Source organism: Paracoccus pantotrophus, assembly GCF_008824185.1.
GTDB lineage: Bacteria > Pseudomonadota > Alphaproteobacteria > Rhodobacterales > Rhodobacteraceae > Paracoccus > Paracoccus pantotrophus.
The window spans coordinates 1-99,949 of record NZ_CP044424.1 but is presented as its reverse complement, the minus strand read 5'-3'; the positions used below and the strand labels follow the sequence as shown (position 1 = coordinate 99,949).

The window sequence follows — 99,949 nt, the reverse complement described above, 5'->3', positions numbered from 1 at the left end:
GCAGTCTCCTCCATATACATGAACGACGGGTTGCCCGCGTCTGATGCCTTGTCGGTCCTTGCTTCAGGCGCCGCCGACGACTGGCAGCGCCAGGGTTTCATGGTCGCCGAAGCGGCGGACGACCGAGCGCAGGTATTCCTCGGGATTGGCGCCCAGCCCGGCGAATTCGGGGACGGGGCCAGCGGCCATCGCCTCGATTGGCGTCAGCCCCAGATCGGCGGCCATCGCCAGCCGGTCGCGCGTCGCCCGCAGATAGGCGCGGGTCTGCGCGATGCCTTCGCCCGCGCGGTGGAAGCGGCCATGCCCCGGCACCACCCCGGCGGGGCCGAGCCCTTCCAGCCGGTCCAGCGCCGCCAGCCAGGTCGCGAAATCCGCGTCTGGCAGGCTGGGCGCGCGGTCCAGGAACACCAGATCCCCGGCGACCAGCACGCCGGTCGCCTCATCGAGGATGGCCAAATCGGCGGCGGTGTGGCCGGCCAGCGGGATCATCCGCAGGGTCCGGCCGCCGATGGCGCGCGGGCCGGCCTCGACCTCGCCGGTCGCGGGCATGGTCCGGGTCCCCGAGATCCAGCTGCCGAGGATCGAATACAGCGTCTCGGCATAATCCTGGGCATATTCGCGGCAGGTCGCGGATGTCGCCGCCAGCGCCAGAACCGGCCGGTCGGCCAGCGGCGCGTTGCCAAACCAGTGGTCCGGGTGATGGTGGGTGTTGATCGTCGCGACGAGCCCGCCCAGCCGCTGGTCGGCAAAGGCGCGGATCTCGGCCCCCATGGCGGCGGTCGAGCCGCTGTCGACGACCAGCGCGCCCTGATCGGTCGCCAGCAGCGCCACGTTGACGATGTCGCCGCCGTTCTCGCGGGTGAAGACCTCGCGCCGGCCCTCGATCATCCATATTCCGTCTGCAACTTCGACTGGCTGCAGGCCATATCTGCGCGGCTGCGCGAAGATGGGCAAGGGCAGCGTCAGGACGGCGGCCCCGGCCAGCAGCGCCCGGCGGGAAAGGCTCATGGCGCGTCCTCCACCCGGCCCGCGAAGGCATAGCCCAGGTTGTCGCGCGCCCGGATCGCGACCGGCCCGCGCGCCAGGTCGAGCGGCAGCAGGAAAGTCAGCGCCGGGTTCTCCTCCAGTGGCTCGTGCAGCTCCAGCGCGGCGATCTCGGCCCCGGCGGCGTCGAGCAGAGCCAGTTCGGTCAGGTGATGCGCCGGGATGCCGTCCGCCAGGCCGGTGTCCTGCGGATGGCGCAGCCGTAGCCGCAGTCGCCCGGTTTCGGCCCAGAGCCGGGCGCGCAATTCGCCGAAGCCCTGCTGCCAGTCGGGTCGGTGGTGCGCAGCGGCGGGCGCGCTGCATCCGCCGCCAAGCGCGCTGACATAGGCCGCGCCGACCAGCCATTCGCCCGCCCCCGTCTCGGCCCCGGTCTCGGCCGAGGCGCGCAGGGCGCCGCCGACCTCGTATTTCACGCCGAAGCCCAGCAGGGGCAGGGCGCGGCCGGGGCGAAAGACGATGGCCTTGGGAAAGGGGCTGTAGTCGATGGTGACGACGATGCGCCGGATCGGCTGCGCGACGGCGGTGGCGTCGATCAGGAAGGGCACATGGCGGGAATCCTCGGCCGCGCGCGGCGCCAGGACGGCGACGGCCGGATCGTTGCGCCAGGCCGCGGGGTCGCCCAGGAATTCCTGCCGGTGCGACGGCCACATGCCGCTGTCGAACGCATCGCCCCCCACGGCGGCCGGCCCGGTCCTGCCGGTCAGCAGCGGGGGCGAGGCGGCGCCGGGCAACCTGTCCGTCAGCAGCGCCATGGCCCTAGTTCCTCAGCACGCCATGGATCAGCTCGGCGGCCGCCGGCGCATGCGAGGCGCCGCTGCGCAGCATGTGCGCCGCCTGGTCCAGCACGGTCACGGCGCGCGGCGCGCCCGAAAGCGCCTCGAAGCCGCTGCCGGCGCTTTCCAGCTCGGCGGCCAGCGCCTGGGCCTGATCGGCCCCGGCATCGAGCGGCAGCGCCTTGACCTTGTCGTAAAGCGCCGCGATCTCGGTGCTTTTCTCCGCCAGCGCGTCGGCATCGGGGCGGGTCTCGATATAGGTGCGGATCGCCCAGATCGCCTGCTGGTTCAGGATGCCCTCGAAGGGCGGCATCTTCACCGCGCCGTTCTGCTCATAGCCGTGCAGGATGCGGTCCAGATACCATTCGTCGCCGAAGGCGCTGGCCTCGAGGAAGCGCAGGTCCGGCGCCAGCCCGCCCGAGATCGCCTCGAGCCCGTGGCAGCGCGCGCAATTGCTGTTGAAGCCCTTGGCACCGATCTCGACGGCCTTGAACAGCACCGCGCCGTCCGCCTCGCGCCAGGGGTTTTCGCTGGCCATCTCGGCCGGAAGTTCGGGCAGGCCGGCGGTGTCGACCGCCTGCGGGGCGGTGTCGCCATGGCCAAGCGCCATCGATGCCCAGAGAGCGAGTGAGACGGCAAGAGGAAAGGTCTTGCTTATCCTGCGGGTCATGTTCCAAAGTCCTTCGCGCGTATCCGTTGTGCGTTGCGTCCTGGTCAAATTTCCTTGAGATCGAGAAAGGGTAAATTGTGCCATGGTCGTATTGCGCACCCTCCGCAGGGCCCGGAGCCTGCGGTCCCGCCCCGGAATCGGGGCATTTCTCCTGCTTCTGGCGGGGGTTTTCCCCTTGGCCGTCGCGGCCGAGCAGCCAGTGCTGTTCGACGAAAGCGGCTATCGCCTGGACGGCTATCGCGCCCCGGTTCCCGAAGCGGTGCCGGGGGCGAGGACGCTCGACCTTGCGCAGGTGCGGGCGCTGATCGGCCAGGGCTGGATCCCGGTCGACGTGATGGGCGCCCGGGTTTTCGGGATCGGCGCCGACGGCACATGGATCCTGCCCGAGCGGCACCGCTCGATCCCCGGCGCGCGTTGGCTGCCGGTGGTCGGCTGGGGCCGGCTGGAGCCATGGCAGAGCGATTATCTGGATGCGAGCCTGGAGCGGATCACCGGCGGCGACCGCAAGGCGGGGCTGATCCTGTTCTGCAAGTCGGATTGCTGGCTCAGCTGGAACGCCGCCAGGCGCATCGCCGGGCGCGGCTATGTCAACCTGGGCTGGTTCCCCGGCGGGGTCGATGCCTGGGCGGATGCCGGCCTGCCGCTGGTCGAGATCCGGCCCGAGCCGCATCGCGGCAGCTGGTCGCGCTGATCGCCGCCGCCCGGCGGGGGGTCAGCCATGCGCGGCGGTCACGGTCTTGAGGCGGGTGAAGCCGTAGAGCGCCTCGAAACCCTTCTCGCGGCCATGGCCGGATTTGCCGACCCCGCCGAAGGGCAGCTCGATGCCGCCGCCGGCGCCGTAATTGTTCACGAAGACTTGGCCGCTGCGGATCTTGCGCGCCAGCCGCAGCTGGCGCGCGCCGTCGCGGGTCCAGATGCCGGCGACCAGCCCGTATTCGGTACCGTTGGCGATGCGGACCGCCTCGGCCTCGTCCTGGAAGGGGATCAGCACCTGCACGGGGCCGAAGATCTCCTGCTGGGCCAGCGCATGGCCGGGATCGACCTCGGAAAACAGCGTCGGCAGCACGAAATGCCCGCCCGGCGCGGCATCGGGATGCAGCCTGCCCTCGGCCGCCAGGGTCAGCTCGGCCTTGCCGCGGTCGATGAAGCCTATGAGGCCGAGGGCGGGCGCGTCACCACCGACCTCTTTGCCGACCAGTCCTATTTCGAGGACGAGGCCCTGCTGCACGAACTGTTCACGGCCAAGCTGGAAGCTCACGCCGGCACCATCATTGCCGATGGCTGGAAATGGGCCGAGCCGATCCGGGACAGCTATGTCGGCTATTACGAGATCGAGGCGCGCAAGCTGGATCGCATCTATGCGCAGGAAGGCGAACTCTCCGAAGCCGAGGCCGAGCGTTATGATGAACTGGCCGAACTGGCGAACGGCGACGTCCTCGATGCCGAGGGCGAGGCCGAACTGGCCGCGCTGCAAGCCATTCTGGACGGCGGCTTTACCGACGAGCAAAGGGCCGTGTCCGGCGTCCTGTTCTATGTGGATCAGAGCGGTGCCCTGAAAACACTCGAAGGGCTGGTGACGCGCGAGGACCGCGCCACAGCCATCGAGGCCGGATTCCTGCGCCCATCGGTTCATAACGAGAGCGGCAGCGACACCCCGAAATCGCCCATCAGCAACGCGCTGCGCGACGACCTCGGCCGCGTTGCCATGGGTGCGCGGCAACATGCCATCCTGCGCGATCCCGACCTGCTGCTGGACCTTCTGGCCTATCAGTTGCAATCGACATGTGCTGCGGTTTCCCGGCCAGCTGGTCGCGGTCGAGCTGGACAAGGCCGTCCTGCTGTCCCTGCGCCAGCTCATCCTTGATGGACACCCCAACCGTTTCGGCAGGCCGGGGAGGGGTTTTCGCGCCGAGGACTGGACGACCCGCGCCTTGATGGACGTGAATAATCAGCTTGCCCGGCTCGATCGCATCGAGCGCCGAAACACCCCCTGAAATATCCTTGTGGTGAGGATGACTGGCCGCTCCCTCGGGGGCGGCTCTTTTTTTTGCCCTGTTCCTGGTGTTCGCCGGCGCCGTCGCCCTGGCAGGCCAGAACGCCGGCGCCGACGCGGCGCTAAGGCCGCGCCGGGCCCGCTGCGCGGCCAGAAGCAGGGCATTGCCGTGTTGCATTTGGTTCTAAATATGGTATCATATTTTAGCATGAATAGAGGGTGATATGACGGATTGTGAAAAGGGTGCGCTAGCAAAGCTCGCGCTGTTTGCTCTTGGAGCATTCGCCATCCTTCGCCTGACGTATACTGACGGCTGGAGGTTTGACTCGATCCTGGGGTGCGCGGCGAATGCGACGCTGATCGTGGGCGTCCTCGCCCAGATCGCGCTGGAAATGCTGGTGCGCTTCGCTCCGGATAGCTGGCTGCCGGACGATGTGCTCGCCGAATTGCCGATATGGCAAACAGGGGTGGTCTTGCTGTCCATGATCGCTGCCTCGGTCAGCCTGCTCATCGCGCAATGAATGACCTTGTGGAGATCGAACATGCAACGTGTTGAAGCCCAGATTGCGGTCAGTGTCTCTGATCTGAAGAAAAGCCCGACCGCCATCATGGATCAGGCGCAAGGCGAGGCCGTCGCCGTGCTGAACCACAATCGCGTCATGGCTTATATGGTCCCGGCCGATGTTTACGAGGCGATGATGGAGCGGCTGGACGACCTGGCGCTTGTCGATGTCATTAAGGCCCGGGCGGATGAAACGCCGATCAGCGTGGGCCTCGATGACCTTTGAGCTTAAGTTCCTGCCATCCGCACTGAAGGAGTGGAAAAAGCTCGGTGCCACGCTTCGGGAGCAGTTTCGGAAGAAGCTGGCCGAACGTCTGGAGCAGCCCCGTGTTCCTGCTGATGCGCTGCATGGTCTGGAAGATCATTACAAGATCAAGCTCCGCAGCGCCGGCTACCGACTCGTCTATCGCGTGGAGGATGCAGAAATTACCGTCACTGTGGTCGCAGTTGGTCGTCGCGAACGAAGCGAGGTGTATAAAGCTGCAAGCGCACGGCGCGATGATCGACCCAAAAGCTGACGTCCATTCTGGACCTTGAAAAGCGGCAGATAGTTTCGGGAGGATCCGCGCAGGACCATCAGACCAGGCGCAGCGTGGCCGCCCCCTCGGGGCGGCTTTTTCTTTGCCCTGTTCCTGGTGTTCGCCGTCGCCGTCGCCCTGGCAAGCCAGAACGCCGGGCCCGCTGCGCGGCAGAACCGTCGCGCCATCGGTCGCGTCCGGCTGTTAACCCGGCCAGCGCCAGGCGCAGGCCGGGGCCGGACCTATCCACCACCACACGGATCTTGTCATTCTACCACCCTGGTCAAGGACGGCGGCCGCGCGAGCGCGGCCTTGCAAGCGGCCCGTGCCGGGCCGTCCCTGACTCAGCGTGTCCGCATGCCTGCGACCGTGCGGGGCGGCTAGAGCCTCGCAATCTTCGGTCTCATCGCTTACATTTCACAAGGAGCATCCAATGAGCGACGTTGACATGACCACCGCCGAACAGTCCCTTGCCGACGACAAGATGCGGGCCGAGATCGCCAAGCTGATCGCGGAAACCTCGAAGATCAATGCCGAGGCCCGCTGGTATCCGCTGGCCGTTGCAACCGGACTCGTCGGCGCCATCGCCGGCCTGACAGCCTTCATCATCAAGCTCTTCGGTCTCTGACCTATGCGGCCCCTTCGGGGGCCGCTTTTACTTCAGCCGGGCGTAGCCTGGTCATTATCTTCCCCGCCAGCAATGCGGAATCGGCCGCGGACGAGGCGGCGCGGAACGGCCGCGGATCATCGTGCAGATCGGCCCAGGCATGGCCCGTCCAGAACGTCGCAACGTAGAACTTCATGATTCCTCTCCTGACGGCAGCATCCTTATACCTGCGCTGGCAATGAGAAGCGCCCGCACCTCGTCGCGGTCCTGCTCGCTCATATCAGATACCTCAGGAAGCTTGGCTCGGGCGAACGTGACCTTCACGCCGAACGTGACCTCAACTTGGTCCTCTGCCGTATCATCCTTATTTTCCATGGTGGAACTTCAAGCCAAATCCGTTTCAGAAAAATCGCCGCCCTTGTAGAGCAAGGGCACATGGTAAGCTTTCGCGCAGGCGTAGGAGAGCGCGTCCCCGAAATTAAGCTGCGCCGCGTGTCCGACGACCTTGCCGTAAACCGACAGCGCCCGGATCGCTTCCTTCCCCATCCCCGTGGTGATGTGCATCTCTTGCGCTTCGGCCGCCTCGAAAAACCCGTCCACCAGCTCGGCCGCCGCGGCAAAGTCCTCGGCTGCCGCCGGGCCCTTGCCGCGGGCCTGCACCTTGGCCCTGACCAGGGCGAGCGTCGCTTCCATCCGCACGACAGGCGAGAACCGCAGCGTGCCACGCGCGGCCTCCATCGCCTTCAGCAGCCCAGGCGCTTCCGGTTCGTTCAGCAGCACCGAGACCACCGCGCTTGCGTCCAGGAACATCAGTTCTCGCCCCATTGCTCGTCAAAGAACGGCTTCAGGTCTTCGCCCGTGCTGACGAAACCAGCCGCCGCGGCCTTAGCCTGCACCTTCCCCACGCGGGTGGAAAGGCTCTCGCGCGCCGACAGGGCATTGATCTGTGCCATCAGGGCCTGCCGGACCGCTTCGCTCTTGTTCGTCTGCCCCGTCATGGCGCAATATCTAACGAGCAGAGCGTCGATCTCATCCCCTTTGATGTGTATTGCCATCAGTGTATCCCCTATAGTATACACCGTATGTATAGCAAGGGATACACTAGCGCAAGCCGCTTCCGCCGATTAGGAACATCATTGTCAATTGGAATGCACATGGTAATGAAGTCAACTATTTCAATCTATAGCACTTTTGCGAATCTCACGCTGCTGCTGGCAACCGTTCTGCTCATGTGGATGTATTTGCCTATGCAAGCGGAGTTCCTTTACGCTCACTGGCTTGCCTTCTCCAGTCTTGATCCCGTTGCTCATTGGTTTCGAACAGGAGTAATGAGATCATTCTGCTATTTCCTGCTCGGTTGGGTCTACCTGTTCGGCTGTGCCATGGTCTCAATCGCAATTGGGAGTCTGAAAAAGCACTTCCTGAAATCAAGGAGAGCCCATCGGTCGCCTGACAGGGCTTAGGATCTGCCCTCGTTCGTTGGCATTCTGGTCGATTGAGGTATATACCTTTGGGCTATGTGCATTCTAAGGTTGGAACCTAGAAAAACCTAGTTGCGTGGCTTCTGGTCCGTTACGTGCAAAATCTGGTTGAAATCCCATTCGGTTATGTTATGCTGTTTCGTGCAAAACATGGTTGGAGGGAGGCATGGCAGAAAACGGCAACGGATCGACATCCACGCTCGCGGACTTCATCTGGAAGAACGCGGAAGACCTGTGGGGCAACTTCAAGCACACCGACTTCGGCAAGATCATCTTGCCGTTCACGCTCCTGCGGCGTCTGGAGTGCGTGCTGGAGCCGACCCGCGAGGAAACCCGGAACACCTTCCTCGCACACAAGGACAGCGGACTCGACCTTGACCTGATTCTGCGCCAGACCACCGGGTATCCCTTCTACAACACCTCCGAATACGCGCTCGCCACGCTGGGCGGCACGAAGACGCGGCAAAACCTTCAGGACTACGTTGCCCATTTCTCGGACAACGCGCGGGTCATCTTCGAGCAGTTCGACTTCGGCAACACGGTGATCCGGCTCGACAAGGCCGGGCTGCTGTTCAAGATCTGCAAGAACTTCGCGGCGGTTGATCTGCATCCCGACGTAGTGCCGGATCGGGTGATGAGCAACCTCTACGAGCACCTCATCCGGCGCTTCGGTGCCGAGGTCAATGAAGGCGCCGAGGACTTCATGACGCCGCGCGACGTGGTGCATCTGGCAACGTCGCTCCTGCTCGACCCCGACGACCAATTGTTCGAGGCTAACCCTGGCCTGATTCGCACCCTCTACGACCCGACCTGCGGCACGGGCGGCTTCCTAACCGACGCCATGAACCACGTCGCCGACTACGGCAATCGCTTCAAGGTGCCGCCGGTTCTGGTCCCCCACGGGCAGGAGCTTGAACCGGAGACACATGCCGTCTGTCTGGCCGGCATGCTGCTGCGCACGCTGCCGACCGATCCGGGGCGCGACCTGTCGAAGAACATCAAGCTTGGCAGCACGCTCTCCAACGACCAGTACGCCGGCGAACGCTTCCACTACGGCCTCGCCAATCCACCCTTCGGCAAGAAGTGGGAGAACGACCAGAAGGCCGTGACCGACGAGCACAAGGACAAGGGTTACGACGGGCGCTTCGGCCCCGGACTGCCGCGCATCAACGACGGCTCCATGCTCTTCCTGTTGCACCTGGCAAGCAAGCTGGAGCTTCCGCACAAAGGCGGTGGCCGTGCCGCCATCGTGCTGTCGGGGTCGCCCCTGTTCAACGGCGGCGCCGGCTCAGGCGAATCGGAAATCCGCCGCTGGCTGCTGGAGAATGATGTTGTCGATGCCATCGTGGCCCTGCCCACCGAAATCTTCTTCCGCACGGGGATCGGCACCTACCTCTGGATTCTGTCCAATAAGAAGCCGGCGGCTCGCCGCAACAAGGTGCAGTTGATCAACGCCACGGGCCTGTGGGTATCGATCAAGAACGAGGGCAACAAGCGCCGCATGATCAGTGACGAGCAGATGCGGCAGATCGTGGACATCTACGGCGCGGCCGAGGATGGCGAACTGTCCCGGATACTCGACTATCGCCGCTTCGGCTATCGGCGCATCAAGGTGCTGCGTCCCTTGCGCATGTCGCTGCACGTCACGGCCGAAGCCTTGGCACGCCTCAAGGAGAGCAAGGCATGGGGCAAGTTGAACGAGGCCCAGCAGGCTGCGTGGGATAGCGCCCTGTCGCCCCACATGGGAGAGGTCAAGCCGTTCGCCTGGGCAGAAACCTTCGCGGCGGAGGCGGCCAAATCCGATACGGTCATCGGTAAGGTCGGCAAGACCTTCATCAAGGCCATGATCGACGCCTTCGGCACCCGCGACCCGGAAGGCGAGCCGGTACAAGATGCCGACGGCCAGCCCGTGGCCGATTCCGAATTGACCGACTACGAGAACGTTCCGCTGGTCGACAGCGTGCAGGACTACTTTGCCCGCGAGGTGCTGCCGCACGTACCGGATGCCTACATCGACGAGAACTTCCGCGACGACAAGGACAAGGAGGTCGGCAAGGTCGGCTACGAGATCAACTTCAATCGCTACTTTTACAAGTATGTGCCGCCGCGCAAACTGCACGACATTGACGCCGAGTTGCAGCAGGTCGAAGCTGAAATCGCTGCTCTGCTAGGCAAAGTCACTGAGTAAGAAACGGAGCGAGTCATGGCTGCAACCAACTTCAAGACCGAGAACAACACATTCAGGAAGCTCATCGGGAACGGTTTGACGTACCGCATTCCACGCTTTCAGCGCGACTACAGTTGGACCAACGAGGAATGGGAAGACCTGTGGATGGATCTCCTGGGGACGCTCAAGGCCGACGGGGAGAGTGCGCACTACATGGGATACCTGGTCTTGCAGTCCGCCGACGACAAGACCTTCGATGTCATTGATGGCCAACAACGCCTCACAACTATCAGCATCATTGTTCTCGCCATTCTCAAGAACATCCAGCGGCTGATCAATGCGGGCAATGACGCCGAGCCGAACAAGCGCCGCATGGATCAGATTCGGCAGACCTACGTGGGCTACCTCGATCCCGTGACGCTGGTCGCGCGCCCCAAGCTGACGCTCAATCGCAACAACAACACGTATTTCCAGACCTATCTGGTGCCACTCGGGCATCTTCCGCAGAGGGGCTTCCGCGCCTCGGAGCATTCACTCCGCAAAGCCTTCGAGTGGTTCGACAAGCGCGTAGCCGAATACCTCAAGGCCAGTACAGGCGACGAGGGCATGCGCCTCGCGAAGCTTGTGGAAGACATTAGCGACCGCCTGTTTTTCACGGTGATCACCGTTACCGATGAACTCAACGCCTACAAGGTGTTCGAGACGCTCAACGCCCGTGGTGTGCGCCTGTCAGCGACCGATCTGTTGAAAAACTACCTGTTCTCGGTTCTCGACCGGGGTGGAGAGACCGATCACGAACTGCGCAACCTGGAAGACCGGTGGGAGTCCATCGTCGGCCGGCTCCAGTCAGAGAACTTCCCGGATTTCCTTCGCGTGCACTGGAACAGCCGCCGCAGCTTTGCGCGCCAGGCCGATCTGTTCAAGACCATCCGGGCACAGGTCAGTACAGCGGAGGCCGTGTTCCAGTTGCTGCGAGACATGGAAGAAGACCTTGATACCTACTTGGCCTTGTCTTCGCCGGAACCATCCGACTGGCCACAGGAGGACAAGCAACTGGCGGGGGTACTGAAGACCTTCCGAGTGCGACAACCGTTCCCGCTACTGCTCGCAGCCAAGCGAATCTTCGACGCTCCCGATTTCACGGGGCTACTGCGCTCGACGGTTGTTATCTCGATGCGGTTCAACGTCATCGGCTCCTACAGCACTGCGGAGCAAGAGCGAAAGTACAACGAGGTCGCCGAGCGTGTAGCGAGGAACGAATTGAGAACTCTCGGTCAGGCACTGCAATCCTTGCGCAGCATCTACCCGGATGATGCCGCGTTCAGAACAGGCTTCGCCGAGAAAACGATCCGAACCACCGATTCTCGAAACAACCGCGTGGTCCGCTTCATTCTCTGTGCCCTTGAAAAACACCTGTCCGGTCAAGCCCATGACTTCGCCAGTGACGCCTTCAATATCGAGCATATCCTGCCGCAAAACGCCCCGGATGGTTGGGGCGGGATCGGCAACGACGACGCGGAAGCCCTCGTGTACCGACTTGGCAACATGACGTTGCTCCAGGCCGGAGCAAATCGGGACTTGGGCAACCTGGATTACGCCCAAAAGCGGCCGACATACCAACAAAGCGGCTTTGCGATCACCAAGAAACTCGGTAACGACCATGCGGACTGGACCCCGAGCGGATCGCTGCGCACCAGAACTGGATGGCGACGCAGGCCACGGCAATCTGGCGCATCGCGCAATTGAGTTGAGGCGCGCATGAGTCACTACAAGCCATATTCGGCCTACAAGGATTCCGGCGTGGAGTGGATTGGCAAGGTGCCGATGCATTGGAGTGTGGTCAGGATCAAGCGCACGGCGCAAATTGCCACAGACCGCTGCAATGCCATTCCGGATGGATTGCCCTACATCGGACTGGAAGATGTCGAATCTGGCAGCGGGCAGTACAAGCCTACAGCAACGACATCTCGCCAGACTGAGGATTCAACGGTTGGACTGTTCTGTGCCGGTGATGTGCTGTACGGCAAACTCCGTCCATACCTTCGCAAATGCATCACTGGGCCAACAGATGGCGCTTGCTCAACTGAATTTCTCGTTCTCAAGCCATCATCGGTATTGCCGGCATGGCTCCAGAACTGGATGCTCACCACCGAGGTCACGCAACAGATTGAAGCTGGATGTGATGGGGCGAAAATGCCAAGAGCAGACTGGGAGCACGTCGGGTCGATTCACATCCCAATCCCGGATAGCACGGAACAGGAGTCCATCCTTGCCTCGCTCGACCGCGAAACCGGCCGTATCGACGCCCTGATCGCCAAGAAAACCCGATTCATCGAACTGCTGAAGGAAAAAATCACTGCTCTGGCGTCGCCTCCACCCGATTCGCCGAATCTCAGATGGGTACGACTTTCACATGTCTGTGACGTGATTTCGCGCCCAGTTCTCCAACAAGCTGGTAGCAGCTACACGAAGCTCGGGTTGTTCAATAGAGGGCGCGGAATTTTCAAACGTGACGATACCGACACCGAGGATATGGGTGACTCCGACTTCTTCTGGATTCAGTCGGGCGACTTAATTCTTAGCGGGCAGTTCGCATGGGAGGGAGCTGTAGCTCTGGCAAATGAAGAACATGTCGGGTGCGTTGTCTCTCATCGCTTCCCCGTGATTAGAGGTCGGGAGAAAGAGGTCCTAACCGAGTACCTTTACGCCTATTTTTTGACCGCGCACGGTGATTTTGTACTAAATGATTGTTCGCGTGGGTCTGCTGGCCGTAATCGCCCCCTGAACATGAATTTGTTGCTGGGGTGGAAGATTCCGATTCTTCCTATGCAAAATCAATTAGAAATAGCACGACTTGTTCAATTGGAAAGAGTAATTGGGGCGAAGGTAAACAGGAGCGTTGCTCTACTCAAAGAGCGCCGCTCCGCCTTCATCACCGCCGCCGTGACCGGCCAGATCGACCTGCGGGGAGAGGCGTAATGGGCCGTCGCTACTACCGCAGGCGCAACAGCAACTCGGCCGGCGCCCTGATCCGCGACTCCGTGGAGGTGGGCAACCGCCTGCCGTGGTGGGGCGCGGCCCTCATGGGCGTGGTGATGTTCTCGCTCTTCTACTGGGGCGTTCCCGCCTGGATTTATCACCAGTGGGAGAGCAATCCTGTTCGCTCCCCGCTTGGGGATCTGGTCCGGCAAGTCTTCGAGCGACGCATCCACTGGATTCAATACCTCGGCATCGTGCTGGGGCTGGTCGGCGCCTTCTTCGCCATCAAGAACTACTTCTGGTCCGAGCGGCTATCGCGGCACGGCGAACAGAGCGTCGGCCTCTTCTCGCGCCTACTCGGACGGCTCCTTGATTAACCCCTACTGAATCGGTGACTCGGCATGAGCGATACCGCCCATCAAGAAAAGCACTTCGAGAACTACATCGTTACCAAGTTCGCCGAGCAGGGCTGGCTGGTGGGCAATACGGTTGATTACGACACCGAGCGCGCCCTGTACCTCGACGACTTGATCGCCTGGCTCAATGATTCCGGCCAGGGCGAAAAGTGGGCCAAGCTCCAGAAGGACAACGGCGAGCGTGCCGGCGAAGTGCTGATGGACCGGCTCGCCAAGGCGCTGGCCGATCACGGCACCGCCAACGTCTTGCGCAACGGCTTCTCGATTGCCGGCTGCGGGCACATCGATCTCTCGGAAGCTGCGCCCGAGGACAAGCGCAACGAGACCGTGCTGAAGCGCTATGCGGCAAACCGTCTGCGCGTGGTGCCTCAGCTCGAATACCACCCGACACGCAAGCTGGCGATTGACTTGGTGCTGTTCATCAACGGGATTCCCGTCGCCACGGTCGAACTCAAGACTGACTTTACCCAGTCAGCCGCCGCCGCGATGGAGCAGTACCGTACCGACCGCCTGCCGGTCGATCCAAAGACCAAGCGTCGCGAGCCGCTACTGACTTTCAAGCGCGGCGCGGTCGTGCATTTCGCCATGTCGGACTCCGACATTCAGATGGCGACCAAGCTCGATGGCGAGAACACCTTCTTCCTGCCGTTCAACCAGGGCAACGAGGGCCATGCGGGCAATCCGCCGCGCCAGGATGGCGAGTACCCGGTCGCCTATTTCTGGGAAAAGATCTGTCAGCGCGATGCGTGGCTGCGCATCTTCCACAGCTTCGTCTACGTCGAGAAGAAGGATGTGGTCGATCTGAAAGGCAACTGGTCGAAGAAGGAGACCCTGATCTTCCCGCGCTACCACCAGTGGGACGCGGTGAATGCCATGATCGCGGACGCCAAGGCCAACGGGCCGGGCATGCAGTATCTGTGCGACCACAGCGCCGGCTCCGGCAAGACCAGCACCATCTCCTGGACTGCGCACGATCTGGTGAAGCTGCGCCGGGATAACGGCGACCCGATCTTCAACAGCGTCATCATCGTCACCGACCGGACGGTGCTCGACGGTCAGCTTCAGGACGCCATCAAGCAGATCGACCACCAGTTTGGGGTGATCGCCGCCATCGACCGGCAGAAGTCGTCCAAGTCCAAGAGCAAGCAGTTGGCTGAAGCCTTGCTGGCGGGCACGCCGATCATCGTGGTGACGATCCAGACCTTCCCGTACGCGATGGAGGCCATCGTCACCGAGGAGGGGCTAAAGGACAAGAACTTCGCGGTCATCATCGACGAGGCCCACGCCTCGCAGACCGGATCGACGGCGACCAAGCTTCAGGCGACGCTCTCCCTCTCCGGCGGCATGGGTGAACTGACCGTGGAGGAATTGCTGGAGAAGCTTCAGCAGTCCCGTGTGCGCCCCAGGAACATCAGCAACTTTGCCTTCACCGGCACCCCGAAGCACTCGACCTTCATGCTCTTCGGTCGCCGGCCCGACCCAATGCGCCCGGCCTCGAAGACCAACATGCCCGGCGCCTTCCACCGCTATTCGATGCGGCAGGCCATCGAGGAGAACTTCATTCTCGATGTGCTGAAGGGCTACGTGCCCTACAAGACGGCCTTCAATCTCGGCAAGCAGATCGAAGACAAGAAGCGGGTCAGCAGCAAGCAGGCCAAGAAGGCGCTGGCGCAATGGATGTCGCTGCACCCGACCAACGTCACGCAGAAGGTGCAGTTCATCGTCGAGCACTTCAGCAAGAACGTGGCGCACCTCCTGGACGGCAAGGCCAAGGCGATGGTCGTGACCAGTTCGCGGGCTGCCGCCGTGCGCTACAAAAAGGGGTTTGACGCCTACATCGCCAAGCATCCCGAACATGCCGGTATCCGCTCGCTGGTGGCCTTCTCTGGCAAGATCACCGGCAAACAGGTGATGCACGCGGACGATGAGCGCCTGGCCGGCGACGTGTTCATCGTGGATGAGAAGGACGAGTTCACCGAAATCAACATGAACCCGGAGGTGAACGGACAGGATCTTCGCCTCGCCTTCGACCGTCCCGAATACCGGGTGATGCTAGTCGCCGACAAGTTCCAGACCGGCTTTGACCAGCCCAAGCTGGTGGCGATGTATATCGACAAGAAGATCGCCAACGATGTCGAGATCGTGCAGACCTTCGCCCGCCTCAATCGCACGGCGCCCGGCAAGGACGAAGTGTTCATCATCGACTTCGTGAATGACCCGGAGAACGTCCGCCGCGCCTTCTCGATGTACGACGAGGGGGCCGAGATCGAGGACGTGCAAGACCCCAACGTGGTCTATGAGATCAAGGAGCCGCTGGACGGGATGGGCTTCTACGATGCGGACGACTTGGCGGCGTTCAAGGAGGCCCGCTTCAAGACCATCCGCGACATCACCCAGGCCCATGATCCGCAGCATAAGGCACTGTACGCAGCGACCGAGCGACCGACGCGCATCTTCAACCAGCGCCTCAAGATGCTGCGCGATGCCGTTGCCACCTGGGAGGATGCCTACGAGAAGGCGCATCGCAATGGCGACGAGGCGGGCATGAAGTCCGCCGACCACCAGCGCCGCGACTTTGCCAATCAGGTCGCCGAACTGATGGCCTTCAAGAGCGGGCTTGGCCGTTTCTGTCGCACCTACGCCTACGTTGCGCAACTGATCGACTTCGGCGATCCCGAACTGGAGAACTTCGCCGCCTTCGCCAAGCTGCTCCAGAAGCGGCTCAATGGCGAGTCCCCGGAGAATGTCGATCTCAAGGGGCTGGTACTGACCGGGTTCGACATAAAGGCCAAGCCCGATCAGAAACCGGAGGACGAAGATCAGCCGACCCTCAAGCCCGTTGGTCCCGGTGGCAGAACCCAAACGGGCGACGATGCGGACTACCTGAGGGAGATCATCGACCGGCTCAACCGCCTGTTTGGTGACGCAGCGCCGGTACGCGACCAGATGGCCTTCGCCAACCAGGTCGCCGCAATCACCCGCGAGAACGACGTGGTGATGGCGCAGATCGAGAACAACACGCGCGATCAGGTCATGAAGGGCAACCTGCCCGGCGCCGTGCAGAGTGCGGTAGTCCGGGCACTCAGCTCGCATCAGAAGCTCGCCACGATTCTCCTGAAGGCGGACAAACAGGCCATGACGGCATTCACGGACCTGATCTACGAGTTGGATCGCGACCGGCGCAATCTCGACCTGGACGACACGAGTGCTTGACCTGCTCAATCTCTCCGGCGTCGAGCCAGCGGACCTGCGCTGCGAAGATGGTGTGATCACCGTCGTCGCCAACGCGGTCGATGGGAGTCCGCCGAAGTGCCCGGAATGTGCTCGCCCCATGTACCGGCACGGCAAACGCACCAGTATCTTCGCCGATACGCCATTGCAGATGCAGCCGACCCGGCTTGAGATCGTTCGGCCGCGCTACCGCTGTGATGCCTGCGGGAAAATGACGCTCCCGGAGCTTTCCTTCGTGGATGAGCGGCGGCGTGCCACGCGGCGTCTGGTCGATGCCATACGCGAACGTTGCCTCTCGACGACGTTTCACAGCATGGCGCAGCAGACGGGTCTTGCCGTCAACACGATCAAGAACATTGCGCATGACTTGATCGAGGAACTGGAGCGAACCGTCCGCTACGAGACCCCGGTCATCATGGGAATCGACGAGGTGAATCTGGCCGGCGGATACCGCTGCGTCATTACCAATCTGGCGACCAACAACGTCTTTGACATGCTGGAGGAGCGGACTCAGGAGCACCTGAAACCCTACTTCGAGAAGCTGCCCGACCGTGAGCGGGTTGAGTGGGTGTGTACCGATATGTGGCGCCCCTTCAAGAAATCGTTTGGCGCCTTCCTGCCCAACGCCCGGCTGGTCATCGACAAGTTTCACGTCGTCGAGAAAGCATCGAATGCGCTGGACGAGGAGCGCAAGAAGTACCAGGCCGCGCTATCGAAGCGAGAACGGGTGTTTGTGAAGAAGTCGATCCGGTGGCTCACCCTGAAACGCCCATCTTCCCTCACGCCAGCCGAGCAGGAAGCGCTACACGAAGTCCGCAAACACATTCCGGAATTGGCGGTGGCGTACGACTTTAAGGAAGCGTTCTACCGGATCTATGACGATCCCGACAAAGGCTCGGCAATGCGAGCCTTCGAGGCTTGGGAGAACGTGCTGCCAGCGAAAGGAATGGAGGGGTTCAAGACACTGGCGAAGACCGTCCACAACCATTATGAGGACATCTTCGCTTACTGGGATTCGCCGGTTCAGATCACCAATGCCTATACCGAGAGCCTGAATGGCTTGATCAAGATCGCCAACAGGCTAGGCAGAGGCTACAGCTACGAAATCATCCGGGCCAAGACGCTCTACGCGAAGTACGCCCGAAAAGTGGGCTCTGGCGTTCGCGTAGATGCAGCAGGAAAGGCTACGATTCCAACCACGGGGGTCTCTCAGCAAGTCGAGTACGGTCCCCACATTCCAACCTTGGTCGAGATTGCGGAATCAGGCGGACTGGACTGACAGACCTCCCGATTCCAACCTCATTCTGCAAAAAGCCTACCTTTGTAAGGAGGATGATATGGGTCTGATCTTCCGTCTCGGCATCGCCAGCGTCGCCGCCTATGCCTTCATGCCCGTCCTGCGGGACATCGCAGCGGTTGACTGGCCTGCGAGGTTCCAACTAAGGCGCCACTGAAGAGTGAGCGTCAAGTAAACACATTTCAAAAAGGTTCGACATGATCAAGTTCACACAAGGTAATTACCCTATTTACATCGCGCGGCAACATATCATCGCGGTCCAACCTGATCAGAATGGGGCGACAAAAATTGTGACCACGGGCCGGGAAACTTCCAATGGTGCGAACTATGCAGCCTTCATCGTCAAAGAGAGCATTGAGGAAGCTGTCGCGGCGATTAACGCTACTTCCAACTAAGGCGCGAGGATATGGCGCAGGAGCGACGATGATGTTCGTTGGTATCTGCCTGATCTACGAGGCTATGCAGCACAGAAAGAAATAATGGGCGTCTGCCCGCAAGCGGGCACCGCGTTCTAGTCCGGCCTGGCGGCCGGACGCGAGCAGGCGGCGAGCGAGACCCCAGGTATCGAGCGACCCGCCTGCGGGAAGCTGGGCAGAAGGTTCGTCGGAGATCCCGGCTGGCGCCGGCATCCGGTTGATCCAGGAGCCGCCCGGGGGGATCGACGCGGGCCAGGCCCGCGCTCACCCCCCGGCCGACGCCATTTCCTTTTCCTTTTGTCCGCCAACAGGCCGGCTCTGCAAAGTCAATAGACGCCATCGCCGTGACGGGCTCGGACCCTCCGTAATTTTCTCCTGCGTCGAAAATGACGGTTTCCAAGCCCGTCACGGCGACAAGCCCCCCTCGGGGGTGGCTATGACTTTGCCGATCCGGCCCGTGGGCCGGGCTTCGCCCTCACCCACTCTGTTCCGCCGGAAACATGCGTTTCCGGCAGGTCAGACCGGCCGAGGCGCAGCCCATCGCGGACAGGGGCACCAAGACCCCGCCGCCATCGCAAAAGGAAAGGATGCCGCTATGGCTGTTTATGAGATTTCCATGACGATCGAGGACGGACCCGTCACCTTCCGGCCAGATGATCTGGACGAATGGCTCGATGAGATGGGCCTTGAAATCCAAGGCTACAACGAAAACCCCCGCCAGCGCGAGGAACTGCAAGGCCAGCCCAAGATCGCCGGCCTCTATGGCCCGTTCTGGGGCGCCTACACCCATGATGGCGAGCCCGTCATCCGCTACGAAGATCCGCAACGCTGCCGCGACTTGAGCCAGTGAGGGAGGGCAGAGCATGACCTTGCGCAATTATCCCGACCTGACCCGCGGCGAAGGCCGCTGGCTCAACCTCTGGGCCGCATTCGACCTGACCGCCGAATATCTCGGCACCTTCACCCTCGACCAACTCCACGAGATGGCGAGCAGAGAAGGCAAATGGATCAGCGCCGTCCAGTATCGCCGCGCCGGGCAGCGCATCGACGAAGCTGCCCTTGCGACCCGTTTCAACGGGCTTTGCAAGGGAGACAGCCCTTTCGACTTCACGGGCTTCCGCATCTCGCCGGTCCGCAACGAGTCCGATGATCCCGAATGCACCTGTTTCGAGGTTTGCGAGCCGGGCGAACAAGCGTTCTGGTCCGTCTATGGTTTTCATGCCGAGGCGCGGGAATGGCTTCTGGTCCACGATTGCGAGGCGGGAGAGGAAGGCGAAATTCTGGCCCGTCTGGTCGAGCTTACCGGCCATCTGGTCGAATATCGGGACGCCGGAAAAGCCTATGCCAACACTCGGCTGGCCGATCTGCCCGAGATCATCGGCCAGCGCATACTTGACGAAGTGCCCGATCAGGACGACCCGGCCGCCCGGGCGGACGATGCAGACGCCCACCCCCTGACCGATCTGCGTGAGCGCATTCTGGAAGCCATCCAGCGCCGTGCCTGATCGACATGGCCGCGCCCTGAGGCGCGGCCCCCTGCCCCGAGGATTTCCGGAGCGAAGCGGGGAGGGCGCAGCCCTGCCCGCGGCCGACTGGCGGACTGTCAAGGGTCGGGAGGCCGGGGTGGTGCGGCCCGCAGGCGCGCAGCGCCGAGGACACGGCCCGGCTGGACGACGACGCGCGGCACGCGCGGCGCTTGCCCATTGACCGGCCGGCAGGCGGGTGCTGGGCGGACAAAAGGAAAAGGAAAAGGAAAAGGAAAAGGCGTCGGCCGGGGGGTGAGCGCGGGCCTGGCCCGCGTCGATCCCCCCGGGCGGCTCCTGGATCAACCGGATGCCGGCGCCAGCCGGGATCTCCGACGAACCTTCTGCCCAGCTTCCCGCAGGCGGGTCGCTCGATACCTGGGGTCTCGCTCGCCGCCTGCTCGCGCCGCTCTGCATCCGGCCAGGTCGCCGCGGTTGCAGGGCAGGGAAAAGAAAGGCCCCCGCCGAAGCGGGGGCAAGTGTTCCTCATCGCAAAAGAGGAAGAAGCGTTAGGTAGCTCACGCTATCGGTTCGGCTTGCGCAGCGTCAAGACAACCGTGTTGATCCGCACGCCCACCTCGGCAAAGGACTCGGCGGGAAGATCCCGCCACATGCCGCGCCATCCTGGGCTGAAGGTTTCGGCCCATGCCCGGAATTTCTGGTGCGCCGGCGTTTCGTTGACCTCGGCCGAGGCGGGCAGGATGGCGCGCAGCTCGCCGCCCGGTTTCAGGAAGTCGAAGGCATGGCGAACGTGGTTCATCCAGTGGGTGCCGGCGAAGGGCGGGTTCATCAGCACGGCGTCATAGACGGGCTGCGGCTTCGTCTGAAGGAAATTGGCGCAGCTGACCTGGAGCCGGTCCGAGGCAATGCCGCGCAGCACATCGGCCCGGCCGGGATGGATTTCGACGGCATCGACGCTGACGGGGCGCTTCAGCAGCTCGCGCACGATGTTGCCGATACCGGCCTCGGGTTCAAGCACGCGCTGGCCTTCCCGCAGATCGAGCCCGTCCAGCAAGACGGCGACGGCCTCGGCCGGGGTCGGATAGAAGGCCAGGACGCGGGCGACGGCGGTTGACGTGGGGCGGTAATCCTCGGGGCGGTCTTGCCTCGGGGCTGCATCGGCCAGAACCTCGCCATAGTATTCGGCCAGCGTCTTGTTGACCTTCCGCACCAGCTCGTCATTGACCATCCATAGATGGGCATTGCCGTTCTTGAAGCAGCGCACCTTGAAATAGGTGGTCTCGATCTCGTCCTGGCGCGGGCCGATGGTGTTGCGGCGGGCTATGCTGATCGCGCGCTCCAGTTCGCCGGCACGGTCGGATTGGCCGTCCAGGATCGAGAAGGCGCGCTCGATGTCATAGAGAACCTGGCGGATTTCACCGTAGGTAAAGCCGCCCCATTCGTTGAACACCCGCGTCAGGATGATGCGCGATCCGATTTTGAATCCGTCATGGCTGCGGAACCGCCGGTCCAGTTGGCTGAAGGTCCGGGCGACCCCGCGCCGCCAGATCATGCCGGCATCGCCCATCAGCCGCTCGATGGTGGCGGTGATGTTGTCCATCGTGGCCGGCGGCACGTCGCCCTGCATGGCCGCGTCCAGATCATCGCGTTCCTTGGCATCCATGATCTTGCGCAGGCCGGATTCTTCGAGAAGCCGGGTCCAGATCGCGGCATCGAGGTCGCGCCGAAACGCCTCGATGCTTTCGGCAGGATCGAACCGGGCGGGGAATAGCCGGTCCCGTGCCGATTCCTCGCCCCGGTCGGTGCGGGGCGAGTGCCAGCCTCCATGCGCGCCCTTGGCGGTTTGGGCGGCTTCCTGCGTCAGATCGAAGGCGGCGCGCAACGCGGCCGCGCCTTCCTCTATCCGGGCAAGGGCTGCGTCGCGGGCGGTGCAGATGGCGGCAAGGTTCAAGGGTGCGACCAAAGCGCCCGGCTTCATCGGGGTGTCGTGGAACATGGGAAAAAGCACGGGGCTTTTTCCAGATCAAACCGGAGAGGCCACGCCCATCGCGGACAGGGGCACCAAGACCCTGCCGCCATCGCAAAAGGAATGAACCATGGCCGTGAAATTCGACCTCTACCAGCATGTCACCGATCAGATCATTGCCAGCATCGAGGCGGGCACCCCCGCGTGGCGCAAGCCTTGGACGGGCGAGGCTGCCACCATGCAGATGCCGCGCCGCGCCAACGACGAAACCTATCGCGGCATCAATGTCCTGATGCTGTGGCTGGTCGCGATGGAAAAGGGCTATCGGGCGGCGCACTGGTTCACCTACCGTCAGGCGCAGGAGCATGGCGGGCAGGTCCGCAAGGGCGAAAAGGGCGCTATGGTTGTGAAATACGGCACATTTGACCGCGAAGATGCCGAGACCGGCGAGGATAGAAAAATCCCCTACCTGAAAGGCTACACGGTTTTCAACGCCGAGCAGATCGACGGCCTTCCCGAGAAATTCCATGCCGCCCCGGCCGAGACGGCCCGTGATCTTGGCACCGAGGCCGATCACCGCCTTGACGCCTTCTTTTCCGCCACCGGCGCCGACATTCGCACCAGCGACGATCCGCGCGCCTACTATCACCCGGCGCAGGACTTCATCCACATGCCGCCGATCGCCACCTTCCACGACGCCGGCCGCTACTACGCCACACTTGCCCATGAGGCTTGCCACTGGACCGGCCACAAGTCCCGGCTGGATCGGTTTTCCCGTTTCACCGACCGCAAAGCCTATGCGTTCGAGGAGCTGGTTGCGGAAATCGGGAACTGCATGACCTGCGCCAGCCTGGGCCTGACCCCTGATTTCGGACAATCGGGCGCCTATGTCGAAGGCTGGTTGCGCGCGCTGGCTGATGACAAGCGGCTGATCTTCAAGGCGGCGGCCGAAGCGCAGAAGGCGGCCGAGCTGCTGTTGAAGGCCGCAGGCACCACCAACGAGGAAAGGGCGGCCGCATGAGCGGCCCCCAACAAGACAGGAGGTCCGATAGCATAATTGACCCTGTTGATGAGCTGCGTTCCATCTGGACCGAAAAGGGCGTTCCCGCAGATCGACAAGACGAGATCCTGGCCGAGATCGAAAGGCTGGCGCTACCCGGGGCGAAGATTGGCCCCTTCACCATGCCAAATAAATAGCTTGTATGTTGTTGAAGGCTTCTGCCCCTCAAACGGTCTGGCTCGGCGGATCGACCGCCGGGCCAGACTGTTGCGGCAAGGATAATTGTTCATTGAAATAAAGTGTTATTCTGGAAGGCCGCAGATTGCCGGCAATCTGAGGATTGCCGAAGACTTTTCCGGGCCTGCGGCCGTCCGGCTACCGCCGGCTGAATTGAGGCGCGGCATGCCGCGCCGCGTGATGGTTTGTGTTCGCCACGCGGGCTCTGGGCGGGACCAGGGCGGAAATGTCAAAGCCGGGCACGAGCACTGAATTGTCCACAGCACTCCCTCACGTTCCTTCGCTCCATGATGGCACGTCTCGTTCGGTCGGCTGCAAGCCCAAGCCGCTTTCGCGCCTCGGGTGGACAATTCAATCGGGAGCGTTCCTCTGGATGCGCAAGTTCAGTAGCCTTTCTGTGTCAGGTAACGGTCCAGGCTTTCGATGAACTTTACACGCGTCCATCGCGACATAGGCGCTTCCAGCCCGGTCATGTCCTCGGGGTCGATCTCGGCCGCCAGCTTGGCATAAGCCTCTGCGCTGACCATCATCGTCGTATCGAAGTTGTAGCTGGCATCCGAAATGCGCTCATGCGGTATTTCGGTATAGCGGATGCCTCGCTCGATCTGCTCGATCAGCACAGGGCGAAGCTCCTTAAAGCCCTTACGGATAACCGCACCCACCGGGCAGCGGGCCTTTGTCGCCCAGACCTCTGCACGCGAAACAAGATCGGTAGGCATGCGGAAGGTGACCCGGATCTTCTTCCTCTCAGCATCTTTCCCCCCTGCCCTCTTTTTTTGCGATGCTATTGCGGCACCCGGTATTGGTGCTTCAGCTTCGCGCTGCGCCTCGCTCGTCGCCTCGGCGACAGGCTTTGTCTGTTCCATTGGTGTCACAGCTGGCTCGATCTTTGCAGGCTTTTCAGTTGGTGCGGGAGTCGGGACCAGGCGTTCAGGCTTCTTCGCGACGGTCGAGGCCGGGTTCGGATCGGCCGCGCCTGGCTTCTGGCTCGTAACCGGTGCTGCTGGCTTTGACGTGTCGTGCAGTTCCGCCGTGATTTCGAGGCGACGCGCAAAATTCGGGTCACGTTTTGCGATGATCCCGCGATCCTTCAACCTCGCCATTATTCGTTCTCCTTGATGATGCGGTCAAATTCATCGAGCAGATCGCCCATCTCCTTGATGCCGTCCTGTAGTGATTTTGCGAGCGACCTGTTTGGATGCTTGTCGCGCACGACACCGAGCAAACCGCTATCGTTCATGCGTTCATAACAAGCCCTCACCAGCACGAAATCATCAAGCATCGGTAGGCTATCGAACATGATTCCCAACTGCTGGCTGGCGGATTCGGTTATCTTCTGTGGAACATGGCTGCCGATGACGCGGAAAGGTGGGACGTTTTCCGGGCGGGTGACGCGATCCTTGAGCCTGACATGCCACATACCTGTCTCCGTGGTGTCGCGCACGTCCTGGGACGATGGGCGGCATGGGGCGACGATAAGGTGCGACTCCATGGCCATTTCGTCCTGCGCTTCGGAGCCGCCACCGAAAGTGTCGATCAGGATCAGGTGATCCTCTTCAGGCTTCTCATAGATCGCATTGATTGCAGAAATGACCTCTTCGGCCGAGAGTGTTGCGATGACCTCTGCTCTATCATGCCAGTAACCCTGTGCACTTGCATCGTTCTTCCAATGGTAGATGCCGGCGTTGTCGTCAGTGTCAAAGATTGTGACGCGCTGGCCGCGGTCAATGGCAACGGACGCTAGGCCGCGCACGAGGGTCGATTTGCCGCAACCACCCTTCTTGTTCATGACGGAGATGATCCGTCTGCCCACCTTTTTCGCCATCAGCTGTCCCTCTACATTCGATCTTAGGCACCGACAACCGGGAACCCGCAACCATTATCCCGAGACCATAGCGCAACATGCGCAAACCTGCAACCAAAATACAACAACCAGCAACCGCAAGCCGCAAACCGAATCACGTAAACGGCAATAGTAAAACCGATAACCGCAACACGTAAACCGACAATCATAGTCCGATAAACCGCAAGCGACATGCAACAACAGCCAAACAGAAACGCGCAAATAACAACCGCTAAGCGTAATACAGCATCTGCAACCCAGCGATAGACAACCCACAAAGAGCAACCGGCAAACGGAGAGCAAAATACCGCATCCAGCATACTATAACATGCAACCAGCAACCGACAAGCTGCAACACATTATCCAACGAATAGCCCCAGGAGCCACTGAAAGGGGTCGCGGAGCGGCTCCTTCTTCCGCCGATCTGGTTCCCTCGGAAAGGCAAGAGGCGCGTCCTGCGGCCGCTTGAGGCGGTGCCACGATGTGGCAAGCTGTCACCTGGGCAGAAGCCGGTCTCTTTGTGCCGCACCAGACAACATTTCTCACGCCCGACAAGGGGCTGCCTGCGGCAGCGCATTTGTCGTTGTTTCGAGGGCGTGAGAGAGTTATTTTGGCACAAAAAGGAAATGGCAGGAAATGCGGAATGTATACAAGCTTTGCTGCCCAGGTGACGGAGTGGTTTCGATTGGCTCGAAAGACCTTGACCAAGGCCCAGAAGGAGGAAGCTCTTCGCCAGCTTAAGGCGGGGGGCGCAGTATCTACTGTCGCAGATGCCGTGGGTGCACCAGCTGCCACTATCTCGAAGGAAAGGGCCCTGCGCGTCAGGCAGTCGGAGGCCACGACGACTTATGGAAGCGTCGTCACTGTCCGGCTTTCGCCTGAAGAAGTCCGTCAGCTCGACGGGCTGAAGGCCGTCCTCGGCACGGATTCCCGGTCCGATGTTCTGCGTAGCTTGCTGCGATCAGGTGTCGGCATGATCGAATTTCCGCCGGACCAGGCCGCGAAGATCGAGGAAATCAGGCACGAGCTTCACAAGATCGGCGTCAACATCAACCAGATCGCCTTTGCCGCGAACGCAAAAAAGATCAAGCTCGCGAAGGGGCATATGGGTGCGCTCGAAGAGCTGCGCGCAGCCTTGCCCCAGGTCCGCACCTACCTTCAGGCTGTCGTGAGCGAGCAACGCCGGCGTGGCATCAGACTGTTCCGGGCCTTCGTGGAGGCCAACCAGTGACCGGGATCGCCAATATCCTCGTCGGCGAACTCGATCTATCGGGCCGGAACTGGGGCAGGTCGTATACCGAGCTCGAATTTTATCGAGCCGAGCGGGACCGCATGGTCGCGGCGAAGCGTGAGAAGTTTCGCCTCCAAGCCAGTGCGCAAAACCTCTGGCGAGTCGCGCAGGGGTCGAACTCTGCGGTGCTTAAGAAGATCCACAATGGTGGCACCCATACAGCCAAGCAGTTGTCCAACCAGCTTGATTACCTGTTCGGCAAGGCGTCAACGATCTTCGGCAACATGGTCGATCATGACCCGGACGCGCGCACTCTGTCACCGGATGAGCGAAAGGCAATCGTTGAGCAGTGGTCGGATGAATGGACCGGCGATCCGAAGAATGGCCATACCACTCATCTTCTCATCAGTTTCCCGGCGGATGTTGGAGCCAAGCGTATCCCGCCGATCGTAGAGCAATGGGCCGCTGAACTGTTCCAGCAGGGCAGTCGCGTCGAAGGAGAAGAATGGGCTTATGTCGCTGCCCTTCATACCGACAGGGCCAACAAGCACGTCCATATCGTCATCAACAACCGTGGCCTGGAAAGAGACACCTGGTTCTACATGGCAAAGGGCCATGCCTTTGATCTTGATGACATGAAGACGCGGTTGGTCGAGATTGCAGCCGATCACGGCATGTTCCTGGACAAGAGCAGTCGTGTCGACCGCGGTATCATGACTTATGGGCCATCGCGCGCGGAGATCGAGCGTGCTGGCCGCGAGGGCCGTGCGCCTGTTGAGCGGCCCAGGCAGGGCAGGGCGCTCGCCGATGCCATGGAACAGGTCGAAGAGAACGCACGGATGCTTCGCAGCATGGCATCCTTCGCGTGGATCATCAGCGACGAGGACCTGGCGCTGAAAATCGAAACGGCCGCCGAGACCCTTGAGAATGGCGGTATCATCCACCCCCGAAATCAGGAGATCATCATGGATGCCGAGACCATCAAGACACGTGGAGACCTGGCCTCATCCTTCGGCAAATGGCTGGACGACACCGAGAAGGACATCAGCAGGTTGCCACATGCCGAGCAGCGCGAGATGCGCAGCGAATTTTATCAGATCGCCGCTGAAATCGTGCGCGACCTCGGGGATGACCGCGGTGCGCAGCTGATGCACCACGAGGCCCGCACCGCGCTGTATCAGACCCAGATCACGTCCGACACCGTGTCCGGGATCGGCCAGGAGAAGCAGGTCGGGGAAGACGGCGCCCGCGAGATGAAATCCAGGATCGAGCATTTGGCCGAGGATGCGGGACTGGATCGGGCCAAGATCAGCGAACGTATGAGCCTTGGCGCGGCGAACGCCTGGCAGGAACGGGAGTGGATCAAGGAGGATCTTCTTGCCGTCGCCGACGCCAAGAAGATCGACCTGTCCAGCGAAGAGGGCAGGGGACGCGCAGCTGACATTGTGGACGGGTTCTACAACGCCGCCGCGAAAGTCCTATCCCAGGCCATTCAGGTTGATCTGACGCCTGAGAACGATCGCCTGACGCGGACTCTTGGCCACATGGCCGACAGCCTTGGCAAGCACGGCAAGGTCGAGTTCCAGAACGACGATGACGCGCGACGTTTCGGCCAGGACTTCCGCGAGCGGTATGGTCAGGACAGCATGAACCGGATCGCCGAAGGCGATACAGGTGCTTTGGCAGTCGATTTCCCTGACGAGAACCGCCGCCGCGACGTCGCCAAGGCCGTGGTCGCTGCCGCCCGCGTTCATCAGCCGGTCGGACTGACGCTTGAGCAGGTCAAGCAAGCCAACGAGCGGTTCGCAGAGCAAGAAAGTGCAGAGCTGGATCATACGCGCAACAAGGATCTCGGTCACGAGCTCTGAGAGCCATTGTATATAGTGTGATGCAAAGAGGCCCGCGCAGCGCGCGGGCCTTGTTTTCATCTCGCCAGTCGTGGCGCTGGCCTACTTGCTCAGCTTGGCCTTCAGTCGATCCTGGAACATCTTCGCCCTCTCTATCCTGGCCTGATCGTCCGGTCTAAGGGCTTCGCGGGCCTCTTCATCGGTCAGGATAGGTTTCGAGCCTTCAACCTCTGCCATGACCGACCTGGCTGCGGTTTTCTGTGTTGTAGGTTGTTGGTCGCCGTTTTGCGGTTGTTGTTTCGTATAGGGAATGGGCTGGAACTGCTCGATGCGGGATTGAAGCTGCTCAATCTGCTGCCGCATGGCCTGCATCGCGTGACGCTCATCCGGGTAGGGCAGCGGTCCTTTCTGAGCTTCCATGATCTTCTGGAAGAACGGATCTTTGAAATAGACGATCCGGTCTGCGAGGATCGCGTGCTGGCGCTCGGGGATCAGGATGACCTTTGTCGGGTCAAGCTTTTTTACCTCGTCCGGGGTGAGCAGGGGCCGCTCTTCATTCCGGCGCGAGACGGAACGTCGGCGCATCCCCTTGCCATCCGAGGAATAGCTGTCGCTGACCGAGAGCCTGGTCGTTTTGCCCAGGGCTTCCGACACCTCGGCGGCGGTCTTTTTCTCGTTCGGGCTGATGAACAGCTTCATGCCGGCGGCCGACTCGATGGAAAGCCTGTCGTTTTCCTCGTAGATCTTGTCCAGGCCGGGGATCGACTGCGTGATTATGGAAACACGTCCACCATGGCCGGCCAGTTGCTTCAGGGACTGAACTACGATGGGCATCATGCCGAGCTGGTCGAACTCGTCCATGAGGATCATGACCGGCCAGGGCTCTGTCTTGGGGTTGGGCAGGGTCGCGCGCAGGGTCGCAATCAACTCGCCGAACAGCAGGCGCAGCAGAGGCGCGAGCGTGATGATGTCGTCGGAATTGACCGCCAGATAGACGGATTGCGGTTCCGAGCGCAGCGCCTGCCAGCTGAAATCATTGCCGCTGGTCACTCGGGCGATCTGACCGTGCTGGTGATCGACGCCAACAGGTTCCGCTCTGTCGAACCTGTCAGAAAGCCGGGCGCGATGCTCTGCGCTATGACCCGGATCGCCGCCAGGAGTGGGCTGAACCTGCACGGCAGCCTGATCCGGCTGAAGCAATGGAAAATATTTGGAAAATCATGAAAAGAGGATAGAAATGCCAGTTTTGCTTCAAGCCAAGCAGCAGCCGGAAGGTAGGATTTACCTGGACACCATGGACTTTCAAGCATTCTCAGAAGACGGCGAAATCATCGGAACCTGGAGGATGGGGCCGCCGGGCCTGCTATCAGAGGATGAGTATTATTCCCTATGCAGCGAGCAGACCAACCCTCTCGTCAAGGTCGCATTTCGTTTCGTGGAAGATGCCGATTGGGCCGTCCAGGATTGCGCTGTCGATGTGGAATCAGCATGGCGAGTGCAGCTTGAAGGTGAGGTGTTTTGGTGGGTGAACGGCAACATCCGTCACCAGCAGGTCGCGCCGGACTTCGATCTTCCGAACCCAGCATGGAGGATGCCACCGCTGGCCTAGCCCGACATCGAGCGTGCCCGCCTGGCGCGCATCTTCGATGATGGCCGAAAGGAACCCGTCGAAGGCCTCGAAGATCGCGGGCTGCACGTCAACCCGCGTATATCACTCACACAATTCTCTCATATCGGACCAATATCGCTTCGAACGGTGGACGCCATAACCTACCGACCAGTAACAACCGCTGAGCGCGACGTGGAACAGAGGAACCCGCAAGCGCTGTCTGGGCGCAACGCCTAAGCAGCAAGCATCGAGAATCGCGGCCTGCCTCAGGAGCCACTGCGACGGAGCCCGTTGGGCGAACAAGGAGACATAACGTGAGTACTGAAAAAATCGGCATCATTATGCACGGCGTCACCGGCCGCATGGGGATGAATCAACACCTGATCCGCTCAATTCTGGCGATCCGCGCCCAAGGTGGCGTCACCCTTTCGAATGGTTCTCAGCTGATGCCCGATCCAATCATCGTCGGTCGCAACCGTGACAAAGTGGCGGCGCTAAGTAACCAACTAGGAATTGAGCGTTTTACCGATGATTTGGACGCGGCTCTGAGCAACCCCTATGACACGATCTTCTTCGATGCTGCCTCGACCCAGCTTCGCCCGACGCTGCTAAAGAAGGCCATCGACGCCGGCAAGCACGTATATTCGGAAAAGCCCGTCTCGGAGGGGCTGGAAGACGCGATCGCCATCGCCCGCTACGCTAAAGAAAAGGGCGTCAAGAACGGTATCGTGCATGACAAGCTCGACTTGCCGGGGCTTCTAAAGCTCAAGCGTCTTCGCGACAGCGGGTTCTTCGGCCGCATCCTGTCGGTGAAGGGCGAGTTCGGCTATTGGGTCTTCGAAGGCGACTGGATGCCGTCTCAGCGCCCGTCCTGGAACTACCGCGCCGAGGATGGCGGCGGCATGATCTCGGACATGCTCTGCCACTGGCGCTACGTGCTCGACAACGTTGTGGCCCCGGTGAAATCCGTCTCCTGCCTCGGCGCCACCCATATCCCGGCACGCATCGACGAGGCCGGCGAGACCTACAAGGCCACCGCCGATGACGCCGCCTATGCGAGCTTCCTGCTTGACGGGCCCGAAGGCGATATCGTGGCGCATATTAATTCCAGTTGGTGCACCCGCGTATATCGCGACGACCTCGTGACCTTCCAGGTCGACGGCACGCATGGCTCGGCCATCGCCGGCCTCCATTCGTGCAAATCCCAGCACCGGGTGAACACGCCGAAGCCAGTCTGGAACCCCGACGAGCCGCAGACTATGAATTTTCAGGAAGGTTGGGAAGAGGTCCCAGACAACCAGGACTTCGACAACGGCTTCAAGGTGCAATGGGAGCAGTTCCTGCGCCACGTGGCCGAGGACACGCCCTGGAAATACACGCTTCTAGAAGGCGCCAAGGGCGTGCAGCTGGCTGAGGCCGGATACCAAAGCTGGCGCGAGCGCCGCTGGGTCGATCTCGAGCCGCTGGAGGTTTAAGCATGCTGATCCAATCCGCAACGTTGATGCTGCCCGACGAGTGCGGGCAGATAACGTCCTTCACCTTGGCGCCCGGTGTAGCGCCAGAGCACTCAGACGGCTGGACCCGCACGGCCTATGCGGCGGCTCATGTGGTGGCCGATCCTCTGGCCGACTGCGATCCCTGGATCAATGCGGCCATCGACTGGGACCGGACGCTCGCCTTCCGCGAACATCTCTGGTCACTGGGCTTCGGCGTGGCCGAGGCGATGGATACCGCGCAGCGCGGCATGGGCCTCGACTGGCCCACTTCGCTGGAGCTGATCCAGCGAAGTCAGGCGGTGGCCAAGGCCGGCGGTCATCTGATTGCCAGCGGTGCAGGGACCGATCATCTGACGCCCTCGCCTGAGACTACCATCGACGACGTGATCGCCGCCTATGAGGAACAATGCGAGGCGGTGGAGGCCACCGGCTCGCGCGTGATCCTGATGGCGTCTCGGGCGCTCGCCGCCGTCGCGAAATCGCCCGACGACTATGCCCACGTCTATGGCCGCGTCCTGTCGGGGCTGCAGCAGCCGGCGATTCTGCACTGGCTGGGCGAGATGTTCGACCCCGCTCTCGCGGGGTACTGGGGCTCGTCCGACCACCAGGAGGCGATGGAAGCCTGCCTCCAGGTGATCGAGTCCAATGCCGCCAAGATCGACGGCATCAAGATCTCGCTCCTCTCGGCGGAGAAGGAGATCGCGATGCGCCGCCGTCTGCCCGAAGGCGTCCGCATGTATACCGGCGACGACTTCAACTATCCCGACCTCATCGCCGGCGATGATCAGGGCTGTTCCCATGCGCTTCTGGGGATCTTCGACCCGATCGCAGGGGTCGCGGCTCGCGCGCTCACAGCGCTTGGCGGCGGCGATGAGGCTGAATATCGGGCGGCCTTCGACCCGACTGTGCCGCTCTCGCGTCATATCTTCCGCGCACCGACGCGCTTCTATAAGACGGGCGTGGTGTTCCTGGCCTATCTGAACGGCCACCAAGATCATTTCACCATGATCGGCGGACAGGAAAGCACCCGCTCGACTCGCCACCTGGCCGAGATCGTGCGGCTGGCCAGCGCGGCTGGGCTTTTCCCCGACCCCGAAGAGGCGGCGGCGCGCGCCCGTCCGGTCTTCGCTGCGCGCGGCGTGGGAGTCTGACATGGCGGTTCTTGACACAAAATCCGCCGCGCCGCCCGCGCTCGAGGCTGGCATCTCCGCGGCGCGGCTGTCGCTCAACACCGCGACCGTCCGCGAACAATGGAACCTCAAGGAATGCGTCGAAGGCTGCCTTCGGCACGGCCTTGGTGGCATCGCGCCTTGGCGCGACAAGATCCACGAGGCAGGCCTGGAAGAGGCAGCGCGCATGATCCGGGGCAACGAACTTCGGGTCTCGGGGCTCTGCCGGGGTGGCTGGTACACCGCCGAAGGCGCGCTGACCGATGCCGTGATCGACGACAACAAGCGCGCCATCGACGAGGCCGTGGCCATCGGCGCGGAGTGCCTTGTTATGGTCGTGGGTGGACTCCCCGAAGGCTCGAAGGACATCGTCGGTGCGCGAGGGATCGTGACCGAAGGGCTGGCGAAGACTCTGGACTATGCCCGGACTGTGGACATGCCCATCGCAATCGAGCCCCTGCATCCTATGTACGCCGCCGATCGCGCTTGCGTAAACACGCTGGGTCAGGCGCTGGACATCTGCGACCAGTTGGGGCCGGGGATCGGCGCGGCCGTCGATGTCTACCATGTCTGGTGGGACCCGGACCTTCTTCCGCAGCTGAGGCGGGCCGGCCAAGAACGGATACTGGCCTTTCATATTTGCGACTGGCTGGTGCCTACGCGGGACCTGCTCACGGACAGAGGCATGATGGGCGATGGTGTGATCGACCTCCGAGGCCTGCGCGCCGCCGTCGAGGCTGAGAGTTTCACCGGTCTCAACGAAGTTGAAATCTTCTCGGAGCTGAATTGGTGGAAACGCGACCCTGATGAAGTCCTGCAAACTCTCATCGAACGGGGGCGGACATGTTGCTAGGGTCTTCGGCCGAAACACCCGAGGCACTTCCTTCCACTGCGTCGAGCACGGCACCATTGGCGGTTGATCCTACTACCCTGATGCAGGCGATGCTCGAAGCGGCCCTGGCGGCGGCAGATCCAGGTCCTGGCCTGCGCGCGGCTCTGCCTCAGCGGCCTGCGGATGGGCGCCTTCTCGTGCTGGGCGCGGGCAAGGCGAGCGCACGAATGGCACAGGTTCTGGAACAGATGTGGGGTCCTTGCGAGGGGCTGATCGTCGTGCCGGAGGGGGCGCGACTTCGGCTGCGCGGGCTGGAACAGGTGGAAGCCTCGCACCCAGTCCCGGACGGCCGAAGTGCTGAGGCGGCCGCACGAATGCTGGCGCTTGCCGGGACACTTGGTCCGCGGGATACCCTGGTCGTCCTGCTTTCTGGTGGAGCTTCCGCCCTTCTGGCCGCTCCGGCGGATGGCCTTACCCTGGCGGACAAGCAGTCCGTCACCCGGATGCTGCTGAGGTCGGGCGCGCCAATCGATGAAATGAACCTCGTTCGGCAGCAGTTTTCGGCGATCAAGGGCGGCCGTCTGGCAGCGGCTGCCAAGGAGGCAACCGTTCTGACCTACCTTGTCAGCGACATCCCCGGGGATCGCGCCGAACTGATTGGATCGGGCCCAACCTTTCCATCGGTAGGCAGCGCGGCCGAAGCACTTGCGGTAATCGCGCGCCACGGTATCGCCCTTCCGGCCCGTGCCCGTGCGCACCTGGAACGCGCGGCCGACCAGTCAGCCCGGGCCGCGCACCTCGGGCCCGCGCCAAGGCACGTCATCGTGGCCTCGCCCCAAGGCGCGCTAGAAGCCGCCGCCAGCGTCGCCCGCGCAGCCGGCGTGACCCCCTGCATTCTTGGCGACGCGATCGAGGGCGAGGCTGTTGACGTTGGTCGGGTGATGGCCGGCATAGCGCAGCAGTCTCTGCGGCATGGCCAGCCCTTTGCGCCGCCGGTTGCCTTTATTTCCGGAGGGGAGACGACCGTAACCGTGCGGAACGGCGCAGGGAAGGGGGGGCGCTGCAGCGAGTATTTGCTGAGTTTCCTGATGACCGCTGCCTATTCTGCGCGCATTTCGGCAATGGCCTGCGACACCGACGGAAGGGACGGATCAGAGCATAATGCCGGAGCCATTTGGCAAGGCGGCAAACCCTTTGATCGAACGGACGCCCGCCGTGCGCTCGAAGAACACGACGCATGGACCTTCTTCGAGCGCAATCAGGCGCTGGTCCAGACCGGTCCGACGCATACCAATGTCAATGATTTCCGCGTCGCGCTGGTCCTTTGACGTTCCGCTGCGCTGCACCTCCACCTCTCTGTTGCCTTGCAGGCGTTGAGAGGCTACCAACTTGGCGACCCACCATCACTCGGCCGCGCCTATGACATCCCATAAGATCAGCCGCCCACGCAAGCGCGATGCTGAGGCGACGAAGCAGCGCATCCTGCAAGCCGCGCTTGAGGAATTCTCGACCCATGGGCATTCCGGGGCGCGGGTTGATCGCGTGGCCGAGGGGGCGGGCGTTAGCAAGCCGATGATCTATGAATACTTTGGCGACAAGGATACGATCTACGCCGCGGCCCTGCGCGAGGCCTATGTGCGCATCAGGCAAGCTGAAAAGCATCTCGACCTTGACGCATTGCCCCCCGAGGCCGCAATTCGCGAGCTCGTTCGATTTACGATGAACCATTTCCGCCGCAACCCTTGGTTCGTCTCAATGCTGGCGATCGAGAACCTGCGGGGCGGCCAGACCATCCGGCAGGTCGGCGATGCACCTCTGATTCAATCCGTGCTGGTTGAGCGGGTCGGTGAAGTACTGAAACGCGGCATCGGCGCGGGCCTCTTCCGCGACGACATAGATCCGGTCGACTTCTATGTCTTCATCGCTTCGCTCTGCTATTTTCCGATTTCCAACACCCATACCCTAAAGGCCGTCTTCAAGCTGCCGGTCGACGACGCCTGGCTGGACAAGCGCAGCGCCGACGCCACGGAAATGCTGCTGGGTTTTCTCAGGCAAGCACCATAGCCGCGTCTCCCATGAGATGCTTGCGCACTTCGCGCAAGTGCTCCCGCAGCGGCGCTTCGTCCGTGCTCGCGCCGCTCCAGCAAAAGCCCAAGACAAGTTGCGCGGCTGCGAACCCGGGACTGGATTGCACCAAGGGCAACATCATAAAGCGCGTTTTCGTTCGTCCCTCGTGCCGCGCCCCAGCGCATCGCAGCAGCTGCGAGCCATCTAGGGGGGCGGGCGAGTCCGCCTCGACCCTGACGCTTTCGAATGGCTTGAAGCGCTCGCTGTTGAGATTGTAACCGCCGAGGTGGATCCCGATCTGCAGCTCTGAACCCAGACTGGCGGCGAAAGCGGTCTCGCCGGTCTGGTCCCGCAGGTAACGCACCAACACCGGGAGGAGATGGCCCGCAAATTCGAAGCCCCGCGCGGCGAGGGAGATGCTCTGGGGAACGGACCCGATCAGAAGATTTCCCTCCACGTCACGGGTGAGCCATGACAAGAACTCCAAATCGTCGATCGTTTGGTAAGCTGAACTCTTTGGTAGACGGAGCAATTGCGAGATCTGATAGGCTGTGCTTATTGGCTCCGTGGCGACCAGCGTGACGATGTCTACCAGCCGCCGTACCGACTCGCTATAGCCTGGCCGCGTAACCGACACCGGGGACCTGACAGCCGCGTCCTTGTTGCTCCGCCTAAGTATTGATGCCTTGCGGCGGCGAAGTCGCCCGGCTGCATGCACATGGCTATCGGGACTGCTCCAGTCCACTTTCTTCTCCGCTTGGATGTCTGCCCGCACCGACGGGGTCTCGTGCCCGCGCGTTACGACGACCTGCAGATCTGCCTCGACGATACGCGGCACCGACCGACCAAAGAGCACGTTCAGCGCCACCTGGACGCTGGCCGCGCCCATGGCGGCCGGATAGTCCAGCCCGCAGAGTGGAATTCGCTCTTGAACCGCCATCTTATACATAAGATTCAGCTCGCCGCCGGTATGAGGCGGTATCTCGCCACGCTGGAAGCCAGCATCGAGAAAGGCGTTGATCGCACCGATGCCTTGCAGTCCGGAATCGCACCAGACCCCGTCGGGCATCCACCCCCGTGCAAGATGACCGCGAATTGCGGCATAGCCCCGATCTGCCAGCCAGTCGGTGTAATCGACGGCCGCCAGTTCGATCCCCGGGAAGCGAGAGAAGGTCTGCAAGGCCGCCTCCAGCCTCAACTTGCTGGGGGAGGCGCTTTCCAGCCCGGAGAGCAGTGCGACCCGGCCCTGCCCACCCAGCCGTTCGGCCAGCCAGAGGGCGCTGATACGTCCGACTGTCACGTCCGATGCCGTCACCAGCGAAACCAGTGTCTCTCCATCGCCGCAGAACCGATCCACACCGACCATTGGCAGACCCCGACCCGCCAAATCCGCAATCGTGGCTTCCAAGCCGGGATGCCGTTCCGAGGCCGCGCTGATGATGCAAATGTCCGCCCCTTCCTGCCACATCTCGCGCAACTGCGCGCTTTGCAGATCGGGGTCATTCTCTGCGTTACGCACGATCACCCGCGCCACGATTTCACTTTGGGCTTGGGCCGCGTGCAGCAAGCTGCGCTCGAGCGCCTGGCGCCATGGATGAGCATCCGAGGCGTTGGCGAAGCCGATGACGAATGGTGGCGCGCAGCGGTAGCGGTCGGTCGCAATCATCTTCAACACGTCGGTTTCGAGTTGCGCCATGCGTGGCATGCCCGGGGTACGGGCACCTGTCAAACCGATCCCGGCGCGGAGTGGCATATCCCCACGCAGAGGGGTATAGAAAAGCCTTTCCGCCGAGGAGCCAAGGGCGATGTAGCCACGTTCCGTGCGGCGCAGCAGCCCCTCGCTAATCATGTCTCCGATGATCTTGTATCCCGTCGAAACCGGAATTGCAGCCTCCTCAAGCACCTCGCCGATCCGTCTTTCGGGACACTTCGGCCCAAAACAGGCCAGTATCGCGCTGATTCGCAGATAACTTTTCACGAACGCCTCCTCCTCGTCGGCGGTTCCCCTTCCTCCGATCAGGCCATCTTCCAGCCCGGTCGATCAAGCCTCTTTTCTCTTATGCTGGACCAATCATTGCATGGAGCGTGGACAGCCAGAGGTACCGGCTCTTACCTACTAGGCAGTAATAAAGTCTCTGGGAGGAGAGAAAATGAACCTAGAAAGCCGCAATCCGACGACCGGAGAGCTGATCGGAACTTATCCTCCGCACGACGCGGCAGAGATCGAGACTCGTCTTCGGCGCGCGCATGAAACGGCCGCAGTCTGGCGCAGCGAAGTGAGCATGCCCGAGCGGGTCGCGCTGATGCTGCGGCTCGCTGAACTTCTGGAGAGCCGAGCCGAGGACTATGGCAGGCTGATTACCAGCGAAATGGGTAAGCCCCTTTCCGAGGCCATCGCAGAAGTAAGAAAATCCGCCACCGGCGCGCGCCATTTCGCAGAGAAGGGGCCGGATTACCTGGCGGATTCCCCGATCGAGGGGCTGAACGCGCGGGTGGTCTATGAACCGCTTGGCGCGATCTTCGCGATCATGCCCTGGAACTTGCCTTTCTGGCAGGTGCTGCGGTTCTTCATCCCGACAGCGCTGGCGGGCAATACGGTGCTGGTCAAGCATTCCGACAGCGTGCAGGGCTGCGCCCACGCGCTCGAGCAGCTGGTGCTGGATGCCGGGGCTCCGAGGGGACTTTACCAAAACCTCTCAATCCGGCGCGACGCCGTTGCCGGCATCGTCGCTGACCCCCGAATTGCTGCCGCGACCGTCACCGGCAGCACGGCCGCCGGCCGCGCTGTGGCGCAGGTCGCCGGCGAAAACGGCAAGAAGGTCGTGCTCGAGCTGGGCGGCTCGGATCCCTTTCTGGTCTTCGAGGACGCTGAACTGGACAAAGCAGTCAAGATGGCGGTCCTTTCACGATTTTCGAACAATGCGCAAAGCTGCATTGCTGCCAAGCGTATCCTGGTCGCTGAGTCGGTCTACGATGCCTTCGAGGCCGCATTTCTCTCCGGGGTCAAAGCGCTTGCCGTTGGCGACCCGACTGCACCCGAAACCCAATTCGGTCCGCTGGCGCGTGATAGCGTCGTGCGTGACACCGAGCGCCAAGTCGCGGATGCGGTCGCGCAAGGCGGCCGCATTCTCTGCGGCGGCAAGCGACTCGAGCGGCCCGGGAATTTCTTCGCCCCCACCGTGATCGCGGACCTGCCCCACGATGCCCCGATTGCACACGAGGAAATTTTCGGTCCGGTGGCGCTGCTTTTCCGCGTCGCTGACGAGAAGCAGGCCATCGCGATGGCAAATGACAGCGAATTCGGTCTCGGCGCGACAGTCTGGAGCGGCGACGCCGCGCGGGTTGCAAGAGTGGTTTCCGCCCTCGATGCAGGCGCAGTCTTCATCAACAGCTTCGTGCGCTCCGACCCCCGCGCACCCTTTGGTGGCATAAAAGCATCGGGCTATGGGCGCGAGTTGGGCGCGCTTGGTGCACGCGAGCTGACCAACGCCAAGCTGGTCTTCTCGGATTGAAGCACGGCCCTACGGCCCCCTTTCGGAAAGTAGCTAAAATGCAAACCACAACAGAACGGCGCTTCGGCGCTGCGAAGGAAGACGTGCCGCTTCTTCAAATGGTAGGGATCAGCAAGTCCTTCGGCCAGGTGGAGGTGTTGCAGGGCATCGACCTGACCTGCACCGCGGGCACCTTGACGGCCATCTGCGGGGAGAATGGCGCGGGCAAGTCCACCTTGATGAACATTTTGGGCGGCGTTTTTGCCCCAAGTGCCGGTGAAATCTACATCGACGGGCAGGCCATCTCTTTCACCCACCCATCAGAGGCAAAAGCCCGCGGCATTGCGGTGATCCACCAGGAGCTGAACCTTCTCCCTCACCGCAGCGTCGCCGATAATATTTTCCTCGGACGCGAGCCGGTGCGCTTCGGGATGCTCGACCGGCGCCGTATGAACCGGGACTCGGCCGCCGCGCTGCGCCGACTGGGCAGTGACATAGACCCACGTACCCCTTGTGGCGCCCTGTCCATCGCCGAGCAGCAGCTTGTCGAGATCGCGCGTGCATTGACTGAGGAAGCGCGCATTTTGGTCTTCGATGAGCCGACTGCGGCACTGGATGAAAGCGAAACCCGCGCATTGTTTGGGCTGATCGGTGAGCTGAAGGCGGCAGGTGTGGCTATGCTCTACATTTCGCACCGAATGGCCGAAATCCGCGAGCTCGCTGACCGTATCTCGGTGATCAAGGACGGTCGCCGGGTGGCTACGATGGCGGCGGCCGAGGCCAGCATCGATAACGTCATTCAACTGATGGTCGGGCGGGCCTTGGGCGACTTCTTCCCGCAGCCCGCCAGCGCCCCCGGCGGTGAAAGCCTGCTGAGCGTCCGGGGCGGTGGAAACGCGCAACTCCGAGGCATCGATTTAGATGTTCGCTCGGGCGAGATACTCGGCATCGCCGGGTTGGAGGGGTCGGGCAAAGCCGCCCTTGCGCGTGCTTTAGCCGGTGTAGACCCATTCCAATGTGGCGAGGTCGAGGCCTTCGATCGCCTTGGGGCTCCGCGGTCCCCACGACAGGCTGCAAGGCGGGGCATCGCCGCGATCCCGGATGACCGCAAGCGCGATGGTCTGGGCCTGTCACAATCGCTGCGCAACAACGTAGGCTTGACGCTTCGGGCCGTCACCAACCCTCTGGCGTCGGCGACTTCGGGCGGGCGCAGCCATCGCCGCCTTGATGCCCTTTTGGCCGAAACCGAAGTGCGCTGCGCAGATTTCGGAATGCCAGTAGGCGAATTGTCCGGCGGCAATCAGCAAAAGGTGATGTTCGCGCGCTGGCGGGCCGTTGCACCACGAGTCTGGATCGTCTCAGAGCCCACCCGAGGCATCGACGTGGGCGCACGCGCCGCAATCTACCGAATGCTGCGCGGCTTCGCCGAGGCAGGTGGCGCTGTGCTGGTGGTCTCCTCCGACCTGATGGAACTGATTGGCCTATGCGACAGAATCGGTGTTATGGCGGCAGGGCAACTGGTGGCTGAACTTCCGCGCGGGACTTCCGAGGACGAGATCATACGCCACGCAATGCGCCATGACCCGCCACAGGTAGGCCGGTCCCAGGGGCAGGCCCTGTCGGCTAGAGACGGGGACGCCGCATGAACATGACGACATTTTCATTTCAGGGTCCAATGACCGCAATGCGTGCAACCTGGCATCAACAGGGCATCGCAATTAGCCTCACCACCGCATCGATCGTCTTCTACGCGTTCACAGCGGTTGTGACGGGGCAGTTTTCTCAAGTCTCCTTTGCCGGCTTTCTAGGACTTTTCGAACGCACTGTCGCCTTGTCGCTAGTCGCGATGGGCCAAGCCGTCGTCATCGCTGGCGGCGCAATCGATCTTTCAGTTGCCAATATAGTCAGCGTCGCGGCCGTTCTCGCCGCCTATTTCATGCAGAACGATCCTGGCAATATTGCCGAAGCGACGGTCATGGTCATCGCGATCTGCGGTTCCGTCGGCGTCCTGAACGGCCTGCTGGTCACCTTGCTACGGGTCAGCCCATTGATTGCGACGCTGGGTACCAGCCTTGTGCTTCAGGGGATTCTCAGCCTGTCCTATGGAGCGCTTCAAGGTACCGTGCCGAAGGCGTTCCAAGTGGTCGCCTATGGCAAACTGGGAGGCGTCCCGGTTTCGCTGCTGTCGCTGCTGACCATCGCCTTGCTAACTGCTTTTGTCCTGCAGCGAACCCGTACTGGAAGTCGGCTTCTCGCCGTCGGGGGCAATCCCCGCGCCGCCCGGCTGGCAGGTATTCACGGCAGCCGCGTCACCGTTGCCACATTTGCCTTCTCCGCGGTTATGAGCGCCTTGGCAGGCCTCTACCTTGCCAGCCGTCTAGGCACAGGTACGCCCTGGATCGGGCGGGACGGCAGCTATGACCTCAGCTCCATCGCAGCGGCAGTGATCGGCGGGACGCTCTTGTCCGGTGGGCGCATCAGTATCGCGGGCACCCTCGCGGGGGTCCTCGTTTTCGCTGCTACCGATGCAATCTTCAACATGCTCCAGATCGATCCATTCCTAAGCCAAGTCCTGCGCGGCGTGATCGTGATCGCGGCAGTGGCCAGCTACACCTATCGCAGCCGGGAGGAAGCGGCATGAAAGCACTGATCAAGTACAACCCCGCGCTGCCGCTCCTATTAATTCTGCTGGCACTCATGATTTATCTAAGCCCGCTTTACCAGACCGGCCCCGGCCTGATGAGCTTTCTCCAGCGCGCCGCACCGCTGGTAATCCTGACCTGCGGGGCCACTTTCGTTCTGATATCGGGCGGGTTCGACCTATCTTCCGGCTCGCTCATCACGCTGGTGGTGATTGCTGGCGCGATGATCACTCGCGGCGACCCCGCATTCGCCGGTCTCGCACTGGCCAGTGTCGTCGGTATCGGCCTCTGCGTTGGGATGATCAATGGCCTCGCCGTCGCTTTTCTCAAGGTGCCCTCAATCATCACCACGTTGGGAACGCTTCTTGCGGTCAAAGGCATCGCGATGGCTTGGTCGGGCGGCGCGCCGTCCTCTTCCCTACCCGAGAACATGCGTAGCCTCGGACGCGGGCGCATCGACGATGTGCCGCTGACTGGCTCGCTGCCCTATAGCGTCATCGCCCTGATCGCGAGCCTCGCAGCGACCTATTGGCTGCTGCATCGCACTAACTTCGGTCGCATGGTTTTCATGCTGGGTGACAATCCGCGCGCAGCCGCGCTGGCGGGGGTGCCGACGCAGCGTGTCCGAATTGCCTGCTTCGCGGTCTCGTCCCTTTGCGCAGTCCTCGCGGGCCTGCTGCTGGGCGGCTATTCCGGCGTTTCGGTTGATGTGGGCGGCGACTATGCGTTGCAGGCAGTCGCAGCGGCGGTGATCGGCGGCGTCGTCCTGCTAGGCGGGCGTGGCTCGATCGCAGGGGCCGCCTGCGGTGCGCTGACGCTCTACGCAATCTTTACCGTGCTGAACCTCGTCGGCGTTTCCCAACCCGTCCGCCTAGCCGTTCAGGGGGCCATTCTCGTGCTGGCCGCCGCCATGACAAGCCGACGAGAATGAGCGCCGCCCCCTTCCGGACAGCCTTCCCCACTCCGGTGGCAACCGACCAAACCAACCAAATGAAAATTGTCTGACAGGAGGAGATGACAATGAAAAAGGTAACAAGACAGACCATGCTGGCCGGCGTCTTAGCGCCGTTCGTAGCCACCGCGCAGGGAGGCGCGATGGCACAGGTCGCCAATGTCGACATTGACAAGGAACATGCCGCGCAGGTTGCGCTGATGTCGGCGACCCCGAACGGTCCCGCCGACAAGCCCTGGGAGCAGTGGTTCGACGCCGAGTTGGCCGATACCTCGGCCCATGCAAAGCCCGGTCCGTACCGGGTCTGCTTTTCGAATGCCAGCGTCAGCAACGCCTGGCGCGTGACCGGCTGGACCACGATGAAGGCCGAAGTCGACCTGCACCCGAACGAGATCGCCAGCTTCGACTATGCCGATGCACAGGGAAATGACGACAAGCAGATCTCGGACATCCGCTCGTTCCTCAACAGCGGTTCGTGCGATGTGCTGATCGTCTCGCCGAATACGTCGGCGGCGCTGACCCCCGTGGTCGAAGAGGCCTGCAAGCAGCTGCCGGTCATCACCTTCGACCGCTCGGTAAACACCAGTTGCCCGGTGACCGCCGTGCGCTCGATCGGCGGCTATGCCTGGGGCAAAGCTGCGGCCGATTATGTGGTCGCCAATGTGCCGAAGGGCGGCAACGTACTGGTCCTTCGCACCGCGCCCGGCCTCGACATCTTTGAAACCCGTTGGGCAGCCGCAGAAAAGGTGTTTGCCGAAGCCGACGTCAAGGTGATCGGCAACGAGTTTGTCGGCGGCGACAGGGCGAAGGCCAAGGCGACAGTTGTCGACTATCTCAGCCGCACCGGACATATCGATGCGGTCTGGGTCGATCTTGGCGTGGTGTCTGTCGCTGTGGCGGAGGCTTTCCAAGATATGGGCCTTCCTTATCCGGTCATCACCGGCGAGGATGAACAGGACTATCTCCAGGCTTGGAAGGATGATGGCTTCAAGGGAATCGCCCCCACCTATCCCGCGTTCCAGTGGCGTACCGCTGTGCAGGCCGCGCTGAAGGTACTGAAGGGCGAACCCGTTCCCGCCCCGGAATGGATTCTGCCGCAGCCGGTCATCACCGAGGCCGAGCGTGACGCGTTCATCGATCCGCAACTGCCGCCGCTGCATTTCGCCACATGCGGCTGCGAGTCGATGCCCGGCTACCCGCAACGGTGGGGAGCGAACGACTGATGACACGAAACATCCAGGCGGTTGACTATCTGATCCTGGGTGGGGGCTCGGCGGGCTGTGTGCTCGCCGCGCGCCTCTCTGAGGATCCGTCGAAGACCGTTCTTTTGATCGAAGCCGGTCGCGACATCACGCGGGATTCCATGCCCAAAGATATCCGTGCCCGTTATCCCGGCCTGGCCTATCTTGACCGCGCGAATATCTGGCCCACCCTCGAGGCTCGCATAAGCGGCGCTACCAATACAAAGGGAAAGCAGGCCCCTCGCCTGTATGAGCAGGGACGGGTTCTGGGTGGCGGTTCAGCGATCAATGCCATGGTCGCCAACCGCGGCGCGCTAGATGATTACGATGAATGGGGCCGCATCGGAGCGGAGGGTTGGGACGGCGAGACCGCCTTGCGCTATTTTCGCAAGCTTGAGCGGGACGTTGATTTTGACAACGAATATCATGGTAAGGACGGCCCTATTCCCGTCCGCCGATTGCCGGCCAACAAAGTCTCTCGCTTCGTGCAGGCGGTCAAGCGGACACTCGTGGCTCAGGGCTACCCGGCTCGTGATGACCAGAACGGTCTGTGGGAGGATGGCGTTTTTCCCGCATGCATCACTGTCAGCGACGACGGCCACCGAGTCCCGGCCTCGGTCGGCTATCTGACCGATGAGGTTCGTGCCCGCTCGAACCTGACAATTCAGACCGGGACGCATGCCCTGAAACTGACGTTCGACGGCAAGCGCGTGACGGGCGCCGTGGTGGCCCGCGATGGTGAAGATCCCTGTCCCATCCCGGCAGGCGAAACATTGGTGACCATGGGAGGCATTCATTCCTGCGCGCTGCTGTTGAGAAGCGGGATCGGACCTGCGGAAGAATTGCAATCGCTTGGTATCTGTTCCCGTCATGATCTGGCTGGCGTCGGCAAGAACCTGATGGAACACCCGCTTATCGCCGTCTCGACCTACCTTCCTCCGGCCCTTCGGATGCAAGATCTCGAGGAGCATCATGATCAGGCGCTGTTGCGCTACACCTCGTCGATTTCCGACGCTGAGGCGGGCGACATGCACTGCGCCATCCTGGGACGGACCGCCTGGCACGGCATTGGCCAGAGACTTGGCACAATTCTCGTTTGGGTCAACAAAGCATTTTCGCGCGGCGAAGTCCGTCTGCGTAGCGCAGACCCGAGAGTGGAACCTGAGGTCGATTTTCGTCTGCTTTCGGATCCGCGAGATATGGAACGCCTGAAGGAGGGCTTCCGGCTGGCCGCTAAGATACTCTCGAATCCCGATCTGAAGCAGGTATGTGGCCCGGTCTTCCCGACCAGCTATTCCGAACGGGTAAAGCGCGTATCTGCACCAGGCCCATGGAACGCCTTCCAATTGCGGCTTTTCTCAAAGATGCTCGACTGGGCAGGACCGCTGCGCAACCTGTTGATCCATACTGTCGTCACCATGGGCATAAGCCTGCGGAAACTGCTCGCCGACGACAGGGGTCTGGAAGAGTTCATCGGAAACTCCGTGTCAGGGGTATGGCACGCGTCAGGTACCTGCCGCATGGGCGCCCCAGATGACCCGATGGCGGTCACAGACGGAGGCGGGCGGGTCCTGGGACTTGATGGCCTGAGGGTGTGTGACTCCTCGATCATGCCATCCATCCCGCGCGCCAATACTAACCTGCCGACCATGATGCTGGCCGAGCGCTTGGCAGATGTCATCAAGGCAAACGCGGATGCCGGCCTTTCCGGGACTTAATTGCTTCGGACTGCTTACCAGGCGCGCCACCGGAGATGCGGGACGATTTCTGCATCTCTGCGCCTACCCGACCTTACCATAACCACCTTACCCGACTGGCGCCCGCTGTAGCCCGAAACGCAGGGTCTGCGAAGCGATGGCGCTCTCTGCCCGCGAGGATCTCATGCCGACTTTATCGCGCCCGTCCCTGTCCGGAACGAAGCTATCCGCCAACGTCTCGACCTTGGCAAATGAAGATATTCTGCAGCGGACGGTCGCTGAACTGCAGGGAATACTTGGCGCCGTCATCTGCGAGCAGGAGGGCTCGGCGCTCTTCGCTTTGGTCGAGACGCTCCGACGCCGCGCAATTGGTTTCCAGCGCAGTGGCGTTTGCGAACTGCGTGAGGAACTGAATGGACTTCTCTCCGGGCGAGAGGCCGGGGATCTGGAAAAGGTTCTGCGCGCCTTCACCCTGTCCCTGCACTTGGCCAATATCGCTGAAAGCGTGATCCGAGGTGATGCCAGGGCTGCGCGGACAACGCTTTTAGATGCGCTGGAGACGATCCCGCCTCAAGTCCGTAGACAACTGTCCGCTGGCATTGTGCTCACCGCTCACCCGACTGAAATCCGCCGTCAGTCCGTCATTGACATCGAAGGGAGGATCGCTGGCCTGCTGGCTTCGGATGGTGCGATACGCGACCGCGATGCCATACGGCGCGAAATCCTGACCCTGTGGCTGACCGAACTGTCGCGCCGCGAGAAGCTCCGTGTCCAGGACGAAATCGCCAACGGAGTTTCGGTGGCAATGCGGTCGATTGTTCCGGCGATGGTCAGCGTGCAGTCCGGCATCGACCGACATTTCGCCGCGGAGACCGAGCGTCCTGCACCCTTGTTCACGCTTGGGACCTGGATCGGCGGCGACCGCGACGGGAATCCTTTCGTTACGCGCGACGTCTTCGACCATGCTGTCACTACGCAGCAAAAGGCCCTCTTCACCTACTACCGCACCGCGCTCGATGCGCTATTTTCAGAGCTTCCGATTTCAGATCGCTATCTCTCGTCGAGTCCCGCACTCGAACGCCTTGCCAATACTTTGCCGTGTGGCACCTCTCTGCGGCATGATGGCGAGCCTCTGCGGCGGGTGATCAGGCATATGCGCACGCGGCTAGACGCGACCGAGACAGGTGACCCGGAAGGCTATCCGGACGCAGACGGGTTCGGGGGGGATCTTGATGCGCTGGCCGAAGCGATGGACGCAGCTGGCGCCAAGGCGCTCGCCAACGGGCGGCTGGCCGAAATTCGCGCAACCTTGCGGCTCGCCGGCTTTCATCTATTTACCATCGATCTGCGGCAGAATTCCAGGGTCCACGGGCATTGCCTGCATGACATCCTCGCTAAATCCCGGCTCTGCGTGGATTATCTCTCCCTCTCCGAAGCAGAACGCATCGCCCTGCTGAGTACCTTGCTTGATGGCGACCTTCCTGACCCCCGCTCTTTGGACTGTTGTGAGGAAACGCGGAGCGAGCTTGCCATCTTCGAAGCCGTTGCCGTGGCGCGGCAACGGCTCGGACCCGAACTGGTCCGTCATGCGATCGTTTCAAATACCGAGTCCGTTTCGGACATCCTGGAAATCGCCGTGCTGCTTAAGATGCACGACTGTTTCGGAGGAAAGGACCCGATCCTGCCCGTGCCACTGTTCGAAACGATTGCGGACTTGGGTCAGTCGCTTCCGGTCATGCGCGCACTCTATGCCATTCCGGCCTATACCCGAGCGACGCGTGCGTCCCGGCCCGAGGTCATGTTGGGCTATTCCGACAGCAACAAGGACGGAGGCATCCTGACCTCGCGCTGGGAAGTCTGGAAAGCCGAGGCCGCGATCAGTGCCTTCTTCGAAGAGATTGGGCGAGACGTTGCCTTTTTTCACGGCCGCGGCGGATCGGTCGGCCGGGGGGGCGGCGCGATGCGCGACGCGATTCTCGCTCAGCCCCCTGCGCTGCAGAGCCGCGGGTTTCGGCTGACGGAACAGGGCGAGGTCATCTCGAAGCGCTATGAGACGCAAGCCCAAGCAACAATACGGTTCTGCGAACTTGGCATTGGTTTGGCCGAGGCAGAAGCCGCACGCGTGACTGGCGCGCCTCCACGGGTTTTCCTGGCCACGATGGAACGGATTTCAAAGGCTGCCCTTGTTGCATACCGTGGCCTGTCTCAGTCGCCAGGATTCCTGACTTTCTTCCGTGAAGCGACAGTGATCGACCACATCGCATCACTCAACATGGGGTCGCGACCGGTCTCGCGCTCGACCCTCGACAGCTTGGCGGACCTCAGGGCGATTCCTTGGGTCTTTTCGTGGTCGCAATCCCGATTCAACCTGCCTGGTTGGTTCGGTGCAGGCACGGCCCTCACCGAGGCCTGGGACGGGGGCTTGCTAACCGAGATGTATCAGGACTGGTGGCCGTTCCGGCATGTGATGGACGCGATCGCCAAGGCAATGGCCCGGACAGATTTCTCCATTGCCACCGCCTATGCCGACTTGGTGACAGAACCCGGCCTGCGTGCCCAAACCGTTGACGTGCTGCGTGCCGAACACAATCGCATGCAGGGCATGGTCGAGATGCTGACTGAAAGGTCCGATGCTGCTGATCAAGGGTTCAGTTTACGCCGTGCTTACTTAGATCCTCTGCATTTCGCCCAGATCGACCTGCTGGCACGTTTGCGCCGTGACGGCAGCGATCCCAAGTTGGAGGATGCTTTGAAGATCTCGATAAACGGTATCGCCTCCGGCCTTCAGGGGACCGGCTGAGCTTCGAAACGCGCCTGATCGTGGCGAACTGGCGCCGCCATATCTGGCCGCTGTGCCGCTCCAAGTATAGGAATTACGATCCTCATTCTCTTAGGCTCAGGTATAGCGCGGCAATCTGGGTGAGACTTGCGCGACAGTCAGGATGAGATTCTATGTCGCGGCATCGCTGAGGTTATCACGCTGATTGTCGCTGGCAACGTCGTCGTCACATTCTGATTGCCGCGCCGCGTCAACCTTGGGAGTGTTCTTGATTGTCGCGTAGGCCGCCGGACGGCCCCGCTGGCGTTTGCCCTCGAGGGCGGAGCGTCGTCGATAGCTTTCGACGTTCATCTCGAAGATGGTCGCGTGGTGAACCAGGCGGTCGACGGCGGCCAAGGTCATGGCCGGATCCGGGAAGACCCTGTTCCATTCTCCGAATGGCTGATTGGCCGTGATCATGATGGAGCGGTGTTCGTATCGCGCCGAGATGAGTTCGAAGAGAACGCTGGTTTCAGCCTGATCCTTGGAGACATAGGCAAGATCGTCGAGGATCAGCAGGTCGAACTTGTCGAGTTTTGCAAGGGCGGCCTCGAGTTGCAGCTCCCGCCTTGCGAGTTGCAGCTTCTGAACCAAGTCGGTGGTCCTGGTGAAGAGGACGCGCCAGCCGTTCTCGATCAGCGCAAGGCCAATGGCGGCCGCGAGATGGCTCTTGCCGCCACCTGGCGGGCCAAACATCAGCACATTGGCACCCTTGGCCAGCCAGCTGTCGCCGGCGGCCATGGCCATCACCTGAGCCTTCGAGATCATCGGGACCGCCTCGAAGGCGAAGCTGTCGAGCGTCTTACCGGGCGGCAGGTGAGCTTCCGCCAGGTGCCTCGTGATCCTGCGCTGCGACCGTTCAGCCAGCTCATGCTCGGCGATTGCGGCCAGGAAGCGCGCGGCAGGCCAGCCCTCCCGATCCGCCCGTTCGGCGAACTGGGGCCAGAGTGTCTTGATCGTCGGCAGCCTGAGGTCGTTCAGCATGATGCCGAGACGGGCCTCGTCGACCGCGTGGGATACGGCCTTCATGCGCCTGTCTCCACCATGACAGAGGTGCCGATCAGCGCCTCATAGCTGCCAAGATGGACCGTAAGCGTCCGGCCTGACCGCCCTGCCGCGTGGTGAAAGAGGCGGATAGTGTCCACCATTGATAGTGGACACTATGGTGATGGCGTGGCGCGTCGGACGAAGCGACTTTGGACGGATGAGGAGAAGCGTTCGATCTGTTTCCAGACGGCGGCGCCGGGCGTTTCCGTGGCTCAGGTGGCGCGGCGCTACGCGGTGAACGCGAACCTGATCTTCAAGTGGCTGCGCGATCCCCGTTATGCGCCGGACCCCACCTCGGTTGCGCGCCCAGCAGAGGAGGCGCGGTTTCTGCCCGTAGAGATCGTCGCGGAGACCAGGTCTACTCCGGCGGCACCTGCCGCCGAGAACCACATCGAGATCGAGCTGGCGGGCGGTCACCGGATGCGGATCAGCGGCAGCTATGATCCTGAGGCGCTGGCGCGGCTGATCCGGGGACTTTCGGCGTGATCCCGGTTCCGGCCAACACGCGGGTCTGGCTGGCTGCCGGGGTCACCGACATGCGCAAGACCACCACCCTTCTGGAGCCACTGGCCGAGGCCATCGGGCGCCATGTCCTGTCGGCCGAGGCGATCTTCGCCGACGATACGCCGGTGCGGATGCTGGCGCCCGGCACCGGCAAGACCCAGACGGCCCGGCTCTGGACCTATGCCCGCGATGAGCGCCCATGGGATGGCGATGCTCCGCCTGCCGCATGGTATCGCTTCTCGGGCGACCGCAAGGGTCAGCACCCCAAGGATCATCTGGCCCGTTTCCGCGGCTGGATGCATGCCGACGGCTATGCCGGGTTCGAGGATCTCTACCGTTCCGGCGCCATTCGCGAGGTCGCCTGCATGGCCCATGTCAGGCGCAAGTTCGTAGACATCCACCGATCGCAAGGTTCGCCGATCGCTGAGGAGGCCAGGCGGTTCCAGAACGCCTCGGCCGCGGGCGCCGGATCGGCGGTTTCGGGCATATCCGCGATGTCGGCATTGCGTCGCTGCGCCATCAGCGCGTTGATCGCAAGGTGCGTGCCGATCGGCGCAGATAGGCACGCGGATCGCGGACCCCGGCCATTCCGCCCTCTTTCTCCAGCACGCGCGAGAACGCGTCCTGGATCAGGTCGTCCGCCATGCCGAGGCTGCCGGTCATTCTTGTCAGGAACCGACGCAGACCGGGCCGGTCCTTCATGTAAAGGCAGGCAAGATGGACGGAATCGGTCATCCGAAAGTTGGGAATCCTTGAACAGACGAGAGAGGATGCAGGTGCGCAATTTCCGACCAAATCAATCAGAAACCGCTTGCAAGCCGTGCGGAAGGCCACGATGCCCGGGCGGTCGCGCAACCGCTGAGGGAACGCCACGTCGGATTGCATCAGGAAGAGGCTGGTCGTAGCGGCTTGGTTGGCGCCTATGCGATGGGGGTGATGCGGGAGGCTAAAATGCGGCGTGCCTGCTGAGCATGATGCCCATCTCCGTCATAGGCAGAACCAGAGTGGCTAATGCTACTGCTAACTTGGCATCCGACCTTCCGATTGCCGATCTCGTATGTGGGTGGCGATCATGACGACGTTGTGAAATCCTCGTGCGCGCAGGCGCCCTGGGCGCCGAGTCGAAGTTTTCGGCGCCCGATCGCACCACAAATGAGAAAGGGACGCATGTCACAGACACCCACACCCGACAAACCGCCTCACAAAAGCCACAAGGGCCATCCCGGCGATCTTTGGCGAGAGCAGGAGGCCCTGGCGGGCCATCTCGACCCCGACCCCGATCCGGGCGTCGAGGCGCTGCCGCAGCCCGAGGGGCCGACCGAGATCATCGAGACCGAATACCAGATCGGCCAGGACAATATCGAGGGCGTCAGGCCGGTCGCCTTCGACATCCATAACCCGGTCTTCATGATCTCGGCCGTGGCCGTGGTGCTGTTCACCGCCGCCACGCTGCTGTTCCCGACGGTATTGGGGCCGTTCTTCGCCGGATTGCGCGACCTGGTGACCAGCCGCTTCGACTGGTTCTTCCTGATCGCGGGCAATGTGTTCGTCCTGCTTTGCCTTGGCCTGATCCTGTCGCCGCTGGGAGGGATCCGGCTTGGCGGCCCCGAAGCGACGCCGGATTTCAGCCTGACCGGCTGGTTCGCGATGCTGTTCGCCGCCGGCATGGGCATTGGGCTGATGTTCTATGGCGTCAGCGAGCCGCTGGGGCATTTCACCGCCGCCCTGGGCGGGCCGGTGGTCGAGGACGGCATCCGCACCGACTGGGCGCCGCTGGACGGGGCGCCGGGGGACGAGATGGCCGCCCGCCGCCTGGCCATGGCCGCGACCATCTTTCACTGGGGGCTGCACCCCTGGGCGATCTATGCGGTGGTGGCGCTGGCATTGGCGCTGTTTGCCTATAACAAGGGGCTGCCGCTGACGCTGCGCTCGGTCTTTCATCCGCTGTTCGGCGAAAGGGTCTGGGGCTGGCCGGGCCATGTCATCGACGTCCTGGCCGTGCTGGCGACCCTGTTCGGGCTGGCCACCTCGCTGGGGATCGGGGCCGAGCAGGCCGCGGCCGGCTTTCATTTCCTGTTCGGCTGGAGCACCGCCAGCGCCGCCAAGATCGCGCTTATCGTCATCATCACCGGCGTCGCGACGGGTTCGGTGGTGCTGGGGGTGGAAAAGGGCGTCAAGCGGCTGTCCGAGATCAACATGGTGCTGGCGCTGATCCTGTTGCTGTTCGTGATCCTGGTCGGGCCGACCTGGCAGATCCTGACCGGGTTTTTCGGCAATCTGGGCGCCTATGCCGCCGACCTGATCCCGCTGTCCAATCCCTTCGGACGCGACGACGACAATTTCCGCCAGGGCTGGACGGCCTTTTACTGGGCCTGGTGGATCAGTTGGTCGCCCTTTGTCGGCATGTTCATCGCCCGAGTCAGCCGCGGCCGCACGGTGCGGCAATTCCTGGTCGCGGTGCTGATCGTGCCCTCGCTCATCTCGGTGCTGTGGATGACCGCCTTCGGCGGCACGGCGATCACGATGACGCTGGGCGGCTTTTCCGGCGTGGCCGATGCGGCGCTGGAATTGCAGCTGTTCCAAATGCTGTCGCAGCTGCCGCTGACCGCGATCACCAGTTTCGTGGGCATCGTGCTGGTCATCGTCTTTTTCGTGACCTCGTCGGATTCGGGATCGCTGGTGATCGACACCATCGCCGCGGGCGGCAAGATCCACGCCCCGGTGCCGCAGCGCATCTTCTGGTGCAGTTTCGAGGGGCTGGTCGCCATCGCGCTGTTGCTGGGCGGCGGGCTGACGGCCCTGCAGGCGATGGCGGTTTCAACCGGGCTGCCCTTTACGCTGGTGCTGCTGGGGGCCTGCTGGGCCATCGTCAAGGGCCTTCTGGGTGAAAGGCGCGAACTGGGCTGAGGGCGTCACGCATGGGATGGGCGGGCAGGTTTCCGCCCATTTCTCGTGGCCGCTTCCCCGCGGCAGGATATCGCTGCCGTGTTGCCAGACAGACTTGCTTGCAAGCTGCTCAGGCCATCCGAAATCAGGTTCATTCAGTGGGCGGTTTGGAGAGCTAGGGTCTTGAGAAACAAGGCCCTGCCAGGGTTTCGGCCTGAGCGTGACCCTTTGAATCGCGCAAGCGTCGAAGACAGTTCCACAGAGCCGGGGATTGCCAGCACCTTGTGCCCTATATGCCGGTCCTTTCGATGGCTTCCACAGCGCTTCCGCCGCTCAACTATTGTCCTCGGACCAATAGTGAACATGGTCTTGCTGTCGAAGACCGGCCAGTGGGCCTAGACAGCAACAAATAGTCGGCTCATTCCACAGTGGTTGACTGTTTCGTGGATGTGCATGCCTGTGCCGATCGGATCACCGTTCGTCAGGGTGGCGGCTTTCGAAAGACCGGCTGCGCCGTCCCGCCAAGTCGGCCACAGCCACTGACGGCGGGGGCAGGTGGGCCGTGAGAACCTGCCGGTGTCCGGCGATCCTGTGTCGCGCCGCCGTCAGATGCAAGTATAGCCCGCATCGGCGTTGATGACCGCGCCGGTCAGCAGGCTCGACGCATCCGAGGCGAGGAACTGCACCACCGAGGCGATCTCGTGCGGTTGCCCCATCCGTCCGGCAGGCGTCATCTCCAGCCAGCGCGACACCAATCCGGGCTGGCTTTCCAACCCGTGCAGCAGCGGGGTCTCGATATAGGTCGGCGCGACGGCGTTCACCCGCACCCCGCGCGTGGCCCATTCGACGGCCAGCGATTTCGTCAGGTGATGCACGCCGGCCTTCGATGCGTTGTAATGGCATTGCGGCTGCGGCACGTTGACGATCTGGGCCGACATCGAGCCGATATTGACGATGGAGCCGCGCCCGGCCTCCAGCATGCGCCGCCCGAAGCCGCGGCAGGTGCGGAAGACCCCGGTCAGGTTCACGGCGATCACCTTGTCCCATTCGGCGTCCGTCATGTCCTCGGCCGGGGTGTTGGTGACGATGCCGGCGTTGCAGACCAGAACGTCCAGCGGCGGCAGCGCCGCCGCCAGCGCGTCGATGGCGACGCCGTCGGTCACGTCCAGCGCCTCGGCCCGGACCTTGAAGCCTTTGGCCCTCAGGTCGCGGGCGGTGATCTCGGCGCGGTCGCGCAGGATGTCGGTGCAGATCACCTCGGCCCCGGTCGCTGCCAGCCCCTCGGCGATGGCGGCGCCGATGCCCTGGCCCGCGCCGGTGACCAGCGCCAGCCTGCCGGTCAGATCCTGTTTTGACCTGTAATCCATTCGAAGCTCCTCCTCAGGTCAGTGCGCAGCGCAGCGGCTCGCCGCGCAAGCCACGCAACGCCTCCTCCGACGCCAGCCGTTGCAGAGCATCGACCGAGGCATCGGAATAGAAGGCGGCATGGGGCGACATGATCACATGCGGCGCCTCGCGCAAGGCCGAACCCGGCGGAAGCGGTTCCTTTTCGAACACGTCGAGGCCGGCGCCGGACAGGTGACCGGACATCAGCGCCCCGGCCAACGCATCCTCGTCCACCAGCCCGCCGCGCGAGCAATTGATCAGGATCGCTCCCTTGGGCATGCGCGCGATGGCGGCGGCGCCTATCAGGTGCCGCGTTTCGGGCGTCAGGGGGACGTGCAGCGACAGGACATTGGCGCCGGAAATCACTTCGTCGCGGGGCAGGGGGGTGATGCCGGCCGCGCGGATCTGGTCCTCGGGAATGAAGGGATCAAAGCCGGTGATGCGGCAGCCGAATACAGCCATGCGCGCGGCATAGGCCCGCGCGATCCGGCCCAGCCCGATCAGGCCGACAGTGGTGTCGCGCAGCGAGCGCAGCCCGTCCACCATCCGGTCGATCTTCCATTCGCCGGCGCGAATGCCGTCGTCATAGCTGCCCAGCTTGCGCGCCAAGGCCAGCGTCATCGCGGCGGCATGGTCGGCGACCTCGTCGACGCCGTAATCGGGCACGTTGCAGATGCGCACACCCAGATCGCGTGCCGCGGCCAGATCGACATTGTCCACGCCCACGCCATAGCGCACCACGACCGCGCCAGGCGCCATCGCCGCCATGACCTTGCGCGTCATCGGGGCGAAGTTGTTCAGCACGGCATTTGCGCCCCGCACCGCCTCCAGCGCCTCGTCCTCGCTGCGGCAGTGGAACTCGGTGAAGGCGGCGCCGGCGGCCTCGGCTGCCGCCTGTTCGTGCCGGGTATTGCCGAAGGCCTGGTCGGTGACGACCAGTTTCAGGGTGGCTCCGCTCACAGCAACCCCCGTCCGGCCAGGTTGCGCATCAGGGCGCGGGTACCGAAGGTCCAAGGCGCGGCTTCGTCGGAATGGACGACGGTATTGCGCAACGTGCCCAGGAGCGGGGTCGAGATCTCGACCACGTCGCCCGGCTTGTGGGTAAAGCCCGAGCCCTTCTCGGCGCGGTCCTGCGTCGGGGCAAACATGGTGCCCAGGAACAGCATGAAGCCGTCGGGGTATTGATGCGACTTGTTCATCGTCTGCGAGACCAGATCGGCGGGTTTGCGGCTGATCTCGGCCATGTTCGAGCGGCCGGACATATGGAAGCCGTCGGTGCCGGTGACGGCCATGGTCAGCGTGGCGTTTTCGATGTCGGCAAGGGTGAAGGCATCGTCGAACAGGCGGATGAACGGGCCGATGCTGCACGAGGCGTTGTTGTCCTTGGCCTTGCCCAGCAATAGCGCCGAGCGCCCCTCGACATCGCGCAGGTTTACGTCGTTGCCCAGCGTCGCGCCGCGAATGTTGCCCCGGCTGTCCACCGCCAGCACCACCTCGGGCTCGGGGTTGTTCCAGTCCGAGATGCGGTTCACGCCGACCTGTGCGCCATGGCCGACCGCCGACATCGGCTGCGACTTGGTGAAGACCTCGGCATCCGGGCCGATGCCGACTTCCAGATATTGCGACCACAGGCCCTCGGCGATGAGTGCCGTCTTGACCTCGGCGGCCTTTTTGGAACCCGCCTCGATATTCGACAGGCTGTCGCCGATCAGTGCGCCGATGCGCTGGCGCAACTGGTCCGCGCGGGCCGGATCGCCCGAGGTGCGCTCGTCGATCACGCGCTCGACCATGCTTTGCGCGAAGGTCACGCCGCAGGCTTTCAGCGCCTGGAAATCGCAGGGCGCCAGCAGGCAGGGGCGTTCGGCGTGATAGCCCATTTCCGCCGGGTCCAGCACCAGGTCGTCGGGCGTGCCGACGGCCTCGCCGGTCAGGCCGTCGAACCGGCCTGCGGGATCATCGTCCAGGAAATCAGCCATGGAGACGACCGATTCGGTCACGTCGATCAGGGCGCCATCACGCAGGATCACCACGGACGGACCTTTGCCGGGGCGCCAGATGCGGCCGACAAGCTTTGCGGTTTCGGGGGAATTGGGTAGCATGAGTCTCACCTCCTCGGGTTTGTAGTGAAACTACATTTGAGGATGGATTCCCGTCAAGGAGGTTGATGCGGAATGGTGGCAGAAATTTTCTCGCCACCAGCAAGGATTCCAATTTAATCATGAAAACATCGATATAGGGAAAATCATTGGCCAATCCGCGCATCCGCCACTGGCGACCCTCAACAATCCCTCTTGCCAGAATGTAGTTATGCTATATTTTGGCGCCATGAGGACGCAGGGAGGTGCCAAAACCATGACAGAACAATCCATTCTGGAAGCGATTGGCCGGCTGGACGGCATGCTCTTCATCAATGGCGCGTTCCGCCCTGGCGCGGGCGACCCTCTGCCGGTGGAAAATCCGGCGACTGGCCAGGTCATCGGCCATATCGCCGCCGCCACCGACGCCGAGATCGAGGCCGCCGTGCAGGCCGCGCGCCGGGCCTTTCGTCCCTGGGCCGCGGAATTGCCCAAGACGCGTGCCGCGGCACTGCACCGACTGGGCGACCTGATCGCCGCCGATGCGCCAAGCATGGCGCAGATCATGACCGCCGAGCAGGGCAAGCCGGTCAACGAGGCCAGGGGCGAGATCCTGAAGCTGGCCGAGGCCTGCCATTTTTATGCCGAAGAGGCGACCCGCGTGCATGGCGAGATCGTTCCGAACGACCAGCCCGGCTTTCAAAGCCTCGTGGTGCGCGAACCCATCGGCGTCGTGGGCGCGATCACGCCCTGGAACTATCCGGCGGAATTGGTGGGCTGGAAGCTCTGCGCCAGCCTCGCTTCGGGCTGCACCATCGTCATCAAGCCGGCCGAGATCACGCCTTTCACCGCGCTGGCCATCGCCGAAAAATGCCTTGAGGCCGGGATTCCCGCGGGCGTCGTCAACGTGCTGACGGGCAAGGGCTCGCAGGTCGGGCAGGCGCTGGTCGAGCATCCGCAGGTGGACAAGATCGCCTTTACCGGCTCCAGCGCGGTCGGCCTGCATATCCAGCAAAGCTGTCCGCAGGTAAAGCGGATGTCGCTGGAGCTGGGGGGCAATTGTCCGATGATCGTGACCGCCAGCGCAGATGTCGCGGCGGCGGTCAAGGGCGCCGCCCGGCGCAGCTTCCGCAATTGCGGCCAGATCTGCATCGCCATCAACCGGATCTATGTCCACCGCTCGGTCTATGAGGAATTCCTGGCCGGGTTGGGCCAGGCGGCGGATGCGCTCAGCGTGCATGACGGGTTGACGCATCCGGCGGCGGATCTGGGTGCCATGGCCTCGGCCGAACCGCTGGCCAAGACGCGGACCCATCTTGAGGACGCGCTGGCCCGAGGCGCGCGGCTCATCGCGGGCGGCAAGGCGCCCGAGGGCGCGGAATATGCCAAGGGGCATTTCTTCCGTCCGACCGTGGTCGCCGATTGCACGCATGAGATGCTGGTGATGACCGAGGAGACCTTTGGCCCGCTGGTCGGCGTCGCGGTTTATGACGACTTGACCGAGGCCGTCGAATTGGCGAACGACACGCCCTATGGGCTGGCCTCTTACGTCTATGCCCGTGATCTGACCGAGATCCACGCCCTGTCGGCAGGGCTGGATTACGGCAATGTGGCGATCAACAATGTCGATGCCGGGATCATGAACGCCCCCTATGGCGGCCGCAAGCAAAGCGGCGTCGGCTATGAGCATGGGCGCGAGGGGTTGCTGGAATACTTCAACTTCAAGCATGTCCGGCTGCATCACGGCGTCGGGGCCTGAGCCATGCAGGCGCTCCTGGGCATCGACATCGGCACCTCGGGGTGCAAGGCGCTGCTGATCGGCACCAACGGCGCGGTGATCGCGGCGGATACCGCGACCTATCCGCTGTCGCAGCCGCGTCCGGGCTGGACCGAGCAGGATCCCGAATTGTGGATCGAGGGCGCGCGCAAGGCCGTGGCCGGGGCGCTGGCCAAGGCGCCGGGGGTCGAGATCCTTTGCGTCGGCCTGTCGGGCCAGATGCACGGGCTGACGCCGCTGGACGCGGATCATCGGGTGCTGCGCCCGGCAATCCTGTGGAACGACCAGCGCAACGGCGCCGAATGCGCGGCGCTGACCGAGGCGGCTGGCGGGCTGGAAGGGTTGCTCGCCGCCACCAACAACCGGATGCTGGTCGGCTATACCGGCGGCAAGATCCTGTGGATGCGCAACCATGAGCCCGAGTTGTTCGCGCGCATGGCCCTGATGCTGAACCCCAAGGATTATCTGCGCCTGCGTCTGACCGGCGAGGTGGCCAGCGAGGTCTCGGACGCCTCGGGAACCGGGTTTTTCGACGTGCGCCGCCGGCAATGGGCGGCGGGGCTGATCGAAACCGCTGGAATCGACCCGGCGCTGCTGCCCCCGGTCTTTGAATCGCAGGAGATTACCGGCCGGATCTCCGCCAAGGGCGCGGCGCTGTTCGGCCTGCCCGAAGGGGTGCCCGTCGCGGGCGGCGGCGGCGACAGCGTGATCCAGACCATCGGCTCGGGCGTGATCGCGCCGGGCGAGCTGCAGACCACCATCGGCACGGCAGGGATACTGGCCGCGGCGCTGGATGTGCCGCAGGACAACCCCGACGGCAAGTTGCAGGTGTTCTGCAATGTCGCCGCCGACAAGTGGCATTGCATGGGCGTGTCGCTGAATGCGGGCGGCGCGATGGGCTGGTATCGCGATACGCTTTGCGCCGATGCGCCGCCGTTCGAGCAACTGGTGGCCGAGGCGGCCGAAAGCCCTGCCGGCGCGCGGGGCCTGCTGTTTCTGCCCTATCTGAACGGGGAACGCTGCCCGCATCCCGATCCTTCGGCGCGCGGGGCCTTCATCGGGCTGACTGCCCGGCACCGCCGGGCGGACCTGACCCGCGCCCTGATGGAAGGCGTGGTGCATGCCTTTGCCGACATGCACGCCCTGATGCGGCCGATGGGAATCGACGGGCGCATCGTCAAGGCTTCGGGCGGAGGGGCGCGCTCGGCGCTGTGGCGCCAGATCCAGGCGGACATGTTCGATTGCGACGTGGTGACCACCGAAGGTGCGGCCGAGGGCGCGGCCTTCGGCGCGGCGCTGGTGGCGGGGCTGGCCGTGGGAGTCTGGCCGGACGCGGCCACCGCTGCGCGATGCTGCCGCGACCTGACGCGCGAGTCGCCCGATCCCGCTGCTGCCCACGTCCATGCGCGCGCGCATGAGATCTATTGCTCGCTCTACCCGGCGCTGAGCGACAGCTTCGCCGCACTCGGCGATGCCATTTTCGATCAATAACCGCAGGAGCCCGCTTTCATGTCCGCCTATTCCGCGTTCATTTTCGACCTGGACGGAACGCTGATCGACAGCGCCCCCGATATCGCCGCGGCGTTGAACGTGGGTTTCCGGGGCAACGGCTGGCCCCAGCTCGATCCCCGCTATGTCGAGCAATTCATCGGCAACGGCCCCCGCCGCCTGATCACCGACATTCTCGACGACCAGGGCATTCCTTATGATGATGCGGCAGTCGAGCATGCGTTTCAGGGCTATTTGCACGCCTATCTGGACGATCCGGCCGGCCGGACCCGATTCTTCGATCACGTCCCCGAGGATCTTGCGGCTTTGCGCGCTGCCGGGCTGCGGCTTGGCATCTGCACCAACAAGAACCATGCCGTGACGGGCAAGGTGCTGGAACAGCTCGGCCTGGCCCATCTGTTCGATGCAGCGGTGGGGGCGGATGCGGTCCCGGCCTGCAAGCCCGATGCCCGCCACCTGATGGCGGTGGCCGAGGCGATGGAGCTTCAGCCCGGCACCTGGGCCTATGTCGGCGACACGCCGGTCGATCAGGCTACGGCCAAGGCAGCGGCGGTGCCGTTCTATGCCGTGCCATGGGGCGGTGGCGCCGGGGTCGAAGTCGCCGCCGGCCACAGGTTGACCCGTCTGGCGGATTTGTTGCAGCACGAACGGAAAGCCACCGCCGCAGGATAGCGGCCAGGAGAAAGCCATGACCGTCAGCCTGCTGCAACGAATCCTGCACGAACGCGAAGAGATGCGCCCGGCCGAGCGGCGGGTGGCCGATTATGTCGGCACCGCACCGTCGGAAGTGATCCATATGAGCATGGCACGGCTGTCCGAACTGTGTTCGGTCAGCGATCCGACGATCATGCGCTTCTGTCGCCGGTTCGGCTTTGACGGCTATCAGGATTTCAAGCTCAACCTGGCGCAAAGCCTCGTGCCTTCGGCACCCTTCGCGTATGAGCAAATCACCCCGCAGGACAGCATCGGCAATATCGTCCGCAAGACCTGCCGCAATTCGCTGAATGCGGTCCAGCGCCTGGCCGAGGATCTGGACCCCGAGCAGGTGGCCGAGGGCGCGCAGCTTTTGCAGGCGGCAAGCTGGACGGGCATCTACGCCACCGGCATTTCCGAGGTGAACGCGCTGGATGCCGAGCACAAGTTCCAGCGTCTGGGGATGCGCTGCCAGGCGCTGTTGGGCAAGCAACGGCAATGGATGCACGCGGAAAGCGCACGCCCCGGCGATGTCGCGCTGATCTTTTCGCAATCCGGCCATACCAAGCAGATGGTCGAGGTCGCCACGGCCGCCCGGGCCGGCGGTGCCCGCGTGGTCGCGGTCGCGGCTGGCGACAGTCCGCTGGCACGGGTCTCGGACGCGGTCATCGCGGTGCTGCCCTATGACCGGACCGAACTGATGACGCCCCTGGCCTCGCGGCTGAACCACCATCTGGTCACCAACATGCTGGTGACTGCCATCGCCATCGCCAGCGGCAGCGAGTTCCCTGACCAGCTTCCCGCGCTGGATAGCTGGCAGACCGACAAGATCTGAAACCCTTGAAGCAGCGCGACGAAACCCGCGCCGGAGGAGAAGAGAATGAGCCAGCAGGACGAAGCCAAGAAACTCGCGGGCCGCCGCGTGATCCAGGACTTCATCCATGACGGGATGAAGCTGGGCCTTGGCTCGGGGACCACGTCGCATTTCTTCGTGCGCGAGCTGGGCAAGCATGTCGCCGAAGGGCTGAAGCTGACCTGCACCACCACCTCGCGCTCGACCATCGACGTGGCGCGCGAGGTCGGGATCGAGATCACCGACCCGAACGACATCGGCGAGTTGGACCTGACCGTGGACGGCCCGGACGAGATCGACCGCAGCTTCAACATGATCAAGGGCGGCGGCGCCTGCCTTTTGTGGGAAAAGATCGTCGCCCATGCCTCGAAGCGGATGATCTGCGTCACCGACGAGACCAAGATCGTCGATTGCCTGGGCAAATTTCCGCTGCCGGTCGAGGTGGTGCAATTCGCCTGGAAGCAGACCGAGCGCATGGTGGCGCGCACCCTTGCGCAGCATGGCATCGAAAACGCCCGGATCGAGCGGCGGATGCGCGACGGCCAGCCGGTGGTCACGGATAGCGGCAATTTCATCCTCGATTGCCATTGCGGCCCGGTGATCAACGATCCGGCTCCCATGGAGATCGAACTGAACCGCATTCCCGGCGTGGTCGAGAACGGTCTTTTCACCCGCGAGGCCGCGGGGATGGTCGTGGGCTGCTTCGACGGCTCATCCTATGTAACGATGCGTTGACCTAGTAAAACTTCAGTTCCGTGAAAAATGCGCCTGCGCGGACGATATTCGCGCAGGGCATAAGAAGAATTTGCTATTTTCCAATAATTTCTGTCAGTTCCTACCGAGAATTGCGTCCACAAGGGGCGGATTCCAATGCGGTGCTGCTTGACAGAATCGGCAACTAACTAGTAATACTACATAAGTGGCAGCATCTGGGAGGATGTCATGACTAAGCAGATCGGAGTAAGCCGGCGCAATGTGCTTGCGGGGGGTGCGGCGCTGGGGCTGGGGGCAATGATGGGGCCGGGCGCTTTCGCGCAGAACGCCCTTTCGATCCCTTATTCGAACAAGAGCCTCGACTATTATTTCTTCGTGATCCAGGAGGAAGCGGTCAAGCGCGCCGTCGCGGCTGCCGGCGGCCAGTTCCAGGCCACCAACGCGAATTTCGACAATACGCGCCAGCTTGAGCAATGGCAAAGCCTGCTCTTGTCCCAACCCTCGGCCATCATCTCGGACCCGATCGACAGCCAGGCCATCGTGTCGGCGATCCGGCGCTATAATCGCCAGAAGATCCCGGTCGGCATCATCGACACGCCCGCCGATGGCGGCGATGTCGCGATCACCGTCAGCTTCGACAACTTTCAGGGCGGCGTGATGGCCGCGCAGGAAATCGTGGACCGCCTGGTCAAGAAGCACGGCAGTCCCAAGGGCACGGTGCTGAACTGCTATGGCGCGCTGGCTTCGGTCGCCTGGCGGTTGCGCAAGGAGGGGATGGATTCCGTCTTCGCGCAATATCCCGAGATCAAGTATCTTGAGCGCCCGACCGAAGGCCAGCTTGAGCAGATGCTGTCGGTGACGCTGTCCACCCTGTCGGAATACCCCGATCTGGACGCGGTACATGCGCCTTCGGATTCGCCCGCGCGCGGCATCGCCACGGCCTTGCAGCAGAAGGGACGCTGGAAGAAGGTGGGCGAGGACGGCCATGTCATCTTCGTCAATATCGACGGCGAGCCTGTCGCCCTGAAATGGATCCAGGAGGGCTATATGGACGCTTGCGTCTCGCAAGACCCCATCGCCTATGGCGAGATCGCGGTCGAGATGATCGTCAAGCACGCGCTCAAGGGCGAGGCGGTGCCGATCGGCGCCTATGAGAACCAGAAATACTTCTGGGAAAAGGGCGAGATCGTCGAGGGCAAGACCGGCCCGACGCTGATCATCCCGCCCTTCGTCATCAACGGCGAGAATGCGGCCGATCCGCGTCACTGGGGTGCCGTGGCCGAAAAGGATTGGGGCATCCCCTATACCTGATCGCCGGGTTCGATCATTGCCGGAGCGGTCCGCGCTCCGGCATCTGCCTGCTGAGGTTGGGGGAGGGATCCGATGACGATTCATGACACGCGGGGCATGGATACGGCCGCCGACGCGATCCTGCGGATCGAGGACGTGACGAAAACCTATGGCCCGGTCCGGGCATTGCGCGGGGTCTCGCTGGAAATCCGCCGCGGCACGATCCACGGCCTTCTGGGCGAGAACGGCGCCGGGAAATCCACGCTGGTGGGGATCATCTCGGGGCAGAACACGCCCAGCTCGGGGCGGATCCTGATGGATGGCCGGCCGCTCGACCATGTCGATGTCAAGGCGATGGAAGAGGCCGGCGTCTTCCTGGTCACGCAAGAGCCGATGATCATCGACAACATGACCGCGGCCGAGAATCTGATGCTGGGCATCTGGCCCACGCAGGGCGGGTTTGTCGACTGGAGGAAGCTGCGCGCGGATGCGGCGCGGATGCTGGCCGGATCGGGGATCGACGGCGCTGCGCTGGCCGGCCGGCTGGACGCGGTGGCGCGGCGCAAGCTGAACATCCTGCGCGCGATGTTCTCGGGTGGCAGGGTCATCATCCTGGACGAGCCCACCGCCGCGCTGACCGTGGCCGACCGGCGCGTGCTGTTCGACTTCATGCGCCGGCTCAAGGCCGAGGGCGTCACCTTCATCTTCATTTCGCATTACAACGACGAGATCCTGGAAATCTGCGACGCGGTGTCGGTGTTGCGCGACGGCAACCTGGCTGGCGGGTCCGAGAATGTCGCCGCGCTCAGTTCCGAGCAACTGACGGAACTGGTCCTGGGCCGGGGGCTGGAGCTGTTCCAGCGCAGCCGCCGCGACCATGCCGGCAAGACGCCGGCCGTCAGGCTGCGGGCCGTGGTCGGGACGAACCTGTCCATCGACGCGTTGGACATCGCCCCCGGCGAGATCCTGGGTTTTACCGGCCTGCCGGGTGCGGGTGCGAAGGAACTGGCGCGTGCGATCTTTGGCCTGCACCCGGCCGGCGGTACCATCTGGCTCGGCGGGCGCGAGGGCCCCTTGCCGGCCAACCCGCGCGCGGCCTTCGATGCGGGCATCGCCTATCTTTCGGATGACCGCCGCAAGGACGGTGCCGTGGGCCAGATGTCCATCGGAGACAATATCGCGCTGTCTTCGCTGCCGTCCCGGTCGCGGGCGGGGTTCATCGACCGCAAGGCCGAGGCCTCCGTCGTCGCGCGCTATTTCGGCGCCATGGGCGTCAAGGCGCCAAGCCCGGACTATGCGGTCGATACCCTCAGCGGCGGCAACCAGCAAAAGGTCTGCCTGGGTCGGGTCTTGGCAACGAACCCGCGCCTGCTGATCGTGGACGAACCCACGCGCGGCATCGACGTGGGCGTGAAACAGGACGTGCTGCGCATCATCGACGAACTCAGCGACACCGGGGTTTCGGTCATTATCGTTTCGACCGACACGGACGAACTGGTGCGCGCCGCCGACCGCGTCTGCGTATTCGACCATGGCAGCATCAAGGAAACCCTGACGGGAGAGGATATCTCCGTCGAGCGTCTGCGCGCCTCGGTGCAGGCATGACGCGGCCCGGAAAAGGAGAACCGGCAATGAGCAACGCAACCGCCAATGCCGCGCAGGACGCAGGCAAGGCGAACGGTCACGCAGTGCTGGGCTGGGTGCTGCACAACGTGGTCTGGATCTGGCTGATCGCGCTGGTGGTGATCTTCGGCGCCTTCAATGACTACTTCCTGACCGTCTTCAACCTGCAGAACGTGATGGTGCAGGCAACGGTGCTGGGCATGCTGGGACTGGCGGTCGCCCTGCCGCTGCTTGTGGCCGAGATCGACCTGTCGATCCCCGCCAATGCCGGCTTTTCGGCGGCGGTGGGCGCGCTGGCCTATTCGGACCTCGGCCTGCCCTGGTTCATCGCCATGCTGGTCGGGCTGGCCGTGGGCACCTTCATCGGCTTTTTCAACGGGCTCTGCATCACGCGGCTGAAGATGGTTTCGCTGATCGAGACCTTGTCGATGATGATCATCCTGCAAGGCGCACTGCTGGCGCTGACGCAGGGCAAGACGCTGACCAATCTTTCCGACGGCTATGTCTGGATCGGGCAGGCGACGCTGGGCGGCTGGCCGATCATGCCGGTGGTGTTCCTGCTGGCCCTGGCGGTGATGGGGGTGGTGCTGCACCGCACGGTGCTCGGGCGTTCGGTCTATGCGGTGGGCGGCAATCCCGTCGCCTCGAATTCGGCCGGGATCCGCGTCGCCCGCATCAAGGTCATCACCTATACCATCTCGGGCTTTCTCGCAGCGCTGGCGGGGTTCCTGCTGGCCTCGTGGCAGATGGCGATCACCTCGAACCAGGGCTCCAGCTATCTGCTCTATGCCATCGCGGCCCCGATCATCGGCGGCGTCAGCGTCTTCGGCGGGCGCGGCAATGTGCGCGGCGTGCTGGGCGGCGTGCTGCTGTTGACGGTGATCCAGGTCGGGCTGGCCATCATCAACGTCCCCTCCTTCTATGTCGGCATGATCGGCGGCGTGATGATATTCATCGCCGTGGCCATCGACGCTGTCCGGGTTCGCTATTTCGGGTGACCCGCCAAACTGCAAGAAAGGCAAGCAATGACGTTCACTCCGCATGGCAAGCATCTGATCGCCGGAGAATGGGTCGGCTCGGACGAGACATTCCAGAACGAACCCGCCCAGGGCCCGGCCGACCGTTTCTCGATGGGAACGGTTGAACTCGTGGACCGCGCCGCGCGGGCGGCCGAGGATGCCTTCTGGTCCTATGGCTACGGCACGCGCGCGGATCGCGCCGCCTTCCTGAACGCCATCGCGGATGAGATAGAGGCACGGGCCGCCGACATCACCGAGATCGGCTGCCGCGAGACCGGCCTTCCCGAGGCACGCCTGAACGGCGAACGTGGCCGCACGACCGGGCAATTGCGGCTGTTTGCCAAGACGATCCTCGATGGCGACTATCTGGACCGGCGCCATGACGCGGCGCTGCCGGACCGCCAGCCGCTGCCGCGCCCGGACTTGCGCCTGATGCAGCGCCCGGTCGGGCCGGTGGCGGTCTTCGGCGCCTCGAACTTTCCGCTGGCCTTTTCGGTTGCCGGCGGCGACACGGCCTCGGCCCTGGCAGCCGGCTGTCCGGTCGTGGTCAAGGGCCATTCCGCCCATCCCGGCACCAGCGAGATCGTGGCCGAGGCCGTGCTGGCCGCCATCCGTTCGTGCGGCATCCATCCCGGTGTCTTCTCGCTGGTGCAGGGCGGAAAGCGCGAGGTGGGCTCGGCGCTGGTCCAGCATCCGCTGATCAAGGCGGTCGGCTTTACCGGCAGCCTCGGCGGGGGCAGGGCGCTGTTCGACCTTTGCGCGGCGCGGCCTGAGCCGATCCCCTTCTTCGGCGAGCTTGGCTCGGTCAACCCGATGTTCATCCTGCCCGAGGCACTGGAGGCGCGCGGCGCGCAGATCGGCCAAGGCTGGGCCGCGTCCATGACCGGCAGCGCGGGCCAGCTTTGCACCAATCCCGGCATCGCCATCGTTCCCGAAGGCGCTGCGGGTGATGCCCTTGTCACCGCCACGGCCGCGGCGCTGGCCGCTGTCGCGCCGCAAATGATGCTGACGGCGGGCATGGCGGATGCCTATCGCGCCGGAAAGGCGCGGCTGGATGCCAGCAATTCGGTGCGCCCCGTCCATACCACCGACAGCACGGGCCGCGGCGTGGGGCCGAACCTCTACGAAGTCTCGGCAGCCGCCTTCCTGTCGGATCACGGACTGGCGGAGGAGGTGTTCGGTCCGCTCGGCCTGGTCGTTCGAGCATCCTCGACCGACGCGATAGTGGAACTGGCGCATGGTTTCGCCGGGCAATTGACCGCCACGCTGCACATGGATGCGGGCGATACCGGGGCGGCTGCGCGCCTGATGCCGGTGCTGGAGCGCAAGGCGGGCCGGATTCTGGTCAACGGCTATCCCACCGGCGTCGAGGTCTGCGATGCCATGGTGCATGGCGGACCCTATCCGGCCTCGACCAATTTCGGGGCGACCTCGGTCGGCACCATGGCAATCCGCCGCTTCCTGCGTCCGGTCTGCTATCAGAACCTTCCTGCAGAACTGCTGCCAGAGGATTCTGTTGGATCAGAGTAACCCAGCGCAATCAGAGGGCAGCAGAGCTTTCCTATCAGGCAAGCATCACTGAGCGCCGAAGCTACGGATCATTGCCTCCGCTCACTTAGGGTCCAGCCTCATTGAGTTTCACAGCCAGCACAAGACGGTTGCGGCTAGCATGATCGCAGAGAAGAAGGTTTCCGGGCACCGGTCGTATGGGGTCGCGACGTATGAGGAGGATCAGAAAACAGTCCAGTGGACTGTTTTCCCGACTGACCTGCCCCCCCGGAAGTTCCCTCGCCGTGCTGTAGAGTCTGCCGAATCTGAAGGAGCAGACGAGATGAGGAAGGGCCGTTTTACCGAGGCGCAGATTATCGGGATGATCAAGGAACAGGAGGCTGGTTTGCCCAGGTCCGAGCTTTGTCGGAAGCATGGGCTGAGCCCCGCGACATTCTACAAGCTGAAGGCGAAGTATGGCGGCATGGACCTGTCCGACGCCAAGCGGCTGAAGCAGCTTGAGGACGAGAATGCGCAGCTCAAGCGCCTGCTGGCCGATGCCATGCTTGACAACGTGGTGCTGAAGGATCTGCCGGGAAAGCCCTGACGACGCTGGTGCAACGGCGGGACGCGGTTGTCTGATCGACTTGAAGAAAGGGGCGTTGCTGCACGTCCTGTTGAGGCTGCCCTATCGGTTCATTGTGCCTCTGCCCATCCGCGAGGAGGAACTCCTCGATTTCACGGCGCAGGAATGGCGGATGCTCGAAGATGGTGGCCTCGCCACCTATGACCTTCCAGGCGAAGAGGTTGCGCGGGTGTTCGCGCTGAAGCGGGAGCATAGCCGCCTATCGGCCAACGACTGCTTCGCCCTCGTGACGACAACTTGCCAGGAGAACGGTATCCTCCTGACCGGCGACAACCTGCTGCGCAAGGTGGCCACCGCCCGCGCCGTGCGCGTTCATGGCGTACTCTGGATCATTGACGAACTGCACGCGGCCGGTGTCTGCGAAGTCGAGCTTCTCATCTCCGCGCTGCAGGTCTGGCGCGCGGATGATGCTGTCTTCCTGCCCGTGGCTGAGATCGACAAGCGGCTGCGCCGTTTCAGCGCATAGCTGCAGAGATTGCCGATCATCTCACCTTCTGGGCATAGGTCTATGGAGGACAGAAGTGCGTCAAGGAATTCGGAAAGCCCATCAGCAGTATTCAGTTCGCGGTGCACCACAACCGATAGCGCCCTTGTCTCGTTACCTCACGGATTAGCCCTCGCGCTTCCATCCAAGCAAGGTTGCGCTGAACGGCAGTTCTACTGGCGCCTGTAATGGCCTCGGCCATTGGCGCAGAAACGAGCGGCCATTCCGTAAGTGTGGCGAGCAGCGCCGGAGGGGTCTTACCCGAGAGCGGCGACATTTCGGTTTCTGCCCGCACAAACCAAGACTCGATGTCATCTAGGTGCCGCATCGCAGTCAGGCACGACGTCGCCATTCCCTCAAGCCAACGAGCGAGGCGCTCGACCGGGGGACCACTAACACGCAGCCCCCCTGCCCCGCCCATGGCGAGCGGTGCGAAGACGGCGCCGCTTCCGTCGCTGGCCGCGATCCTGGACGCGGTGACGGCGGCTTCCATCTGGTCGCCGCGCTGTCCGAGGCCAGCCAGGCTCCAGAGATGAAAGCCCATGCAAGCACGCGTGATCGGGTGGAGATCGGCTGCTGCAGCCATTACGTCCAACCATCCGCCCGCGCGATCTTCGAAACGTTCAGCGCTGTCTTCAATGTTCTCGGGATCGCGGCGATCCAGGAAGGCGGCCAAGTCAGCCTTCGGACCGGGACCGCCTGTCAGGCGCCGAACAGCCCATCCAACTCTTGCCAGGGCATTTGGGTCATCCTGTGCACCTGACAGCCGCATCGATATCCAAAGCGCCAGACGATCAGAACTCACCCGATCCCCTGCGAACCAGCTAAGGTCCGCTGCCTCGATAAGAGCGAGGCGATGCCGCCAGCCTTCCGGGCCACGCAGCAGCCGGTCATCCAGAGCACCCAGGCGTCCAGCAACCCGTGCGAGTCGCGCAGCGTGAACGCCTTCTGCCTTTGCCCAATCTTCTATGACAGCAGTGTCGGGCGGTTCTGTCCGTGGCCCGAGAGGCAAATTATCCGGTTCTTCTTCGAGTGGTCCCGGCAGAAACCAGAGATCCTCTTCGTGAGTGGCTTCATCCTCCTCGATGGTGATGAGGGGATCATTGAAGTTATCAGTAAAAGTGCATGCTTGGGTCTTCATATGTGCAAAATACTGTTCTTTTGCACATTACCCAAGTGATTTTGAGGCGGTTGCCTTCGCTCTTTATATTGTATGCGCGCGCGACTGCCGGTGAAATCTCTCAGATCGCGCTCAGCGCAAGGAAACCAAGGGATTTTGGACGAGCACGACGAGAGAGCACCTACTTGCATTCGTTTACAAACGGTCGTTTATTAGTGGTACATGAAACTGCAAACGGCCTGATTTGATGCCCCTGATCGGCTATGCGCGCGTCTCGACCGAGGATCAGACCCCCCTGCCCCAGTCGCAGGCCCTGAAATCCGCAGGCTGCGTCGAGATCCACGAGGAGCAGGCCTCGGGCGGGAACCGCGCGCGGCCCGTGCTGGCGCGGGTGCTGGAGCGGATCGGCAAGGGCGACACGCTGGTGGTGGTGCGCATCGACCGTCTGGCGCGGTCGCTCTCCCACCTCCTCGAGGTGATCGAACGGCTGGAGGCCAAGAACGCCTTCTTCCGATCGCTCACCGATCCGATCGACACGTCCTCCCCGCAGGGTAAGTTCACCCTCCAGGTCCTCGGCGCCGCAGCTGAGTTTGAGCGCGCCCTGATCCGCGAACGCACCAAGGCCGGGCTGGCCAGCGCACGAACCAAAGGCCGGGTTGGCGGCAATCCGGGCCTGCGCGTCCGGGATCCGGCAACGCTGCGCAAGGTGCGGCTGGCCCGGCAGGACGGCTATATGGAACGCCTGAACGAGACGGCGCAGGACTGGGTGCCCCATGTCCGCCGCCTGCGGCCCGACTTAGCCTGGGAAGATGTGGTGCGCATCGTCAACGGCCCCCTGCCCCACGAGCGTCAATGGACGCAAAGCCGGCTTTTGCGCGCGGTCAACGCCTATGTCCGGGACGGCTTCCTGCCGCCCACGGTACTGGACCGCGCCGGCCGCCGCGAAACCGACGACCGCCTGCCCGCCATCGTCGCTGCCATCAAGGGCGCGGACCCCGAGATCACGCTTCAGGCGATCTGCACCAGACTGGAAGCGATGCGCGAGCGCACGCCCCGCGGGCGGACAAGCTGGCAGCCGTCATCTGTGAAGATGCTGCTGGAGCGGGCGGAAAGGCTGGGGCTGCTTGAGTAGTCGAGCTACCTTGCAAATCCTCCAAGACATGGAGGGATTACAAGGCTGTGGTCAGTTTCAGGCTCAGAAGCTGTCCGCTCATGCAAAGGGGTTGACGATGCGAAGCTGCCCTTCGACTAGCAGGCCATCTTGCATGTCCTCGCTCCACAGCGTGGTGCAGCCCACAACCAGAGCGCTTGCCACGATCATCGCGTCGTAGATCGAGAAACCGTAACGTTCCGCCAAGGCGCGGCCAACGTCATGTGTTTGGAGGGTCAGGTCTTCGACGGGGCACAAGGCGCGCACGCCTTCGAGAAACGTCCCTGCCTCCTCCCAACTGAGGCCGGCTTTGCGGCGGCAGTTTACCAGCGTCTCGTTCAGCACCTGAACGCTGATCCGGGGCCCCTGCCCCAGGATGAGCTCGGCGCGATCGGCCTTCGGGCCGTCGTCGAGCAGGTACAGAACGACATTCGTGTCCGCGAATTCAGCGCTCATGCGCGTCTTCGCGGCTCAGGCGTTCCGCAGCGGGAAGCTTGCCCCGGAAGCGGCGCAGACCCGTCAGCACCTCATCCGCACGCGCCAGACGACGGACTCTTACCTGGCCGTCGTCCTTGACCAGGTCGATCTGATCACCTTCCTTGAGGCCAAGTTCCCGGACAAGCTCGGCGGGCAAACGGACGGCAAGCGAGTTGCCCCATTTCGCGACCTGCATCGTGACCTCCTGAGTGGATATACGTTCAGGAATGTATATCATGCTGGTTGCTTGGGCAAGCCTGTCCACGAGCCCGGGCTACTCTTGTGCATCATGCAGCGCCTGACACCAGATTTAGAAAGAGCTTGCACGAATCTGAGTCCTCCGGCAATAGTCACGGAAAAGGGCGACTAAACGCCAAATTCCGTGAACACGCCACGGGCGCGCGAGGGCAGATGAGCAGAGCCGATACACAGGAAGACCTGAACGCTGTGATCCGTCAGCATTCTGAGGTGCTGGCGGCGCAACTGCATTCGCAGCGTGAGAGCCTGTTTCCGCCCGACGCATCCAAGTCTATGCGCAAATTCACCTCTGGGGAAGCAGCTGCTCTGCTGGGCGTCAACGATTCATACCTCAGGAAGCTCCACCTTGATGGCAAGGGGCCGTCGCCGGAAGTTTCATCGGGGAACCGGCGACACTATTCGGCCGACGACATCCATAACTTGCGCGTTTTGTTGGACAAAACGGCTCGCAAGCCGGGAGACTACCTGCCCGGGCGTCGCGCAGGTGACCATCTGCAGATCATCGGCGTGATGAACTTCAAGGGTGGGTCGGGCAAGACGACCTCCTCGGCGCATCTCGCTCAACGGTTGGCTCTCAAGGGTTACCGAATCCTGGCGATCGACCTAGATCCGCAGGCTTCTCTCACGGCCTTGCATGGGGTTCAGCCTGAGTTTGACTTGCTGGACGGCGGCACGCTCTACGATGCGATCCGTTATGAAGACCCGGTTCCGATCGCCGAGGTGATCCGCAAGACATATATCCCGAACCTCGATCTGATTCCTGGCAATCTCGAACTGATGGAGTTCGAGCACGAGACGCCGCGGGCGCTTTCTCGCGGCAACGCGGGTTTGTTCTTTTTCCGTGTGAAGGAGGCGCTGGCGCAGGTCGATGAGCGGTATGACGTCGTCGTCATCGACTGTCCTCCGCAACTGGGGTTCTTGACCATGTCCGCGCTGTCGGCCGCGACAGGCGTTCTCGTTACGATCCATCCCGAGATGCTCGACGTGATGTCGATGAGCCAGTTCCTCAGAATGACGGCTGACCTGATGGACGTCATTGCCGACAGTGGGGCCGACATGTCGCATGACTGGATGCGGTATCTCTTGACCCGGTATGAGCCGACAGACGCACCGCAGAACCGTATCGTCGCCTTCTTGCGAACGATGTATGGCGACAAGGTTTTGAACGCGCCGATGCTCAAGTCGACGGCCATCTCAGATGCCGGTTTGACCAAGCAGACCCTTTACGAGGTCGAACGCAGCGCGTTCACCCGGACGACCTATGACCGGGCCATTGAAAGCCTGAATGCGGTCAACGACGAGATTGCCCAGCTCATTCAGAAGACTTGGGGGCGCTGATGACCGACAGCAAGAAGAAGCGCATGTCCATGCTGGATAGTCTTGCAGCGGCAGGGACGCCCCCTGCCCCTGGTAGCATGATGTCTAGCAATCGGGCCCTGCGGTCGGCGCGTGATGCTGTCGATGCTCACCATGTTTGGGAGCTCGATCCGGCTGAGATCCAAGACGAGCGATACTCGGATCGCCTCGACCCAAAGGATGTGCACGACCTTCGCGCGTCGATTGAACAAAACGGGCAGACTGTGCCCATCCTTGTTCGGCGCCATGCGACCGACCCCAATCGGTATCTCCTCGTCTATGGACGCCGCCGTCTTGAGGCCATTCGTGCCTCCGACAAAGTGAGCAAGGTTCGCGCCCTCATCGCTAACCTGGACGATACGGCGGCACTCCGCGCTCAGGTTTCAGAGAATACTGGTAGACGTGACCTGAGTTACATCGAGCGTGCCCTCTTCGCTCAGGAACTGCTCGATAGTGGCTTTGGCTCGCAGGCACAGATTGCCGAAGTGCTCAACGTGACCCGTTCGGCGGTATCGATGTCGATCTCGGTTGCCAAGGCGATCGGAACTGCACTGGCCCATGCAATCGGACCGGCGCACGGCGTCGGCCGTCCCAGATGGGAAGCTTTGGCCAAGGAGCTTGCCGACAGCCGGATCGAGAACGACGATCTTTCCCGTATTGCTCTTGATGTTCGCGCCAAGGAGGCCGCGAACGAACAGGCGGATGAGGATCCGCAGGTGGATCCTTCGGTGGCGGCTTTTGAGGCCGTTGCGCGGCATGTAAAAAAGAGTGTGAGCTCGACGCTCGGCAAGAAGCCGAGATCGAAGACCACTGCCCTTGTGATCGATGGCACGCCCGTGGGCGCTATCAAGAGATCTGGCCGGGCGCTTCGCCTGGACCTGACGGATGTGGATGATGCCTTTGCGGAGTGGCTTGATGCCCGCGCGCAGGACGTCCTCGAAGAGCTTCACGATCGCTGGAAAGGCGAGACATGAAGAGAGGCAGAGCAGCAACAAAAAGGAGGCACGGTACAGGCTAAAGAAAAGGTCCCGCAAAGCTTGCGCTCCACGAGACCCCAACTTTGATCTTAGCACTTTCAAGGTAGTGGGCCGGCGCGCAAACCGCAAGTCATATGTGATTCGCGGAACAGCTTTTCTATGCCTTCGTGAATGACATCATGGAGTACACACCGATTTCGCCGTTTATGCGGCCGATCTCGCACGCCCATCTGCGCGTGGTCGAGCGTCCTGAGGCGTCTGTTCCGGGCAAGCCCGTCAACAAGTGGGAGCTCCTTCGCGAGCTGTCCAAGGCGCAGGCGGCCTTTGGGGTTTCCGAACGCGATCTGACCGTTCTGCAGGGGCTTCTCAGCTTCTTTCCGGATGATGCACTTGGCGGGAATACCGAGATGGTCGTCTTCCCGTCGAACAAGGCAATCTGCGAGCGGCTGAACGGCATGCCCTGCTCCACGATGCGCAGGCACATTGCCCGTCTGGTGGATGCTGGCTTGCTCATGCGCCGCGATAGTCCCAACGGAAAGAGGTATGTTCGCAAGCACGGCGAAGAGCGTGTGGCTTTTGGCTTCGACCTCTCGCCACTCTACTGCCAATCCGAAAAGGTTGCACGGGCCGCAGAGGCTGTGCGTGAGGCCGAGGACCGTATCCGGAGACTGCGGGAGGTCGTGAGCCTCATGCGGCGCGATCTTGCTGCCCTGGCGGAGTTCGGAGAAGAGGTCCAGCCAGGCCTCGGCCTCTGGGATCAGTTTCGCGACAAGGCTGTTCTCACAGCGCGCGCCCTTCGCCGCAAGCTCACGCTCGAGGAGCTCTCAGCATTTCGCGCCGACCTTGAAGCCCTTCTCGACCACGCACGCAACGTCATTGATGGTCCTGAAACAGAAAAAATGAACACCAATGGTGCCAATATTGAGCGCCACCATCATAATTCAAATAAAGAATCTATAGATCTTGAACCTGCCTTAGAAAAAGGCGGGGCGGCGGCCGGCGCGCCAGATGTTGAAACGGATGCACCTGGTGCTGACGTGGAAGAAGCAGACACAAGACGCGTGCCAAAGATCCCGCTCCATCTGGTGATCGCGGGCTGCCCGTCGCTCAAAACTTTCTACCAGGGCGATATCCGCCACTGGCATCAGCTTTTCGACGCGGCTTGCCATGTGCGGCCGGCCATGGGGATCAGTGCTTCCGCTTGGGAAGAAGCGCAACGGTTCATGGGCCCCGAGCAGGCATCGATCGTTGTTGTCGCCATGCTGGAACGCTTCGCCGACATCCGATCGCCCGGTGGCTATCTCCGTGCGCTGACATCGAAGGCGGCGGCGGGCGAGTTCTCCTGCGGGCCGATGGTCATGGCACTGATGTCCCGGCGAAGCGCGGCGTGATGTTCACAGCTGTGAACATTCTCCCCGTCGGCGCCCCAATCGATGAAGTTCACAGCTGTGAACTCTCTCCGCCGTCTGATGAGCAACCAGCAGATAGAGGGAAAGGTTGGGGGGTTTGAGGGGTGACGGGAAGTGAGATCGGGAGAGTGGCTTCCGACGCCCGTCGTGGAGAATATCTGATGGCGAAAGCAGCCCAGAAAGTCACCCTGTCCCCGTCGCGGGACATCCCCTTCGACAAGCTCGTGCTGAGCCAGTCCAACGTGCGGCGCATCAAGGCCGGCGTCTCGGTCGAGGAACTGGCCGAGGACATCGCGCGGCGCGGCCTGCTGCAGGGCTTGAACGTCCGGCCCGTGCTTGATGCCGACGGGGTCGAAACCGGCACGTTCGAGATCCCGGCCGGCGGCCGCCGCTTCCAGGCGCTATCGCTCCTGGTGAAGCAGAAGCGTTTGGCCAAGACCGCGCCGATCCCCTGCATCGTGCGGGATGCCGCCTCCGACATTTTGGCCGAGGACGACTCGCTGGCCGAGAACATGCAGCGTGTGGCTTTGCATCCGCTGGACCAGTTCCGTGCGTTCCAGGCCCTGCGCGAAAAGGGTCAGGGCGAGGAAGCGATCGCGGCGGCCTTCTTCGTGACGCCGCAGATCGTGAAGCAGCGCCTGAAACTCGCCTCCGTGGCCCCTGCCCTGCTCGAGGTTTATGCCAAGGACGGCATGACGCTCGAACAGCTGATGGCCTTCACCGTGAACCCGGATCATGCGCGTCAGGCGCAGGTCTGGGATGCGGTGAAGAACTCCTGGAACAAGGAGCCCTACGCCATACGGCGCATGCTCACGGAGACCTCGGTCCGGGCGTCTGATCGCCGCTCTGTCTTTGTGGGTGTCGATGCCTATGAGGCGGCCTGCGGTGTCGTCCTGCGCGATCTCTTCCAGGGCGATGACGGAGGCTGGCTCGAGGACCCTGCCCTGCTCGATCGGCTGGTCTCCGAGAAGCTCCAGGCCGAAGCCGAGGCGCTGGCCTCGGATGGCTGGAAGTGGATCGAGGTGGCGACCGACCTGCCCTATGGCTACAGCCACGGTCTGCGGCGTCTGGCCGGTGATCCCGCGCCGATGACCGACGAGGAAAGCGCGGCCCATGCGACGCTCCTCGCGGAGTATCGGGCGCTGGAGGAAGAATACTCCGGCCAGGACGAGTACCCCGAGGAGATCGATGCCCTGCTGGGTCAACTCGAAATGGCGATGGAAGCGCTTGAACAGCGGCCTCTGATCTACGACCCGACCGAGATTGCGCGCGCGGGCGTCTTCGTGACGCTGGATCGGGATGGCAGTCTCGCGATCTATCGCGGGTACGTTCGGCCAGAGGACGAGCCGCACGAGGAGACCGCGGTCCAGGATGGCGATGGTGTGGATGCCATGGGGCAGGGGGGTGATGTCGGCGGTTCCAGCTGGAAACCGTCGGCGACCTCCGCTGGCGGCACCGTCATCACCTCGGGCGGTCAGCCGATTGGTGCGGATGCGTCCGAGGAGGAAGACGACGGAGCGCTGAAGCCGCTGCCCGAACGGCTGGTCATGGAACTGACGGCCCATCGGACCCTTGCGCTGCGCGAGGCTATCGGGCGGTCGCCGGACGTTGCGCTGACGCTCCTGCTCCTGAAGCTGGTCACGGACACCTTCCGCACCTCCTCAGCCTCCGGCAGCTGCCTCGAAGCCTCGGTCCGCCACGTCTACATGTCGGCTCAAGCGCCCGATCTGAAGGACAGCGTTGTAGCAAAGCTGGTCGATGAGCGTCACGCGGCGTGGGAGGCCGATCTGCCTCTCGGCGATGATGTTGCGCTCTGGGACTATCTGACGGCGCTCGATCAGCGTAGCCGTCTGGCGCTCCTGGCGCATTGCCTCAGCTTCGGGATCAACGCGCTCCATGAGAAGGTGAACCCTTATGGTGCGGGCATCTCCGCCAGCGGTCTGACTCGTCGCATGGCGCATGCCGACCTCGTGGCTCGCGCTGTCGATCTCGACATGGTCGAGGCGGGCTGGGAGCCCACGGTTGATGCCTATCTTAACCGTGTGCCCAAGGCCCGGATCCTCGAAGCCGTTCGTGAGGCGAAGGGGGAGGGGACTGCGCAGCTTCTCGATCACCTCAAGAAGGACGAGATGGCCACCGAGGCCGAGCGGCTTCTCAAGGGCAGCGGGTGGTTGCCCGAGGTCCTGCGCCGGGCCGATCTGGTGACGCTCGACGGCGAGGCGGTCGGAGAAGGGCAGGGGAAAGATGCGGGCGAGCCCGACGATATCGATCTCCCAGCTTTCCTGACCGCTGATCTGCCTGACGGCGCTGCGTCGATGATGGCCGCGGAGTGATCTGAACCATCCAGGGGCGGGGAAACCCGCTCCCATTCCAATAAAATACAACAATATCAATATGATGAATGCGGATACTCGCATTCGGGATGAGGAATCATGTCTGCAACAAACATCATCGACTCAGCCCCTCTCGGGGCACTGATCCGCTACACCGACGGCAGTCCCAGGCCGCCGGCGCGTTTCACCAAGAAGCTCGCCGCATGGGAGCGCTCGAACGGCGTCGGCCGCCTCGTGAAAAAGGAGCCGCCCCGGGTCTATCCGACCTGGACCGCTCCGGCCTCCTTCACGCTGCATGAAGGGAACTTCTCTTCGGACGGGGTGATCCTCGTCACCATCATGCGCAGCCATTCGGCGGACAGCCGTCTGATCTTCGAGGTGGCTGAGGCACCCAAGCCCGGGCAGGTGCGCGTGCTTCTGGACTTCGGCGGCAATACCGAGCTGCTGCATCTTGCGGAGTCGATCACCGCGGCGGAACTCTGGATCGCGCGGGAGGGCTAGGTCCAGAGCCGGGCCGTCTGGGTCTTGCCGGTGCCGGGCGCCAGCATCCGCACCGGCGTATCGTCGGCGAAGATCGCCTCGGCCGACAGGACATGGCGCCCGATGGCCTCGGCCAGTGGCTCCAGAAGGGTGGTGGTCTTGCCGACCCAGTCGGCCAGGGTCGATCGGTCGAGATCGAGCCCTTCGCGGCCGAAGATCTGGCTCTGGCGATAGAGGGGGAGATGGTCGGCATACTTGCTGACCAGCACATGGGCCAGCAGACCCGGCCCGGGGCGACCGCGCTCGATCGGGCGCGACGGCAGCGGGGCCTGGACGAAGCGTTCGCAGCAAGCGCAGGTCAGCCGGGGGCGGACAATCCGGTTCACGATGAAGCGCCCAGGAACATACTCCAGCTCTTCCGTGACGTCCTCGCCGATCCGGCGCAGGCGACCGCCGCAATCGGCACAGGCATCGGCGCCGGGCATCAGTTCCACCTCCATCCGGGGGATATGATCCGGGATCGGACGGCGCTTGGGTTTGCCCTTCTCCTCGATGTCCGGCAGACGCATCCGCGCCGTCATCGCGGCGGCCGCGATCTCGCTGGCCTCAAGAGCCAACTGAAGCTGTTCTGCCGTCTCCGAGGACGCGCCGAACCGGTGTGCCCGGTGCCCGGCCAGTTGGTGCCGCAGCCTCTCGATCAGGATCGCCTGCGCCTTCACCTCGGCCAGAAGCCGCGCGGTGAAGCTGCGCAACTCCTCGGGATCTTCCGGCAGGGTCAGGGTCTGATCGAGCATGCAAGGAGTTTATCCCACGGGATTCCTTATGGGAATCATTCTCTTGTGGCCCCCCCTGATTATCCCGCTGCCAAGGGCCGCCACGTTCGCTCCGGGGCACGCCAGTCGATCCCTTCCAGGAGCATCGACAACTGCGCCGGTGTCAGCGCCACCTTCCCCTCCTTGGCCGAGGGCCAGACGAACCGGCCCCGCTCCAGCCGCTTCATGAACATGCAGGCCCCCTGGCCATCCCACCAGATGACCTTCACCAGATCACCGCGACGGCCGCGGAAGACGAAGAGATGCCCGCCGAAAGGATCCTGCTTCAGCACCGCCTCGGCCTGCGCCGCCAAGGAAGCAAAGCCCTTGCGCATGTCGGTGACCCCGGCAGCCAGCCAGACCCGCGTGTTGGCCGGAACCGGGATCACGCCGAAAGTCCCCGGATCAGCCGCGCCAGCGCCTCAGGATCATAGCTGCCGCTGATCCGCATCCGGTGACCGCCCGCCAGCTCGATCTCGATGTGGTTCTCGGCGGCAGGTGCCGCCGGAGTAGACCTGGTCTCCGCGACGATCTCTACGGGCAGAAACCGCGCCTCCTCTGCTGGGCGCGCAACCGAGGTGGGGTCCGGCGCATAACGGGGATCGCGCAGCCACTTGAAGATCAGGTTCGCGTTCACCGCGTAGCGCCGCGCCACCTGAGCCACGGAAACGCCCGGCGCCGCCGTCTGGAAACAGATCGAACGCTTCTCCTCATCCGTCCAAAGTCGCTTCGTCCGACGCGCCACGCCATCACCATAGTGTCCACTATCAATGGTGGACACTATCCGCCTCTTTCACCACGCGGCAGGGCGGTCAGGCCGGACGCTTACCTTGAAATCATCACTATCCCTCCTGAATCTTCCCGTTCTCAGGATAGTGCGCCACACAGATTGAGGCAGAGCCGATTTAGGGGCAACGCGACACCGACGCTCGCCGCTATTTGCCGCGCGCGCTAGAACCCGTGAAGTTGCTCAGCAGCAGCTCGACCACGCCGTTCTACGCGAAAGATAGACCTACCCGAGGTCAGCGAATAAGGATTGCGCGGAAATCATTGACGTTCGTGCCGGTTGGTCCGGTCACATGGAAGTCGCCGATGGTGGAGAATGCGGTATAGCTGTCGTTGCGATCCAACATTTCGCGCGGATCGATTCCAGCGGCGCGCAGACGTCGCACTGTCGTTCCGTCGGCGAAAGCGCCGGCATTGTCCTCGGAGCCGTCGATGCCGTCCGTATCGGCCGCCAGAACCTCGATGGCGTGGCCGTCGATGGCAAGCGCCATGGCGAGCGCGAATTCACCGTTTCGGCCGCCCCGCCCGCCCCTTCCCCGCAATGTCACCGTCGTCTCGCCGCCGGAAAGCAGCACGGCCGGTCGCGAAAACGGGCGGCCGCGCGCCAGCACCTCGCGGGCGATCGCGGCATGGACGAGCGCCACGTCGCGCGCCTCGCCTTCCATCGCATCCGATAGGATCACCGGCATGACGCCGCGGCCCCGTGCCTCGTCCGCAGCAGCCTCCAGCGAAACACGCGCCGAGGCGATCTTTGCCTTTGAGCGCACGACCGGCGTGGTGGCGACGATCACCAATGAATCGGGGGCGAAAAGCGGCCAGCTGGCCGAGGCGCTGGCGGGCGGCAAGAAGATCGTCGTCTGCACCATCCAGACCTTTCCCTTTGCGCTGAAGGCGGTGCAGGAGCTGGCCGCGACCAGCGGCAAGCGGTTCGCGGTGATCGCCGACGAGGCCCATTCCAGCCAGACCGGCGAGGCGGCGTCCAAGCTGAAGCAGGTCCTGTCCGCCGAGGAACTGGCCGAATTACAGGATGGCGGCGAGATCAGCGCCGAAGACGTGCTGGCCGCGAATATGGCCGCCAAGGCGGGATCGTCGGGGATCAGCTTCATCGCCTTCACCGCGACGCCCAAGGCCAAGACGATGGAACTGTTCGGCCGCCGCCCCGACCCGGCTGCCCCTGCCGGGCCTGGAAATCTGCCCGCGCCGTTCCACGTCTATTCGATGCGGCAGGCCATCGAGGAGGGCTTTATCCTCGACGTTCTGAAGAATTACACGCCCTATGCGCTGGCCTTCAAGCTGGCCAATGGCGGCGCGGAAATGGACGACCGCGAGGTCGAGCGCAGCACGGCGCAGAAGGCACTGATGCAGTGGGTCAAGCTGCATCCCTGGAATATCGCACAGAAGGTGGCGATCGTGGTCGAGCATTACCGCTCGATGGTGATGCCGCTTTTGGGCGGGCAGGCCAAGGCGATGGTGGTGGTGGAAAGCCGCAAGGAGGCTGTGCGCTGGCAGATCGCCATGCAGAAATACATCGCATCCCAGGGCTATGGCCTTGGCACGCTGGTTGCCTTTTCCGGCGAGGTGATCGACCCCGACAGCGGCCCCGAGCCGTTTACCGAAACGTCAAAGGTGCTGAACCCCGGCCTGCGCGGTGATATTCGCGAAAGCTTCAAGGGGCCGGAGTTCCACGTACTGATTGTCGCGAACAAATTCCAGACCGGCTTTGACCAGCCGCTTTTGTGCGGGATGTATGTTGATCGGCGGCTGGCGGGCATCCAGGCGGTGCAGACGCTGTCGCGGTTGAACCGGGCATGGTCCTCGGGCGGGATTACCAAGGATACGACCTATATCCTCGATTTCGCCAACAGCGCCGAGGACATCCTGACCGCCTTCCGCACCTATTACGAGACGGCCGAGCTGGAGGCTGTCACCGATCCCGATCAGGTGCTGGATCTGCGCGCGAAACTGGACGCGCTTGGCTATTACGACGATTTCGAGGTGGATCGCGTTGTGCGGGCAGAGCTGGACCCGAGGGCGAACCACGCCAGCCTGTCCGCCGCCATCGAGCCGGTGGCGGATCGGTTGCTAAAATCCTTCCGCGCGGCCAAGGATGCCGAGATCGCGGCCCGTGCCGCTGGCGATGACAAAGCTGCGCTGGCCGCCAAACAGACGCAGGATGCCCTGACTGTGTTCAAGGCCAATATGGGCGCCTTCCTGCGGCTTTATGCCTTCCTGTCGCAGATCTTCGACTATGGTTCGACCGCCATCGAAGCTGACCTGCCCCTGAACTTTCATCCAGCCGCGACCGGAGCCCGGTTAGTGTTTACGCCAATTGGCGCAGGTTGAGCAATCGCCCGACGCGCGGAGCTTTCATCTCGCGCAGCGGGGCGGGCGATTGCGGCGGTCAGGGTCCGCGCGTAGTCAGCCGGGGCCTGGTAGTCCAAGGCCGAGTGCGGGCGTTCGGTGTTGTAGTCGGCAGCCCAGGCGGCGATCACGATACGGGCATGGGCCAGGTTGCGGAACATGGTCTCGTTGAGCAGCTCGTCCCGCATCCGCCCGTTGAAACTTTCCACAAATCCGTTCTGCATCGGCTTGCCCGGGGCGATGTAATGCCACTCAATGTCGCGATCGGCGGCAAAGGTTAAGATCGCGTTACTGGTCAGTTCGGTGCCGTTGTCAGAGACGATCATCCCGGGCTTTCCGCGGCGTTCGATCAGGGCGGCCAGTTCTCGCGCCACGCGCCGCCCCGAGATTGAGGTGTCCGGGATCGCCGCCAAACATTCCCGGGTCACGTCATCGACGATGTTCAGCACCCGGAATCTTCGCCCGCAATCGAACTGGTCATGGACGAAATCCAGCGACCAGCGTGCATTGGGCCGCGCCTCGACCAGGATAGGGGCCCGTGTTCCGACCGCCTTGCGCCGTGCCTTCCGCTTGCGCACCGTCAGCCCTTCTTCGCGGTAGAGCCGATAGATCCGATTGATCCCCGAGGGCTCGCCCTCGCGGCGCAGCAATACGAACAAGCGCCGGTAACCGAACCGCCGGCGCTCGTTGGCCAAGTCCCGCAACCGACCGCGTAACGCCGTATCCGGCGCGCGTCGGGATCGATAGCGGATCATCATTCGATCCGCGCCGACGATGTGACAGGCCCGCCGTTCCGAGAGGCCATGCTCGGCCCGAAGATACGCAACGGCTTCACGCTTCACGGCGGGCCCTACCACTTTTTTGCAACCAGGTCCTTCATCGCCGCCAGATCCAGCATCTGCTCGGCCAGCAGCTTCTTCAGCTTGGCGTTCTCATCCTCGAGCCCCTTCAGCCGCTTCGCCTCCGACACCGTCATGCCGCCGAACTTGGCCTTCCAGTTGTAGAAGGTGCCTTCCGACATGCCGTGCTTGCGGCACAGGTCAGCGCACTTCGCGCCTGCCTCATGCTCTGCCAGGATGCCGATGATCTGTTCGTCCGTGAATCTCGTTCGCTTCATTGTCCGTCCTCAAGTTGGGCCGGACTCTAATCGCATCTGGAGGAAAAATCCCGGGGCAGGTCAGTACGGCCTCGGTCCCGCAGGGCTGCGCTCCTGATTGCCATGTCCGCTAACTGCTCAAAGCATCCGGATTCATGTATCCAGTCAAACGTCAGTTCGACGGGAAGGCTCCCCTACGAATTTGCGTCAGAGAAGGTGATCTGTTGCGCGGATAACGCGCCAGACATATCCGCCAGGCGCAATACGTCATCGAGATGCCTCACGCCTTGCACCCGCATGCCCTCAATCCGCAGCGCGACTTCCGCAGCAACCTGCGCCGTAATCTCTGCCTCCTCGCGGCCCTCCAGGGACAGGCGACATGCAGGTGCCTCCCTGTCATTGGCATAGGCCTCGACGACCAGCGCCGCTCGGTCACTGCCGATCCTGAGGAAGGGCATGCTGTGCGCAAGGGCCCGTCGCAGGGCAGGTCGCCCCGCGCTCCATGCCAGCGCCCTCAAGGTCAGGGGGGCGATGAGCGGTGACGCCAGGGCCAGCCGAGTCTCGACCTCCGGGAAACCCCGGCGCATCAGGCTGTGTTGATCGGAAAAGTCGAACGGGATCGATGGCAGCGGCCGACGGTCATCTCCGAAGCGCAGTGGCTGGATCTCGCCGGGGGCAAGCGGCGCCAGACTGCGCAAGGTCCAGTCGATCGCCGCCGTACCGTGGCTGTCGCCCAGTCCCAGCAGGACACCAATACGAAAACGGGTCGCATCCGGGCTCTGCGCGCGCGCTTCCTGCACCAGGAGGTTGGTCAACCCCGGCGCTAGGCCGACCGACAGGACGGCCAGCGCACCGGTGCCCCTCGCCAGGTCATCCAGTTGCTCGATCCGGCGCAGCACCGAGTCTGTGGCCGAGATGTCGATCAGGCGCACCCCACGCTCCAGAACGGCCCGTGCCAGCTCCGCCGACCGCGTGTCGAGACAACAAATCACCACCGAGGCCGTCGACAGGGGCTTTGTCCAGGTTTCAGGGCGCTCGAGATCCAGTATCGTTGCCTCGCAGCCCAATCGAGCCGCCACCGTCCTTGCCTTTGCACCGTCGCGCCCGGCCAGCATCACCGGTCTGCGGGCGGCCACCAGCCGGCGCGCGATCCTCTGCCCTACATGGCCATAGCCACCGATAATGAGTATTCGTCCCATGTCATGTTCCTCATGCGTTCGGAGCTGCTAGACTGCCCGCGAACGCCTAGAACACGCCGACTCTGGACTAACCAAATGGGAAGCCCGATGCCTGAACCCAAAGCTGCCACGGCCGCCGTTTGCCGTCCCGACGAATGCCTTGCCGAGGACTGGCTGGCTTTTCTGGGTCACCGATGGAACGCCCTGCTGCTGTGGCACCTTTCAAGCGGACCAAGGCGATATTCCGAACTCCAGGCGCTCTTGCCGCGGATCTCGCCGAAGGTTCTGACCGACAGGATTGCCGGGCTGACGCGCCGCAATCTGGTGCAACGGACAGAGACGAATACCTATCCGCGCGAAGTCACCTACCGCCTGACCGCGCGAGGAGAGGCCCTCCGCACCATCTTGTCCGAGCTCTACGACTGGGCAGCGGATGTCGTCCATGAAGATGCGCTCGCCGTCCCGCAGGCGGCTGAAAGAGCGCGGTGACGCCAGCTTTGGCCGCAAGCGAAGTCAGCTACCAGTGTGGTGCCGTCGACCAGGGATGACGTAGCGGTGGTCAGCTTCTTGTGCCGAAATGGCGGAAGGGCCGGGCATCGCCCACAGCGAACCTTTGTCCCGGTCGGGGCGGATGACCGCTCCCGGCCCTTAGGCGCCGCTCAGATTCCCCGGGTGCTGCAATGCCGCATTCTCCAAAGCTGCCCTTCGAGGTGTGAAGCGGCAAAGACGAACGGTCTTTACTCGCACACCTTGTCTGGCATCTCCAGTTACTTGCTGTATTTTGGAGCCATTGCTAAAATTCGTGCAATTGACGGCATGCCGTAGCCAAGCATAACATCTGATTTCAATGTCAAACACATTTGAACTCCGACGATAAGTGAGAATAGCGACAGTATGAAGATCGCGCCCCGTGGGCCTGTGCTCCGTTGACCGATACCGCCGCCGCTCCGTCCTCACCGCCGACAGGCCCCCTCGAGGATGCGCTCGCGTCGCTCAAGCGCGATCTATCGAAGCTGTCGACGCGGCTCAAGTCAGTCGATCACACCGTCACGACCGAGTGCAAGGCGCTGACACTCCGTCTTCACTATCCCGCGTTTCGGCAGCGGAAGCCAATGATGTCCGAACTGGTGGACACCGTTTCGACGTACATCGTCAATTTCTGCCTGCCCCGGCAGCAGGTAGCGGACCTTAACGAGCAGTATGGGAAGGTTTCTCCCGAGGAGTTCACAACAATGTTCGAGGTGCTTCGTCAGGAGGCATTCGATCTCTTCAAACGCGCCCACGTCGCGACGAACCGCAACGGCGAAGCCGGCGAGTTGATACTTTATCTGCTGACAGAATGGCTCCTCGAGGCGCCCCAGATCGTCGCGAAGATGTCGCTAAAGACCAATACGGAGATGCCAGTGCACGGTGCGGACGGAGTACACGTCCGCTACTGTGCGGCCACGGGGCGACTATACATCTATTGGGGCGAGGCGAAACTCTACGGCAACCTGGATCAGGCCATCACAGAGGCGGCGAAGTCGATCGCCGAGTCACTGGACGACAAGAAGATCAAGCACGAGATCACGCTGGTAAAGCGGCACCTCGACCTTTCCGGCTTAAAGCCTGACGCTAAGAAAGCGATGCTCGACTTCCTCGATCCGTACGGATCGGGATACGCGAACCGCCACGATGTGATCTCCTGCCTTGTCGCCTTCGACTTCGACGCCTTCGCCGCTGCGCTGATCTCCGAGACCGATGCGGAGGAGGAGTTCCGGAAGCTAGCCCTCGCCAAGCTTGGCGAGGCCGCCCCGAAGATCGCCAAGGCGCTTAAGACTAAAGGCATCGCGCATCAGGAGGTCGAGATGTTCATCATGCCTGTACCATCCGTGGCGACACTGCGGGACCTGTTTCAGGACAAGATCGGCTGGAAGCATCCGGCCGCCAAGAAGGCACCGAAGAAGAGCGCCGTCAGTAACTAGACGCGTAGGAGGTGGGGGACGTCGATCGATGCAGGAACTGGCCGATCAAATCTGGAGCAACAGCCGATTCCACGACGCGGCAGCACTCGCCCATCGGACGTGGCTGGGGCGCGAGCTGGGAAGACCGCTCGACCCTGAGGTGACCATGGAGGAAGCGGTACGCCTGATGCAGGCCTCTGCGATCTTGGCCTGCTCCAAGGACCCGCTGCATCGGCGGCAGGCATACCGTTCGGCGACCATGACGTATGAGGTAATAGGCGCGAAGACATTGCCCATGCAGCAGGCGCTTCGTGTCGTGCTGGCTCGGCTCGGCAACTTCCCTGCGCTGGAAACGCGCGAGGAGGTCGGCCGCGCCGCCGGGGACCTGCCGTTGGATCTAGCGATCGAGGAGATGGCCTTATCTGATCGGCGCCGCGTCCTTCTTCGGGATCGCCCGGCGCTACTGACGAGCTTTCAGCACGACTTGTGGAGTAAGCTCGGCGAAGGGCGCAGCGTTGCAGTCGCCGCGCCGACTTCCGCCGGAAAGTCCTTCATTCTGCAGGGCCATCTCGCCCGCGTGTTCCAAGAGGCCGGGGCGCATATCGTCGTCTATCTCGTGCCGACCCGCGCCCTGATCGCTCAAGTCGCACGCGATCTGGCAGATCTGTTCTCCGGCACGGAGAGAGCGCCGGAGGTTGTCACCGTGCCCCTCGACGGGGATCAGCCGCTGCCGACGCGAGCGATATTCGTGATGACTCAGGAGCGGACCCAACTGATGCTGGCAGCGCACCCGAATATGAGCGCTGGGATCGTCATCGTCGACGAGGCCCACAGCATTGCCGACCAGGGACGTGGCGTCCTGCTGCAATGGGTCGTGGACGACCTGCTTCGTCGGCGCGCGGATGCGCAGCTGCTTTTTGCCAGCCCAGGCATTCGCAACTTGGATGTGTTCGGCCGCACCTTTGGCCTCGAGAGCGTTGAGACGCTTCCCTCGACAGAACCGACGGTCGCGCAGAACTTCCTGATCGTGCGTGTGATATCGTCGCGCCAGGGCGAATTCTCTGTGTCGAGCATAGAGCCGGGTGGCAAGGAGGCACTGGTCGGCGAATTCGCGATCAAACGGACGATCGCGACAAAAAAGGAGCGCCTCGTCCACATATCGGCAACTCTCGGCAGGGGCGCCCCAACCATCGTTTATGCGAACGGCGCCGCCGAGGCGGAAGATCTGGCCATCCAGCTTGCCGAGCTTTTCGCAGACCGGGAGACGACGCCGCGGCGCGATGCGGTCGCGCAGCTCATCGCCCAGTCGGTTCATCCCTCCTATGTCTTGGCTGCGGCGGTGCGCCGGGGCGTGGGCTTCCACTACTCCAACATGCCGACGTCAGTTCGGCAGGCAGTCGAGGATGCCTTCGCGGATGGCACGATCGACTTTCTCGTTTGTACCAGCACCCTTCTCCAAGGCGTGAACTTGCCGGCCCGCAATGTCTTCATGTGCAAGCCGGAGAAAGGGAAGCAGCGGCCTCTGGAAGGCACCGACTTCTGGAACTTAGCGGGCCGCGCCGGGCGCCTCCGCCGTGAGTTCCAAGGCAACATTTTCCTGATCGACTATGACGAGTGGAAAGCCAAACCACTCGATCATGCGAGGGACAGCGAGATCGTGCCCGCCCTGCAGGAAGGTGTCACCCAGAGGCTGGAGGACCTTGTCGCGACGATGGCCGACGAGGACGGCGACAGCAGGAAGCCGGATGGCGACCTTGAGACCTTGTTCATCCGGCTCTTGGACGATCATTCGCGCGGCGAGCTGTCGACCACGCTGTCGCGGCTGAACGCGGCGGGCGTGCCCTCTGCGTCGACCGAACGCGTCCAACTCGCGATCGACGAGGTGGTTGAGGTCCTGACGCTGCCTGTCGAGGTCGTGCGCCAGAGTCCGAACCTGTCTCCGCATCGCCAGCAAGCGCTTCACGTCGCGCTGCGAACTGCAGCGGGTACTGACAAGGCGGGCGTGCGCGCGCTAATCCCCGCGCATCCGCGCGAAAGCGGAGCGTATGCCTCCTATGCATCGCTGCTAAGGCTCTGCCATACCCACCTGCTAGGTCTTCCGCCAAGCCACGGATCGCACCGCTATCTTGCCCTGATGGCGGTGTTCTGGATGAGGGGCGACCCTCTCCCGAAGATCATCGAGAACGCGATCAACCACGACAAGAAGAAGAGTTCCCGGACGGTGATCCGCAGCACGCTCGAGACCATCGAGAAAGTGATAAGGTTCGAGGTGGTGCGGCTGATGTCATGCTACTGCGCAGTCCTCCTCCAGGTCCTAGACGAGATCGGCCTGTCTGAAATGGCCAGCTCAGTACCGCCGATGTCGCTTTATCTCGAGGTCGGCGCCTCCGACCGATCAATGATAAGCTTCATGGGTCTCGGCCTGTCCCGCGTCGCCGCGGCCATTCTCAACGATGCCACCGTCAACAAGAGCATGACTATTCCGGAGGCACGCGCCTGGCTGCAGGATGCTACCCTTGATGCGTACGACCTGTCACCGCTGCTGGTGGAGGAGATACGCCGCGTGGCTCGCTGACGGAGGAGTGCTCTTGGCTGCTTGTGCTGGCCATAGCCAGTCATTGACCTTATCTGCGATGATGTTCCGTAGCGGCCCATTGCGGACAGTAAGCGCGCTACGATACCGCGACACGGCGCTCCTGATAGCTGCCACTTGGGCTTGGCGCAGCGAGGACGGTTCGCGAGGATCGGCTACGCGGGCCTTAGCTTCCGCCCGCTGTACGTGCAGGGCGGTAGATTGTTTCGAACGCTACCGATATATATCGGTCAGAGTCTTTGTTGGAGTGCACCTTGCAAATTCGTATCCGCCTCGCATCGGGAGAACCAGCATCTGTCGGACTGCGACTGGACAAGTCGCAGTCCGACGGGCTTTGCCGCTGGACCGCGGAGGACGTTTTACATGAACTTACGATCACCACGACGGAAGCCGGCCGCATCCTGGGCGTCGAAATGTCCGGGGATATCGGATCAACGCCGGACGAGATCGGCGAAGCGTTCATACAGGCGTTCGCGGAGCGATCAATCCAAGAGGCTGCTGGCATAGAGGTCACTGAGGAATCCGCAGACGGCTCGTCCGAGCCCTTCCCCTACGATCCGGAGTTCATCCGAGTCGACACGAAGCCTTTCAATATCAGCCTCGTCTACGACATGATCAAGGACGGCGACATCAACCTGTCGCCTGATTTCCAGCGCCAATTTGTGTGGACGGATGTTGGCGCCCGGTCGCGACTCATAGAATCGATAATGCTGCGCATTCCACTGCCAGTATTTTACCTCGCCCAGGACTATGAGGGACGCCTGCAGGTGGTCGACGGGCTGCAGCGGCTTACCGTCATCGAGCAATTCCTCGACAACAAACTGCGTTTGCGCGACCTGGAGTATCTTAAGGACGAGGAAGGCAAGGTCTTCCGCCACGACGATCCGGGGCGCTGCATCGACCAGCGTTACCGAAAGCGGATTATGCAGACACAGATCATGATGAACATCATCGATGCCCAGACGCCGGTAGACGTAAAATTCGATATTTTCAAACGTATTAACCAGGGCGGTCGGCCGCTCAACGCTCAGGAAATCCGCAACTGCATGTCGTCGCCGGAGACACGGAAGCTCTTGCACAGCCTGTCCCGGTCACCAGACTTTCTGGCGGCAACTTGCTCGAGCGTGGGCACCGTGCGCATGCAGGATCAGGAGATCGCGCTTCGCTTCGCGGCGTTCCGACTGTCGGACCTTGAGTATCAGGCGCCATATGCCGGTAACATGGAGCGCTTTCTCGACCAAACGATCGAGACGCTCAATCGCAATCCGGGCGCGTTCGATAAACTGGTCCCCGCCTTCGAGCGCGGCATGCGCAATAGCTCGCACCTGTTCGGCGCCTTCGCATTCCGGAAATGCAGTCCGAATGACCTTCTCCCGGGTGCCCGACGCAGGCTCATGAACAACTCTCTGTTTACGACTTGGTCGGTAGTGCTAGCCGAGCTGGAAGAGTCGGAGGTTCAGACGGTCAAGCCCGGGAGTTTTGCCGAGATCGTTGCTCAAGAACTCGACGGGGACTCCAACTATTATGACAGCGTCTCGTTTGGAACGAATGATCGGCGTCGGTTGCTCTATGCGTTCGAAAAGGCTCGAACCCTCTGCACGGAGCATATCGGATGATTAACGACATTCACCTGACTAATTTCAAATGTTTCCAGAAAGTGAAAATCCCACTCAAACGGCTTACCGTGCTGAGCGGCGGAAATGGTGTCGGCAAGTCGAGCGTGATTCAGGCGTTGCTGCTTCTCCGTCAGGCTGGCGATCAAGCCCGTCTGCTAGCCGGGGCCGTTGATCGTACTGATAGGAAGCGTCAGCTATTTAGTATTAATCTCAATGACACGTATAGGCTCAGCTTAGGGAATAGTGCCACACTCACGAACGCGGACATCGACTCTGACACTGTTGTTCTGGGAGTGTCCAGCAACGACACCGAATGTATAATGTGTGGCTTCGAGGCGAGCACTACCAAGCCAACGACGAGTATTGCTTGCGTCGAGGCGTCGGAGGATCTGCTCGAGCGTGCGAGCGTCTTCTCAATCTTCCAACGAGAATTTCACTACCTCGTCGCAGAGCGGGTCGGTCCGCGTGACCTGCAGCCGATGGCCGACCAGCTCTTCACCTCCACTGGCTACAAAGGTGAATTCACGGCCTTCGCGATTTCTCAAGCAGAGGCGGAGAGCCGCATCGTAGCGCCGACCTTATGTATCGAACCTGAATCCAAACTCTTCCGTGTCCAGCTTGAAGCCTGGATGGGGCGGATGGTGCCGGGAGCACAGATTTTCACGACGCCTCATCCTGATCTTAATCGGGTGCAAATGGCGATCGGCCGGCGGGGTGCGACGGCGAAAGCACTTCCCCCAGCCAACACGGGCTTCGGGATCAGTTATGCTCTGCCGGTGGTCGTGAGTGGGCTGCTCGCGGCTCCAGGATCGATGCTGATCGTCGAGAACCCTGAGGCCCACCTCCATCCCGGCGCTCAGACCGCAATTGGAATCTTCCTCGCCTCGGTGGCTTCGGCGGGCGTTCAGGTCCTTGTCGAGACCCATAGCGAGAATGTCCTGAACGGTGTCCGCCTAGCTGTGTTGCGGGACATCATCCCGCACGATGATGCGAGCTTTGTGTTCCTGTCGCTCGGAGAGGGCCCGGGCCAGCCCATCCTTCACCCGATCACAATGGACAAGGCAGCCGAGCTCACGAGTTGGCCACCCGGCTTCTTCGATCAGCAGGGCGCAGACTTAGCCGAGATGATGAAGGCTCGCCGAGCCATAGCCGCTCAGGCCAAGGTCTGACGGTCAAACATGCCAGCAAGCCTCATCCACAGCGTCGAACGATATTATCCGCCGCCAGAGGTGACGCGTGAGGCGTTGATAGGGCGTCTCGAGGCGCTGATCGAGCTCGATGATGAGCTACGCGAAGCTGGGTATGCGATTCATAAGGACAATGACCTCTATTGTACCGAGGTTCTTCCGGACATCGCCCTCTACCAAGTCCTTTGCGAAAGCCTTGAAGGTGTCGGCAGAGACATGCAACGGCAGCTCCAGCTCATGATTGACAGGGCTGTTCCGACGACGATGGCTGAGCTGGAGGCGCGAGGAGCCATCGGCGAGCTTGGCCCTTGGGCGGAGGGGAGAGTGCGGAGCGTCAACTCGCTTACCGGATGGATTGCTGTGATACGAGAGGAGCTCAAGACCTATCAAGGCGATAGGGACGGCTTCATGTTGGAATGCCAACTGGCGTTCCCGAATTTCGTGTTCAGCAAACAATTTCCCGACTGTCTTGGCACATTCAAGGGAGATCTGAACGACTTCGTCGCCGTGATCGTGTCCGCATTGGTCTCTCTTGCCGAAGATATGCCGACATGCATGGAGCAGCCGAACGTAAAAGCGTCCATGAAGGCGTTCACCGCGATATCGGGTTTCGAAACCTCGATGGAAGGGGACGTGAAGCGCAAAGATGCACTGACCTTCCAGTTTGCGGGCAAGGACGGCACAATTCGGATCCTGTGCGAGCCGCATATTAAACTTCATTGCTCAGCCCGTGCCGGCGACACAGAGTATTATTTCCATCGCATTTATTTCTCAAGTGTAGAGCATGCTGAGTTCAAAGGCAGGACGCTCATCGGGCATATCGGCTCGCATCTCTAACGAGGGATATGGTGACCGGAACCAGCCGATCCCCCCGCGGGGTACTTCCCTTAGCAGTAAGTATGCACGCGAATATCGGCGCTTCACCGCACACGCTGCGCGCCGGTTGAGCGGCGGCTCTGGCGCTCTTGCTGCGTTTGCCGTGCCGCATTGCCGTCAGACCGCTTTCCGCCCATTCTTCCTCGATGCTTTCCGTAACCGCGAAGGCGAGAACCGCTGCGATAGCTGGGGTCTCCGCGCTTCTCGCCTTCGCTAACGCTGCGAGCGGTACTTCAGTGGCTCCCGGTGCCGAAGGTCATGCGACTGGGTGCCGAAGCTTAATGCAAGCCGGTGCCGATCCTGATGAGAACCAGCACCAAGGGCATCGGCTACCAGCTGGTCGACCTGACCACGGATGACGAAGCCATGAAGCAGGTCGTCGCCCTCGGCTATCGCCAGGCGCCTGTCGTCGTCGCCGGCGACACGCACTGGGCTGGCTTCCGCCCGGATCTTATCGCAGGTATCAAAGACCCTGCTTAGCCAGGCGACGGGCGCGGGCCGCTTTCACTCGCTCGCAGCCGAAAGGTTGGCCACCCGGTCGCAGACGCCTAATGTCGTCACGCTTATATAGCTTTTGCCCGCTTTCATCGCGACTTCGGCGTTATGGGTCTCGCGATCTGCTATCACCCCACATGCCCCTTTCAGCCAGTCGATCCGGCCAGCATCGAGTGGGCCCAAGTCTGTGTCTTTATAGGCTGTGCCCTATTGTTACGCATTGGTGCTGAACGCGAGTGCGCTTCGCGGGTTCAGGAAGGCCAGCGACGCATCGACGCGAAGGCTGCGGCGCATCGCGACGTTCCACGGCTTGTGGCTTCAGCTGTCTCAGCCGAACGGGCCAACGCACATGATCTCCGTCAACAGGGCGATGGTCCACTTGCCAGTAGACACCCAATGAGTTTGCATTTTTTGCCCAATTGGTTGGGCTTTCGCGGATCTTCGCACCACTTCGCATCCGGGGTCTTCCGACGTCCTCCGATGTCTTCCGCCTTAGTGCAGATATTCGTGTCACACAACATCGGTCGCCGCGCCGCGGGCTGAGGCTTCGGCGCCGGCTCAGCCGGGCTGGCAGACGAAGGCCTCCAGCGTCTCGGGGTCGATGGGCTTGAAGAGGATCTGCAGCCCGGCCTGGCCGGCGGCGCGCCGGGTTTCGGGGCTGCGGTCGGCGGTGATGATGCGGGTCGGGCGCAAGCCGAAGCGGCGGTGCAGCGCCTGCGCCGTCTCGACGCCGCTGGGGCCGTCGCCCAGCTGCTGGTCCAAGAGGTAGATGTCGGGGATGACGCCCATCTCCTCGACCAGGGTCAGCGCCTCGCTGCCGCTGGCGGCCTCGACCACCTCGACGCCGCGGCGTTCCAGCAGCTGCGCGATGGCGCTGCGCAGGTCTTCGTCATTCTCGACCAGCAGCACAATGCGGTCCATGCCCGCCTCGGGCGGGGGCGTGGCGGCGGGGGCCTTGCTGCCGGCGCGGGGCAGGTCATGCGCCAGGGGCAGCTCGACCGAGAAGCGGGTGCCGCGGCCCGGCACCGAATGCAGCCGCAGCCGGTGGTCCAGCAGCGCGCAGGCGCGCTCGACGATGGCCAGGCCCAGCCCCATGCCGTGCGCGGCCGAGGCGGTGCCCTCGACGCGGTGGAACTCGCGGAAGATCGCCTGCTGGTGCTCGGGCGCGATGCCGGGGCCGGTGTCGTGGACCTCGATGCGCAGGCTGCCGCCCTGGCGGCGCACGCCGACCAGCACCCGCCCGGCTTGCGTGTAGCGGATGGCATTGCCGATCAGGTTCTGCAGGATGCGCCGCAGATAGGCCGCGTCGCTTTCCACCGCCAGTTGGCAGGGCATGATGCGCAGTCCCAGGCCCTTGGCGGCGGCAAGCGGCGCGAATTCGTCGGTCAGCTGCGCCAGCAGCAGCTCCATCGACAGGGGCGCGATCTCGATCTCGGTGCCGCCGGATTCCAGCCGCGACAGGTCCAGCAGCGCTCCCAGGATGCCCTCGACGCTGAGAAGCGCGTTATGCGCCTTTTCCAGCGTGGCGCGCAGGGCGCTGTCGCCGGCATCGTCGCGGGCCGAGGCGACGAAGAGCTTGGCGGCCGAGAGCGGCTGCAGCAGGTCGTGGCTGGCCGCCGCGACGAAGCGCACGCGGGCGGAATTCGCGCGCTCGGCATTGGCCAGCGCCGCGGCCAGCTCCTCGGTCCGGGCGGTGACGCGGGCTTCCAGCGTGGCCTTGGCCCGCAGCATGGAATGGATCGCCAGCCGTTCGCGCGTGACATCGGTAAAGGACATCACGAAGCCGCGCTCGGGCATCTCGCGGCCATGCACGTCCAGGATGACCCCCGAGGCGTGCCAGAGCTCGAAGGACAGGGGCAGGCGCGCGCCGCGCATCCGCACCCATTCGCGCAGCTGCGAGGCCGAGAAGCCTTCGTTGAAGCGGGCCTGATACAGCATCCGCACTGCCAGCCGCTCGAAGCTCAGCCCGCGATGCATCAGCGCCGCGGGGATCTCCAGCAGGTCCGCGAGCCGCTGGTTCCAGCCGATCAGCGCGCCATAGGCGTCGAAGATGCCGACGCCCTGGTTGATATGCTCCAGCGTCGCGCGGATCATCCGCGCCTGGTTGTCCAGCAGCTTGCCATGCTCGATACGCTCGGTGCGGATGATGCGGGTCACGTCGGTATGCAGGACCACCGTGCCGCCGTCGAGCGTGCGCTGCTCGCTGACCTGGATCCATCGGTCGCCGGTCAGGCCGATGTTGAAATGCTGCGGCTGCTCGTGGCGCCGCATCCGCTGGGCGATCCAGCCGTCGGCGGTCAGCCCCTCGGGCAGCAGCACCTGCCGCGACCGGCCCAGCAGCTCGACATAGGCCGCGAAGCCGATGCCGGGGACAAGCGCCGGGCGCACATCCGGCAGGTCGGCGCAGAAGCGGCTGTTGCACAGCACCAGCCGGTCCTCGGCGTCGAACAGCGCGAAGCCTTCCTCGATCGCCTCGATGGCCTGCGACAGGTCGCGGCGGGCGCACTCGGCGGTGGCATTGGCGGCGTTCAGCCGCTCCAGCGTCGCCTCGAGATCGCAGGTGCGCTGGCGGACGCGCTCCTCCAGCAGGGCGGCGCGGCGGAATTCCTCGAAGGCGGCGTTGTTCTCGTCCCGGCGCTCCTCGGAATGGCGCATCAGCACCTCGGCGATGACCAGCAGCTTCTCCAGGTTCTGCCCGGCATCGTCGTTACGGTCGATGAGCCAGTCCGAGATGCGCGCCATCAGCCGGGCTCCGCCAGTTGCGTCCCCGGCGGGTAGATCGCGCAGCCGGTCAGGGTGTGGTTGACATGCAGCGGGCCGAATTGCTCGCCATAGGTGGAAAAGCCCCAGACGCGATGCCGGCGCAGCACTTCCGAAACGGCACCGCCCAGCTGCTTCTGCTCGGCCTCGATGCGGCGCAGCACGCAGTCGAAGCCCAGCACCGCCACCGGCGGCACCGGCCCGGCCAGCTGCGACAGCCGCCTGTCCAGATGCGCGGGCAGGTCCTCGGGCTCGGTCAGCGCCAGCACCACGCCCGCGTCGATGGCCGAAAAGAACAGCAACTCGCCCGAAGGCAGCACGCGTTGCACCGCCCGCACGTGATAGCGGCCGCCGACCCGCACGGCGAGCGGATGCGCGGCAAAGGTCAGGTAGTCGATCAGCGCCGGATCCTTGCCCAGGATGCGGGCGTATTCACGCGCCGCCGGCTCGGCATTGATGCGCTGCACGATGCGGGCGGCGGGGTCGGCCCGGGTTACCACCATGCGCCGCTCGGTCGGGTGCAGGTGGTCCATGTTCAGCGCCCGCACCGGGCAAAGCCCGCGCAGCACCGACAGCACCGCCGCGTTGCGCAGCGCCCGGCCGCGATGCAGGACCAGCGTTTCCCGGAATCGCAGCCCGTCCCCGGCCGATCCGCCGATCAGCGGCACATGGCCCGAGCCGGCCGCCAGTGCCGAGGCCAGGTCGTCCTCGCAAAGCGACAGCCCGTCGACCAGCAGCAGGGCGAATTCATGCGGCAGATGCGCCTGCGCACCCGCGAGATCCTGGCGCAGTTGCAGGAAGGCCGCCGCCGCGGCGCTGCGCGACAGGCGGTCGAGGTCGGTCAGCTCCAGCACCTCAGCTGCGAAAAGTCGCGAGGGGAATCCCAGCGCCAGCACCGCGCCTTCGTCATAGCCCGCCTCCGAGATCTCGCCGGCGGTGGTACAGCCGACGACATGGGCGGCGGGCAGGCGCGCCGCGGTCTCGGCAGCGATGCGCGCGACGTCGGCCCGGGGCGAGACAAAGAGCATGACCAGCGCGAAGGGCCCGGGACCAAGGCCCCGCGCCAGCCGGCCGGTCACGTCGGCGTCCTGCGCCGGCGCGCTGGCCCGCGCGATGCAATCCTGCGCTGCGCTCACCCCGGCCTCCCTTCCGCTGTCGCGCCTCCTCCGTCAGGCTTAGCGGTTCACTCCCTCGCTGTCATGGCCTGCGATCTCGGCCCTCGCCTCGGCGGTCATGGCGTTGAAGCTGATGTCCTGGGCGAACAGCACCGCCTGGGTGCGGGTCTGCACCCGCAGCTTGCGCATGATGGCGGTGACATGCGCCTTGACCGTGGTCTCGGCGATCGACAGCTCATGCGCGATCTGCTTGTTCAGCAGCCCGGTGCTGATCAGCTGCAGGATCCGCGCCTGCTGCCGGGTCAGCGAGGCGAGCCGCGCCAGCGCCTCCTCGGCCAGGCTGGGGGTGGCATTGTCCAGCGCCAGCCGGCTGGCATGCACCTCGCCGCGGGCGATGGCGGCGAAGGCCTCGCGGAAGGCCTCGCGCGGGGCGTGCTTGGGCACATAGGCGCTGACCCCGGCCAGCAGCGCGCCGCGCACCACCCGGCGTTCGTCCATGGACGAGACCACGATGATCGGCCGCTCGGCCGCCGCCTGGCGCATGCACACCACGCCTTCCAGCCCGTTCACGTCGGGCAGGTGCAGGTCCAGCACGATCACATCCGGGACCGGCTCGCGCGCCATGCGGTCCAGCGCCTCGGCCAGGCTGCCCACGGCCTCGACCCGGGCGATGCCGACCGGGCCGGTCAGCGTCATCGACAGCGCGTCGCAGAACAGCGGGTGGTCGTCCACGATCAGCGCGGTGTTCAGCGGCCGGATCGTCGGCGGGGGTTGCTGGGCTTGTTCCATCGTTCTGCTCATCTGGCTGCCTCGGCTGGAATGGGTCGAGTCTAGGGGCGGGCGGCGGGGCTGTGAAGCGCGGCGGGGCCGTCACCCCGGGTCTTCCAGCCGGATCAGCCAGCCGCCCGAGGCGTTGACCTGGATGCCGTAGCGCCCCGGCTTCTGGATCAGGAACGAGCCCGCGCCGGCCCCGGCCTGGTGCAGATTCTGGATCACCGCGCCCGATGCGTCCAGCAGATAGACCACCATGATCGCATCCGTGCTTTCGAAGACCAGCCGCGCCGGCCCGTCCAGATCGAAGCGCGGCAGCACCCGGTTGCCGGCGCCGCGATGCTCCAGCGCCGGTTTCCGGGCGGCGAGCCGGTCGTAGCAGGCCAGCCGCAGGGCCTCGTCCGCCTCGGCCCGGCAGGTGCCGAGTGCGGCGGCCAGGTCGAGCCCGGGCGCCGGCGTGGCAGCCAGCGCCGCCGCGGCCAGGATCACCAGTCCACGGGGCATCCCGTGCAGTTCTCCATATGCACCCCCTCCCAGATGGCATAGGGGGCGTGGTTGCCCTCCAGCAGCGCCTCGGCGAAATCGGCGTTGTAGAACTTGGTCTCCATCAGGTTCGCGCCGATCAGCCTGGCGCCGACGAATTTCGACTTGGGCGCCATGGCCGCCTCGAGCGTGGCGGCGGTCAGGTTCGCGCCCGACAGGTCGGCGCCGGCCATCCGGGTATAGTCCAGGTTGGCGCCGGTCAGGTCGGCGTCGCGCATGACCACGCCTTGCAGCTGCCCCATCTGCAGGTTCGCGCCGCGCAGGTCGGCGCCGGTCAGGTCGGCGCCCTTCAGCTCGGCCCCGAACAGGTTGGCCCGCATCAGGTTCGCGCCCTTCAGATCAATGCCGTTCAGCTTCAGCCCGCGCAGGTCGGCATGGCGCAGGTCGGCGCCGGGGCAGGCGGCGCCGGGCCTGATCTCGCAGGTGCTGATGACCAGCGGCCCTTCGCGCGGGGTCGGCTCGTCGACGATGACCGGCCAGCTGCCGCCGGTCTGTTCGGAATTGGCCGCATGGACCCCGGAGGCGAGGGCCAGGGCGGCAAGGAAGGTCAGGCTTCTGAGCATCTTCGGGATCCCTTGGATCGAGGGTGAAGGCCGGGCGGGGACCAACCCCGCCCGCCCGGTTTCGGCGGCTGCCTCACTTCGAGGCGGTCAGCAACTCTTCGGGGATCTCGAAGACCCAGAACGAGCCGCCCTGGCTGACCTGGGTGGTCAGCGTCGCCATGTCGCCGCCCCACAGCGGCACCGCGCCGCCATAGCCCGAAGCGATGCCCAGGTATTGCTTGCCGTCCATTTCCCAGGTGATCGGGGACGAGACGATCCCCGAGCCGGTGTTGAACTTCCACAGCTCCGCGCCGGTCTCGGCGTCGAAGCCCTTGACGAAACCGTCCGAGGTGCCGGTGAAGACCAGGTTGCCGGCCGTGGCCAGCGTGCCGGCCCATAGCGGGAATTCCTCCTTGTGCTCCCATTTCTTCTCGCCGGTGGTCGGGTCGAAGGCGCGCAGCGTGCCGATATGGTCGTCGTAAAGCCGCTTGATGCGGAAGCCCTGGCCCAGATAGGCGGCGCCGGCCTGATAGGTGACGTTCTCGGTCCAGTAATCCTCGGTCCAGTGGTTCGCCGGCACATAGAACAGCCCGGTCTTCTGGCTGTAGGACATCGGGTTCCAGTTCTTGCCGCCCAGGAAGGGGGGCGAGACCTCGATGCTGGCGCCCTTGGTCTCGCCCTCGGCGGGCAGGGGCGGGCGCTGGCCCTCGTTCTCGATCGGGCGGCCGGTCTTCAGGTCGATGCCCTTGGCCCAGGTGATGCCGTCGACGAAGGGGAAGGCGTTGAGCAGCGCCGTCGGCCGGTTGATCTCGCCGCCGCGCTTCGACAGCGCCTCGATGTCGGTGACATAGAAGAAGCCGTTGCGGTCGGCATGGGCGCCGGCGCGATGGGTCTTGCCGTCCTTGTCCTTGTAGTCGAACAGGATGATCTCGTTGTTGCCGGAAAAGTCCCAGGCGTCGTTCGGTGTGTGCTGGTAGAAGCCGACCAGCTCGCCGTTCGAGGGATCGACATAGGCCTGGCCCGAGGTATACAGGCTGTCGCCCGGCGTGCGCGCCCAGGTGTTCCAGGGGGCGGGGTTGCCGGCGCCGACGACGATGGTGTTGGTCTCGGGGTCGTAGCTGGCCGATTGCCAGGGCGCGCCGCCGCCGTGGCTCCAGGCCTCGACCTTGCTGCCGTCGGGATTGTTCGGCCAGCTCGGCGCGGCTGGATCGCCGGTGACGGTGCCCTCCGCGCCAGCCAGCGTGCCCTTGTGCCCCTCGACAAAGGGCCGCATCCAGATCTCCTCGCCGGTTTCGACATCGCGGGCATAGAGCTTGCCGACCACGCCGAACTCGTCGCCCGAGCTGCCGTGGATCAGCATGACGCGGCCGGTCTCCTTGTCCTTCACGATGGTCGGCGCGCCGGTCATCGTGTAGCCGATCTTGTGGTCCTCGAACTTCTTGCGCCAGACGACCTTGCCGGTGTCCTTGTTCAGCGCATAGATGCTGGCGTCCAGCGTGCCGAAAAAGACCTTGTCGCCATAGATCGCCGCGCCGCGGTTCACCACGTCGCAGCAGGGGCGGATGTCCTCGGGCAGGCGGGCCTCGAACTTCCACAGCCGCTTGCCGGTCCTGGCGTCCAGCGCCCACATCCGGGAATAGGACCCGGTGACGTAGATCACCCCGTCATGCACCAGCGCCTGGGTTTCCTGGCCGCGCTGCTTTTCGTCGCCAAAGGAAAACGACCAGGCCGGGCGCAGGTGCTTGACCGTCTCGGCATTGATCTGGTCGAGCGCGGAATAGCGCTGCGCACCCACCCCCAGCCCATACATCAGCACGTCGTCGGTGGTCTCGGCGTCGTTCAGGATGTCCTCCCAGGTGACGGGGCTGGTCTCGGCATGGGCCATCGCCGCGACGCAGGCGAGGGCCAGAACACTGGCCGAGGTCAGTTTCAGAAAGCGATTCAT

The 99,949-nt window shown here is 63.1% G+C and carries 87 protein-coding genes and 8 pseudogenes; 61 read left to right on the top strand and 34 right to left on the bottom strand.

The features are described 5' to 3' along the window. Window positions 1-63: 63 nt before the first annotated feature. From ESD82_RS07855 to pedF, 3 genes are read right to left on the bottom strand one after another with little or no spacing between them, the layout of a single operon-like run. Entirely contained in the window at window positions 64-1,008 is a 945-nt protein-coding gene (locus tag ESD82_RS07855; protein WP_028714064.1) for a quinoprotein relay system zinc metallohydrolase 1, read from the bottom strand. Next, the gene (locus ESD82_RS07850) at window positions 1,005-1,796 is read right to left on the bottom strand and encodes a quinoprotein dehydrogenase-associated SoxYZ-like carrier (protein WP_036714371.1); all 792 of its coding nucleotides are present in this window, start codon (window positions 1,794-1,796) and stop codon (window positions 1,005-1,007) included. The genes ESD82_RS07855 and ESD82_RS07850 overlap by 4 nt, the downstream gene beginning before the upstream one ends. Before the next feature lie 4 nt (window positions 1,797-1,800). Further along, complete coding sequence (gene pedF / locus ESD82_RS07845) at window positions 1,801-2,487, bottom strand: cytochrome c-550 PedF (RefSeq protein WP_028714065.1); 687 nt, start codon at window positions 2,485-2,487, stop codon at window positions 1,801-1,803. A 175-nt stretch (window positions 2,488-2,662) separates the two neighbouring features. On the opposite strand from pedF, the gene ESD82_RS07840 reads away from it, so the two are divergent. Then, window positions 2,663-3,178 carry a rhodanese-like domain-containing protein gene (locus tag ESD82_RS07840; protein WP_051416320.1) on the top strand — a complete coding sequence of 172 codons (516 nt, stop codon included), beginning with the start codon at window positions 2,663-2,665 and terminating at the stop codon, window positions 3,176-3,178. A gap of 21 nt (window positions 3,179-3,199) precedes the next feature. Here ESD82_RS07840 and ESD82_RS22125 read toward each other — a convergent pair. Further along, window positions 3,200-3,616 (bottom strand): annotated as a pseudogene (locus ESD82_RS22125) (aldehyde dehydrogenase family protein); the annotation flags it as partial. Here ESD82_RS22125 and ESD82_RS22575 point away from each other — a divergent pair. The 6 genes from ESD82_RS22575 (at window position 3,515) to ESD82_RS07815 (ending at window position 6,188) form a co-directional block, all read left to right on the top strand. Then, complete coding sequence (locus ESD82_RS22575) at window positions 3,515-4,351, top strand: hypothetical protein (protein ID WP_407672807.1); 837 nt, start codon at window positions 3,515-3,517, stop codon at window positions 4,349-4,351. The pseudogene ESD82_RS22125 and the gene ESD82_RS22575 overlap by 102 nt on opposite strands. Then, window positions 4,272-4,481, top strand: a complete 210-nt coding sequence (locus ESD82_RS22120) for a hypothetical protein (RefSeq protein ID WP_244314506.1) — start codon at window positions 4,272-4,274, stop codon at window positions 4,479-4,481. The genes ESD82_RS22575 and ESD82_RS22120 overlap by 80 nt, the downstream gene beginning before the upstream one ends. Window positions 4,482-4,704: 223 nt before the next feature. Beyond that, the gene (locus ESD82_RS07830) at window positions 4,705-5,001 is read left to right on the top strand and encodes a hypothetical protein (RefSeq protein ID WP_147429448.1); all 297 of its coding nucleotides are present in this window, start codon (window positions 4,705-4,707) and stop codon (window positions 4,999-5,001) included. Window positions 5,002-5,022: 21 nt separating this feature from the next. Then, a complete protein-coding gene (locus tag ESD82_RS07825; RefSeq protein WP_104491151.1) occupies window positions 5,023-5,268 on the top strand; it encodes a type II toxin-antitoxin system Phd/YefM family antitoxin in 246 nt (81 codons plus the stop codon). Next, window positions 5,258-5,560, top strand: a complete 303-nt coding sequence (locus ESD82_RS07820) for a type II toxin-antitoxin system RelE family toxin (RefSeq protein ID WP_104491150.1) — start codon at window positions 5,258-5,260, stop codon at window positions 5,558-5,560. Before ESD82_RS07825 ends, ESD82_RS07820 begins: the two co-directional genes overlap by 11 nt. 433 nt (window positions 5,561-5,993) lie before the next feature. After that, window positions 5,994-6,188 (top strand): hypothetical protein, encoded by a 195-nt coding sequence (locus tag ESD82_RS07815; protein WP_116171357.1) that lies wholly within the window; start codon window positions 5,994-5,996, stop codon window positions 6,186-6,188. A 1-nt stretch (window position 6,189) separates the two neighbouring features. Here ESD82_RS07815 and ESD82_RS21760 read toward each other — a convergent pair whose 3' ends face one another. The 4 genes from ESD82_RS21760 to ESD82_RS07800 are packed head-to-tail and all read right to left on the bottom strand — an operon-like array spanning window position 6,190 to window position 7,222. After that, window positions 6,190-6,363 carry a hypothetical protein gene (locus tag ESD82_RS21760; RefSeq protein WP_166436162.1) on the bottom strand — a complete coding sequence of 58 codons (174 nt, stop codon included), beginning with the start codon at window positions 6,361-6,363 and terminating at the stop codon, window positions 6,190-6,192. Further along, window positions 6,360-6,542: a hypothetical protein gene (locus tag ESD82_RS07810; protein ID WP_116171356.1), complete on the bottom strand. Its 183-nt coding sequence runs from the start codon at window positions 6,540-6,542 to the stop codon at window positions 6,360-6,362. Before ESD82_RS07810 ends, ESD82_RS21760 begins: the two co-directional genes overlap by 4 nt. A gap of 9 nt (window positions 6,543-6,551) precedes the next feature. Beyond that, window positions 6,552-6,977: a type II toxin-antitoxin system VapC family toxin gene (locus ESD82_RS07805; protein WP_167521730.1), complete on the bottom strand. Its 426-nt coding sequence runs from the start codon at window positions 6,975-6,977 to the stop codon at window positions 6,552-6,554. Then, window positions 6,977-7,222 carry a type II toxin-antitoxin system VapB family antitoxin gene (locus tag ESD82_RS07800; protein ID WP_140848566.1) on the bottom strand — a complete coding sequence of 82 codons (246 nt, stop codon included), beginning with the start codon at window positions 7,220-7,222 and terminating at the stop codon, window positions 6,977-6,979. The genes ESD82_RS07805 and ESD82_RS07800 overlap by 1 nt, the downstream gene beginning before the upstream one ends. Window positions 7,223-7,814: 592 nt before the next feature. On the opposite strand from ESD82_RS07800, the gene ESD82_RS07795 reads away from it, so the two are divergent. The 9 genes from ESD82_RS07795 (at window position 7,815) to ESD82_RS07755 (ending at window position 19,659) form a co-directional block, all read left to right on the top strand. After that, window positions 7,815-9,836: a type I restriction-modification system subunit M gene (locus tag ESD82_RS07795; protein ID WP_147429450.1), complete on the top strand. Its 2,022-nt coding sequence runs from the start codon at window positions 7,815-7,817 to the stop codon at window positions 9,834-9,836. A gap of 15 nt (window positions 9,837-9,851) precedes the next feature. Next, window positions 9,852-11,561, top strand: a complete 1,710-nt coding sequence (locus ESD82_RS07790; protein WP_322789433.1) for a DUF262 domain-containing protein — start codon at window positions 9,852-9,854, stop codon at window positions 11,559-11,561. A gap of 12 nt (window positions 11,562-11,573) precedes the next feature. Continuing rightward, entirely contained in the window at window positions 11,574-12,794 is a 1,221-nt protein-coding gene (locus ESD82_RS21980; RefSeq protein ID WP_208852056.1) for a restriction endonuclease subunit S domain-containing protein, read from the top strand. After that, window positions 12,794-13,171 carry a hypothetical protein gene (locus ESD82_RS07780; protein ID WP_147429452.1) on the top strand — a complete coding sequence of 126 codons (378 nt, stop codon included), beginning with the start codon at window positions 12,794-12,796 and terminating at the stop codon, window positions 13,169-13,171. Before ESD82_RS21980 ends, ESD82_RS07780 begins: the two co-directional genes overlap by 1 nt. A gap of 24 nt (window positions 13,172-13,195) precedes the next feature. After that, on the top strand, window positions 13,196-16,423 hold the full coding sequence (locus ESD82_RS07775) for a type I restriction endonuclease subunit R (protein WP_147429453.1): 3,228 nt from the start codon (window positions 13,196-13,198) through the stop codon (window positions 16,421-16,423). Continuing rightward, window positions 16,416-17,720: an ISL3 family transposase gene (locus ESD82_RS07770; protein WP_147429454.1), complete on the top strand. Its 1,305-nt coding sequence runs from the start codon at window positions 16,416-16,418 to the stop codon at window positions 17,718-17,720. Before ESD82_RS07775 ends, ESD82_RS07770 begins: the two co-directional genes overlap by 8 nt. Window positions 17,721-17,935: 215 nt before the next feature. Beyond that, complete coding sequence (locus tag ESD82_RS07765) at window positions 17,936-18,133, top strand: hypothetical protein (RefSeq protein WP_140848564.1); 198 nt, start codon at window positions 17,936-17,938, stop codon at window positions 18,131-18,133. 616 nt (window positions 18,134-18,749) lie between these two features. Beyond that, window positions 18,750-19,004 (top strand): hypothetical protein, encoded by a 255-nt coding sequence (locus ESD82_RS07760; RefSeq protein WP_147429455.1) that lies wholly within the window; start codon window positions 18,750-18,752, stop codon window positions 19,002-19,004. Window positions 19,005-19,017: 13 nt separating this feature from the next. Then, the gene (locus ESD82_RS07755; RefSeq protein ID WP_147429456.1) at window positions 19,018-19,659 is read left to right on the top strand and encodes a hypothetical protein; all 642 of its coding nucleotides are present in this window, start codon (window positions 19,018-19,020) and stop codon (window positions 19,657-19,659) included. Between the two features lie 541 nt (window positions 19,660-20,200). Here the strand turns inward: ESD82_RS07755 and ESD82_RS07750 are convergent. Further along, window positions 20,201-21,646 carry a DUF4942 domain-containing protein gene (locus ESD82_RS07750; protein ID WP_147429457.1) on the bottom strand — a complete coding sequence of 482 codons (1,446 nt, stop codon included), beginning with the start codon at window positions 21,644-21,646 and terminating at the stop codon, window positions 20,201-20,203. 88 nt (window positions 21,647-21,734) lie between these two features. On the opposite strand from ESD82_RS07750, the gene ESD82_RS07745 reads away from it, so the two are divergent. Continuing rightward, window positions 21,735-22,625: an ArdC family protein gene (locus tag ESD82_RS07745; protein ID WP_147429458.1), complete on the top strand. Its 891-nt coding sequence runs from the start codon at window positions 21,735-21,737 to the stop codon at window positions 22,623-22,625. A 599-nt stretch (window positions 22,626-23,224) separates the two neighbouring features. On the opposite strand, the gene ESD82_RS07740 is transcribed toward ESD82_RS07745, so the two are convergent. Both ESD82_RS07740 and ESD82_RS07735 read right to left on the bottom strand, forming a co-directional pair. Further along, window positions 23,225-23,944 carry a hypothetical protein gene (locus ESD82_RS07740; RefSeq protein WP_147429459.1) on the bottom strand — a complete coding sequence of 240 codons (720 nt, stop codon included), beginning with the start codon at window positions 23,942-23,944 and terminating at the stop codon, window positions 23,225-23,227. Then, window positions 23,944-24,666, bottom strand: coding sequence for a nucleotide-binding protein (locus ESD82_RS07735; protein ID WP_147429460.1), 723 nt, complete (start codon window positions 24,664-24,666; stop codon window positions 23,944-23,946). The genes ESD82_RS07740 and ESD82_RS07735 overlap by 1 nt, the downstream gene beginning before the upstream one ends. 499 nt (window positions 24,667-25,165) lie before the next feature. Between ESD82_RS07735 and mobC the strand changes: the two genes are divergently transcribed. Continuing rightward, complete coding sequence (gene mobC / locus ESD82_RS07730) at window positions 25,166-25,915, top strand: plasmid mobilization relaxosome protein MobC (protein ID WP_147429461.1); 750 nt, start codon at window positions 25,166-25,168, stop codon at window positions 25,913-25,915. Beyond that, the gene (locus tag ESD82_RS07725) at window positions 25,912-27,783 is read left to right on the top strand and encodes a relaxase/mobilization nuclease domain-containing protein (RefSeq protein WP_147429462.1); all 1,872 of its coding nucleotides are present in this window, start codon (window positions 25,912-25,914) and stop codon (window positions 27,781-27,783) included. The genes mobC and ESD82_RS07725 overlap by 4 nt, the downstream gene beginning before the upstream one ends. A gap of 81 nt (window positions 27,784-27,864) precedes the next feature. On the opposite strand, the gene ESD82_RS07720 is transcribed toward ESD82_RS07725, so the two are convergent. After that, window positions 27,865-28,812: a type IV secretory system conjugative DNA transfer family protein gene (locus tag ESD82_RS07720; protein ID WP_167521729.1), complete on the bottom strand. Its 948-nt coding sequence runs from the start codon at window positions 28,810-28,812 to the stop codon at window positions 27,865-27,867. A 15-nt stretch (window positions 28,813-28,827) separates the two neighbouring features. Between ESD82_RS07720 and ESD82_RS21755 the strand changes: the two genes are divergently transcribed. The 7 genes from ESD82_RS21755 (at window position 28,828) to ESD82_RS07690 (ending at window position 34,932) form a co-directional block, all read left to right on the top strand. Next, a complete protein-coding gene (locus ESD82_RS21755) occupies window positions 28,828-28,986 on the top strand; it encodes a hypothetical protein (RefSeq protein ID WP_167521728.1) in 159 nt (52 codons plus the stop codon). Continuing rightward, entirely contained in the window at window positions 28,973-29,371 is a 399-nt protein-coding gene (locus ESD82_RS07715) for a hypothetical protein (RefSeq protein WP_147429464.1), read from the top strand. Before ESD82_RS21755 ends, ESD82_RS07715 begins: the two co-directional genes overlap by 14 nt. 341 nt (window positions 29,372-29,712) lie before the next feature. Next, window positions 29,713-30,846: a Gfo/Idh/MocA family protein gene (locus ESD82_RS07710; RefSeq protein ID WP_407672806.1), complete on the top strand. Its 1,134-nt coding sequence runs from the start codon at window positions 29,713-29,715 to the stop codon at window positions 30,844-30,846. Window positions 30,847-30,848: 2 nt separating this feature from the next. Then, window positions 30,849-32,018: a dihydrodipicolinate synthase family protein gene (locus ESD82_RS07705; RefSeq protein ID WP_211331245.1), complete on the top strand. Its 1,170-nt coding sequence runs from the start codon at window positions 30,849-30,851 to the stop codon at window positions 32,016-32,018. A 52-nt stretch (window positions 32,019-32,070) separates the two neighbouring features. After that, window positions 32,071-32,889 (top strand): sugar phosphate isomerase/epimerase family protein, encoded by an 819-nt coding sequence (locus ESD82_RS07700; protein WP_072464222.1) that lies wholly within the window; start codon window positions 32,071-32,073, stop codon window positions 32,887-32,889. An 80-nt stretch (window positions 32,890-32,969) separates the two neighbouring features. Continuing rightward, a complete protein-coding gene (locus ESD82_RS07695; RefSeq protein ID WP_072464213.1) occupies window positions 32,970-34,196 on the top strand; it encodes a glycerate kinase type-2 family protein in 1,227 nt (408 codons plus the stop codon). A 61-nt stretch (window positions 34,197-34,257) separates the two neighbouring features. After that, window positions 34,258-34,932: a TetR family transcriptional regulator gene (locus tag ESD82_RS07690; RefSeq protein ID WP_211331246.1), complete on the top strand. Its 675-nt coding sequence runs from the start codon at window positions 34,258-34,260 to the stop codon at window positions 34,930-34,932. On the opposite strand, the gene ESD82_RS07685 is transcribed toward ESD82_RS07690, so the two are convergent. Further along, a complete protein-coding gene (locus tag ESD82_RS07685; RefSeq protein WP_147429467.1) occupies window positions 34,916-36,913 on the bottom strand; it encodes a substrate-binding domain-containing protein in 1,998 nt (665 codons plus the stop codon). The two genes, ESD82_RS07690 and ESD82_RS07685, sit on opposite strands and share 17 nt — an antisense overlap. Before the next feature lie 172 nt (window positions 36,914-37,085). Between ESD82_RS07685 and ESD82_RS07680 the strand changes: the two genes are divergently transcribed. The 7 genes from ESD82_RS07680 (at window position 37,086) to ESD82_RS07650 (ending at window position 47,758) form a co-directional block, all read left to right on the top strand. Further along, window positions 37,086-38,447, top strand: coding sequence for an NAD-dependent succinate-semialdehyde dehydrogenase (locus ESD82_RS07680; RefSeq protein WP_140848464.1), 1,362 nt, complete (start codon window positions 37,086-37,088; stop codon window positions 38,445-38,447). Window positions 38,448-38,485: 38 nt separating this feature from the next. After that, window positions 38,486-40,072, top strand: a complete 1,587-nt coding sequence (locus ESD82_RS07675) for a sugar ABC transporter ATP-binding protein (protein ID WP_211331247.1) — start codon at window positions 38,486-38,488, stop codon at window positions 40,070-40,072. Next, window positions 40,069-41,067 (top strand): ABC transporter permease, encoded by a 999-nt coding sequence (locus ESD82_RS07670; RefSeq protein ID WP_147429468.1) that lies wholly within the window; start codon window positions 40,069-40,071, stop codon window positions 41,065-41,067. The genes ESD82_RS07675 and ESD82_RS07670 overlap by 4 nt, the downstream gene beginning before the upstream one ends. Further along, complete coding sequence (locus ESD82_RS07665; RefSeq protein ID WP_072464218.1) at window positions 41,064-41,999, top strand: ABC transporter permease; 936 nt, start codon at window positions 41,064-41,066, stop codon at window positions 41,997-41,999. Before ESD82_RS07670 ends, ESD82_RS07665 begins: the two co-directional genes overlap by 4 nt. 89 nt (window positions 42,000-42,088) lie before the next feature. Beyond that, the gene (locus ESD82_RS07660) at window positions 42,089-43,243 is read left to right on the top strand and encodes an ABC transporter substrate-binding protein (RefSeq protein WP_072464219.1); all 1,155 of its coding nucleotides are present in this window, start codon (window positions 42,089-42,091) and stop codon (window positions 43,241-43,243) included. Beyond that, entirely contained in the window at window positions 43,243-44,979 is a 1,737-nt protein-coding gene (locus tag ESD82_RS07655) for a GMC family oxidoreductase (protein ID WP_147429469.1), read from the top strand. The genes ESD82_RS07660 and ESD82_RS07655 overlap by 1 nt, the downstream gene beginning before the upstream one ends. Window positions 44,980-45,115: 136 nt before the next feature. Continuing rightward, complete coding sequence (locus tag ESD82_RS07650; RefSeq protein WP_147429470.1) at window positions 45,116-47,758, top strand: phosphoenolpyruvate carboxylase; 2,643 nt, start codon at window positions 45,116-45,118, stop codon at window positions 47,756-47,758. 150 nt (window positions 47,759-47,908) lie between these two features. Here ESD82_RS07650 and istB read toward each other — a convergent pair whose 3' ends face one another. Further along, window positions 47,909-48,805: an IS21-like element helper ATPase IstB gene (gene istB / locus ESD82_RS07645; protein ID WP_147429471.1), complete on the bottom strand. Its 897-nt coding sequence runs from the start codon at window positions 48,803-48,805 to the stop codon at window positions 47,909-47,911. Between the two features lie 108 nt (window positions 48,806-48,913). Between istB and tnpA (ESD82_RS07640) the strand changes: the two genes are divergently transcribed. Both tnpA (ESD82_RS07640) and ESD82_RS07635 read left to right on the top strand, forming a co-directional pair. Continuing rightward, window positions 48,914-49,309 carry an IS66-like element accessory protein TnpA gene (tnpA, locus tag ESD82_RS07640; RefSeq protein WP_018000155.1) on the top strand — a complete coding sequence of 132 codons (396 nt, stop codon included), beginning with the start codon at window positions 48,914-48,916 and terminating at the stop codon, window positions 49,307-49,309. 56 nt (window positions 49,310-49,365) lie between these two features. After that, window positions 49,366-49,761, top strand: a pseudogene (locus ESD82_RS07635) (IS66 family transposase); the annotation flags it as partial. An 85-nt stretch (window positions 49,762-49,846) separates the two neighbouring features. Here the strand turns inward: ESD82_RS07635 and ESD82_RS21750 are convergent. Continuing rightward, window positions 49,847-50,062, bottom strand: coding sequence for an RNA polymerase sigma factor (locus tag ESD82_RS21750; RefSeq protein WP_167521727.1), 216 nt, complete (start codon window positions 50,060-50,062; stop codon window positions 49,847-49,849). 516 nt (window positions 50,063-50,578) lie between these two features. Between ESD82_RS21750 and ESD82_RS07625 the strand changes: the two genes are divergently transcribed. Beyond that, window positions 50,579-52,234: a BCCT family transporter gene (locus tag ESD82_RS07625; protein ID WP_147429499.1), complete on the top strand. Its 1,656-nt coding sequence runs from the start codon at window positions 50,579-50,581 to the stop codon at window positions 52,232-52,234. Window positions 52,235-52,818: 584 nt separating this feature from the next. Here ESD82_RS07625 and ESD82_RS07620 read toward each other — a convergent pair. The 3 genes from ESD82_RS07620 to ESD82_RS07610 are packed head-to-tail and all read right to left on the bottom strand — an operon-like array spanning window position 52,819 to window position 55,698. Then, on the bottom strand, window positions 52,819-53,580 hold the full coding sequence (locus tag ESD82_RS07620) for an SDR family NAD(P)-dependent oxidoreductase (RefSeq protein ID WP_147429473.1): 762 nt from the start codon (window positions 53,578-53,580) through the stop codon (window positions 52,819-52,821). 13 nt (window positions 53,581-53,593) lie between these two features. Next, entirely contained in the window at window positions 53,594-54,544 is a 951-nt protein-coding gene (locus ESD82_RS07615) for a C-terminal binding protein (RefSeq protein ID WP_167521733.1), read from the bottom strand. A gap of 11 nt (window positions 54,545-54,555) precedes the next feature. Then, window positions 54,556-55,698 carry a fumarylacetoacetate hydrolase family protein gene (locus ESD82_RS07610; protein ID WP_147429475.1) on the bottom strand — a complete coding sequence of 381 codons (1,143 nt, stop codon included), beginning with the start codon at window positions 55,696-55,698 and terminating at the stop codon, window positions 54,556-54,558. 253 nt (window positions 55,699-55,951) lie between these two features. Here ESD82_RS07610 and ESD82_RS07605 point away from each other — a divergent pair, with 253 nt between their 5' ends. From ESD82_RS07605 to ESD82_RS07565, 9 genes are all read left to right on the top strand, one after another. After that, entirely contained in the window at window positions 55,952-57,433 is a 1,482-nt protein-coding gene (locus tag ESD82_RS07605) for an aldehyde dehydrogenase family protein (RefSeq protein ID WP_147429476.1), read from the top strand. A 3-nt stretch (window positions 57,434-57,436) separates the two neighbouring features. After that, complete coding sequence (gene xylB / locus ESD82_RS07600; RefSeq protein WP_147429477.1) at window positions 57,437-58,942, top strand: xylulokinase; 1,506 nt, start codon at window positions 57,437-57,439, stop codon at window positions 58,940-58,942. An 18-nt stretch (window positions 58,943-58,960) separates the two neighbouring features. Continuing rightward, window positions 58,961-59,632, top strand: a complete 672-nt coding sequence (locus ESD82_RS07595; RefSeq protein WP_147429478.1) for an HAD family hydrolase — start codon at window positions 58,961-58,963, stop codon at window positions 59,630-59,632. A gap of 16 nt (window positions 59,633-59,648) precedes the next feature. Next, window positions 59,649-60,488, top strand: a complete 840-nt coding sequence (locus ESD82_RS07590; RefSeq protein WP_147429479.1) for a MurR/RpiR family transcriptional regulator — start codon at window positions 59,649-59,651, stop codon at window positions 60,486-60,488. 45 nt (window positions 60,489-60,533) lie between these two features. Further along, window positions 60,534-61,241, top strand: a complete 708-nt coding sequence (gene rpiA, locus ESD82_RS07585; protein WP_147429480.1) for a ribose 5-phosphate isomerase A — start codon at window positions 60,534-60,536, stop codon at window positions 61,239-61,241. 207 nt (window positions 61,242-61,448) lie between these two features. Next, entirely contained in the window at window positions 61,449-62,531 is a 1,083-nt protein-coding gene (locus tag ESD82_RS07580; protein ID WP_147429481.1) for a sugar ABC transporter substrate-binding protein, read from the top strand. Between the two features lie 72 nt (window positions 62,532-62,603). After that, window positions 62,604-64,115 carry a sugar ABC transporter ATP-binding protein gene (locus ESD82_RS07575; RefSeq protein ID WP_147429482.1) on the top strand — a complete coding sequence of 504 codons (1,512 nt, stop codon included), beginning with the start codon at window positions 62,604-62,606 and terminating at the stop codon, window positions 64,113-64,115. A gap of 26 nt (window positions 64,116-64,141) precedes the next feature. Beyond that, on the top strand, window positions 64,142-65,131 hold the full coding sequence (locus ESD82_RS07570; protein ID WP_147429483.1) for an ABC transporter permease: 990 nt from the start codon (window positions 64,142-64,144) through the stop codon (window positions 65,129-65,131). A gap of 27 nt (window positions 65,132-65,158) precedes the next feature. After that, entirely contained in the window at window positions 65,159-66,682 is a 1,524-nt protein-coding gene (locus ESD82_RS07565) for an aldehyde dehydrogenase (NADP(+)) (RefSeq protein WP_147429484.1), read from the top strand. A 108-nt stretch (window positions 66,683-66,790) separates the two neighbouring features. On the opposite strand, the pseudogene ESD82_RS07560 reads toward ESD82_RS07565, so the two are convergent. After that, window positions 66,791-66,871 (bottom strand): annotated as a pseudogene (locus ESD82_RS07560) (IS5/IS1182 family transposase); the annotation flags it as partial. Between the two features lie 112 nt (window positions 66,872-66,983). Between ESD82_RS07560 and ESD82_RS07555 the strand changes: the two are divergent. Further along, window positions 66,984-67,279: pseudogene (locus ESD82_RS07555) on the top strand (transposase); the annotation flags it as partial. Window positions 67,280-67,302: 23 nt separating this feature from the next. Next, window positions 67,303-67,752 carry a PIN domain-containing protein gene (locus ESD82_RS07550; RefSeq protein ID WP_147429485.1) on the top strand — a complete coding sequence of 150 codons (450 nt, stop codon included), beginning with the start codon at window positions 67,303-67,305 and terminating at the stop codon, window positions 67,750-67,752. Window positions 67,753-67,843: 91 nt separating this feature from the next. On the opposite strand, the gene ESD82_RS07545 is transcribed toward ESD82_RS07550, so the two are convergent. Further along, window positions 67,844-68,911, bottom strand: a complete 1,068-nt coding sequence (locus ESD82_RS07545; RefSeq protein WP_147429486.1) for a hypothetical protein — start codon at window positions 68,909-68,911, stop codon at window positions 67,844-67,846. A 226-nt stretch (window positions 68,912-69,137) separates the two neighbouring features. Between ESD82_RS07545 and ESD82_RS07540 the strand changes: the two genes are divergently transcribed. Then, entirely contained in the window at window positions 69,138-70,022 is an 885-nt protein-coding gene (locus tag ESD82_RS07540; protein ID WP_123130491.1) for a recombinase family protein, read from the top strand. Between the two features lie 78 nt (window positions 70,023-70,100). On the opposite strand, the gene ESD82_RS07535 is transcribed toward ESD82_RS07540, so the two are convergent. After that, window positions 70,101-70,496, bottom strand: a complete 396-nt coding sequence (locus ESD82_RS07535; protein ID WP_123130490.1) for a PIN domain-containing protein — start codon at window positions 70,494-70,496, stop codon at window positions 70,101-70,103. Then, entirely contained in the window at window positions 70,486-70,713 is a 228-nt protein-coding gene (locus ESD82_RS07530) for an AbrB/MazE/SpoVT family DNA-binding domain-containing protein (protein WP_123130489.1), read from the bottom strand. Before ESD82_RS07530 ends, ESD82_RS07535 begins: the two co-directional genes overlap by 11 nt. 215 nt (window positions 70,714-70,928) lie before the next feature. On the opposite strand from ESD82_RS07530, the gene repA reads away from it, so the two are divergent. From repA to ESD82_RS07505, 5 genes and pseudogenes are all read left to right on the top strand, one after another. Continuing rightward, complete coding sequence (repA, locus tag ESD82_RS07525) at window positions 70,929-72,113, top strand: plasmid partitioning protein RepA (protein ID WP_123130488.1); 1,185 nt, start codon at window positions 70,929-70,931, stop codon at window positions 72,111-72,113. Next, complete coding sequence (gene repB, locus ESD82_RS07520) at window positions 72,113-73,105, top strand: plasmid partitioning protein RepB (protein ID WP_123130498.1); 993 nt, start codon at window positions 72,113-72,115, stop codon at window positions 73,103-73,105. Before repA ends, repB begins: the two co-directional genes overlap by 1 nt. 182 nt (window positions 73,106-73,287) lie before the next feature. Then, the gene (gene repC / locus ESD82_RS07515) at window positions 73,288-74,499 is read left to right on the top strand and encodes a plasmid replication protein RepC (RefSeq protein ID WP_032490181.1); all 1,212 of its coding nucleotides are present in this window, start codon (window positions 73,288-73,290) and stop codon (window positions 74,497-74,499) included. Between the two features lie 179 nt (window positions 74,500-74,678). Continuing rightward, window positions 74,679-76,850 carry a ParB/RepB/Spo0J family partition protein gene (locus ESD82_RS07510; RefSeq protein ID WP_147429487.1) on the top strand — a complete coding sequence of 724 codons (2,172 nt, stop codon included), beginning with the start codon at window positions 74,679-74,681 and terminating at the stop codon, window positions 76,848-76,850. 99 nt (window positions 76,851-76,949) lie between these two features. Beyond that, window positions 76,950-77,348, top strand: a pseudogene (locus tag ESD82_RS07505) (hypothetical protein); the annotation flags it as partial. A 2-nt stretch (window positions 77,349-77,350) separates the two neighbouring features. Here ESD82_RS07505 and tnpC read toward each other — a convergent pair. From tnpC to ESD82_RS22115, 4 genes and pseudogenes are all read right to left on the bottom strand, one after another. Continuing rightward, window positions 77,351-78,124, bottom strand: a pseudogene (gene tnpC / locus ESD82_RS07500) (IS66 family transposase); the annotation flags it as partial. Between the two features lie 59 nt (window positions 78,125-78,183). Then, window positions 78,184-78,531, bottom strand: coding sequence for an IS66 family insertion sequence element accessory protein TnpB (tnpB, locus tag ESD82_RS07495; RefSeq protein WP_018000156.1), 348 nt, complete (start codon window positions 78,529-78,531; stop codon window positions 78,184-78,186). Continuing rightward, the gene (tnpA, locus tag ESD82_RS07490; protein ID WP_018000155.1) at window positions 78,528-78,923 is read right to left on the bottom strand and encodes an IS66-like element accessory protein TnpA; all 396 of its coding nucleotides are present in this window, start codon (window positions 78,921-78,923) and stop codon (window positions 78,528-78,530) included. The genes tnpB and tnpA (ESD82_RS07490) overlap by 4 nt, the downstream gene beginning before the upstream one ends. Before the next feature lie 241 nt (window positions 78,924-79,164). After that, a pseudogene (locus ESD82_RS22115) lies at window positions 79,165-79,677 on the bottom strand (MOFRL family protein); the annotation flags it as partial. Here ESD82_RS22115 and ESD82_RS07480 point away from each other — a divergent pair. Next, window positions 79,670-81,196: pseudogene (locus tag ESD82_RS07480) on the top strand (type I restriction enzyme subunit R domain-containing protein); the annotation flags it as partial. The pseudogenes ESD82_RS22115 and ESD82_RS07480 sit on opposite strands and share 8 nt — an antisense overlap. A 20-nt stretch (window positions 81,197-81,216) precedes the next feature. Here the strand turns inward: ESD82_RS07480 and ESD82_RS07475 are convergent. Next, a protein-coding gene (locus ESD82_RS07475) for an IS3 family transposase (RefSeq protein ID WP_114669626.1) occupies window positions 81,217-82,406 on the bottom strand; the annotation gives its coding sequence in 2 pieces (ribosomal slippage) (window positions 81,217-82,154 and window positions 82,154-82,406; 1,191 coding nt in all). Between the two features lie 173 nt (window positions 82,407-82,579). Then, window positions 82,580-83,584: a saccharopine dehydrogenase NADP-binding domain-containing protein gene (locus ESD82_RS07470; protein WP_147429491.1), complete on the bottom strand. Its 1,005-nt coding sequence runs from the start codon at window positions 83,582-83,584 to the stop codon at window positions 82,580-82,582. Between the two features lie 87 nt (window positions 83,585-83,671). Between ESD82_RS07470 and ESD82_RS07465 the strand changes: the two genes are divergently transcribed. From ESD82_RS07465 to ESD82_RS21745, 7 genes are all read left to right on the top strand, one after another. Continuing rightward, window positions 83,672-84,052, top strand: coding sequence for a winged helix-turn-helix transcriptional regulator (locus ESD82_RS07465; RefSeq protein ID WP_147429492.1), 381 nt, complete (start codon window positions 83,672-83,674; stop codon window positions 84,050-84,052). 437 nt (window positions 84,053-84,489) lie between these two features. Next, entirely contained in the window at window positions 84,490-85,527 is a 1,038-nt protein-coding gene (locus ESD82_RS07460; RefSeq protein WP_147429493.1) for a HamA C-terminal domain-containing protein, read from the top strand. Between the two features lie 28 nt (window positions 85,528-85,555). After that, entirely contained in the window at window positions 85,556-88,081 is a 2,526-nt protein-coding gene (locus ESD82_RS07455; protein WP_147429494.1) for a DEAD/DEAH box helicase, read from the top strand. 272 nt (window positions 88,082-88,353) lie between these two features. Further along, entirely contained in the window at window positions 88,354-89,715 is a 1,362-nt protein-coding gene (locus ESD82_RS07450; protein WP_151208813.1) for a DUF262 domain-containing protein, read from the top strand. Beyond that, window positions 89,712-90,884, top strand: a complete 1,173-nt coding sequence (locus tag ESD82_RS07445; protein WP_147429440.1) for an AAA family ATPase — start codon at window positions 89,712-89,714, stop codon at window positions 90,882-90,884. The genes ESD82_RS07450 and ESD82_RS07445 overlap by 4 nt, the downstream gene beginning before the upstream one ends. A 9-nt stretch (window positions 90,885-90,893) precedes the next feature. Beyond that, window positions 90,894-91,739, top strand: a complete 846-nt coding sequence (locus ESD82_RS07440) for a hypothetical protein (protein WP_147429441.1) — start codon at window positions 90,894-90,896, stop codon at window positions 91,737-91,739. A 342-nt stretch (window positions 91,740-92,081) separates the two neighbouring features. Then, window positions 92,082-92,258: a thioredoxin domain-containing protein gene (locus ESD82_RS21745; protein WP_167521726.1), complete on the top strand. Its 177-nt coding sequence runs from the start codon at window positions 92,082-92,084 to the stop codon at window positions 92,256-92,258. A 573-nt stretch (window positions 92,259-92,831) separates the two neighbouring features. On the opposite strand, the gene ESD82_RS07435 is transcribed toward ESD82_RS21745, so the two are convergent. From ESD82_RS07435 to ESD82_RS07410, 6 genes are all read right to left on the bottom strand, one after another. Further along, window positions 92,832-95,015 (bottom strand): hybrid sensor histidine kinase/response regulator, encoded by a 2,184-nt coding sequence (locus tag ESD82_RS07435; RefSeq protein WP_208852057.1) that lies wholly within the window; start codon window positions 95,013-95,015, stop codon window positions 92,832-92,834. Then, complete coding sequence (locus ESD82_RS07430) at window positions 95,015-96,169, bottom strand: FIST signal transduction protein (RefSeq protein WP_104491161.1); 1,155 nt, start codon at window positions 96,167-96,169, stop codon at window positions 95,015-95,017. The genes ESD82_RS07435 and ESD82_RS07430 overlap by 1 nt, the downstream gene beginning before the upstream one ends. Window positions 96,170-96,208: 39 nt before the next feature. Beyond that, entirely contained in the window at window positions 96,209-96,937 is a 729-nt protein-coding gene (locus ESD82_RS07425; RefSeq protein WP_147429443.1) for a LuxR C-terminal-related transcriptional regulator, read from the bottom strand. Window positions 96,938-97,018: 81 nt separating this feature from the next. Continuing rightward, complete coding sequence (locus tag ESD82_RS07420; RefSeq protein WP_147429444.1) at window positions 97,019-97,423, bottom strand: hypothetical protein; 405 nt, start codon at window positions 97,421-97,423, stop codon at window positions 97,019-97,021. Continuing rightward, window positions 97,405-98,025 (bottom strand): pentapeptide repeat-containing protein, encoded by a 621-nt coding sequence (locus ESD82_RS07415; protein ID WP_147429445.1) that lies wholly within the window; start codon window positions 98,023-98,025, stop codon window positions 97,405-97,407. Before ESD82_RS07415 ends, ESD82_RS07420 begins: the two co-directional genes overlap by 19 nt. A 73-nt stretch (window positions 98,026-98,098) precedes the next feature. After that, entirely contained in the window at window positions 98,099-99,949 is a 1,851-nt protein-coding gene (locus tag ESD82_RS07410) for a PQQ-dependent methanol/ethanol family dehydrogenase (RefSeq protein WP_147429446.1), read from the bottom strand.

Excerpts from the sequence above, each read along its gene's own strand:
- ESD82_RS07855 (WP_028714064.1), bottom strand. The coding sequence starts at position 1,008 with ATGAGCCTTTCCCGCCGGGCGCTGCTGGCCGGGGCCGCCGTCCTGACG.
- ESD82_RS07850 (WP_036714371.1), bottom strand. The coding sequence starts at position 1,796 with ATGGCGCTGCTGACGGACAGGTTGCCCGGCGCCGCCTCGCCCCCGCTG.
- pedF (WP_028714065.1), bottom strand. The coding sequence starts at position 2,487 with ATGACCCGCAGGATAAGCAAGACCTTTCCTCTTGCCGTCTCACTCGCT.
- ESD82_RS22575 (WP_407672807.1), top strand. The coding sequence starts at position 3,515 with ATGGCCGGGATCGACCTCGGAAAACAGCGTCGGCAGCACGAAATGCCC.
- ESD82_RS07830 (WP_147429448.1), top strand. The coding sequence starts at position 4,705 with ATGACGGATTGTGAAAAGGGTGCGCTAGCAAAGCTCGCGCTGTTTGCT.
- ESD82_RS07825 (WP_104491151.1), top strand. The coding sequence starts at position 5,023 with ATGCAACGTGTTGAAGCCCAGATTGCGGTCAGTGTCTCTGATCTGAAG.
- ESD82_RS07820 (WP_104491150.1), top strand. The coding sequence starts at position 5,258 with ATGACCTTTGAGCTTAAGTTCCTGCCATCCGCACTGAAGGAGTGGAAA.
- ESD82_RS07815 (WP_116171357.1), top strand. The coding sequence starts at position 5,994 with ATGAGCGACGTTGACATGACCACCGCCGAACAGTCCCTTGCCGACGAC.
- ESD82_RS21760 (WP_166436162.1), bottom strand. The coding sequence starts at position 6,363 with ATGAAGTTCTACGTTGCGACGTTCTGGACGGGCCATGCCTGGGCCGAT.
- ESD82_RS07810 (WP_116171356.1), bottom strand. The coding sequence starts at position 6,542 with ATGGAAAATAAGGATGATACGGCAGAGGACCAAGTTGAGGTCACGTTC.
- ESD82_RS07805 (WP_167521730.1), bottom strand. The coding sequence starts at position 6,977 with ATGTTCCTGGACGCAAGCGCGGTGGTCTCGGTGCTGCTGAACGAACCG.
- ESD82_RS07800 (WP_140848566.1), bottom strand. The coding sequence starts at position 7,222 with ATGGCAATACACATCAAAGGGGATGAGATCGACGCTCTGCTCGTTAGA.
- ESD82_RS07795 (WP_147429450.1), top strand. The coding sequence starts at position 7,815 with ATGGCAGAAAACGGCAACGGATCGACATCCACGCTCGCGGACTTCATC.
- ESD82_RS07790 (WP_322789433.1), top strand. The coding sequence starts at position 9,852 with ATGGCTGCAACCAACTTCAAGACCGAGAACAACACATTCAGGAAGCTC.
- ESD82_RS21980 (WP_208852056.1), top strand. The coding sequence starts at position 11,574 with ATGAGTCACTACAAGCCATATTCGGCCTACAAGGATTCCGGCGTGGAG.
- ESD82_RS07780 (WP_147429452.1), top strand. The coding sequence starts at position 12,794 with ATGGGCCGTCGCTACTACCGCAGGCGCAACAGCAACTCGGCCGGCGCC.
- ESD82_RS07775 (WP_147429453.1), top strand. The coding sequence starts at position 13,196 with ATGAGCGATACCGCCCATCAAGAAAAGCACTTCGAGAACTACATCGTT.
- ESD82_RS07765 (WP_140848564.1), top strand. The coding sequence starts at position 17,936 with ATGATCAAGTTCACACAAGGTAATTACCCTATTTACATCGCGCGGCAA.
- ESD82_RS07760 (WP_147429455.1), top strand. The coding sequence starts at position 18,750 with ATGGCTGTTTATGAGATTTCCATGACGATCGAGGACGGACCCGTCACC.
- ESD82_RS07755 (WP_147429456.1), top strand. The coding sequence starts at position 19,018 with ATGACCTTGCGCAATTATCCCGACCTGACCCGCGGCGAAGGCCGCTGG.
- ESD82_RS07745 (WP_147429458.1), top strand. The coding sequence starts at position 21,735 with ATGGCCGTGAAATTCGACCTCTACCAGCATGTCACCGATCAGATCATT.
- ESD82_RS07740 (WP_147429459.1), bottom strand. The coding sequence starts at position 23,944 with ATGGCGAGGTTGAAGGATCGCGGGATCATCGCAAAACGTGACCCGAAT.
- ESD82_RS07735 (WP_147429460.1), bottom strand. The coding sequence starts at position 24,666 with ATGGCGAAAAAGGTGGGCAGACGGATCATCTCCGTCATGAACAAGAAG.
- mobC (WP_147429461.1), top strand. The coding sequence starts at position 25,166 with ATGTGGCAAGCTGTCACCTGGGCAGAAGCCGGTCTCTTTGTGCCGCAC.
- ESD82_RS07710 (WP_407672806.1), top strand. The coding sequence starts at position 29,713 with ATGCACGGCGTCACCGGCCGCATGGGGATGAATCAACACCTGATCCGC.
- ESD82_RS07705 (WP_211331245.1), top strand. The coding sequence starts at position 30,849 with ATGCTGATCCAATCCGCAACGTTGATGCTGCCCGACGAGTGCGGGCAG.
- ESD82_RS07695 (WP_072464213.1), top strand. The coding sequence starts at position 32,970 with ATGCAGGCGATGCTCGAAGCGGCCCTGGCGGCGGCAGATCCAGGTCCT.
- ESD82_RS07680 (WP_140848464.1), top strand. The coding sequence starts at position 37,086 with ATGAACCTAGAAAGCCGCAATCCGACGACCGGAGAGCTGATCGGAACT.
- ESD82_RS07675 (WP_211331247.1), top strand. The coding sequence starts at position 38,486 with ATGCAAACCACAACAGAACGGCGCTTCGGCGCTGCGAAGGAAGACGTG.
- ESD82_RS07670 (WP_147429468.1), top strand. The coding sequence starts at position 40,069 with ATGAACATGACGACATTTTCATTTCAGGGTCCAATGACCGCAATGCGT.
- ESD82_RS07665 (WP_072464218.1), top strand. The coding sequence starts at position 41,064 with ATGAAAGCACTGATCAAGTACAACCCCGCGCTGCCGCTCCTATTAATT.
- ESD82_RS07660 (WP_072464219.1), top strand. The coding sequence starts at position 42,089 with ATGAAAAAGGTAACAAGACAGACCATGCTGGCCGGCGTCTTAGCGCCG.
- ESD82_RS07655 (WP_147429469.1), top strand. The coding sequence starts at position 43,243 with ATGACACGAAACATCCAGGCGGTTGACTATCTGATCCTGGGTGGGGGC.
- ESD82_RS07650 (WP_147429470.1), top strand. The coding sequence starts at position 45,116 with ATGGCGCTCTCTGCCCGCGAGGATCTCATGCCGACTTTATCGCGCCCG.
- istB (WP_147429471.1), bottom strand. The coding sequence starts at position 48,805 with ATGAAGGCCGTATCCCACGCGGTCGACGAGGCCCGTCTCGGCATCATG.
- ESD82_RS21750 (WP_167521727.1), bottom strand. The coding sequence starts at position 50,062 with ATGACCGATTCCGTCCATCTTGCCTGCCTTTACATGAAGGACCGGCCC.
- ESD82_RS07620 (WP_147429473.1), bottom strand. The coding sequence starts at position 53,580 with ATGGATTACAGGTCAAAACAGGATCTGACCGGCAGGCTGGCGCTGGTC.
- ESD82_RS07610 (WP_147429475.1), bottom strand. The coding sequence starts at position 55,698 with ATGCTACCCAATTCCCCCGAAACCGCAAAGCTTGTCGGCCGCATCTGG.
- ESD82_RS07605 (WP_147429476.1), top strand. The coding sequence starts at position 55,952 with ATGACAGAACAATCCATTCTGGAAGCGATTGGCCGGCTGGACGGCATG.
- xylB (WP_147429477.1), top strand. The coding sequence starts at position 57,437 with ATGCAGGCGCTCCTGGGCATCGACATCGGCACCTCGGGGTGCAAGGCG.
- ESD82_RS07595 (WP_147429478.1), top strand. The coding sequence starts at position 58,961 with ATGTCCGCCTATTCCGCGTTCATTTTCGACCTGGACGGAACGCTGATC.
- ESD82_RS07590 (WP_147429479.1), top strand. The coding sequence starts at position 59,649 with ATGACCGTCAGCCTGCTGCAACGAATCCTGCACGAACGCGAAGAGATG.
- rpiA (WP_147429480.1), top strand. The coding sequence starts at position 60,534 with ATGAGCCAGCAGGACGAAGCCAAGAAACTCGCGGGCCGCCGCGTGATC.
- ESD82_RS07580 (WP_147429481.1), top strand. The coding sequence starts at position 61,449 with ATGACTAAGCAGATCGGAGTAAGCCGGCGCAATGTGCTTGCGGGGGGT.
- ESD82_RS07575 (WP_147429482.1), top strand. The coding sequence starts at position 62,604 with ATGACGATTCATGACACGCGGGGCATGGATACGGCCGCCGACGCGATC.
- ESD82_RS07570 (WP_147429483.1), top strand. The coding sequence starts at position 64,142 with ATGAGCAACGCAACCGCCAATGCCGCGCAGGACGCAGGCAAGGCGAAC.
- ESD82_RS07565 (WP_147429484.1), top strand. The coding sequence starts at position 65,159 with ATGACGTTCACTCCGCATGGCAAGCATCTGATCGCCGGAGAATGGGTC.
- ESD82_RS07545 (WP_147429486.1), bottom strand. The coding sequence starts at position 68,911 with ATGAAGACCCAAGCATGCACTTTTACTGATAACTTCAATGATCCCCTC.
- ESD82_RS07540 (WP_123130491.1), top strand. The coding sequence starts at position 69,138 with ATGCCCCTGATCGGCTATGCGCGCGTCTCGACCGAGGATCAGACCCCC.
- ESD82_RS07535 (WP_123130490.1), bottom strand. The coding sequence starts at position 70,496 with ATGAGCGCTGAATTCGCGGACACGAATGTCGTTCTGTACCTGCTCGAC.
- ESD82_RS07530 (WP_123130489.1), bottom strand. The coding sequence starts at position 70,713 with ATGCAGGTCGCGAAATGGGGCAACTCGCTTGCCGTCCGTTTGCCCGCC.
- repA (WP_123130488.1), top strand. The coding sequence starts at position 70,929 with ATGAGCAGAGCCGATACACAGGAAGACCTGAACGCTGTGATCCGTCAG.
- repB (WP_123130498.1), top strand. The coding sequence starts at position 72,113 with ATGACCGACAGCAAGAAGAAGCGCATGTCCATGCTGGATAGTCTTGCA.
- repC (WP_032490181.1), top strand. The coding sequence starts at position 73,288 with ATGGAGTACACACCGATTTCGCCGTTTATGCGGCCGATCTCGCACGCC.
- ESD82_RS07510 (WP_147429487.1), top strand. The coding sequence starts at position 74,679 with ATGGCGAAAGCAGCCCAGAAAGTCACCCTGTCCCCGTCGCGGGACATC.
- ESD82_RS07470 (WP_147429491.1), bottom strand. The coding sequence starts at position 83,584 with ATGGGACGAATACTCATTATCGGTGGCTATGGCCATGTAGGGCAGAGG.
- ESD82_RS07465 (WP_147429492.1), top strand. The coding sequence starts at position 83,672 with ATGCCTGAACCCAAAGCTGCCACGGCCGCCGTTTGCCGTCCCGACGAA.
- ESD82_RS07455 (WP_147429494.1), top strand. The coding sequence starts at position 85,556 with ATGCAGGAACTGGCCGATCAAATCTGGAGCAACAGCCGATTCCACGAC.
- ESD82_RS07445 (WP_147429440.1), top strand. The coding sequence starts at position 89,712 with ATGATTAACGACATTCACCTGACTAATTTCAAATGTTTCCAGAAAGTG.
- ESD82_RS07440 (WP_147429441.1), top strand. The coding sequence starts at position 90,894 with ATGCCAGCAAGCCTCATCCACAGCGTCGAACGATATTATCCGCCGCCA.
- ESD82_RS21745 (WP_167521726.1), top strand. The coding sequence starts at position 92,082 with ATGAGAACCAGCACCAAGGGCATCGGCTACCAGCTGGTCGACCTGACC.
- ESD82_RS07435 (WP_208852057.1), bottom strand. The coding sequence starts at position 95,015 with ATGGCGCGCATCTCGGACTGGCTCATCGACCGTAACGACGATGCCGGG.
- ESD82_RS07425 (WP_147429443.1), bottom strand. The coding sequence starts at position 96,937 with ATGGAACAAGCCCAGCAACCCCCGCCGACGATCCGGCCGCTGAACACC.
- ESD82_RS07420 (WP_147429444.1), bottom strand. The coding sequence starts at position 97,423 with ATGCCCCGTGGACTGGTGATCCTGGCCGCGGCGGCGCTGGCTGCCACG.
- ESD82_RS07415 (WP_147429445.1), bottom strand. The coding sequence starts at position 98,025 with ATGCTCAGAAGCCTGACCTTCCTTGCCGCCCTGGCCCTCGCCTCCGGG.
- ESD82_RS07410 (WP_147429446.1), bottom strand. The coding sequence starts at position 99,949 with ATGAATCGCTTTCTGAAACTGACCTCGGCCAGTGTTCTGGCCCTCGCC.